We start from the raw sequence: 115,343 nt of genomic DNA on the forward strand, positions 1-115,343 counted from the left end.
ATACATCCTGGCACTCTGTCACTTCTTTGATAAGTTCTGGACGGACCTGCAAATTCTCGGCGGTTGCTAACAAGCTTGGAAGCAAGTGATACTGTCGCTCTATGGGAGCAATTAAATCCACTTGCGCAAGCTGAACTTGATTCTTTGCTTCTGAAACCTGTAAATAAGACCAGGTCAAAAAGCCTACTATTCCAAATAGAGTCAAGCCTGCTAGAAAAAATATATATACTTTCTTCATCTTGCTCCTCCCTTCTATCTTCCCATATCAGCTCGGCCATCACTAGCTGAATCACTCGTCCAACTTGGACTCTCTAGGGTTGTCTTATCTGACTGGTTGGGAGAGGAGGAAAAATGATCAAAGGGAATCCAAAGAAATTGGCCTGCATCTCCCTTTTTCCTAGCTGACTGATCCATGACAATAGCAAAGGTTAAAAAGGCTCCTAAAACAAGCAAGGGCAAATAAGTTGATAACTGCTGGTAGACACTTTTTTCTTCTACTTGGAGAGTCGTTTTCCCAAAAACTTGCTCTTCGATTGCGGCCAGCAACTGTAAGCTTACCTTGTCAAGCTCGCCTTCTTGAAACTTCTCTTGAACAGATGCCAAGATATTCGTTATTTCTTCTTCCGTCAAAAACGTTTGGAGCCGGTCGCTGATTTGTAGGTGAACTTGCTGGTCTTTCCTAGCCATGATCACCAGAACAGCCGATGATTGCTCTGCCTGTCCCTGCCAATCAGCTAGAAGCCTGCTAGCCTTAGAAGCAAGGTCGGCATCCACTTGGTCCGTCACATAGTACCAAACTCGAAGAGGCTGCCCTGCTTGCTCCCAGCCCTGGTTTTGCTGGTCAATGGTCTGCTTGGTCTCTTCGGAAAGATAGGACTGGGGATCCTTCACCATGCTCGCCACTGGCTTTTCCAAATCGGTATCTGCAACCACGGGGGGGCCTAACCAAATCAGCAAGGCAGAAAGCATAGAAAAACAAAACAAGAAGATTTTTTTCATCGTTGGAAACCTCCTTTCTCCTTTTTTATATCATTATACCATTTTTTCTGAGTTGTAAACTGGATTTATATGTCTTTTTTCATACAAAAAAACAGCTGTTAAATGACAACTGACTAAAACTTTCTCGCTTCTTAATTTTCAAGCCCATAATTCAAGGCCCCCGAACCTATTTTCGATCGTGTATTTCTAGGCGAAATGATTCAAGGTCCACTGGACCTGTTTTCGCTCGTGTATTTCTAGGCGAAATGATTCAAGGTCCCCCGGACCTGTTTTCGCTCGTGTATTTCTAGGCGAAATGATTCAAGGTCCCCCGGACCTGTTTTCGCTCGTGTATTTCTAGGCGAAAAGATAAAAAGGTCCCCCGGACCTTTTTATTTAATCAGTTCATAGATAGCTTCTGCGTAAATGGCAGCGGCGCGGTAGAGCTGCTCCACTTCGATAAATTCGTTGGCTTGGTGCATGGTGTTGACATCGCCTGGGAACATAGCTCCGTAGGCAACACCACGTTTGAGCAAGCGGCCGAATGTTCCGCCACCGATCACTTGTTCGTGACCTTTCAAGCCTGTGTGTTTTTCATAAACAGACAAGAGGGTTGCAACCATTGGGTCATCGATTGGGCAATAATGTGGGGTATGACCATGTTCAGACAAGCTGACAGCTTCCACGCCAAGTTTTTCCAAACCAGCCTTGATGGTTTCTGGGTTGGTATTTTTTGGATAACGGAAGTTGAGGGCAATGGTGTTGTCAGATGAAGTTTCTTCAAACTTAAAGACACCTGCGTTCATAGAAAGAGCTCCCATCTGCTCATCGTAGATGGCTACGCCGAGTTTCTTAGCGTCATGGTCTTCCAGAAGGACTTGTCCTGCTAAGTCAAGATAGGCTTTGGCTGCTCCGTCAAAGGCGAATTGGCTGAGGAATTTAGCCAAGTAAGTTGCTCCGTTGACACCTTCTTCTGGGGTTGAACCGTGGGCTGATTTTCCGATGACGGTGACTTGAACTTGACCGTTTTCAAGGTTTTCCGCGTCAGCTTGTAGGCCGTAAGTAGCTGTGAATTCTGCCAACTTGCTGTCCAGGTCTGCTAGGTCGCCAGAGATGATAGCTGTCGCAGACTCAGGCACCATGTTCTCACGCAAACCGCCTGCGAAGGAATGCAGTTTAGCAGCTCCGCTATTTTCCCCCGCAAAATGAAGATAAGCTGTGATATTGCCCTTTTCGCCGTTGATAATCGGGAACTCGGCATCTGGAGAAAATCCGAAATCTGGCAGGGGAAGGCCGACGTGCTCGAAGTAATAATCCATGTCTGCCCAGCCCGACTCTTCGTCGGTACCAACAATGAAGCGGACTTTTTTAGAGGTCGGAAGGCCCAACTCCTTGATGATTTTCAAGCCGTAGTAACAAGCCATGGTTGGCCCCTTGTCGTCAGAGGAACCGCGGGCAAAGAGCTTGCCGTCGATGATTTGCGGCTCGTATGGGTCGGTGTTCCAACCGCTTCCTGCCGGCACAACGTCCAAGTGACCGAAGATACCGAGGACTTCGTCGCCCTCGCCAAACTCAAAGTGACCTGCGTAGTTGTCAACGTTCTTGGTTGGATAACCATCACGCTGAGCGATTTCCAAGAACTTGTCCAAGGCACGCACTGGGCCAGGTCCAAATGGATGCTGGGTATCTGCCTGGCTGTCGTCACGCTCAGAATTGATGCGTAAAAGGTCAAAGAGGTCCGCTAGAAACTCATCTTTGCGTTTGTCAAACTCTGCTCTAAAATTTACTGTCATATGTTCTCCTTTTCAGTATCGTCATTTGGTTTATCTTTTATTACGTCGACGCAAGTAGAAACTTCGTTTCCCTATTTCCAACTTCAAATAATTTCATCATTATTTGAACTCGTTTTGCCGTACTTCAGTTATGCCTGCGGCTGTTGACACAAACTTCGTTTGTTTCATCTCCGACCTTCAAAGTTTCCCCGAACAGTTGTTGACACAAACTCTGTTTGTTTCATTTCCAACCTTCAACAGTCACTACTCTGACTGTTGAAGCTAGTAATAAAAGTAAACCAAAAGACTAGATTAAAGTAAGTCTATTTTATCACAAAATGAAAGAGATTTCAGAATTGAAACAATGAAAAAAAGTTGGTCTCCCAACTTCTTTCTATTTTTTCCAAGCAGAGCGTTCTGCTACAACTGTAAACAAAACATCGGTTGATGAGTTGAGGGCTGTTTCACAAGAGTCCTGAATCACTCCGACCACAAATCCGACTCCAACTACTTGCATGGCTAACTCATTTGGAATGCCAAAAAGACTACATGCTACTGGGATGAGGAGAAGCGAGCCACCTGCTACCCCAGATGCTCCTGCTGCTGATAGTGATGCAACAACGGATAAAAGAAGAGCTGAGCTGAAATCAACACTGATGCCAAGTGTATGAACAGCTGCCATTGTTAAAATATTGATTGTAATGGCAGCCCCAGCCATATTGACAGTCGCACCTAAGGGAATAGAAACGGAGTAGGTATCTGGATCAACTCCCAAACGTTTTGCCAACTGCATATTGACGGGAATATTGGCTGCTGAACTTCTTGTGAAAAAAGCAGTTACACCGCTAACACGGAGACATTCCAATACCAAAGGGTACGGATTTTTTCTCATGACCATAAATGCAATCAAGGGATTGACCACCAGAGCGACAAAAGCCATGCTGCCAACTAATACTAGTAATAAAACTCCGTAATTCTTAAGAGCTGCCAATCCATTATTTGCGACTGTGTCAAAAACCAAGCCTAAAATTCCGAATGGTGCAAGACCAATAATCCAACTGACCACTTTTGAGGTTACTTCCGCTGTTGATTGCAATAAATCCTTGGTGTGTTGACTCGCATTCCGAAAGGCAAGTCCGAATATCGCTGCCCAAGTCAAAACACCAATATAGTTGGCATTCACAAGCGCATTGATTGGATTGTCAACAATGTTCAATAGTAAGTCTTGAAATACTTCTGAAATCCCCTGGGGTGGTGAAATTTCTGTCGCAGTTGCCTCGGTAAGAACCAATTTTAATGGAAATAGGTAGCTAGCGATAACAGCAACACTCGCAGCTGCAAACGTGCCAATCAGATACAGGAAAAGGATAGTTCGAATATTGCTTTTTTGACCATCAGGTGCCTGAGACAGGGCGTGGGCAACCAGTGTCAATACCAAAAGTGGTGCAATAGCTTTCAAAGCTCCAACAAAGAGACTTCCTAAGAGAGAAATCATCGTAAACTGAGGCACACTCAATCCCAAGACTAATCCTAAAACGACCCCAATACTGATTTTCCGAATTAAACTCATCTTTTTCCAAATAGAAATTATATTTTTCAAGCAATTACCTCCAAACAAACATTTTTCCATATTAGCAGAAAAACGAACGTTGGTCAATAGAATAAAAAACGAGTATGGGCTAGAGTTTTTTCAACATACAGTCATTATTCCCTCAAAAAACTATTTCATATATTAAAGCATTTCACTTGTGAATACCGTTCTAAGATATAAAAACTACATGTGGTCAGTCCACATGCAGTTTACAAGGTATTCTTATTCAAACTCCAACTGGGCCTTGTCGGTAAAATAGGTCTGGTAGGCTGCGTAGGAGGCTATTACTGAAGCCAGACTGGTCGCAGACAGTAACATAAACATGACCATAATCTGATAGCGAATGGCATGGACTGGATCAACGCCTGCAAAAATCAGACCTGACATCATCCCAGGCAGGCTGACCAGACCGACTGTCTTGGCTGAATCAATGGTGGGCTGCATACCTGTTTTGATAGCCTCTCGTAAGATATCCTGTGAAGCCAATTTGACAGTTGCTCCCAGACTGAGTTTTTCCAAAACTTGTTGACGGTTGTCTGTGAAAGACTTGTACATAGCCCGATAGGACAGGCCGATGGCCGTCATGGCATTACTTGCCAACATCCCTGAAATGGGAATGACCTGCGAAGGAATAAACTGAATTGCCCCTGATAAAATCAGGATTGTCAGAGTCAGACCAGTCGAAGCAAGCAGGGCTAGAAAGGGATGAAGCAGGGATTTCTTACTATTGGGGTTGCGTTTGTTGGCTTGGACACTGGCATTGTAGAGAATAATCAAAACCATTGCCAAGCTGAGAAAAATATTGGAGGCTTGGAAGATAAACTTGAGAATGTAGCCGACAAAAATCAGCTGAAGGACAGTTCTGACAACTGCCATGAAAATATCCTTGGTCAAGCCAAGTTTTTCCTTTTGGCTGATGCTCATTGCTACCAAGACCAGCCCGAAAACAAGAGCTAGGGATAGGTTATCTACTGAAACATTCATACTTGGACCCGACCTCCTTCTATTCGCAAAATCTTTTGAGCTGCCTCAATCTCTGACTGGTCATGAGTGACTTCAATCAAGGTATTTCCTGCGGCTTGGTAGTCTGCCAAGAGCTTGTTGACAATGGCCTTGGTTTCAGCGTCCAATCCTGCAGAGATTTCGTCCAAGAGTAAGACTTTTGGCTCAAAGAGTAGATTGCGGATGAGGGCAACTCGCTGCTTTTCTCCTCCTGATAATTCTGTGATTTTCTTGCTTAAAAATTCTGGTGCTAGATTGACAGTTTCTAAAGCCTTGAGGGCTTTGGTCTGGTCAAATGCCAGCTGACGAATGGTAAATGGAAACTGGAGATTGTCTTTGACGGTCTGGCCAAAGAGAACTGGCTGTTGAAAACAATAGGAAACTTCCCTCCTGTAAGTCGGCATATCCAGCTCTGCTATGTCCCGCCCCCGAAAGAAAATAGTCCCACTGGTCGCAGATGTCAAGCCTGCCAATAGTTTGAGAATAGAGCTTTTGCCACTGCCCGAAGGTCCAACCAGGGTTAGTCGCTCGCCTGCTGCAATGGTGAAGCTGATGTTAGTTAAAATCGACTTATCTTTGTCCGATAAGCCGACCGATTGAAGTTGGAAAATGTTCATCTTAATGACCGTGCTCTTCTGCTTCTTCAGCAGCGATAGCGATGGCTTGGGTTTCATGAACTGTCCCGTGAGCGTGGTGGGCTGGTCCATAGATAGAGTAGATTTTAAGGTCTTCTTGGCCGATGTTGATGACATTGTGGTAGGCACCGTTTGGAATCAAAATGGCGTCTTCTGGTCCAACTTCCGTATCAAGCGTAATATTGTCAGCTGATTCGCCCATGATAACACGGCCGTGGCCTTGCTCAATGCGGAGGAACTGATCATTTTCATTGTGGACTTCTGCACCGATGTCGCCGCCGACTGGGATAGACATGAGGGTAACTTGCAAGAGTTCCCCAGTCCAGAGGGCTGTGCGGTAGTTAGTATTTTCAAGCGTTGCTGTTTCGATATTGGTTACAAATGGAGCTTTTCCGTAGTCTTTTGTTTTCATAATTATTTACCTCTAAATTATAATCATTCCAAACTTTCTTTAGAATAATTCTAATTATACTACTTTCGAAATACTTGTCAAGCTTTTTTAGAAACATTATAATTTTCAGACAATACTTAGAGACCTGATAAGAAAAAGCCACCTTTCGGTGGCACATGCATCATCTTTCCAACTCAAATAAGCATCAAAATCGTAATCCCAAGTACTGAGCACACTTGTAGACCAGCAAAGCTTCTTTGAAGTTTATTTACTTTCCATCATTTGAACAAACTAACGCTACTATCGAATAGCCTAGTTCTCTGTTCTATTTCATTTATCTATTCTAGGAATCTTAGTAGATATCGATATTAGTAATTCCATGTTTGTCAAATAGTTTTGACTTCATTTCCAAAGTTAATGGTGTAATGACAATCCTCGAATTTCCGTCGATATTTGTTGCCACACCAACAATTCGTCCATCAATGATAATTGGTGAACCAGATTGTCCTTTGATGCCTGTAATATTCGTTTGGAGGAGCCCATCTTGTCTAACTTCTGTTATGGTTCCATATTCGTACTCCCAGCGACCATATAGATTGATACTGTTACTTACGATTAAGAACTTTCTTCCAACCAAATCATAGGTATTACGATAGATCCCAAGACGAGCATTTGCAGTGTTAGCATTTTGTGTTTTTCGACTTGGAGTGGTTATTTTTACCAAAGCAACATCCCGACGAACATCCCATATTCCTCCATAACCTGGCATGGGGATAAATGGATTGGCTGAATTGGTACGTTTTATTTCTGATAATTCATAGTATGGAGAAGCGTCGCCCCATACGGCATTTCCAGACCAAGTGCGTGAGGTTACTTGACCGTTCGAATCATCTGCTACCACATGTGCAGCTGTTAATAAGGTATTTGGAGCAATTAAGATCGAAGAGCCTTTTTTAGTCTGACCAGAGCCAACACTAACCTCCAAATAATGTGATAGGTTGTAAGGATAGCTATTACGCAATGTTGAATCAGAAACATGCGTTGTCTGCGCCTCAACCTCTGTTGTGATAGGAGGAGCTACTGACAGACCCAGACTAAGAAGGACGACACCGAGCATACATTTTGTTTTCATTAGAAAACCTCCTTTTTTGTTTTATTATATCAATATTGATATAAGTGAACAATTATCTACATGTATTTTTGATGTGTTTTTTCTGTATGTTTATTCCTTTTATTTGGCACCTATTCAGTTAGTTTTTCCTACAAAACAAGCCACCTTTCGGTGGCTTGTTTCTCAAGTCAATTCATTAAAATCCCATACATCGTCCACCCAGCCTTCATAGAAATCAGGCTCGTGGCAGACCATGAGGATAGAGCCCTTGTAGGCTTGAAGGGCACGTTTGAGTTCATCCTTGGCATCCACATCCAAGTGGTTAGTCGGCTCGTCGAGAACCAAGACATTGTTTTCACGGTTCATAAGCAAACAGAAGCGAACTTTGGCCTGTTCTCCACCTGAAAGGACTTGGATTTGGCTTTCGATATGCTTGGAAGTCAGACCACAACGAGCCAAGGCAGCCCGTACTTCTGCCTGGTTAAGGGCTGGAAAGGCATCCCAAACAGCTTCCAGCGGGGTCTGACGATTGCCGCCAGCTACTTCTTGCTCGAAATAGCCTAGTTCCAGATACTCCCCACGCTCCACAGAACCACCTAGCGGTGGAATAATCCCCATCAAACTTTTAAGAAGAGTGGATTTCCCGATACCGTTGGCACCGACAATAGCAATCTTCTGGTTGCGTTCAAAGGTCAAATTGAGCGGTTTACGTGTCAATACACGGTCATAACCAATTTCCAAATCAGTCGTTTGGAAGATAAAGCGACTTGGAGTTCGAGCCATTTTGAAATCAAATGATGGCTTTGGTTTCTCTGCTTGGAGCTCAATAATCTCCATTTTATCCAGCTTCTTCTGACGAGACATGGCCATGTTTCGAGTTGCAACTCGGGCCTTGTTACGGTTAACGAAGTCCTGCAAATCTGCGATCTCCTTCTGCTGGCGCTCATAGGCAGCCTCCAACTGAGCCCGCTTCATAGCATGGACTTCTTGGAATTGATAGTAATCACCTGTGTAACGAGTCAAAAGCTGATTTTCCACATGGTAGACAATGTTAATCACATCATTCAAGAAAGGAATATCGTGCGAAATCAAGACAAAGGCATTTTCATAGTTCTGCAAGTAGCGTTTGAGCCAGTCGATATGCTCAGCATCCAAGTAGTTGGTCGGTTCATCCAGAAGCAAGATGTCAGGTTTTTCCAAGAGCAATTTTGCCAAAAGAACCTTAGTCCGTTGACCACCAGACAACTCTGTCACGTCCTTGTCCATGCCATAGTCCATGACACCAAGCGCACGCGCTACTTCGTCAATCTTGGCATCAAGCGTATAGAAATCACGGCTTTCCAGACGGTCTTGCAGTTCGCCAACTTCTTCCATGAGGGCATCCATATCGGCATCCTCTTCTGCCATAGACATATAAATATCATTGATACGAGCTTCTGTCTTGAAGAGTTCATCGAATGCTGTCCGCAAGACATCACGGACTGATAGACCTTTTTCTAGTTTAGCATGCTGGTCTAAATAACCTGCTGTTACATAACGTGACCATTCAACCTTGCCTTCATCTGGCTGCAACTGACCTGTCACGATAGACATGAAGGTCGATTTCCCTTCACCATTGGCACCGACAAGACCGATGTGCTCCCCTTTCAAGAGACGGAAGGAGACATTCTCAAAAATCGCACGGTCACCAAAACCATGACTCAAATTCTTTACTTCTAAAATACTCATAATTTCCTCACAACATCAAAGAACTGGAGTAACAAACCCCAGTTTTTACTTTTATTTTCGCAGTCTTGAGTGGAATTTCTTCGCCTATCAGCTGTGAAATTCCTACTCAACCTTGCGGGGGTTAGACAACGAAATCAAACTCTACGAGTTACTGATTTCTGTCTAACTCCCGATTTCCGCACGGACCACATCGGCAATGGTATCCACGTAGTAATCGACTTCAGCATCCGTTGGTGCTTCTGCCATGACACGCAAGAGGGGCTCAGTGCCACTTGGGCGAACCAAGATACGACCGTTGCCAGCCATTTCTGCTTCCATTTTTTCAATGATAGCTGCAATAGCAGGCACTTCCATTGCCTTGTCTTTCATGCTGTTTTCCACACGGATATTAACCAATTTTTGTGGGTAAATGGTCACTTCTGCTGCCAATTCTGACAACTTCTTACCAGTTTCTTTCATGATTTTGGTCAATTGCACAGCGGTCAACTGGCCGTCACCTGTGGTGTTATAGTCCATTAAAATCACGTGTCCTGATTGCTCACCACCGACATTGTAGCCACCTTTACGCATTTCTTCTACCACATAACGGTCACCAACTGCGGTCACAGCTTTTTCAATACCTTCACGATCCAATGCCTTATGGAAACCGAGGTTGGACATAACTGTAGTCACAATGGTATTTTTGGCCAAGAGCCCCTTATCTGCCAAGTTTTTCCCGACAATGTACATGATACGGTCACCATCAACTAGGTCACCATTTTCATCGACAGCAATCAAGCGATCACTGTCACCGTCAAAGGCAAGGCCAATTTGGCTGCCTGTCTCCTTGACCAGTTCTTGCAATTTTTCAGGATGGGTAGAGCCGACCCCTTCGTTAATATTCAAACCATCTGGCTTTTCCGCCATAACTGTCAATTCGGCACCGAGATCAACAAAGACTTGACGGGCACTGGTTGCTGCTGCACCATTGGCTGTATCAAGTGCAACTTTCATTCCTTCCAACTCCAGGCCTGTTGACACTAGAAATTGTTGGTATTTGCGCAAGCCCTCTGGATAATCCACCACATCACCCAAGCCTTGTGCTGATGGACGTGGAAGAGTATCTTCTTCTGCGTCCAAAAGAGCCTCAATTTCCGCTTCCAATGCATCATCCAACTTGAAGCCATCGCCCGCAAAGAACTTAATACCATTATCTTGAGCAGGGTTGTGGCTGGCTGAAATCATGACACCCGCGCTAGCTTTTTCCGTACGAACCAAATAAGCCACACCTGGGGTTGCCAAAACACCCAACTTATAAACGTGAATCCCTACTGAAAGAAGACCTGCAACCAAGGCAGCTTCCAACATCTGACCTGAAATTCGTGTATCGCGTCCTACGAAAACACGAGGTGTTTCTGTCTCATGTTGGCTCAATACATAACCACCAAACCGCCCCAGTTTAAAGGCTAATTCAGGTGTCAATTCTACGTTTGCTTCTCCACGGACTCCGTCCGTACCAAAATATTTACCCATTTTAATTCGATTCCTCTTTGATTATTTATTTGATTTTTGTAATGGTTGCTTGTACACCAGCTTCACTTTCTGAAAGCACCACCGGCAATACATTTCCTTGTTGGTCAACCGCTTGAATCGTTGCGGTTGCACTAAAATCACTGGACAGATTGGCTGCATCTGTCACAACTGCTTCAACATGATCAATCAAAGCCATGGTATCTTCATCCGTTGTCACCTTAACGGCTGATACACTGACTGAAACCTTGGATGCCATGTAGCCATCTGCAAGCTGATTGCTATAAATCACTCCTTGAACAGCAAAGGTCTTGCTCACTTTTTTACCGATTTTCAAGGTCATCTCAGATGGATTCAAGCTCGCACTCACGCCAGTTGGAAGATTGGAAACCTGCAAGGGAACCGAATGGGTCCCTGGCTCCAAATCAGTCAAATCTGCTGTCACCTGGAAGGTGCGGGTTGATTCATCTGACTCTCGCTGTAAAATCACACGGTTGGAGCCAATCAAGTCCACATTGACCGTCGAAGAAAAACCTGAGATGAAATAGGCTTCACTATCGTACTTGATTTCAATCGGGATATTGGTCAGGGTATGTGTATAGGTTTCTGACTCTGTACTTTGAACAGTTGAAACGGAATTTTTGTAGTTGGTCGTGGTCGCATTAAAAAACAAGACCAGGGCAATGACGGCCGATAGGACCAACTGTCCAATTTTTTTCACCTTATCCTGCATCTATTTTCCCCTCCACAATCGTTGCCACCAGCTGATGCTGGATTCTGTGCTGAGAATAAATTTTGAACGGAGGAAACTCTCCAGTTCTTCCTTAGACAGATCGTGCTGGAAAATGCCATTTTGGGCAATCGAGATACTACCTGTTTCTTCTGACACAATCAAAACAAGGGCATCCGATACTTCTGACAGGCCAATTGCAGCCCTGTGACGAGTCCCAAACTCTTTTGAAATCCCTGCACTTTCTGATAGGGGCAGGTAGGCACAGGCTACGGCTATCTTGTTTTCCCTGACAATGACGGCACCATCATGCAAGGGCGTATTGGGAATAAAGATATTGATCAATAATTCACTGGAAATATCTGCGTGTAGCCCAATTCCAGTCGATGCGTATTCTTGAATGGTCTGTGCTCCTTCGATAGCAATTAGGGCACCAATTTTCCGTGGTGCCATATAGGCAACGGATTTGAGCAGGGATTGAACCAAAACTTCTTCTGAACTGAGACTGGTCCCCATAAATAACTGAGTCGTCCGACCAAGTTTTTCTAAAATCGCTCGCAATTCCGGCGCAAAAATCACAACCGCTGCGATGACCCCATAAGTGATGACCTGGTTCATCAACCAGGAAATCGTTTGAAGACCGAGCAAACTCGCTACAATTTGGGCGAACAAGAAGAGAAAAACTCCTCGAATCAGTACCATAATCTTGGTACCTGCCAGCGACTTACTCAATTGGTAAATCAACAGGACAACCAAACTAATATCAACCAGATGAAGCATGGCAATCCAAGGACTAGCGATCAAACTGGACCAATAGTCGGCATCTAATAATTGACTGATATTCAGCTTTCTATCCTCATACTTTCTAATTCAATTCACATGTATCAGTCCTATTATATCATAAAGTCCCCGACAAATGTCTAATCCTACTTGTTTTCAATGGGATTTCTTACCCATGGCTTGCCCCCAAGTTCCATTCTAGAAAATCCCCAACCTTTGTGATAAAATAGACCCATGAAAATAAATACTTTATTAGGAATAGCAGCAGGAAAATCCAGTCAGTTTGTCCTAAACAAACTAGGACGTGGTACTACCCTGCCTGGGAAAATTGCCCTCAAATTCGATAAACATATTTTAGATAGTTTGGCTAAGGATTATGAAGTCGTTGTTGTGACAGGTACTAACGGTAAGACTTTGACCACCGCCCTGACAGTCGGTATCCTCCAAGAAGCCTTTGGCGAAATTACGACCAATACCAGCGGCGCCAATATGATTACGGGGATTACAGCCACCTTTTTATCCGCCAAGAAAAATAAAAATGGCAAGAAAATTGCCGTCTTGGAGATTGATGAAGCCAGCCTGGCCCGTGTGACCGACTTTATCAAGCCTAGCCTGATTGTCTTCACCAATATCTTCCGCGACCAAATGGACCGTTACGGCGAGATTTATACCACCTACCAGATGATTTTAGATGGGGCTGCCAAGGCACCTCAGGCGACCATTTTGGCTAACGGTGACAGCCCACTTTTCAACTCGACGAGCATTATCAATCCAGTTAAATACTACGGTTTTGCGACGGAAGAGCATGAGCCACGTCTGGCCCACTACAATACCGAAGGCGTTATCTGCCCGCATTGCCACCAGATTATCCAGTACAAGCTCAATACCTACGCTAACTTGGGCAGCTACATCTGTAACAACTGTGGCTTTAGCCGACCTGAGCTGGATTACAAGTTAACAGAGTTGAAGGAAATCACCAATACTTCTTCTACCTTTGCCATTGACGGTCAGGATTACAAAATCAACATCGGAGGACTTTACAATATCTACAATGCCCTAGCAGCTGTCAGCGTGGCAGAATTTTTCGGCGTATCTCCTGAGAAAATCAAGGCTGGTTTTGACAAGTCTAAGGCAGTCTTTGGTCGCCAAGAAACCTTTAAATTGGGCGACAAGGATTGTACCCTGGTCTTGATTAAAAATCCTGTTGGTGCAACCCAGGCCATTGAAATGATGAAACTGGCTCCTTACGATTTTAGCTTGTCCGTCCTTCTCAATGCCAACTACGCTGACGGAATTGATACCAGCTGGATTTGGGACGCCGACTTTGAACAAATCACTCAAATGGACATTCCACAAGTCTTTGCAGGCGGTGTTCGCTCGTCTGAAATTGCCCGTCGCCTCCGTGTGACTGGCTATCCAGAGGACCAGATTACTGAAACACCAAAACTAGAAGACATCATGACCTTGATTGAGCAGTCCAGCAGTCAGCATGCCTATATCCTCGCAACCTATACGGCTATGCTGGAATTCCGTGACTTGCTGGCTCAACGCCAAGCTGTTGGAAAGGAGATGAAATAATGGTCTATACGTCATTAAAAAGTCCTGAAAAAGACTATACTTATGATCTCCACATCGCCCACCTCTACGGTGATTTGATGAATACCTACGGTGACAACGGCAATATCCTCATGCTCAAGTATGTGGCTGAAAAACTCGGTGCCCGTGTCCAGGTGGACATCGTTTCATTGACAGATGAATTTGATAAAAATTTCTACGACATCGCCTTTTTCGGTGGTGGTCAGGACTATGAACAATCTATTCTTGCAAAAGATTTACCAACTAAAAAAGACAGCCTAGCAGACTTTATCGAAAACGACGGTGTCATGCTGGCTATCTGTGGTGGCTTCCAATTGCTCGGTCAATACTACATAGAAGCTGGCGGCCGCAAGATTGATGGACTGGGTATCATGGGCCACTATACCCTCAACCAGACCAATAACCGTTACATCGGTGACATCAAAATTCACAATGATGAATTCAATGAAACCTACTACGGTTTTGAAAACCACCAAGGCCGTACCTTCCTAGCTGACAACCAAAAACCGCTGGGCAAGGTCGTCTATGGCAATGGCAACAATAAGGAAGACGGTGGCGAAGGCCTGCACTACAAAAACACCTTCGGCAGCTACTTCCATGGACCAATCCTGTCCCGCAATGCCAACCTAGCCTACCGCTTGGTCACAACTGCCCTCCGTAAAAAATACGGACAAGACATCCAACTAGCCAGCTACGCTGACATCCTCAGCAAAGAAGTCGCTGAAGAATACGGCGATGTAAAAAGCAAGGCAGAATTTGATACTCAATGAAAATCAGAATCAGACTAGGCGACGCAGATGCAGATAGAACTGAAGTTCATCAAATCAAGTCAACAACGTCTGACTTTGATTTTCGAAGAGTATGAGAAATAAAGCAAAACCGCTTCTGAAATCAGAGGCGGTTTCATTTTTTATATAGTTCCTACCAAAAGCACTCCCTCAACCGTAATCTCGGTCAACTGGCTCAAGTCCAGCTTGGATTGGTCTACTTGGAAAAAGAGAGGCGTCATGTCTGCCAGGACTTGAGCATGGGCGACTGTAATCGGCAGAGTCCGACTGACCATCACCTGCTCCACCTGCCCCAGGTAAGACCTGAAATGATCCACGATATCCTGGTTATCATAGGCTTCCTTGCGGAGTTGGTCTTTGGCTAAATGGCGGAGCTCCTTGAGGTGATTGGGTCCTGGGACCAGCTTGAGAATAGCCCCACCAGCTTTCAGCACTCTGGCAAACTCCTGATAATTGGCTGGGGAAAAGATGTCCAAGATACCGTCGATAGTCTTGTCTTGAATAGGCAACTTGGTCAAGTCACCGACAAACCATTTGACCGACTTGGTGCTGTCTGTCCTTGCTGCCAAGAGAATGGAGTCCTTAGAAATATCAAAAGCAAGAATGTCCAAGTTCGTTTTCTCAGCTAATTTGCGGGAATAAAAGCCCTCCCCACAGCCGATGTCCAAGACCGACTGTAAGCCCAGCTCTGCTATTTTCCCCTCCAAAGCCTCATAGAGATGATTATAATAGCCCGCCTCTAAAAAGGCCTGGCGGTTTTCAAAGCTAGACTTGTGGTAGTTGGCGGACTGCTTGACCTGGGGTGCCAGATTGACGTAGCCCTGCTTGGCGATGTCAAAGGTGTGGCGGTTGGGACAGCGGAGACTGTTGAGGTCAAGACCAAGAGCCTGCCCACAATGTGGACAGGCGAACAATTGGTCGCTATTAAGGAAACGTGGGTGTTTGATCATGTTAGGTATTTTCTTTTCTAAAGCGGTGCAGGGCTAGTCCTGATAGGAGGGTGGCAATGGCTCCTGTAAAGACCAGCAAGTAGCCGACTGGGAGCAGGTAGAAATTTTCATGCAGGATGCCGTTGGCATCGACATACTCGACGGAATTGGCCTTGATGACAAAGCAGGCAAAGCCTAAAACCATGAGAAAGCTTCCGATAATGGTAATGGTCAGGTGCATCTGGGTACGGCGGCCTTCGCGACCGTCCTTGACAAGTTTTTCTGTCATGTTGTTCATGTCAGTTCCTCCTAAGATAAGTTGATCTAGGGAGATTGAAAAGACAGAGGACATGAGAATCAAGAGTTCCAAGTCGGGTAGGTTTTTGTCATTTTCCCAGTTGGAAACAGCCTGCCGTGTCACATTTAGCTTGAGTGCAAACTGCTCCTGGGTCAAGCCTTCCTTCTTCCGTAAGTCCTTGATTTGTTGTCCAAAGTTCATTTCGTTCTCCTTTCAGAACCTGACTTGCAGGCCCTGACTTTATCTTAGCTTGTCGGTCGATCTTTGCCAAGAAAGGCTGGCTTGCAATAGAACTTTTGACCGCAAGACAACTTTGCGATTGAGTTTTTTCATCGCAAGACCTGCTTGCAGGCTTGGTTTGATAGCGTTTCTGACAGACTGTCAACTCCCTGTCAACCTAGCCCATCTGCTCGGATAGGGCTTCCCATTCTTCCATGAGGCTTTCTTGTTGGGCTGTCAGTTGGTCGATTTCTTTTTGGTAATCGGTCAGCTGGCCGATGTCGTTTGTTTCTAGCATGGCTTGGTTGAGCTCGCTCAGGCGGTTTTCGATGCTATCGATTTCTACCTCGATTTGCTCGATGCGGCGGGCCAATTTGCGTTGCTCTTTTTGGTTTTCCTTTTGGGCTTGGTAGTCCATGGCTCCGGCTGATTGGCTGGAGCTTTCTAGCTGATCAGGCTGGGCTTCTGCTTCCAGCTCTGCCTTTTTCTCCAAATAATAATCATAGTCGCCCAAGTAGAGCGTGGAGCCCGTTTCCGAGATTTCTAGCACCTTTGTGGCTATGCGGTTGATGAAATAGCGGTCGTGACTGACAAAGAGCAGGGTGCCGTCAAAGTCGATGAGGGCGTTTTCCAGAACCTCCTTGCTGTCAATGTCCAGGTGGTTGGTCGGCTCGTCGAGGATGAGGAAGTTGTTGTTTTCCATGGACAGCTTAGCGAGGAGCAGGCGGGCTTTTTCCCCACCAGATAGCATGGAGACGGACTTTTTGACATCATCACCTGAGAAGAGGAAGGCTCCCAGGCGGTTGCGGATCTCCACTTCAGGTGTGGTCGGAAAGGCTGACCAGATCTCCTCCAAGACGGTATTGGAAGGCGTCAGGGCCGACTGGGTCTGGTCATAGTAGCCCACTTCCACATTGGCGCCTAGCTTGGCTTCCCCTTTGATAAATGGCAGAGCTCCGATGATGGATTTGAGCAGGGTTGTTTTTCCGATTCCATTCGGACCGACAATGGCAATGGCATCCAGCTTTCGTTGGTCAATGGAAATAGGCTGAGAAAGTATTTCTCCATCGTAGCCCACCGCAGCATCTTCCACTGTCAAGACGATATTGCCTGAAGTCTTGTCCGACCGGAAAGTCATGTTGGCAGACTTCTGACCAGTCGTTGGCTTGTCCAGTCGCTCCATCTTTTCCAATTGCTTGCGTCTAGCCTGAGCACGCTTAGTGGTCGAAGCACGGACAATATTTTTCTGGACAAAGTCTTCTAGTTTGGCAATTTCCTTCTGCTGCTTTTCATAGTTTTGCAATTCCGTTTGTAGCTTCTGTTCTTTGAGCTCGACAAACTGAGAATAATTGCCCACATAGCGATCCAAGGAATGCTTGGTCAAGTCCAGTGTCAGTGTCGCCACCTTGTCCAAGAAATAGCGGTCATGGCTGACGATAATCAAGGCTCCCTTGTAATGCACTAGATAGTTTTCCAGCCAGGCAATCGTGTCAATGTCCAGGTGGTTGGTCGGCTCGTCCAGGACCAAGAGTTCTGGGCTTTCAAGAAGCATTTTTGCCAGAGCAAGTCGAGTATTCTGACCGCCAGAAAGTTCGGAGATTTTCATGTCCCACATGGTCTGGTCAAACTTGAAACCGTTCAAAATAGCACGAATGTCCGCTTCATAGTTAAAACCACCTGCCATACGAAATTCTTCCGACAGACTATCGTAGGTCTTCATGAGCTGGTCGAGTTCACTACCAGACAAACTGCCCATTTGCTCTTCCATGGTCCGCAAACGTTTCTCCGTCGTCCGCAGGTCGTCAAAGACATGTAGCATTTCATCGTAAATGGTATTTTCCGACTCAAAACGGCTGTCCTGTGCCAGATAAGACAAGGACAAATCACGCTTGGTTGAAATGTCACCGCTGGTCGCAGCTTCTTCTCCGACAAGGATTTTGAGCAGAGTAGACTTGCCTGCTCCATTTTTTCCGACAAGGGCAATCCGATCTCGCTCATCCACTTGAATGTTGATATTGTTAAATAAAACCTCGCCCGCAAATGAGCGTTCAATCTTGTTTCCGCTTAGAATAATCATAGAATTATTGTACCATAAATTGTAAGGCTGGAGGAAGGAAATATGCCAAATCAAATCCGCTTGTAGCAAAGAAAAAATCTTATCCACCAAGTAGATAAGATTGTACAAAGCACCATTAAACCAAGCCCTGGAGCAATTCCTTGTTTTGCCAGAAGAGATAGAGACCCCCAAGAATAATGGCAAGGGTCAAAATAAATTTAATCAAGCCTTTTACAAAGTGAACAATCAACATCAGAATCATGGAGACAATCAACCAACCCCAGGCTGATGATGAAAGCAATTCTTGCATGGCACCAATACTAGCACCTGTAAGAGCCTTAAGAGGGGCTGGAATTTTATCCGCCCAAGAACTATCCAGTCCAATCTGTTCCATAATGGTATGGCTGGTGGTTTGCAACCAGGCAAAAATCCCTGCATTGTAGATGAAGAGAAGAGCTTGCTCTGGATACCGTTTAATGGTTGAAATAAGTGAACGCAACATGTCTTTTCCTTCTAATTTAATCCGTAAAGTGTTAATACTGCTTGGATATCCGTTTCCTGAATACCGTGATAGGATCCTGCAGATTCCATGACCGATTCTTGGCTATCATCGTGTGACAAGCCAATGGCGTGCCCCAACTCGTGCTCTGCCGTGTGGACAATCCGATCAAAATCATAGACATATTCTGGATTATAAAGGTAGTAGGCATTTAACTTTACCTTTACAGAATCCAAGTAATTGGTTAAAAGATTGGTCGTCGATTCTGCTTCTCCTGCTGCTCGACTAGTTGAATCGTTCATTTCTGTCGCAATAATATCCGCCTGACTGGCATCATCAACCAAGGTAAATGTAAAGGCACCTGTGGCATTCCAGTTGGCAATGGCTGTTTGATAAGCCTCCACAAAAGTCGGATCAGTCGTGTCGATATAGACCGTAGCTGCATTGGTTTCCCAACGGCTAGAAGCCGATTCATTGACCTGATCTGTCGCCAAATGAGTAATGGTATCTAAACCAGATGACAAATCAATTGCAACCTGACCTGTCACAACTTCCTTGGCTTGAACCACAATACTTTGAAGCACTTGAGGTGCTGCCTGGCCCTCTACATAAAACAAGAGTCCGATAAGGCATAGCCCCACTACAATAGTTAACCAAATAAACGACCAAATCGTGGTCCAAATAAATCGAACGATTCCTTTTATCAAAGGCATAAACAACTCCCCCATCTTGCGTATTAGGAGACAGTTTAGCAATCTTTTCTGAAACTTTTCTTAAATCAGGACAATCTTTCTTCCAATTCAAAATCAATTGGCAACCAGGCCAAGACCTTTTCAATCTGCTGGTTCCAGTAATACCATTCATGCTTGCCTGGCCCATGACTGGCTTCCAGGTCAAAGCCCGCCTCGGTCAAATCTGCGACTGCCAGTTGGTGACCTTCAAAAAGAAAATCTTCCTCACCACACCAGGCATAGAGCTTGGTTTTCTTATCAGACAATTTGGCAATATTTCGCAGGCTGTTTGGATTAGTCGCTCCATTAGACAACTCTCCGAAGACGCCCTGCCAATAAGCAGGACTACCCAGTTCAGCCGATGCAGGATTGTCAAAGTCAAAGTAGAGGGCGCCAGACAAGGAAGCAGCATAGGAAAAAAGATTGGTCGAAAGGGCAATTTTAAAGGCCCCATAACCTCCCATAGACAAGCCTGCGATAAAATTCTTCTCCCGCTTGCTGGACATATTGGGGAAGAATCGTTTGAGAACCTGCGGTAACTCCTCTGCAATGGCATCATAATAATTCATGCCATAGGTCGTATTGGTGTACCATCCCTTGTCCGTATTAACCATGACAACGATGAGATTGGTATAGCGTACCAATCGTTCTATGGTTGAGCGATTGAGCCAGGAATCTTGATTACCTCCCATCCCATGCAAAAGATAGAGAACAGGAATGTCAGTATCCTCTGGATTTTCGACACGGTTACGATCAGGATAGAGGACATTGACCTGGCGGCTCATGTCCAAAACTTCGGAATGGTATTCGATACGCATAATTGCCATCAGCAAACTCCTTTTCTTTTTAAGAAAGGCCAGGAAAACCCGGCCTCTGTACTATATTTATCAAAGAACTACCGCACTTCCATGATAACCGGAAGGATAGCTGGACGACGTTTGGTTTGGTCGAAGAGATATTTGGCCAGGTCATCACGGACCGCCGCCTTCAACTCAGCCCAATCAAAGTTGTCCTTGGTAAAATAATTTTCCACGGTAGTATTGACCAAATCAGCTGATTCACGCAAGATATCCTTGCTTTTCTTCACATAGACAAAGCCTCTGGTATTGACCTTAGCCTTGGAAATAATCTTCTTTTCACGACGGTTGACGGTCAAAGCCACGATGAAAATGCCGTCTTCTGATAAAATCTTCCGGTCGCGCAAGACGATATTACCCACATCACCGATTGCATTTCCATCGATCATGACATCGCCCGCTGGAACAGATCCGCTGTGGACAAAGTCACCTTCTTCAAAAGCCATGACATCCCCACGTTTGACGATGATGATATTCTCTGGGTACATACCAATCTCAAGCGCAGCTTTAGCATGAGCATCTAGCTGACGGTACTCCCCTTGGACAGGGAAGAGGTATTTGGGCTTGAGGATATTGAGCATGAGTTGCAGATCACGCGCATTCCCGTGTCCTGACACACGCAGGTTTTTTGTGATGGACTTGACGATACCACCCGCTTGATAGATCATATTTTCCACACGCGCTACCACAGCTTCCTTGGAGATACTTGGTGTCGTTACGATATAGACCAAATCGCCGTCCTTGATCTCAACATAGCGGTGACGTCCGATTGACATCTTGCGTAAACCATTGAGTGGCTCACCCATCCGCCCTGTCTCCAAAATAATCAGCTCATGGTCTTCATACCTGCCCATGTCCTTAGGTTTAACCAAAAGTTTTTCACTGACCAAGCGGAGCTTCTTGAGTTGAATAGCCGTACGGACGATATTTTCCACATCGTGACCAGTCAAGACTACGCGACGACCTGTCACTTCTGCTGCGTCAAAAATCTGTTGGATACGGATGATGTTGCTGGCTACTGCCGCAACGATGACGCGACCGTCCCAATCAGCAATCGTATTGAGAATCTCTTCGCCAACTTCATGACCGCTAGCAACCTGCACATTAGAATCCGCATTGGCAGAGTCTGACAGAAGCGCCAGCACTCCCTCACGACCAATTTCAGCCAAACGTCCAAAATCCGTCTGATAAAATGGATCAGCAGCCTGGTCAAACTTGAAATCACCAGTATAGACGATATTGCCTTCGTCCGTTTTAATCACGATTCCCAGACTTTCAGGAATGGAGTGAGTGGTCTTAAAGAAGGACACGACAGAATCTCCAAAATCGATTTCTGTGTCAGCGTTAATAATATGGAAATCTTTAAATTTCTTAGTCGCATTGTTGGTTTTAACCACTAATTTGGCCAATTCGATGGTTAAATGAGAACCGAAGACAGGCACTTTCACATTTTCCAGCAAATAAGGAAGTGCACCAATCGCATCCGCATGTCCATGGGACAAGAAGACACCAGCTACTCGGTCCTTGTTTTCCACTAGGTAGTCAAAGTTTGGGACAATGACATCCACACCCAACTGCTCATTTTCAGGGTACTTAGCACCTGCATCTAAGATAAAGATGCTATTTTTTACTTCAGCGATGTAGAGGTTTTTTCCGTTTTCCCTCACACCACCCAAAGCCATAATTTTTATATCACTCATGGTTTCTCCTATGATGTTTATTTTCTTACCAACGGTCCTTGGGAATCCCAAGTCGAATTACAGTCTGGCACAGGGGCCTATCTTCTATATTATACAACTTTTCATAAGAAAATACAAAAAACTCTGCAAAGAGAGTTTTCATTTTCATATTTTAGTAGCCATAACCTGAAACGGTCCATTTCCCAGACCCCTTCCGTGTCAGAATCCAGTGCCAACCCGTATGGGTCGCACCCGGTTCAAAACCTGTTTGTGTGGCATTTTCATCCACCCGAAAACTGGATGTCAAAATAATGACTTGATCTGCACCATACTGCTCCGCCCATGAATCAAACCAGTCCTCATCATCCCCTGCATAGCCTAAACTAATCAACTGGCAATAGTCAAACTGCCGGTCTACATAGTCAATGGTAGTTTCAATAGCCTGATCGATTTCCTTCTGGCTAAAGAGCTCCGAGGTCTCCATAGGCACCCGCTTGATTTCGACCGTCTCAGATTGACAGGCAAGCAATAGGGGTAAGGAGAGCAATAACAAACAACAATAGGTGAACATTCTTGATTTCATAGGCAAACTCCTGAAACCAGTATAACATAGCACATTTATCTTGACAAGAAAAATGAGGTTTCTCAACCTCATTCAAACAAGCGATAGTAATCCTCCAGCTGCATCTGGGCCTTTTGGTCCTTGGTCAAGTCCTTAATGATCTTGCCGTCCTTCATAACAATCAGGCGATTGCCATAGCGAAGGGCATCTTCCATCTGGTGTGTAACCATAAGAGCCGTCAACTCTTGCTGGGCAATCAGGTTATCCGTCAAGTCCATTAAAGACTGGCTGGTCTTGGGATCCAAGGCTGCCGTATGCTCGTCCAAGAGCAAGAGCTCGGGCTGCTTGAGTGTCGCCATTAACAAACTCAAGGCCTGGCGTTGTCCGCCCGACAGCAGACCAGCTGGTGTGGTCAGGTGCTTCTCCAGACCATTGCCAATCAAGGTTAGCGTTGCCTCAAAGTCTTCTAGGTGTTGGGGCAACTGGCGTGGGACCAAGCCTCGTGACTGACCACGGTATTTGGCGATGAGCAGGTTTTCTGCAACTGTCATCCGCGGAGCTGTACCCATTTTTGGATCTTGGAAGACACGGGCCAGATACTTAGCCCGCTTTTCTGCTGGCCACTTGGTCACATCCTCTCCCAGAATGGAAATACTGCCCTTGGTCAGAGAGAGGGTCCCTGCAATGACATTGAAAAGAGTTGATTTGCCAGCCCCATTTCCACCCAGAATGGTGATAAAATCATGCTGGTAAATGGTCAGACTGACATCATCTAGGATTACCCGCTCCTGATCCAGACCATTGTTGACCACGACTGTGGCATTTTTTAATTCTACGATTGCATTCATTTGGTCAGGTTGGCTCCTTTCAGTAGTTTGTTTTTCAACTCAGGGACCATGAGGCAGATAGCCAGGATAATCGCTGAGAAGATACGGAGGTAGCTGGTGTTGATACCCAGGGAAATCACTCCCAAAATCAAGAACTGGTAGAAAATCGCTCCTACGACAATCGCGATAAAACGCTCTGCCATTGTCAAATTATCAAACAAAACCTCTCCGATGATGAGGCTAGCCAAACCAACGACGATGACTCCGATTCCGCGAGAAACGTCAGCGTAGCCTTCCTGCTGGGCGATGAGGGCTCCCGCTAGGGCGATGATGCCGTTCGAAAGGACCAAACCCATGAGCTCCATGCGGCTGGTGTTGATGCCAAAGCTGCGTGCCATATCGGGATTGTCCCCTGTGGCGATGTAGGCCTGGCCCAAGCGAGTATAGAGGAAGAAAAGCATAGCCAGGATGACTAAGATAACCGCTCCCAAGCCCAAGATGAGCTGATTGAGGGTATCCGAGAAGGGCAGGAGGTCCTGAAGGGTCGTCGTATTGAGGAGGCCGAGATTGGCCCGTCCCATGATGAAGAGCATGACGGAGTGACAGGAGGACATGACCAAGATTCCCGCTAGAATGGTCGGGATTTTTCCCTTGGTGTAGAGAAGCCCCGTCACCAAGCCCGCTAGACAGCCCGCCAAGACAGCCGCCCCTGTAGCAAGGACAGGATGCACTCCTTGAGCCAGGAGGGTTACTGCCACCGCTCCTCCTAGAGGAAAGGAACCTTCTGTTGTCATGTCTGGAAAATTGAGGATACGGAAGGTCATAAAGATTCCAAGACTCAGGATTGCCCAGAGCAGAGCCTGAGAGATAGTGGATACAATCATACTAGATTCTCGTTTCTAAGATTACTCGATGACACGGCTGGCAGATTCCAAGATGTCTGCTGGAATGGTCAAGCCAAGTTCATCTGCGACAGTTTTGTTGACAACGACGCTGCCTTCATTGAAGATTTCCACTGGAGTGGTCGCTGGGTCTGCACCGTCGAGGATTTTCGCAGCCATTTTACCTGTTGCCACACCCAAGTCGTACTGGCTAAGGGTTACAGAGGCGATACCACCACCTTCTACCATATCTTCTACACTGGTGTAAACAGGTGTTTTTGTCTTGTTGGCAACGGATACGACGGTTGAGAAGGCTGAGGCGATAGTGTTATCAACTGGCGTGAAGAGAACATCTACCTTGCTAGTTGCGACTTCTACTGTTGAGGCGATTTCGTTTGAAGAAGGCACTGCATATTCAATGACAGTGTAGCCAGCTGCCTCTGCTGCTGTTTTGAATTCAGCAACTTGGGATTTGGAATTGTCCTCGTTTGAAGAGTAGAGAACACCGATTGTTTTGGCATCTGGTGTGATAGCCTTAATCAGCTCAATCTCGTCTGCTACTGGTGTTTGGTCTGATACACCGGTGATATTGCCACCAGGCTTGTTCAAGTCTGTCACCAAGTTAGCTCCAACTGGATCAGTCACCGCTCCCATGATGATGGGCAATTCTGTCGTCGCATTGGCCAATCCTTGTGCGGCTGGTGTCGCGATACCAATCAAGAGCTGATTGCCGTTATCGACCAACTTTTTACTCATGGTTTGCACTTGGGACTGGTCCCCTTCTGCGTTCATAAAATCAATGGTGAGGTTACTTGTGTCATCATAACCTGCTTCTTTCAGACCAGCCACAATCCCCTTATAAATCTCATCCAAGGAATCGTGGGTTACATACTGGAGAACACCGACCTTAACTGTCTGCGTTTGATCTGTACTGCTAGTTGTTTCTTCTTGCTTATTGAAGAAAAAGGCTCCAATGACCAAGACTACTAAGGCTGTAACAACACTTAATAATGTTTTATTTTTCATATTCTTTCCTACTTTCTTTTTCAAAAACTATTCTACCATTTGCAACTAACTATCTACTGCTACGCCATCGTTTCATCTTGATTACCTCGTTTAGATAATAGTCTTTCAGTTTACTTTTAGTACTAGGCAACGAGCTGCAGGCAGCTTGTACAGTCGAGTGACTGTACAAGGTTGGAAATAGCACTTGCGAAGCAGGTCACCCCTGCAGAGTACGGCAAAGCGAGTTCAAATAATGATGAAATTATTTGAAGTTGGAAATATGGAAACGAAGTTTCCTCATTCGTCGACGTAATAAAAGATAAACTGAATGACTAAAGGAAAAAGCCCCCGCATATTGAAAAACAATACGCGAGGGCGTCAATGACACGGTGCCACCTCACTTATGGGAATTGTCTAGAATCCTCCCATATCTCATCTCCTCTAACAAGGAGTTGCACTGTAAGGTGTGCGGACCGAACTATCATTGTTTTAAGTTCATTTGCGTGACTGTTTGGGCTGATTACTTCGTTAGCTCTCCTTGCTATACCGCTAGTATAAGCTGCGTCGACCTGCCTCGTACTCAGCCAAAACAGTCTACCCAAAGTATATTACACCAAACAATCGTTGTGCATCTAAGTCTAAAAACAGACAATACTGCACATCAGCCCATTTCATAAAACTCCGCCACCCATTCTCAGCACCATGGGCTCCCTGAAGACTTCTGCTTTACTACTTCTTCTGATTACAGACGATTATACGGCATCCCACATTCTTTGTCAAGTCTTTTGATGTAATTTTCTGAAAACTTTTTATGTCAGCAGGGACTACCAGTCTCATCAAAAACCTCAAAATATGATATACTAGACTGAGTTATAGCGATTAGAAAGAGGAAAACCATGTCTTTTGACGGATTTTTTTTACATCACATGACGGCTGAATTACAGGCCAATTTAGAAGGTGGGCGGATTCAGAAAATCAACCAGCCCTTTGAACAGGAAATTGTCCTCAACATCCGCAGCAACCGTCAGAGCCATAAGTTGCTCCTGTCCGCCCATTCGGTTTTCGGGCGGGTTCAGCTGACTCAGTCAGACTTTACCAATCCAAAGGTGCCCAATACCTTTACCATGATTCTGCGGAAATACTTACAGGGAGCCATTATCGAGGAGATTCGTCAGTTGGACAATGACCGCATCTTAGAATTTTCGGTGTCCAACAAGGACGAGATTGGCGACCATATCCAAGCCACCTTGATTGTGGAAATCATGGGCAAGCACAGCAATATCATCTTGGTAGATAAGTCTGAACAGAAAATTATCGAGGCTATCAAGCACGTCGGTTTCTCGCAAAATTCCTACCGAACCATCTTGCCAGGCTCCACCTACATTCGTCCACCGGAGACACATTCTATCAATCCTTATACGGTGTCTGATGAAAAATTGTTTGAAATCTTATCGACTCAGGAACTGAGTCCAAAAAATCTCCAACAGGCCTTTCAAGGTTTAGGACGGGATACAGCTACTGAATTGTCCAATCATTTGCAGTCAGACCGCCTGAAAAACTTCCGTGCCTTTTTTGAACAGGCAACCCAGCCTAGCCTGACAGACAAGTCCTATACTGCTCTGCCATTTGCCAATAGCCCTGAAAACCAGCCACACTTTGAGAGCCTGAGCAGTCTGCTGGACTTCTACTATCAGGACAAGGCGGAGCGGGATCGAGTGGCCCAGCAGGCCAATGAGCTGATCAAGCGGGTGGCCAGTGAGCTGGAGAAGAATCGCAAGAAGCTGGTCAAGCAGGAGCAGGAATTGGCGGATACGGAAACGGCGGAGTTGGTGCGGCAAAAGGGCGAGCTCTTGACCACCTATCTGCATCAGGTGCCCAATGACCAGCCGAGTGTACGATTAGACAACTACTATACGGGCGAAGAGCTGGAGATTGAGTTGGACGTGGCTTTGACTCCTAGCCAGAATGCCCAGCGTTACTTCAAGAAATACCAGAAACTCAAGGAAGCGGTCAAGCACCTGACCAACTTGATTGAGGAGACCAAGGCGACTATTGTCTATCTGGGGTCTGTTGACACCATGCTGGGACAGGCTAGTCTGGCAGAAATCGACGAAATCCGTGAGGAGCTGATTGAAACAGGCTACCTCAAACGTCGCCACCGTGAGAAAATCCATAAGCGTCAGAAACCTGAACGATACTTGGCAACGGACGGGAAGACCATTATTCTGGTTGGGAGAAATAACCTGCAAAACGATGAACTGGCCTTCAAAATGGCCAAGAAAGGCGAACTCTGGTTCCATGCTAAAGACATTCCTGGTAGCCACGTGGTCATCACAGATAACTTGGACCCAAGCGACGAGGTCAAGACAGACGCGGCGGAACTGGCTGCCTACTTCTCCAAGGCCAGACATTCTAATCTGGTCCAAGTCGATATGATTGAAGCCAAGAAACTCCATAAACCAACAGGTGCCAAGCCAGGTTTTGTGACCTACCGCGGTCAGAAGACCCTCCGTGTCACCCCAACAGAAGACAAAATAAAATCCATGAAAATCTAGTTCATGGATTTTTGTGTATAACCTACTCCGCCTTATCAATATCTTCTCTGACTTCCTTTGCATTGAACTTGGCGAAAAGATACTGGCGGTCTTGAACAGGAAAACGTTGGTCTAGTTGATCTACTGGTCCCACTTCCACCATTCCTTCTGAGATAACATAGTCCATGACATGCCCACCGAAGGTCAAATCATCCGAGATAAAATGCAAATGATAGCCCGCCACGCTGACCCCGTGAAAAATCTCTGGTGTCCAAATACCAACAATGGTACCTGAAATATTCTCAGCCGTATATTCAGGCTGGCGACTAGCTACTTCCGCAAAACGAACATCCGAAGCCGATTTTGGAATCATGCGGACATGCATCCGAGCGAAAGTCCCCTTGATTTTGATAGAGCGAAAAAGATTTTCCCCATCATAATAGGATTCAATTCGCTGGTGCAATTCCTCATGAGTCATTTCAAAGCGTTGTTTGAAAATGACTTCTGCTTCGTGAAAAATAACCGCTGCATAGGGGACCTTCATATCAGCAGGAACTTCAACCACTTCTGGTTTTTCCCCTGCTCCCTTGGCCTGATAGGCCTTTCCATCCAAGACAATCAGCTCGCCATCAATGGAATCCAGGGTTCCCAATCCCAAATCACCATGTTCCAACAATTCACCAACCGTTAAAGAACCGCCATACAGCCCCGCCATCAAGGCACCGAGTGTATTGTATTGAAATAATCGATTTACTTGCATAACCTACTCTTCATTCAAAAATTCTTGCATGGCTAAATCGTCTGGCACCAATTGGATATAACGACTAGCTTGCCCTTTTGCCTCATCCAAACGACCAAGTTGACGTAAAACCGCTACGTAATCAGCCAAAAATTCAGGATTCTCAGCCAATTCTCCAGCCAATTCATCGTAAAGCTCAATAGCTTCATCATCTCTTTCTAGAGCTTGATAGGCTTTGGCCGCATTCCATCGAGCTAGAACGTTATCTACCTCTTCATCAAATAAAGCCACAACCTCTTCAAATCGCTCCTGTTCAAGATACAGATTGGACAAGCGCAGAGCTAGTTCGTTACTATCATCTGCCACCTCTTTTGCCCGTAGAAGATAATCTTCTGCCCCCGCCTCATCATGCAATTCATAGGCATACTGAGAAGCCTGGAGCAAGAGATTGGCATCAAAGTCATTTTTAGCCAAGCCTTTTTGTGTCATAACCAAGGCTTCATCAATCTTATGCTCGGCATGAAGCGACTGAGCATAGGCATATTCATAGCCCTCAAAATCAGGATTGATAGTATCCAACTGTTTGAAGTAGAGATTGGCTTTTTGGTATTCTTCTCGTTCAAATAGCAGAGCTGCCAATTCAAAGACCGTCTGATCATCATATTCCAACTCAACAGCTTTTTCCAAAAATTCAATGGCCGCTTCAAATTTCCCTAAACTTGCATAGGCAATACCAATTCGCTGATAGGTAGAAACTCCCGTTAATTCGTAAATTTCACGATTATCCAGTTGGGCATAATAGGAAATAGCCTCATTAAAAAGCTCCAGTTCCATATCTAGTTCTGCCAGACCAAAGAGGATAATGGGTTCATCTGATAAGTGACTTGCTTCCAACAATTTTTCACGCGCCACATCCGACAAGCCTTCTGCCTGATACAGGTCCGCCTTGACCAACAAGGCTTCCACATAGACAGGACTGTCTTCCGAAATTTCCTCCAAATAAGCAAATGCTTCTTCGACCAAGCCGTCTTCAAAAGCAATCTGAGCCAGATTGAGGACTACCTCAGGATAGGTTTCCTTTAGTTGGTCATAAATTTGTGCAGCCTGAGGGAAAAAACCAATACTTTCCAGATAGGCAGCCAAGGACAAAAGCGTTTCGCTATCATCCTGCACCAAGGCGCGCTTAAAATACTTATCTGCCTTGGCTAAATCCTGCTGGTCCAAACAAGCCAACATTTTTTCACTATTGTTCATGAACTTCTTCTATTTCTCCTTCTTCTTCATAGAGACCACTATAAGCTTTATACCATTCAAAAATGGCCTTGACGACTACCTTGATCGAAGCGTAGATTGGAATTCCCAACAAAACACCCAAAACACCATACATCTGACCAGCCGTCAACAAGACAAACAAAATGGTAATCGGATGGATGCTCAAGGATGAACCGATAATCAGTGGCGTTACAAAACGTCCTTCGATGGTTTGTTCCACCATAAAGACAATCAAAACCTTGATCAACATAAACGGTCCAGCAATAATCCCTAAAATAACAGCTGGAATCATGGCCAAAAATGAACCAAGATAAGGAATTAAATTCAAAAAGCCAGCCACAATTCCAAGGGTAATCGGATAATTCAAACCGATGATGGAAAACATGACAGAGAACATGAAGGCAACAATCATCGCCACTGTCACCTGCCCTCTCACATAGTTTGCCAACTGGCTATTGACATCCGTCAAGACTTGTCCGATTGGCGACCGCCACTTGGTCGGTAAAAATTTGATGATATTGCCTTTCACCTGATTTCCATCCCGTAAGAGATAAAAGAGGATAAAGGGCATGATTAAGATAGAAACGATAATTTGCGAGGCAGTCGAAATCAGATTGCTGGCCCAATTGACAGCACTGGTTGACATATTCCGAGCAAAGGTCATGATTTGATCATTTAGTTTGTTCAACTGTTCCAAGGCTGTTGGACGGAATTGAGCAAACTGTTCATTCTCCAGTAGCTTGGTCGCAATCCCTTCGATTTCAGCAATGTAGCCAGGGAGATTGCGCATAAAGGACATGATCTGGGCCTGTGCGCTAGGAATGGCAACAGCCAGTCCCCACACCAGCAAGAGCGCAATCAGTACAAACAGGATACTGATTCCCACCGTACGCGAAAATTTATACTTTTCAAACAGGTCAACCAAGGGATTGAGCAAATAATACAACAGCCCAGTCAATAGCATAGGCAGGAGAATAATGGAGAGAAAATCTGCCAAAGGACTGAAGATAAAACTAACCTTGGTGAAAACAAAAAGGGAAGAGAGAATTAAAAGGGTCACTAGAAAAAAGCTGACCGCTTGATTATTGATAATCCATTTGTAAAGCCAGGTTTGACTAAATCGTGATTGCTTGTCTTCCATATTTACCTCACTTTCTTTGTTTCTATTGTACCATTTTCTCCAATTTTTTTGAAAATGGAAATACGACTTTCTAAGCATTCCTTAAGGAAAAATGTGCTATAATAAAGCCAGTTTAGAAAAAGGAGACCAACATGACAGTTTATTTTGGAACCTATACGAAACGAGACTCAAAGGGTATTTATGCAGCAGATTTCGATGAGGCGAGTGGTCAGCTCAGCAATCCTCGCCTAGTTGCCAACGAACCAAACCCTACTTATCTGGCCTTTGCTAAAGATGGAAGCCTTTATTCCGTTGGTGCAGAGCAAGGGTTAGGTGGGATTGCCGCTTTCACTGCAGATCTGACACCTCTCAATCACGTGGTTGAAGAAGGGGCACCGCTTTGCTATGTAGCTGTCGACGAAGAACGACAACTAGTTTATGGGGCCAACTACCATAAGGGGCAAGTTTTAGTCTATAAACGTTTGGAAGACGGCAGTCTGGAATTAACGGATTCAGCTGTCCATACAGGATCTGGACCACATGAAAATCAAGCTTCTCCTCACGTTCATTTTGCCGACCTAACCCCTGACAAATTCTTAGTAACCTGTGATTTAGGAACCGATCAAGTCATCACCTATGCTGTCTCTGACCAAGGAAAATTAGAAAAGAAAACAACCTATCAGACACAAGCTGGTGCTGGTCCCCGCCATATTGTCTTTCATCCCTACACCAAATTAGCCTATTTGATTTGTGAGCTAAATTCTACAATTGAAGTACTAATTTATGACGGACTTGGTTATTTTGAGCGGATGCAAACCATCTCAACACTCCCTTCAGACTACCAGGGTTTCAATGGCACAGCTGCTATCCGGATTACAAAAGATGGTCAGTATGTTTATGCCTCTAACCGCGGTCATGATTCCATTGCTGTGTACCGAACTTTGGGAGATGCCAGCTTGGAATTAGTCGAAATTGTGCCAACACATGGAAAAACTCCACGGGATTTCGCTCTGAGCCCAGATGAAAAATTTCTCCTAGTCGCCCACCAGGATTCCGATAATATCGTCATCTTTTCACGCGAAGAAGCAACCGGAAAACTCTGGGCCATCTCAAATGACGTCCAAGTCCCAGAAGCTGTTTGCGTGACATTTCCTCAAGACTAAATGCTTGTGAAATCGCTCTATTTATGGTTGAATAATGATATAGGAGGTGAAGAACATGAATCCAACAGATTTGTTAAATCAAGTAAAAGATTTGATTGCAAACAAAGACTTTGACGGCGCAAAACAATTTATCGAAGAAAACAAAGATCAATTCGGTGAATACCTTGAGCAAGCAAAAGGTCTCTTATCTGGTACAGAAGGCGTAAGCGGTCTTTTGGACAAGGTAAAAGGTTTGTTTTAATATAGGAAAACTAGGCTGAATTTCAGTCTAGTTTTCTATTTGCCCCAAAAGAGTTGGTAGCTCTTTCAATGAAGAAACTACCCAGTCGTTCTTCCATTTACCATTTTCTCTTGTGTACTTTCCAAAACCTGTCAGTATTCGTATAGTGTACATTCCCAAGGATTTTGCGGGTAGAATGTCATTATCATATCGGTCACCGACATAGACAGCCTTATCCGCTGAAATGCTTGACTCCTCTAAAGCAAGCTTGAATATTCTCAAATCTGGTTTGCACACACCAACCTCTTCTGAAAGAATTATCAGTTGAAAATAGGAACTAATTCCCCACTCTTTAAGCAGTTCTCTAACACTACCAGACTGATTGGCAACAATCCCCAATCGATAGTTTTGAGATAATTTCTCTAAAACATCTATTGTTTCAGGATACAAGCTCACCCCCTCATTTTTCCATAGAGGACGCGGCTCGGTCGGTGCAAAATATTGCCAGGTCGCACGAATTGGGTCCAGCGACTTATGAGCATACTCCACCATTTTCTTTTTATAAGAATCTGCTGAAACCTCTATATCAAGTGACTGTAACTTCTTCACACACTCGTCTATATAATAGCTATAGGCAGATTCTTCATCTAAAAGCGTCGAACCCAAATCAAAAAATACCCACTCTATCATCCCACTCTCCATCTCTTTTCAAAATTAGAATATTTAAATTGATTTGTCTTTTTAGAATATCATTTTACCTATATCAAGGCAAAGAAAACTCTCCAGGAAAACCTAGGGAGTTTTACTAATTTCTCGCTATTCTAGCTCGAGGATAAATTCGTACACTGTACTACGAAAAATAAGTCTGGAGCTTTCCAGACTTGTTCTTACTATCACCCTCGCTATGCTAGCTCGGGGATAAAACAGTCTCCCAGACATTGAAAAACAAGTCCAGAAATCACTGGACTTGTTCTTACTATGACCCTCGCTATGCTAGCTCGGGGATAAATTAGTACACCGGACATAGAAAAACAAGTCCGAAAATCTTCGAACTTGTTCTTACTATAGCCCTCGCTATACTAGCTCGGGGATAAAACAGTCTCCCAGACTGTTTTATTTTTTCAAGTTGTAGAATGAGTTCAAGCCTTTGTAGACTGCAACTTCACCCAATTGATCTTCGATACGAAGCAATTGGTTGTATTTAGCGATACGGTCTGTACGTGACAATGAACCTGTCTTGATTTGGCCAGCGTTAGTTGCAACTGCGATGTCAGCGATTGTTGAATCTTCAGTTTCACCTGAACGGTGTGATACAACTGCAGTGTAGCCAGCTTCTTTAGCCATTTCGATAGCTTCAAATGTTTCAGTAAGAGTACCGATTTGGTTAACTTTGATAAGGATTGAGTTAGCAGCACCTTCTTTGATACCACGTGCAAGGTAGTCAGTGTTTGTTACGAAGAAGTCGTCACCAACCAATTGAACGCGTTTGCCAAGACGCTCAGTAAGTGCTTTCCAACCATCCCAGTCGTTTTCATCCATACCGTCTTCGATAGTGATGATTGGGTATTTGTTAACCAATTCTTCAAGGTAGTCAATTTGCTCTGCAGATGTACGAACAGCAGCGCCTTCGCCTTCGAATTTAGTGTAGTCGTAAACTTTACGCTCTTTGTCGTAGAACTCAGATGACGCACAGTCGAAACCGATCATGATGCCGTTTTCGCCAGCTTCGTAACCAGCAGCTTCGATAGCTTCGATGATTGTTTCAACACCGTCTTCAGTTCCTTCGAACTTAGGAGCGAAACCACCTTCGTCACCAACAGCTGTTACCAAACCACGAGCTTTCAAGATTTTCTTCAAAGCGTGGAATACTTCAGCACCCCAACGAAGACCTTCTTTGAATGAAGGAGCGCCAACTGGCAAGATCATGAATTCTTGGAAAGCGATTGGAGCGTCTGAGTGAGAACCACCGTTGATGATGTTCATCATTGGAGTTGGCAATACTTTAGTGTTGAATCCGCCAAGGTAAGTGTAAAGTGGCACTTCAAGGTAGTCAGCAGCTGCACGCGCAACAGCGATAGAAACACCGAGGATTGCGTTTGCACCCAATTTACCTTTGTTAGGAGTACCGTCAAGAGCGATCATAGCGCGGTCGATAGCTTGTTGATCACGAACGTCATAACCGATGATAGCGTCAGCAATCACGTTATTTACGTTGTCAACAGCTTTTTGTGTACCAAGACCAAGGTAACGAGACTTGTCACCGTCGCGAAGTTCAACTGCTTCGTGCTCACCAGTAGAAGCTCCTGAAGGAACCATACCACGTCCGAAAGCACCTGATTCAGTATAAACTTCAACTTCAAGTGTAGGGTTACCGCGTGAGTCAAGGACTTCGCGAGCGTAAACATCAGTAATAATTGACATTATATTACTCTCCTTTGAGTTTAAAATTGTTACATAGCTATCATACCCTAAAAATACAGATTTTTCAAGAAAAAACAGGTTATTTTACAGAAACCAAGGATGTAAACGCTTGCCTTTTCAGCAGTCCCTTTTTATGCTATACTAAGGACATGACTGATATTCAAAAAACAATTTTACAAAAAGCAAGTGGCGAAACGCGCCTTGATCCAGACCAACAACGCATCTACATGGGCACCTTTAGAGAACGAGTCGTCCTCATCTTGACCTTTGACCAAGTGCAGGCACAAACTTTTCAAGATAAGCTACCAATCCTGTGCAGAGACCTAAGTGCCCGCTTCCAACCTCTTACCTTGAAGCTGTCTCCAAGCCTGTCAGACAGATTGCAAATTGCCATTATTAAGACAGCGCAATCTCTGGGACTAACCACTTCTATCATCGATGAAAAAGTGGGGCATTCTCCTTATGCCCTAGTCTTTCATACAGATCATGCAGTCGATCAAGAAGATATTAGCCTAGAAGCCGTCTTCCCAAATCTTGTCAAACAAGAAGAGAAAAAGGAAGAGCAAAAAACCTCTTTCTGGAAAAAATTATTTGGTTAGTCTTTATTATCAATAAAGTAGGACACATACTAAAACGAGAATAATACCGGTTAGACCAAGAATTCCTAGCAATCTGCCTCTTTCATTTTTTTCATTGAAAAAGAACATTACTCCATTTGCCTTTATTAGATTCATTTCTGTCCCTCTTTCATTTTTGAGCAGTTTCATAAGGGATACTAGCTTAAGAATACAAATAAAAATGAATACAATAATGGCCACATGTTTCACAAATTCCATTTTTGTTGACCTCCTAACTGAAGAATTCTTGCCACCTGTTCCGCTGTGCGGATCAGGTTTTTTTCTGCATTTTCGAGTGTGTTTTCCAAACTATCCACTTCAGAGATTATAGGAAATGCAGCGCAGATTTTTTCAAAAGGAAAATCGGGAAGGTCATCCTTTAAGCTACCACAAATGGCGATGATCGGAATCCCTATTGGTGTTCGTCTTGCCACCCCGACTGGCGTTTTTCCAGCCAAACTCTGGGCATCCATCCGTCCTTCGCCAACAATAACAAGATCAGCCTGAGCAACACGTTGATCAAAATCTAACTGATCCAAGACAAAATCAATACCTGTCTGGATATGGGCACCAGCAAACTGCACCAAACCTGCAGCCATCCCTCCTCCTGCTCCCGCTCCAGGCAGATCTAAAATAGCAGGATTGACCATTTTGTAAAAGGACTGCATGGCCTGATCGACCTGTTGAAACTGTGAAGCAGAAAGTCCTTTCTGCCCTGCAAATGTATAGGTTGCACCTGCAGGACCACAGAGGGGATTGGTCACATCTGTAATGAGATCAATTCGAAGGCTTGAAGGGTCAATCTGCAAATTAGCTAGTGAGATACGAGCGATCTTGCTGAGACTGGCGCCAATTGCAGGCAATTCCTGATCGTCAGCATCAAAAAATTGGACACCTAACCCTGCTGCCATGCCAATCCCGCCATCATGACTGGCCGATCCTCCAATGCCAATATAGATCTGTCGAGCTCCTGCTTGGACTAGATGGACCAAAAGTTCTCCAATACCTTTTGTCGATATTTCAAGAGGATTGCGTTTGGACAGTGGGATAGAAGCTAAACCCACAATAGCAGCCATTTCAAAGACAGCCATTCCCTCTCCCATAGCATAGGAAACCTCTACCTTATCCCCAAAGGGGCCTGTCACGACCGTTTGCTTCACTTTCAAAGAAAGAGCATGGGCGAGACTTGCAACAGTTCCTTCTCCCCCATCACCTAAAGGTAGCAAATCAAAAACTGCTTTTGGATAAACCTTTGAAAATCCCTTACAAATCGCTTCAGCAACTTCTAGGGAAGAAAGGGATTCTTTAAATGAGTCTGGTGCAATCAAGATACGCATGTTCAAACCTCCTTTTTAGATATAGTATAACAGTCCATTTTCCTCCTTTCAAGTTACTCCTGACTCCAGGCCTCTTTCTATGCTATACTATTGATAGGAGGTGCCTATGTATCACACAATTTTATTTGACCTAGATGGAACCTTGACCGATTCTGGACTGGGTATCATCAACTCAGTCACATATGCGCTTGAAAGTATGAACATTGATGAGCCAGACCCAGAGAATTTAAAACGATTCATTGGTCCACCCCTCTATGAGTCGTTTTCCCGCTTCTATCAACTCAATCCAGCAGATACTCAAGCTGCTGTCAATGCTTTTCGAGTCTACTTTAAAGAAAAGGGGATCTTTGAAAACCAACTCTACGATGGTATTCTTCCTCTCTTAGAAAACCTTAAGCAAGCAGGGAAGAGGTTAGCGATTGCTACCTCAAAACCAGAAATCTTTGCTAAGCAAATCCTTCAACATTTTGGAATCGCACATTATTTTGATGTGATAGCAGGTGCCAGTCTGGATAGTAGCCGCATTCATAAGGCAGCTATCATCACCTATGCTTTAGACCAATTGGGGCACGGTAGCCAATCAACCATCATGGTCGGTGATCGTGAACATGACATCTTCGGTGCCAAGGCTAACCATCTCGCTTCCATCGGTGTCCTCTACGGATATGGTAACCGTAAAGAATTTGAAGAGGCTGGAGCAGATTTCATTGTCCAAACAGTAGAAGATTTACAGAATCTCTTGCTAGAATCCTAACAAAAAAAGCCAGCAGATTGCTGACTTCCGTATTATTTACCATCCAAAATCTCTATCAGTTTGTAGAGATTTTTTTCATTGATTTGGTAAGGTGTCTGTTCCTGTACAATCGGTTTGGCACAAAAAGCAACGCCAATTCCTGCTCGCTGAATCATTGGAAGGTCATTGGCACCATCTCCCATAGCAATCGTCTGAGACAGTTCCAAACCATTTTCAACTGCCCAAGCTTCTAAACAGGCTTTCTTGGTTTCTTTTGTGACAATTTCCCCCAAAACCTGTCCTGTCAAAAGACCATCTACAACTTCCAAACGATTGGCACGAACGTAGTCTAACTCCAACTGGGCAGCCAAGCGATCAACTGTCTCATGAAAACCACCCGAAACAACGGCAACCTTATAGCCACGATTTTTTAATTCTGCAACCAAGTCCGCAGCTCCTGGTGTAAAATGAATCTTTTCCATGATACGGTCAAACACAGTAACGGGCAAGCCCTTCAAAAGGGCTACTCGTTCACGCAAGGCTTCTTCAAAGTCCAATTCCCCGCGCATTGCACGTTCTGTAATAGCAGCGACTTCTTCACCTACGCCAGCTTCTTCACCTAAAAGATCGATACCTTCTTCTAAAATCAAGGTCGAATCAACATCCATGACCAACAAGCCTTTTGTCATTTTTTCATCCTTTCTTATATAAAAATAAAAAGCCATTTGGCTTTTTATTTAGTAACGAATCGTTTCTCTTGTTTTTTCATATGAACGAACAAAACGTTCTGTTACACCAGGTTCAACTGTCTCCAAGGCAAAGGAAATCTCTTCAAAAGAAGCTTGGTAATCAAACTCTTTTTCGAAAATTGCAAGAGAACGAGTGAAGGATTTTTGAATCCCTTCGTCAAATGAACGGTAACGGTTTGCATACTGCAAGAGTTGCTCTGTCAAGGTCGCATTTTGTACGATTTGGTAAGCAATTTCTTCCAATTCATTCATATCATAAGTTGCACTTTCCAACAAACGATTGACAACTTCAGTATTGATTCGCTTGTAATCCAATTCTCCAATCAGGGCTTCCACATGGTCACTTGCACGGAAGAAAATGGTTAAGAAAGAATCCGGAATACCTGGAAGGTTTCGTTTTTCCATGTAGCGTTTTAGTGTATGCAATTTATTGATATAAAGATTTGCTTTCTTACGAGCATTTTGCTCTGAAGTTTCTTGAAGTTTCAAGTATTCAGCTAAAGCCAACTGCTCTTCTTCGATTTCCTTCAAGGACAGCTCTGCATTTTCCAAACGCTCTTGTAAAATCGAGTAAGCCACTTGAGGGTTTTCCAAGTCTTCGATTCCTTCTGAAATGAGAACATCTAGCGATTCCAAACGTTTCAACAATTGTTGAATACGTGTGCACTTGCTTTCTGCCAACATATAAGATTTGTTCAAGCGATCTGCTTCATCAGCAAGGGCTTGGCTATTCTGAGTGATATGCTCCAAGAATTTCGGCAAGGTCTTGCTGATTTTAACAGTCTCACGATGCGCTTCAATCTCACTTGTAAAGAGGTTATAGAGATGGTCGATGCGTTTTTGGATTATCACATTTTCAGCCTCTGCTGTATCCAAATCAAATGCCACAATCAAGGCTGTATTTTCACGAAGGGAAACACGGATTTCTTGGAACTGGCTTTCGATGGCAGATTCTGTAAAGAGGTAGTTTTGGTCAACCAACTTGCGGTAACCTGACTCCAAGTCCTCCAACTGATCAGGAAGTGTAGTATTGACTGTCTCAACCAAGGCTGGAATACGATCCATGATTTGATTGAGAGCAATCATATGGTCTTCAGTCTTGTTGAGAATTTCAGAAGCTTCAATCGGGTCGCCCGATGAGTTCAACATAACAAACTCTGAAAATTCAACTTCAATATTTTTCAGTTGTTTTTCCAGCTCAGGTAAGGTATCTCCAAAGCGTTCTGGGTTGGTACGAACGGCCTCTTGCAAGTTATCAAAGAGGTCAAGGGCATGCTTCACACGACCTGAGTTCTTTTCTTCTTGCTCCTTCAATTCTGTCAAACCTTGGCGAATTGCTTCGATGTCTTCTTCAATCAAGTCAATTTGGCTTTCAATCGAATCGATAGCATTCTTGGCACTGATGAATCGGAAGGAATTGTTAAATCCCTCTGCTTCAAAAATATGGTTTTCAATATCTGCAAATGAGTTGAGGGATAAATCCACCCACTTTTGATTCCATTCACGGAATGTCACCTGACTTTGACCAATCAAGTGTAAGTTTTTAACAGCCTCCACCTCGTGGTTGACTGGAAGGTTAAACAACTCTTCTTTTCTATCTTCTAATGCTGTAAGCAAGTTATCATTTCGTTTTCGAATGATCAAGCAAGCCACATAGGCCAGAATCAAGATCACAACAATCGAAACGATTAAGATGATTGTTCCTGTAGGCATGTAAATCTCCTTAGATATATAATTTACTAGAAAATCACTTCATTATAGCACACTTTTCTAGCAATTGCACTAGTTTTCCGAATTTTATACATCAATTGTTGAATAAACAGCATTTTCTTCGATAAACTCTCGGCGTGGTTCGACTTTGTCCCCCATCAACATATCGAAAATCTTATCTGCTTCTGCTGCATCATCAACGGAGACTCGTGCCATCAGGCGATTTTCTGGATTCATAGTTGTTTCCCACAATTGGTGGTCATCCATCTCTCCCAATCCTTTATAGCGTTGGATGGTTGGCTTGGAACGACCTGTACTATGTCTCTCTAAGGCTTCCTGTAGTTCCTGCTCCTGATTTGCACCTGGTTGAATATACTCTTTGATCTCACTCCCTACTTTGATACCATAAATCGGTGGCTGAGCGATATAGACATAACCCGCTTCTACAATTGGACGCATATATCGATAAAATAGGGTTAACAAGAGGGTACGAATGTGGGCTCCATCGACATCGGCATCTGTCATGATGACCAATTTTTGATAGCGAGCCTTGGATACATCAAATTCCGCTCCAAAGCCAGTTCCCATAGCTGTAAAGAGGCTTCGAATCTCTTCGTTAGCCAAAATCTTATCCATGCTGGCTTTTTCTACGTTCAAAATCTTACCACGAATTGGCAAGATAGCTTGGAATTCACGGTCACGGCCTGATTTGGCTGAACCACCAGCAGAGTCTCCCTCCACGATAAAGAGTTCCGTTTTGGTCGCATCATTCGATGAGCAGTCCGCCAACTTACCTGGCAGGTTGGAAATTTCAAGACCTGACTTCTTACGTGTCACTTCACGCGCTCGCTTAGCAGCAATCCGTGCCTTGCTGGCAAGAATTCCTTTTTCAACGATCCGGCGCGCAATCTGTGGATTCTCCAACAGGAACTCCGTAAATGCATCCGAAAACAGACGGTTGGTGATTTTGACAACCTCACTATTTCCTAGCTTGGTCTTGGTTTGCCCCTCAAATTGAGGACCAGGGTGCTTGACTGAGATAACTGCTGTCAAACCTTCACGCACATCCTCACCCGTCAGATTATCCTCATTTTCCTTGAGAATCTTGTTCTTTTTGGCATAATCATTGATGACACGGGTCAAAGCGGTGCGGAAACCTTGCTCGTGAGTTCCCCCTTCGTGGGTATGGATATTGTTGGCAAAGCTGACCACATTTTCATGATAACTGGTCGTATACTGCATCGCCACTTCCACCGTAATATCATCCATCTCACCATCCGTATAAATTGGCGTTTCAAAGATGACATCCTTATTTTCATTAAGGTACTCAACATAGGAAGCAATCCCACCTTCATAGTGGTAATCCTTTGTTTGTTCCAATCCCTCACGCTTGTCTGTCAAGGAGAGATTTAGACCACGATTTAAGAACGCAAGCTCCTGAATCCGCTTGTTTAATTTAGCAAAATCAAACTCCGTCGTCTCAGTAAAAATTTCTGGATTTGGTGTAAAGTGAACCGTTGTACCAGTTCGATCCGTCTCACCAACCACCGCTAAATCTGCAACTACTTCACCGCGTTTGTATTCTTGAAAATAGACCTGTCCATTTTTATAGACATGAACATCCAATTGCGTTGAGAGAGCATTTACGACGGATGAACCAACGCCATGCAGACCACCAGAGACCTTGTAGCCGCCACCGCCAAATTTTCCTCCTGCATGGAGTACTGTAAAGACCGTTTCAACAGCGGGTCGACCTGTTTTTTCTTGAATATCGACAGGAATTCCACGACCATTGTCTACAACTGTGATGGAATTATCTGGTTCAATAAAGACCTCAATCTTGCTGGCAAACCCCGCCAATGCTTCATCGATGGAATTGTCCACAATCTCCCAAACCAAGTGATGCAAACCTTCTTTTGAGGTCGATCCGATATACATCCCTGGTCGCAGACGAACAGCTTCTAATCCTTCCAAAACCTGAATCTGACTGGCATCATATTCCTGGGCTTTTTCTTGTAAATCTTTGATTTCTTCTGACATATTTCTTCCTTTTTTCTAAAAAAACTAGACTAACTAGTACCCTTTATTATACCATATTTTCCCCTTTTTTCCTACAAAAAAGGGAGTAAGAATCACCTAACTCCCTGTATTTTTTATTGGTTTTCCCGATGAACCATTGCCTTTGCTAGGGCACTACCATCTCCACCCAAAAGATCCACCAACCTATAAGCAAAGTCAAGACTTGTTCCAGCTCCACGACTGGTGACAATCCTGCCATCCACTACTACTGTCTCCGTTGAATGAATACCAGCCTGAATTTCCTGTTCTTTTCCAGGATAAGCAGTATAACGTTTGCCATCCAAAAGACCAGCTCTCTCCAATACAATCGGAGCTGCACAGATGGCTGCAACCAAGTGCTCATCTTGATTTGCTTTTTGAAGTGCAGCGATTAAGCCCTCATGGTCACGCAGATTGGTTGACCCCGGCATTCCACCAGGTAGTACGATCAAATCATAACCTGACAAGTCGCCTGAAAAAACTCGATCTGCCAAGACACGAATATCATGAGATCCTCTCACTTCTAGTGCCTCTAAGCCAATCATTTGGCAATCGAAGCCTGCACGACGAAAGACATCAACTGGCGCGAGTGCTTCAATTTCTTCAAAACCATCTGCTAACAGAACTGCAATACGCTTCATATAACTACCTCTCTATTCTTTTTATGGTAATTTTTTTATAGGTACGGGACTTATTGCGGCGTTTTTCATCCTGCAACTTGTGTTGATAACTCATGGACAAAATTAAGCCAACCCCAATCAAATTGGAAACGATAGAAGATCCACCTTGTGAAATAAAGGGAAGCGGAATCCCTGTCAAAGGCAAGATTCCAGTTGCCGCCCCAATATTTTCAAACACATGGAAGAGCAACATCATAATGAATCCCGTTGAAATATAGGTATAAAAACGATTATTGGACTGGAGCGTAATACGCAACATACGGTAAATCAAGAGCAAGTAGAGTCCAATGAGGACGCTGGCTCCAACAAAGCCAAAATCCTCTGCAATGACCGTAAAAATCATATCACTTTCCCTTACAGGAATTAGAAGATTGGTCTGATTAAAACCAATCCCTGTCAATCCCCCGCTACCAATGGCAATCAAACTCTGTGCCTGTTGATAAGTGGTTGATTGGGCATTTTTGAAGGGGTCCAACCAGGCTGAAATACGGTTGATTTTATAGGTGTCCATTCCTAAATTGTGTAAAAAGGTTGTTCCACCAGGCGAGACAAAGACCAAGAGAAAGGCCGCAACCAAGATCAAACTAGTCAAGAAGACTGGGAGAATAATCTTCCAGGAAACTCCTGACATCAGGACAATACCACAAAAAATAGCTACGAAAACCAATGATGTTCCTAGGTCACTTTGGAAATACAAAAGAACCATGACAGGCAAGGTTACAAGGAGCAACTGACCAATCAAGTAAAAATCCTCTCGAATGGACCTTTCCTGATGTTTCTTTTGAAAACTGACAACTATGCGAGACATCATGATGATGTAGGATATTTTCATAAATTCAGACGGCTGAAAGAGCGTCACACCATTGATACTCACCCAGTTCTTAGCACCCGTCGATGCCAATAAACTCGGACTATAGAAAAAAATCGGTAAGACCATCAAGGCGAGTCCTAATAGGTAGAGCCAGGGTGTGACCTTCCATAGGAACTTGGTAGAAAAAAACATTACCAGAAAGGCGATGCCCACCCCCACAACAATCCACATCAGCTGCTGCCCAACCATCTGAAAAACATAGTCAGGATAATCTTGACTGACCGCAATATAGACGGACATAAGGCCGATTAACAATAAAAAAAAGACTGGCAAAATCAAAGCATAGTCAATGCGACTATCGATTGATCCTCTATACTTGGACATAATCCCTCCCTATCCATTACTCATACATTCTTGCTCTATTATATCAAAATTTAAGAAGGAGAGAAACCACGGACCAAACATTGACGGAAAAAATTGACAGCCCTGTGTTTAATGAGCTATTGTTTTTTCAAGGTATTTTGCATTCTTAGTTTGTGAAGTCTGGATATAAAAATACCTTAGACTAACAAGATCCAAGGTATTTCTATCATCAATAGTTGGTTACTATTTTATTGCAGAAGTAACATAGACAAAATCATCGTTCCTAACCTGAAGTGTCAAAGTGGCACTCTCACTATCAACCAATTCATTTGCTAATTGTTCAGAAATCCTTAGAATAAAGCTACTTTCAATTCCATCTGGATCAGCCCCCAAAATATAGATTGTGTAGCTTGTTCTATCTGCGTTCCATCCCCAGAACTCCTTATCAACCAAGTTTGCCTTCACCTGATATAGTTTATTTTTTTCCAAGTTTCCAGTATCATATTGACTTGTAAATTGATTCACATCCATCTCAACTGGTGTTGAGACACTTGAACTTGAAGACGAACTAGTGGTTGTCGATGTAACGGTTGAAGATTGGCTTGTAGTTGTCGATGTAGCGGTTAAAGAATTCGAAGAATACGAGCTGCTAACTATTGTGGAGGACTGACTTGAAGTTAACCGGTATTTTTCTTCAATCTTACCTTCTAAGTAATCCTGCTCAGTGTAAAATGATAGGGTAAATTCACCAACATTTCCTGTCACTTCAACCGTAGCATTCTTTGGGATAGAGATAGCAACGGTTTCTCCGAGACTAGAAAACCATTCATAATCATGATATCCAGGGTGGAGGACACTCAGTCCAATATCACTACTGTCACCATTTGTTTCCAACTCAGTTAGTACAACGTAATAAGTACCTGATTTTATTTTTTGACCTTCCGCATAATTTCCAATTTGAGAAATTGTAACGGATTCTGCTCCACTTGTTGCAAAATGAGGACGTCTACTTAATGACTCCATTTGGAACCAGACAACTAGAATAACTAAACCAAGCAGAATAAATTTTCTTTTACTAAGTTTTCCATTAGGTTTTGGCTTCATCATGAAAGCTATAAAGGTCTGTAGCCCTTGATTTAACATCTTCCCAATGAATCGTAAAACAATGACTAATTTTTCCATAACAATCTTAAGCTTTTCCATACAATTCTCCATTTTCATGATTTACATGTTATTTTCATCTTTATTTTACCATATTTAGAAAATAGATTCATAATAATTTAAGTGATGAACGTATCCCCCTTCATCATGACCAAACAAGTCTACATCTTCATTCCATCTCTTTCATTTCAATCAAAAAACCACCTCTGCATTTCAGAAGTGGTTTTGAATCATCTTGTGTTGGATGAAAATACGATAGCTTATTTGAGACCGTATTTTTTGTTGAAACGATCCACACGTCCATCTGCTTGAGTGAACTTTTGACGTCCAGTGTAGAATGGGTGTGAGTCTGATGAAATTTCCACACGGATCAATGGGTAAGTTTCACCTTCGAATTCGATAGTTTCTTTTGAGCTCTTAGTAGAACCGCTAAGGAACTTGTAACCAGTAGTTGTGTCCATAAAGACAACAGTGCGATATTCTGGATGGATATCTTTTTTCATTATAAAAATTCCTTTCTGCCATGGACTCTTTTTTGAGCCATAGATTATAACTCATTTAGTTTACCAAATCTAGCCAACCCTGTCAAGGATTTTCTTTGATTTTTATTGCACAGACGGGCCTGAATTGGCATCTGTCCAGACCCGCGCTCCAAAGCCTCCCTCGGAAGCTCCAGAATCCGTATCCGTCATGGCCTGCTCTGCTTTTTCCAAGGGAAGAGGCCAAAACTCTAATCCCTCTTCTTGTACTGCATCTTTCATCTTTCAATCCTATCTCGCAAGCCTGGTGTCACCACCATTTGATCGTCCTGGGTCATGATAATAGCCTCCAGCCCCTCTTGCTGACAAACCTGATCGTAGATCTCCCAAATGGACGCACCGAAAAGGCGGGTTGTCCAAATCTCTCCGTCTACCGACTGCTTGGACACAATGGTCAAGCTAGCAATAGCAGCTTGCAAGGGATAGCCTGTCTGGCTATCAAAGATATGGTGGTAGGTCTTGCCTTCAAACTCAAATGTCCTTTCATAAATACCAGAGGTGACCACCGATTCTTCCCCTATTTTGAGGACGAGGGCATTGTTGCCACGTGGGAGCTTGGGATGCTGAATCCCAATCCGCCACAAGCCGTCTGCCTGATGAGGCGGTTGACCGAAGGTCAGAACATTTCCACCTAAGTTAATCAGTCCAGCCTGGGCACCCATTCCCTTCAGAAAGGCGACAATCTTATCCGCAATGTAGCCCTTTGCCAAGGCACCCAAGTCAATCGCCATGCCTTCTTTTTTGAGAAAGACCTGTTGGTATTCTGGTTCTAGCTCGATATCAGCTGGGTTGATGATTGCCAGTCGCTCATCGATACTAGCCCGATCTGGCAACTTGGCGTCCTTAAACCCAATCCGCCAGAGCTGCGTCAAAGGTCCAATCGTGATATTGAGAAAGCTATTGTCTGCCAGACTATGCTTCTTCCCCAGTTCAATCAGCTCATAGAGGTCTGGGGCAACTGGTACCGCCTGTACACCAGCATTTAAATTGACTTCCATTAACTCGGAGGTCAAATCGTTGGCTGAAAAGCGGTCCTTGTAGAGATAGAGAAGTTGCTCGACCTGGTCCAAGATAGGCTCTGGATTCTCATGCCAAATGGTCGTATCAATCACGGTCCCCATGAGGCGAATTTGTCTGCTACTTGCTTGCATCTTTGACTACCTGCTGAATTTCTTTGTAAATGGCTTCGTTTTCTTCTAGAGAATAAGAATTCGCCCCACTAGCTAGCGGATGACCACCTCCGCCATGTCTTTTGGCAATCTCGTTAATTATAGCAGATTTGCTCCGCAGGCGAACACGGTATGATCCGTCAACTTGCTCAACAAAAATCCCCCATGACTGCACCGCTCCAATCCGACCTGGTGCCGATACAATCGCTGCTGTTTCCGCATCTGTCACATCATAAGTCTTGAGAGTTTCTTGGGTCAAGACAACTCGGGCTGCTCCATTTTCATCGACTTCTAAGTTATCATAGACATAGCCCATGAGCTTAGCAACTTTGTAGTCCATCGCATCCATTTGACGAGACAGACCTGAAAAATCAAAGTCAAACCGGCGTAAATAGGCAGCCATCTCAAATGTACGAGCAGACGTCGATGGATAGAGGAAGCGTCCAGTATCTCCGACAATGCCTGCATAGAGCAAACGGGCTACTTCTGCATCTACGTCCAATCCCAACTCTCTTGCAAAAAGGGCAATCATCTCACTGGTCGAACTACTGCTCGTGTCCACCCAGAGCAAATCTCCGTAAGCATCATCATTTGGATGGTGATCAATCTTGATGAGAAAGTCCCCATTAGCATACCGAGCATCATCAATCCGTTCGGTATTGGCTGTATCGGTCACAATGACCAGACTCGCTGGATAGTCGCTATCGGCTACGGTATCCATCTGCCCCAACCAAGCTAAAGTTGGCTCCTCAAAACCAGTTGCCAAAATGGTCTTTTCAGGGAAATTCAGCTGCAAGAGTTTTTTCAAACCTAGCTGACTACCTATGGCATCCGGATCCGGACGCTGGTGACGATGAAGGACAATGGTATCAAATTCTTCGATTTTTTGAACTATTTTTTTTAACATTTTTAACTCCTAGCCAGTATTTTATCACAATTGAAGCTCAATTGGTATTCCTTTACCTTTCACAATTCTTAGAAATATGCTATACTAATCCTATCATCTATTTTTGGAGGAAACTATGGCACTAGCAAAAATAGTTTACGCTAGTATGACGGGCAATACGGAAGAAATTGCCGATATTGTTGCGAATAAGTTAGAAGAACTGGGACTGGATGTGCAGGTTCACGAATGCACCACCATCGAAACAGAGGAAATTCTTGATGCAGACCTAATTGTGGTTGCTACCTACACTTACTCTTACGGTGGGGACGGTGAACTTCCAGATGAAATCGTTGATTTCTATGCAGATCTTGCAGACCTTGATTTAACTGGAAAAATCTACGGCGTCTGCGGTTCTGGCGATACCTTCTACGATGACTTTTGTAGTGCAGTGGATGACTTTGACACCATGTTGGCTTCCCGCGGTGCATCCAAGGGCGCAGAGAGTGTAAAAGTTGACTTGGCTGCCGAAGATGAAGATATTGAAAACCTTGAAGCCTTTGCGACTGATTTAGTAGCAAAATTAGCATAAAACAGCAAGCCTAGCTTGTTGTTTTTTCTTAAAAAATGGAAACGGAGTCCCCTATGAACCTAGATCACATCCGCCAAGAAATCAATCAACTTGACAGCCAGCTGGTCCGCCTTTTGGAACAACGCATGCATTTGGTTGATCAAGTTACAGCCTTCAAACGCCAATCAGGTATGGCCGTTTTAGATAGTAATCGCGAAGAAGAGGTTCTCAACCGAGTGACCAATCTAGTTGAAAATCCAACCTATCAGGCCAGCATCCGAGCAACATTTGCAGACATCATGAGCCATTCCCGTGCCTATCAGACCGAGCAATTGCAAGCCCATGAAAAATAAGATCCTCAACCTAATAGTCTATGTTAGTATTTCCCTTCTCTTAGGACTCCTGGCTGGAGCAATGGCAAGCTTTTTCGGTCATATCCTTCTTTGGATCGGAACTCTGCGAAATAATCATCTATCTGTTCTCCTACCAAGTCTGGTTTTGGCTGGACTGCTTATTGTCCATGTTTATCAAAGATGGGGAAGAAATGCCAAGGCTGGCATGTCCTTAGTCTTTGAAGTAGCGCAGGGACACGATAAAAAAATTCCGCTGGTACTACTTCCTCTCATCATGATGACTACTTGGCTTGGCCATCTTTTCGGCGCATCCGTTGGCCGTGAAGGGGTTGCCGTTCAAATGGGGGCTGCTATTGCACAAGCCATGGAAAAATGGACTGGCTCTGCTATTCATCGTCCCATCCTCATCAAGATGGGGATGGCTGCTGGCTTTGCTGGTCTCTTTCAGACGCCCTTAGCTGCCAGCATTTTTGCAGTTGAGGTGCTAGCTGTCGGGAAGTTTGCTTGGAAAGGTCTTCCTGCAATTCTATTAGCTGCTTTTACAGCTGCTTGGACTTCAAACAAGCTCGGTCTTGAAAAGTTTCAACATAGTCTCTATTTTCCAGAAGAACTCCCCTTTCATCAATTTCTTCTGCTTGGTCTAGCATTTGGCCTCATCGGAAATCTCTTTGCTCTTAGTCTGGACATATCCAAAAAACAGGCTAATAAGTGGCTACCCAACCCCTATCTCCGCATGCTAATCATGGGAGTCGTGATTTCTGCTCTGCTATTCTTCCATCAAGGGCGCTACACTGGACTTGGAACAAATCTGATTGAAGCGAGTTTATCTGGTGAAACGGTCTATTCATATGATTGGATCATCAAGCTCCTGTTCACAGTTCTCTGTCTGACTGCTGGTTTCCAGGGAGGAGAGGTAACGCCTCTATTTTCTATCGGAGCAAGCAGTGGCGCCTTCCTAGCAAGCCTTCTTGGATTTCCAATCTCTCTGGCAGCCGGACTGGGCTATACCGCAGTATTTGCAGCTGCTACTAATACTCTCATTGCCCCTATCTTGATTGCTTATGAAGTATTTGGACCTTATCATGTCATTGAAAGCGGAATTGTCATAGGCATAGCCTACATTCTCAACAGAAAAAGTAGCATCTACAGCCAACAAATTCCTTAGGCGAATTTGGGGCAAATTTTGGACAAGAAACAAAAAAAGCCTGTTATCTCAGGCTTTTTAAGGTGGTTTCTATCTCCCCTGCAGGAATCGAACCTGCAACTAATTCTTAGGAGGAATTTGTTATATCCATTTAACTAAGGGAAGGTAACTTCTATTTTACCTTAGTTAATGAAAGTTTTCAAGAGAGGTTTTATCCTATTCTTTTGTAGTTTTTCTGTATTTTTCCATTTTTTCCTTGAATAATTCACCGTTACTAGGAGCGGTATAGGTCACCGCATTGGCTCCTGCTTCAATCACTTGGCGGATAGTTTCTTCTGTTGGCCCACCTGTGGCAATAATTGGAAAATTCGGAAATTCCTTGCGCAGCTTGGCAACGACACGCGCCGTGTCTAAGCCACATGAAACGTTGAGAATATCAACTCCTGCTTGGATTCGAGAAGCAATATCCGAACATTCCGACACAACGGTATAAATGATCGGAATATCCACTGCCTTGTTGACTTCCTCAATGGTCTGAACATTGGTTGGGCCATTGACAACAACTGCATAGGCTCCTTCTGACTCCGAAAACAGACTCATGTTTGCCGAGCGCGTGCCTTTGGTTAGTCCACCACCGACTCCAGCCAGAACAGGCACAGAAGCAACCCGCATGATACTTTTTAAAATTGCTGGGTTTGGGGTAAAGGGATAAACGGCCAAAATAGCATCGGCATTGTTATTGGCAATGATAGCGACATCCGTCGTAAACAAAATTGAGCGAATTCTACGGCCATAGATGCGAATGCCACTACACTGGCGCATGATTTCTGGCATTTGAACAATGTCCTGTCTCAAGTCGGAAAAAATAGACGGTACGTTTTTAAACACCTTCATGAAATTCACCTCTCACATTTATTATCTCTAGTTTACTACTTTTTTTGTCGATATCAATATATTTTCTGCATTTTCTACTTCATTTGACTCAAAAACTGGATCAAAAGTCGATTCGAATAGATGAAAAAGAAAAAGAGACAGCAGAACTGTCTCTTTTTCATGGTCCGACTTGGATAGAAAAACTATCTTAACGACGGATTTCTTTGATACGCGCAGCTTTACCTTGCAATGCACGTAGGTAGTACAATTTAGCACGACGTACTTTACCGTAACGTACGACTTCAATCTTGTCAACACGTGGAGTGTGGATTGGGAATGTACGCTCAACACCTACACCGCCAGAAATTTTGCGGACAGTGTACATTTCTGAGATACCTTGACCTTTACGAGAGATAACAACACCTTCGAAGATCTGGATACGCTCACGAGTTCCTTCCACAACCTTAGCGTGAACACGAACAGTGTCACCAGGACGGAAAGAAGGGATGTCAGTACGAAGTTGACCTTCAGTCAAACTTTGAATTAATGGATTCATTTTTTTCTACTCCTATCTTGTTAATCTTGAGAGCTCTGTCCCAGCGGATTAACCGTTTTATCGTGTGTCCATTACACACAAACTATATTATACAGGATATTTCTTTGCTTGTAAAGAAATTTCTCTGTCATAAGATAACTTTTTCTGACTGTAGATTTAGGATGTTTTAAGTTTTGCATCGTATAATCATTTCAAGCTGGAAATAGCCCACCTTCTTTTTCATATAATCTCTTAGAAAACCGACCCAACTGGGTCGGTTTTCGTGTTTATAAGTCTTCGGCAAATTTATTAATTTTTCGCAAGCGATGGTTGACACCACTTTTGGTCAGCGGCTTAGATAGACTATCAGCCAACTGCTGGATAGAAAAATCAGGATGGTGGATTCTCAGCTGCGCAACCTCTTGTAGGTCCGCAGGCAGTTGGTCCAAGCCAACCGTATCCATTATCTTGATGATGTTATTGATGGTTTTCATCGAAGCAGTCACAGTTCGAGCAATGTTTGCCGCTTCTGCATTGGTCGCACGGTTCAAATCATTTCGAGTTTCACGAAGGATTTTGACATTTTCAAATTCTGTCTTGGCTTCTTCTGCCCCAATCACCAGCAAGAAATCCATGATATCTTCCGCCCGTTGCAAATAGGTAATGGTCCCCTTGCTTCGCTCAATGACCTTGGCATCCAAGAGAAATTTCTGCAATAACTTAGCCAAATCATGGGCATGGTCCGAATATACAGAAGCTATTTCCAGCTGATAGCGACCTTTTTCTGGGTCTTTGACCGATCCACTGGCTAAAAATGCCCCCCTTAGATAGGCTTGACTCCATGCATCTTTTTCCAAGATTGTCGGAGCAATCCCTGTTTCAATCCCAAAAAAGCTGTCCGCCAGATAGAGATCGTTGAGAATCTCATTGACAGAATGATCCAAATAAACCGTGTACACCCGATTCTTCTTAAGGTTTGTCTTTTGGTGGTGACGAATGTCCGCTTTTATGGCATAGAAGGCAAAGAGCATTTCATAAATATGCCGGGCTACTTTGGCATTCTCCGTTGAGATGGACAAGGACAGCCCCTTACCAGTCAAGCCGAGACTTCCAGACAATTTGATGATGGCAGCTAATTCACTCTTTTCAAAGTCCGATTTCCCTAGAATTTCTTCTTTTACATGTACCGTGAAACTCATGGCCGCACCTGTACAATCTTGAGTAATTCTGCAACCACAAGATCGCCATCATGAAAAGCTCCGCCATTTTCCAAACGAAGGAAATTAGAAGAGATGACACGCGGTGCTTGCTCCTGCAAGCCTGCAAAATCGTGCTTGACCTGGACCAGGTACTCATCAAACTGATGGGTATTCATATACTCCTGTGGAACTGGCTCAATATTGACCAGGACCGTGTCGATAAATTTTTCAGCCAAGTGGGCATTGAGAACCGCCACATGGTCTGCGTCTGAGAAAAATTCCGTCTCTCCTCTTTGGGTCATGATGTTGCATACATAGGTCACCTCCGCCTTGGTCTCTTTCAATGCCTTGCCGATGTCTGAAATCATCAGATTAGGCAAGATAGAGGTAAAGAGAGAGCCTGGCCCCAACACGACCATGTCACTATCCATGATAGCCTCAACTACCTGACGGCTGGCTGTTGGCTCATCATCGTTATAGGAATTTGTCACATAGACATGTCCAATCATGCCCTCATGAGCTGCGATTTTGCTTTCTCCCACAACCTCTGTCCCATCTGTAAATACAGCATGGAGGGTGAGCGCATTTTCACTCGAAGGATAAATGCGGCCCGTGGTATGGAAAAAGCGGGTCAAGAGCCGCATGGCATTGTAGGTTGAACCCTGCATCTCCGAAATTCCTGCAATAATCAGGTTGCCCAAGGGATGTCCTGCCAAGGCGCCATCCGTTTCCGCAAAGCGGTACTGAAAAATCTGCTCATACAACTTGGGCATGTCCGACATGGCTAAAAGAACGTTTCGTAAATCTCCTGGGGGTGTGACCTGCAAGGCCTGACGAATCTCACCAGAGGAGCCACCATCATCTGCCACTGTCACAATGGCCGTAATCTCCACATCCTTGTCCCGCAAACTCTTTAGAATCACCGGAATTCCTGTTCCGCCACCAATCACAGTTATTTTAGGTTTTCTCATGAGCGGTTAACCGTTTCCTTCCGTCTATCCTTATCACGATGACTGCGGTTGACCAGCCAGTTCTTCTCTAAATCATCAGCCAAGCGTTTGGCAAAAGCTACGCTTCTATGTTGACCGCCCGTGCATCCAATTGCAATAGTCAAAACAGATTTCCCTTCTTTCTGGTAACCAGGCAGAATTGGCTCAATCAATCCTAGAAGATGGCCGTAGAATTCCTTTGATTCCTGATGGTCCATGACATAGTCAAAGACAGGAGCATCCAGACCAGTCAGATTACGCAACTCCAACTTGTAGTAGGGATTTGGCAAGAAGCGCACATCAAAGACCAGATCTGCATCCAAGGGCAAACCATACTTGAAACCAAAGGACATGACCTCCACACGGAAGGAGGGCTGATTATCATGGCTAGCAAACTGCTCTGAAATAGCCATCCGAAGATTACGCGGTGTCAATTCTGTCGTATCGATGACATTCTGGCTCATGTTTTTCAATGGCGCCAAGAGTTCACGTTCTAGCTGAATCCCGTCCAAGACCCGACCATCTGCCGCAAGCGGATGGGACCGACGGGTTTCCTTGTACCGAGCTACCAATTCACTGTCCGTCGCATCCAAAAATAAGACCTTAAAATCCAGATCTTCTGCCGACTCAATCTCATCCAAAACTTCTCGAATTTCTGCAAAGAAAGAACGACTCCGCATATCTACCACCAAGGCAATCTTATTGTTGTCTTGGCTGTGGCGAATCAATTCTAAAAATTTTGGCAGAAGGGTCGGTGGCATATTGTCAATGGTAAAATAGCCCAAGTCCTCAAAAGACTGAATGGCAACGGTCTTACCTGCTCCCGACATCCCTGTCACAATCACTAAATGGAGTTTGTCTGACATGACATCCCCTCCTTCTCTCCTAATCAATTACTGCAATCACTTCAATTTCAACCTTGACATCACGAGGCAAACGCGCCACTTCCACCGCTGAGCGAGCTGGAAAATCTGCTGAAAAGGCTGTTTTATAGACTTCGTTGAAAGCCACAAAGTCATTCATATCCTTGAGGAAGCAGGTCGTTTTGACCACATGGTCAAAGTCTGTCCCTGCCGCTTCTAAAATCGCTGCGATATTTTTCAAAACCTGCTCAGTCTGTTCTTGAATGGTTTCCCCAACCACTTCACCCGTCTCAGGTGACAAAGGAACCTGACCAGAGGCAAAGAGGAAATTTCCTACAACTTTACCTTGTACGTATGGGCCGATGGCTGCTGGTGCTTTATCTGTATGAATCGTTTTCATCTGTCAATCTCCTTTGTTTTTCTACATCTATTATAGCACAGTTTTAGACAAACTCATCCTGCTCGCTCTCAAGAAAAACTATTTCCAGACTCTTTTCCCAAGCAAAAAGCTGACGTTTTTTTGGTAGCCCGTTAGAACATGTTTTTTTATTTACCATTGCATCTTGGCAAAAAAACTACTATACTATTCTATATAAAAATAGAGTAAAGGAGAATGTCTATGGCATTGAATTTAGGAAAAATCGCTCAGGGTCTTGCTGGAAACTTTAGCCAACAAAGCAACGAATCCCTATATGCAGAATACTCTCAGTATCTACTTGATGAGGAAGTCATTCAAAACGGCTACGTCTTGATTCGGGACGCAGTTATCTTTACCAATATTCGTATTATATTCGTGGACAAACAAGGAGCCACAGGGAAGAAAACTGCCATAAAATCCATCTTCCTCTCAACCCTGGTCCATGTTGAGATGGAAACAGCTGGTTTCGGCCTAGATGATAGTGAAATCACTATTACCTACTTGCGCAATATCTACCTCAAATCAAAACAGGAAGAGTTGGTTAGTCTAAAATTGGAATTCCCGAAACAAACCGACATCGTTCCACTTTACAAATACCTCCTCGAATTGGCTTATCAAAACCGCCTATCCATCAATAACTCCTAAAAAAACTGGCTACTCAGCCAGTTTTCTTGTTTTTACATAAAATCTCCAAGTCAGAAAAATCGCTCGCAAGAGCAGGTCAATCAAAATAGACAGCCAGACGCCGGCAATTCCTAAACCGAACATCTGACCTAAGACGATAACACCTACGACGCGCAGCCCCCACATCCCTATCATTGTGGAATAGAGTGGCGACTTGGTATCCCCCAAGCCCTGCAGAGCGCCAGCCATGATCAAAGAAACCGCCAGCCCCGACTGGTTGAAAGCATCGATCCGCAGGGCTATGACGACTTGACGGACGGCTTCTAGGTCTTTGGTAAATAGCAGAGCGAAGCTGGGAGCTCCGAAAAATAAGATGGTACCGAGCAGGGACATGATGGCTACTCCATAGGTAGAGCTGTGAAATGCGACCCGTCTAACTGTGAGGATGTCCCCCTTTCCCAAGGCTTGACCAATCAAAACCGCTGCCGCTGTCGCAAGACCATAGGCTGGCATATAGGTAAAACTCTCGATATTACCTGCAATCATGTGAGAAGCATAGACAGTCGTTCCCAGCCCCACAATCAAACTGAAATAGACCACCTGTCCCAATCGCATAACCAAGCGTTCCAAGGCTGCAGGCATGGTCAAATCCACCATTTCCTTAGGACTTCCGAAATGGAACAATTGTTTGAGATCAACTGCCAAGTCAGTCTGCTGTACCTTACGATACAGCAAGACAGTACCAAGCAAGCGAGCTAAGACGGTTCCCAAGGCCGTCCCTACAATCCCCAAACCTGACCAAGAGCCAATACCAAAAATCAAGAAATAGTCCAAGACCACATTAAAACCATTGGTCAGTAAACTCATTTTCATAGGGGAAACCGTATCCCCAGATGCCCGCAGGATTGTTCCCAAAATGGTCATCAGGGCCTGAAAAATCGTCAGGCCACCAACCCAGTAGAAAAATGCCTGGGCACCAGCCAAACTCTCCGCATCTGCTCCCATTAAGACCAGCATCTGCCGCCCGAAAACAAGAGATAGTAAACCCAATAGCAGACCTACACCTACTGAAAGCACTAAGGCTTGACGGACATGAAAGGTAACAGATTCCCTATCTCCTGCGCCAATAGACCGAGCAATCAAAGCTGTTGCCCCAACTCCCAAAGCCATATAGACCGCCAAATAGACATTCAAAATCGTATTGGCTAGACCCACTGCCGTTACTGCTACCAGCCCCAGCTGTGCAATCAAGAGGGTATCCACAAAACCAACTAAGGTCTGAAAGATACTTTCCACCGTCGCAGGCAAGGCCAATCGAATAATCTCTTTTCTCAAACTGTTCTCTTTCATAACTACTCCGCCTTTTTATTTAGAATAATTATAAATAAAATCCAGTGAAAAAGCAAGAAAACAGACCACATTTGTAGTCTGTTTGTATATCTATTGATTTGCTTACGGATGCAAGCGATGCAACATACGTGGGAACGGAATGGCTTCACGGATATGTTTTGTACCAGCGACGAAGGTTACCATACGCTCGATACCGATACCGAAGCCACCGTGTGGCACAGAGCCGTATTTACGAAGATCCAGGTAAAATTCATATTCTGACTTGTCCATGCCAAGCTCGTCCATCTTGGCTACCAAGGCATCGTAATTGTCCTCACGCATAGAACCACCGATGATTTCACCGTAGCCTTCTGGCGCCAAAAGGTCCGCACAGAGCACACGCTCTGGATTGCCAGGAACTGGTTTCATGTAGAAGGCCTTGAAGCTTGCTGGATAGTTAACAACGAAAGTCGGTACACCAAAGTAGTTTGAAATCCACGTTTCATGAGGTGAACCAAAGTCATCACCATGCTCGATGTGTTCGTAGTCTGTATCTTCATCAGCTTCATGTTCTTGCAGAAGGGTAATAGCATCATCATAAGCCACACGTTTAAATGGTTCTGCAATGTAGCGTTTGAGAGCATCCACATCACGCTCAAGAGTTTCCAAGGCTTGTGGAGCACGGTCGATAACACCTTGGATCAAAGCTTTGACATAAGCTTCTTGCAAGTCAAGTGACTCTTCATGACTGAGGAATGAATACTCGGCATCCATCATCCAGAACTCCGTCAAGTGACGGCGAGTTTTTGATTTTTCCGCACGGAAAACAGGACCGAAGTCGAAAACACGACCAAGGGCCATAGCACCAGCTTCAAGATAAAGCTGACCTGATTGACTGAGATAAGCTGGTTGACCAAAGTAGTCTGTTTCGAACAATTCTGTCGAATCTTCTGCCGCATTTCCAGACAAGATTGGGCTATCAAACTTGATAAAGCCATTCTTTTCAAAGAATTCATAAGTCGCATAGATGATGGCGTTACGGATTTGCTGGATAGCGACCTGCTTACGCGAACGCAACCAGAGGTGACGGTTGTCCATAAGGAAGTCCGTACCGTGTTCCTTTGGTGTAATTGGATAATCTTGTGACTCACCAATCACTTCAAGGTCTGTCACATCCAACTCATAGCCAAATTTAGAACGCTCATCTTCCTTGACAATCCCTGTCACATAGACAGACGTTTCTTGGCTGAGACGTTTTGCTACATCGAACTTCTCCGCACCAGCTTCTTCACCAAATTTTTCAATAAAGTTTGGCTTGAAAGCAACAGCTTGGAAGAAGGCTGTTCCGTCACGCAATTGCAGGAAGGCTAACTTGCCCTTGCCTGATTTGTTGGCAACCCAGGCACCAATGGTCACTTCTTGACCGACATAATCTTTTACTTGGTTAATGGTAATCAATTTTCTAGACATTATTTTTCCTCTTTTTATTTTTTCATAAATGTGTGTAATCGAGCCACTGCTTCTTTGAGCGTGTCCATATCTGTCGCATAGCTGAGGCGGATATTCTCAGGAGCTCCAAAACCAGCACCTGTCACCATTGCGACTCCCACTTCTTCCAAAATGGCTGTGGTAAATTCAGTCACATCTGTGTAGCCCTTCATTTCCATAGCCTTTTTGACATTTGGGAAGAGATAGAAGGCACCTTCTGGCTTAATCACTTCAAAACCTGGTACTTCTGCCAGCAAGGGATAAATGGTATTGAGCCGCTCTTCAAAGGCCTGACGCATGGTTTCTACCGTATCTTGTGGACCTGTAAAGGCCTCAATGGCTGCATACTGAGCAGCAGTTGTTAAGTTCGATGTCGTCTGTCCGACAATCTTGCTCATAGCCGCAATGATTTCAGGATTACCAACGGCAAATCCAACCCGCCAACCTGTCATGGCATAGGCCTTGGCCACCCCATTGACAACAATGGTCTGCTGACGAATGCTTTCTGAAATGCTTGAAATCGGTGTGAAGGTATTTCCATTATAGACCAAACGACCGTAAATATCGTCTGCCAAGATGAGAATATCGTGCTCCACAGCCCAGTTTCCAATAGCTTCCAGCTCCTCACGACTGTAAATCATACCCGTTGGATTGGACGGACTATTGAGCAAGAGAACCTTGGTCTTGTCTGTTCGAGCCGCTTCCAGCTGGTCAACCGTTACCTTGAAATTGTGCTCTTCTGTCGCAGTGACAAAAACAGGCACGCCTTCGTTCATCTTGATTTGATCTGCATAAGAAACCCAGTAAGGTGTCGGAATAATCACCTCATCACCAGGATTGATAACCGCCGTAAAGAAGGCATAAAGGACAAACTTAGCACCCGTGGCAAGTACAACCTGATTGCGTTCGATAGAGTAGCCGTAGAAGTTCTCAAAGTAGGTATTGACCGCGTCCTTCAACTCTGGAAGACCAGAAGCTACCGTATAAAAACTCGCCTTACCATTTTCGATGGACTTGATGGCCGCTTCTTGGATATTTTTCGGTGTGACAAAGTCTGGCTCACCCAGGGTTAATTCCAGAATATCACGTCCCTCTGCCTTCAAGGCTTTTGCACGCGCACCTGCTGCCAGGGTGACACTTTCTTCCATTTCTAAGACACGTTTTGATAGCTTGCTCATAAGCCCTCCTTCTTAATAAAATCACCGGATTCAAACGAGATGAGATAGTAGGTCTGCTCAGACTTTACTTCCCAAACGAGCTGTTCTTGGTAAACACCTAAAACAGCACGATCAATTTGTGTAGCACCATTTTCCTTTGCACGGCTCTCTGCCTCATCCTGCCCAATTCCAGCAGATAGATCTGACAGATAAATCGTATCATCCTGATCCGACACTAGGGCGACTAAATCATTCCCCACCTCATCCTTGCCATAAAAACTATAAAAGCTTTCTTGTCCATTATAGAGTTCAATATCCTCCACAGCCTGAATCGGTGTGTTGGTCAATACAACTCGCTCGAGTTCTCGTTCCGTGTCTTTTCTAGGCTGAATAGATAAATCGAGTAGGAAAAAAAAGGAAAAAACGAGTACAAAAAGGCAAATAAACAAGCCGACCAGCCACTGGCCCAAGGTCGATTGCAAAAAACGTGCTACAGATTCTAGTGATTTTTTCATATCGTTCTTATTATACACCATATTCCTTCAGAATGCTATCCTTTAGGGAAAAGAGGTCCGCATGTTTTCCCTGTTTATCCAGAGAAAATCTTGCATAAAGCATGCATTATTGATAAAATAGGGCTATGAACAGGATTGAACAAGCATTACAAGAAAATCAAGAAGCCCTACATAGTTTGGTTGTTTTTCGCAGAGCAGCCAATGCTATCGTTAAACAGGAAGTCGAAACAATTAAGAAACACAATTTGACTGTTTGTCAATTTGGCGTTTTAGAAGCCTTGTATAATAAAGGCGACCTTCGAATCCAAGATCTGATTGATAAACTCCTCAGCACTTCTGGAAATATGACCGTCGTCATCCGAAACATGATTCGCGATGGCTATGTTGTAAAGGTTCCAGATACCAAGGACAGACGCTCCTTCCTAGTCGGTTTAACCCCACTCGGTCGCGAACGCATAGAAGCGATTTTGCCTGAACATTATGAAAATATCGGTAAAATCTTCTCAGTCATTAGCCCTGAGGAACAAGTCATCTTGGCTGATATCTTAAAAAATTTTAAAAATTTGAAATAATCTACATTTAAATCATGACAAAACACAAAATTCATAATATAATAATATTATGAATTTAAAAGGAGCCTAGATATGGCACATATCTTATTTCTAGTTGGGTCACTACGTGACGGATCTTTCAACCATCAAATGGCAAAGGAAGCAGAAACTCTTTTGGCTGACAAAGCTCAAGTCTCCTATATTGACTTAGCTTCCATTCCCCTCTTTAATCAGGACATTGAAATTCCGACACTCCCTGCAATTGCCCAACTTCGAGATCAAGTTGCAACTGCAGATGCCATTTGGATTTTTTCACCAGTCTACAATTACGCCATTCCAGGTATCGTGAAAAATGCTCTAGATTGGCTCAGTCGATCACTAGACTTGACAAATCCCAAAGGCCCTTCAATCCTTCAAGATAAGCTGACAACTGTTTCTGCAGTTGGAAATAGCGGTCACGACTTTCTCTTTAAGGATCTCCAGCATCTTCTTCCATTCATTAGAACACAAATTGTCGGAGAATTTACAGCTAGCACTGTCAACCCTGAAGCATGGGCGACAGGCCAACTGATTTTATCCGACACTGTTCGAGCAAGTTTGGAGTCGCAAGCACAAGCCTTGTTGGATGCTATTCAATAAGTTTCCCCCTATAATACCCCTACTCTGGATTCACCCAACTTCCAGAGTAAGAAAAAAGAGGCATGACCTCTTTTTTTAATCCCTACGAAAAATATCTCGCGTATAAACCTTGTCCTGTACATCTGCTAAAGACTGATCAAAACGGTTGGCAACGATTGCCTGGCTTAATTTTTTAAACTGCTTGAGATTATTAACAACCTTGGAACCAAAGAAGGTAGTGCCATTTTCCAAAGTCGGTTCATAAATAATGACCGTCGCCCCCTTGGCCTTCAAACGCTTCATGACACCTTGGATCGAACTTTGACGGAAATTATCAGAGTTGCTCTTCATGGTCAAGCGGTAAATCCCAATAGTAATATCTTTTTCCACTTGAAGCGAATAAACATCCCGCTCAGAGTAGGAATAGTAATCCGCCATCTTCAAGACCTGATCTGCAATAAAATCCTTTCGGGTACGATTGGACTCGACAATAGCTGTCATCATATTTTGCGGAACCTGGTCATAGTTCGCCAACAACTGTTTAGTGTCTTTGGGTAAGCAATAGCCCCCGTAACCAAAGGAAGGATTATTGTAATGATTGCCAATCCGTGGATCTAAACCAACTCCATTGATAATAGCCTCCGTATTCAGACCTTTTAGTTCAGCGTAGGTATCAAGCTCGTTGAAGTAAGAAACCCGTAGGGCTAAGTAGGTATTGGCAAATAATTTTACCGCTTCTGCTTCTGTCGCCCCCATAAAAAGGATATCAATCTCCTCTTTCTCGGCCCCTTGTTCCAACAAGGAAGCAAATAGTTGGGCTTTTTGACGCACCTCCTCTGAATCAGTCACTTCATAGGATACAATAATACGAGATGGATAAAGATTGTCATATAGCGCCTTTGATTCACGCAAAAATTCTGGACTAAAAATAATCCGATCCGTTTGGAATTTTTCCCTCATGCTTTGGGTAAATCCAACCGGAATAGTCGATTTGATTACAATCAAAGCATGGTTATTGTAAGATAGAACTGTTTCGATAACTGATTCTACGTGACTTGTATCAAAATAATTCTTCTCACTATCATAGTTGGTAGGAGCAGCAATCACAACAATTTCAGCATCTTGATAAGCAGATGCTACATCTAAGGTCGCCTGCAAACGTAAGTCCTTTTCGGCTAAGTACTTTTCAATGTAATCATCTTGAATCGGAGACTGCTTGGCATTGATCAATTCTACCTTTTCAGAAATCACATCCACAGCAGTCACATCATGATGCTGCGCCAAAAGAACAGCCACAGAAAGGCCCACATAGCCAGTACCTGCCACAGCTACCTTGACTACTTTGCCTAATTTCTCTTTTTTTTCAGAAGGACCCTTGAAAAAATCGGATGGAGAAAGTCCTAAACAATTACAAATAATCTCAAACTGAACAAGACTTGGTGAAAAATCCCCCTTCTCCATCTTACTAATGCTAGAGCGACTGATTTCAGTCACCTCAGCTAGTTGAACCTGAGTCCAACCAAGCTCCTGACGACGCAGTTTCATCTTTTTTCCAAAATCTATCGTTGAAAACATATATTAACACCTCAGAATCATTATATAACTTGTTCAAATTTCTTTCAAGAAAAAAACATCTATTCCTCAAAAAAGAAATAGATGTTCATATTTTAGACATTTTTGCCTTTTTGTGAACTTGACGAGTCAGATTTAATAAAAATATCACTTTTTCTTTGGACGAATATAATTCAATGGATAAAATACTGCATCGCAGAAAGGAATTGATTTGATAAGATAAATTCCTAAAATACTACCAAACCAGCCTGCTGCCAGTCCTAATAAAATATGGAGAATCACATTATCAAAACCAAGTTTTAATAAGATAATTCTAGTAACCGAAACAATTGGAGCATGCAATAAATATACAACAAGACTATCTTTTCCAATTTTACGGAAATATTCTCCAAATTTAGAAACCTTAAAAAGAATAGGATAAACAGCAAAAGCCAAAAAGACTGAAACAGGAAAAATCAATCCCCAAGCTCCTGGTCTATCGTATGAAATATAGAATTCTGGTTCTGAAAGTTGCCAAAACATCATAAATACTATTATTGTTACCAATAAACTGCCGGTAATCACTTTCCAATTCTTTTCCAAAATTTGAGCACAACCTGATTGTTTTAACCAATACCCCAAAATAAAGAAAAATGTCCATAATAACAATTTTTGTACAATGTAAATAGGAGACGGAATGGCAAGGGAAAGCAAATATGCAACTAAAGTTAAGTATAGCAAATAATATGCCTTCTTAATCCGCAAAGAGACTATTCCCAATACAAGATAGATCCACCATAAAACGTAGAGATACCAAGATACACCAAGAGGTGTTTCATAAATTCTCAACAAATCTGAAAAACTGGCCGCATTCCTAACCGTATCCCCACCCAATGATTGTAATGAAAATTGAATCACAGAATAGAAAAGGTAGGGAATCCCAAGTGCAATTGTTCTCTGTACAACAAATTTCCAAAGTCCACTTGGAGATTCAAGTGGTCTAAAGAAAAAGCCAGATAAAGCAAAAAATACTGGAATATGGAAAAGATAAAAAACTTGAGTAATGAATAGGAGAACTGTTTCACTAGCTTCGAATCGATTTGACTCAAATAATCCTAGTACTACATGCCCCAATACTACCATTAGAACCGTCAAACCCTTCCCAAAATCAATCCAATTTATACGTTGATTAGACTTACTCACTTGCAAATCTCCTTTTGTTATATTATTTCTTATATACTCTTTACAAAGCAAATGGGGCTCCTTGAAAGCCCCATCTACTCCACTATCTGAATTACACACATCGCAAATATTACTGATTAATTTTCGTTTCGGCGACGTTTACCAATATAAAATATTGCTGACAACAATCCGATTCCAATCAATGAACCAACTGAGAATTTCTCTCCTGTAGTTGGCAAGGTTGATGCAGAGTTGGTCACAATCGTTCTGGGTGTCGTTGAGACTGGTTGCTTAGCAGATGGGACAACTACTACTGCTGAACCCTCGTTTACACGAGTCCCACGTTTTACAAGTCGGTTTACTTTCTCATTAACTAGAATTTCAGTCAATTGATAAGAGTAGGTACCATCTACATTTCGAACAGGAACGGCAAGAACCTGAACTTGACCATTTTTTCCTTCTTGAACCAAGCGTTCTTGTCCAGCGGGAAGACTTGGATCATCTTCATAGATTGTTTCAAATTGAATTTCTTTGATTTCAATCTTCGCTTCAGGCAAGAAATGCTTCAATGGAAGTTCATTACCAGTTGAAGAAACTGGATTTTGCTCATTATAAGTTACCAAAATACGAGCTAGATTATCTTGGGCAATTGCATTAACTCTCTCTAATTCTACCAATTTTTCAACGGCTAGGCGCAAAACTTGGTCCAATTGTTCTTTATTTGCCAAGGCTGCATCGTACTGCTCTTGTGCTGTCACAAGATTTGCTTTTGCGTTCAAAAGTGCTGTAAGTCTCTTTTCTGCTTCAATCACTGCAACTTCTTTCGCACTCACTTCTTGCTCAATCAAGCTAAGCGTTTGCTTCAAGCTTGCCAATATACTTTGAAGAGATGCCAACAAAGCTTTTTCAGTTGCAAGATTGTCCTTAGCAAGTCGATCTGATTCCGTTGCAGTCACTAGGCTTTCTTGAGCAAGAAGAAGGCTATTTTCTACAGTAGTCAATTTGGCCTGAGCTGATTGCAAGGTCACCTTAGCTTGCGCTTCTTCTGCTTTTGCTGTATTCAATGCAGTCTCTGCAGATGAAACCTTTGCCAATGCAGTTGCAACGTCTGAACTTTTCGTACTGAGTTCTTGCAATTGTTGATTAATGGTCGCCAATTCTGTTTGAGCAACAGTAAGTGTTTGAACAGCCTTGTTATACTTAGCCAAGGCTTCTTGATCTACCTCATTCTTCAAAACTGTTGCATCAAACTTGCTTGAATCAACGATTTTGTTCATATCAAATGGATCTGTTGATTCACCATTAGTTTGGAATGTATGCAAGAAAAGTGTGAAGTGAGAGAAATAGGTGGTTTCGTTGTATTTATTAGTATAAGCTGTTGGTTTTGAAATACTTGCACTCACACTTGTTCCAACATATTTTGAATTGGTACGGTAGTAACCACCTGCAGTTGACAAAGACAACTCCCAATTTCGTGTTTGTTTGGAATTTTGATAAACATTATTAAACATCAATGTCTTGAAGCCTTCATAGATATAGGATTTCAGAGCTCCCATTGTAATCATTGGAGGGCGATTGACATCGTATTGAACTGCACGCACTTCCGAATACATATCTTCCATCACTACAATATCTGATTGATTCTGATCCGTTGTACGATTTGGATGAGCTGAGAGACCATACTTATCTGCGGCATCATTAATCACAGAATATTGGTGACCTGCATCACCAGTATCAGTCTTGCTACGTTTTTTTGCAACTTCATTCGCAAAGTCCAACATACCTTGAGTGGTATCAATCGGAGCGTTTCCAAATGCAGTACGAATTTGGTTTACAATATCTAAAGCAAAGAAATTGATTTCTTTTTGTTGACTTTCTGTCAGATTCCAGATATTCACTTCACGACCATCTGTTGAAGTATATTGGTTCATTGCTGATAGTGTCTTTCCAAGACTCTTCAACAGGGCATCGTTAGACTGATGAGCAGGATTAGTCAAGTCAATCTCGTTGGTTCCTTCAGCTTTGGCTGGGTCTCCCATATAGATTTCACGTTGCTTCAAGGCTGCAACATACTCTGCACTCAAGGTAAATATCGCATCTGTTACAAATACTTCAGCGTTAGTTGCAGATTGCAATGCATTTACTTCCGCCTGTGCACTTGAAATCTTTGTTTCAACTACACCTTTGTCAGTATTTAGTTTTGCAATTGCCATACTTGTTTCTTGATCAGCAGCCTGTGCAGATTCTAATGCCGCTTGAGCTGATTGAAGGGTTTCATTTGCAGTAGCGACAGCTTCCGTCTTACTTTTGGCTACAGTTTCAGCTACTGAAACTGTAGTAGTTGCAGAGTTCACAGCCTCTTGTGCCATAGCAACACCAGCTTCTGCACTCGTTTTTTCAGCTGCAGCTACACTTGCTTGTTTTTCAGCATTTGCCACCACAGAAGCTTGAGCATCTACTGCTTTGCTAGCAAGAGCAATATTTTCATTTGCTGCTGATACAGAAGCCTTAGAAGACTGAACCTCTTCTTGTGCATCCAATACTGCCTGTTCTGCTGCTTGAACCGCCTCTGGTGTAGCTGAAACTGCAGTTGATGCCGCTTCTACTACATTGGCTTTTGCTGTAGATGTTGCAGTTTCGGCTGATGCAACTGCATCTTGAGCCTGAGCAACAACTTCTGTCTGCTTATCAAAGTTTGTCTTTGCTTCGTTTGCTGTAGATGTTGCAATTCGAACATCTTCCGCAGTCACTGTTGGAGTTACCTGAATAGTAGCATTACTCGTTTCAGTATCAGCTGGCGTAGCCACTTCTTCTGCCAAGACTGGCGTTGCAAGTGAGGCTAAGAGCGTACTAGCAACAACCGATGAAATCTTTAATTTTCTTTTCATATACCTTTTCCCCTATTTGATGATTCATCTAGTCCATTATACATAAAAATAAATAGTTTTTCAATATTTTTTCAAGTTTTTTCCATTATTTCAATGTAAATTGACAAAATAATCTCCCCAAATGCTTCTTTTATACTCTAAATAAAATCAGCGAATCCTCTAAACTTCAAAAGAGGATTTACTTGGATATCTTTGTTCAAATGCAACTAGTATTTTTTCAGAAATCTGATAAAAATCCGCGTCATTAACATCATCATTGATACAAATAATCTTATGCTGACCGGTTGTAACAGACTGAACAATTTCTTCCACTTCAACAAATGAAAAATACTTTCCAATCTTCACTTTCTGAGGCACAAAGCGGTTAGACTCAATATTCCAGTTACTCATTAAATAATGGTTCACATCATTGAGGCTTCGGAAACGATTATAACAGACCCTATCTAGCAATTCTTCTTCCTTTTCCCAGACCTCTTTAAAAGTTGACTTTAGATGTGGTAATGTAACATGAATGTTTTTGTATCCAAAGATTCCCTTATAAAATAAAGCAAAGAAGTTATTCATATTGTACTTCCCGTAGGCTGGTGTGAAAAATTTGAAGAAATTTTGCTTAAAGGTTTTTTTCGGCTCAAAATATTTATTAATCACAATGACATTGTTTAATTCGATATGCTGAAATTCTTCTCTTGGAACGAAAGGGGCGTAGATAGCCAAATCTTTCACTTTGCTTTCCACGAAGAAATCTTCTGGTGAAAGTGGAGAGTTGAAAAACATATCATCATTGAAGAGGATAAACTGTTCTCCCAAGTCTTCAATTCGATGCAAATTCAATTCAATCACATTAGAATTATAGGTCGGAAGATAACTTTCCGGAATAAACTCTTTATGGGTCACCACCCGAAGCTTTGGGTGGTGGATATTTAGCCATTCTGGAACATGTCCATAAGTAATAAAGAAAACCTTATTGATCCAGGGGGCATTCTCCTCTAAGGCTCGAAACCAATGGTGAAAAAAGGGAATTGCCCGAAAGCGTTGTTCCGTATTGGATTCTCCATAAATAAAGCTTCCATCGTATTTGGACTTCTCTTTTTGCCAAATCGGATCATTAAAATCCACATAAGTTACGACTACATCTATCTTACTCGAACTCATCTTCAACTCCCTATTTTATAGATCGACCAATGGCATCTTTCAAATACTGCCCACTCTTCAGATTTTCGCTCACTTTTTGAACATTTGTGAGAAATTGTTTGTATTCTTCCTCGGTCAAAGATACCAAACTATTCTCCAATTCTCTCAAGGAAGAAACCGTCAAACCAAGACCATTATCTACAACAAATTTTGCTTCGGCAGATTCGCTCCAGACAATAACTGGAATGCCTGAAGCAAGGTACAAGGACAGTTTATGGGGATTGTTGTAACGAAGATAGTTTCCAGTAGGTCCTGAACAGGTATCTAAACTATCCCCGTCCCATACCAGACCAAATCCATTCGTCAAATGGTTCGGTACATCATCTGGAGCGAATGAACCTAGATAATCAACATTTTCATCTTGATTCTTCTTTTCATAGTTAATGCCCATTAATTTTACGTGTACAGTCGCAAGCTCTCCCATTTGATACACATAGGGACTTTTCTCTTTGGATAAATTCCCTGCAATATAGACATTCTTAGAAAAACCAACTTCCTTATTACTTGAATCTTCAATCAGGTAGTCAAAGATTTCTAAGACTTCTAATTGTTCTGGCTTGACACCATATTGGATGAACCATTCTTTCATCACTTCATTGTGCACAATAATCTTATGGGCAAATTGGATCATTTGATTCATTTCTTCTTGATAAAAGTCCAATGAAAAGATGTTCCGGATTAATTCCACATCATGGATAATGGAAATGATTTTTACATTTTTCTTCTCTTTTAATTTTTTTAGAACTGAAAAACGACCATATTGCTTTCTGCGGAATGGATGTTGCAACACTAGAACCGAGTCAGTTTCAACTTTGGCATACAAGTTTGACCAAATGATCAGACTATGCAATTGTCTCAAAACTTTCGAAACGACATTAGAGCGTTCGCTTAACCATCTAACGGGCAAACTCCCAAAACCCTCTCGGGATAATATTTCTGAACAATCATTTGTTGCTTTACTTCCTGCATGTTGTAAACTGCCATAATTTTCTACAACTTGATATTTTTTCACTCTATTCTCCTAATAATATTTTCTCAACTTCTTTGACTTGAGAATGAATATCAAACCCTTTTTCCTTGAACGCTTGCCTTGCCTTTTCTTCGGTCGTTCGAGAAATCTGAAGTCCCTTTTCAATTGCAAGACTCCAATTTTCAAGACTTTCTCCTAACCCAAGATATTGAACATTCCCTAAAATATCCAACTCTCTCGTAATCGTATCACTGACTAAGATAGGCAACCCATTTGCCTGAGCTTCAACAGCTGAAAGAGGCAACCCTTCAAACAACGAAGGCAAAATAAACAAATCAAATGCGCTCAACCATGACTTCATATCAAACTGCGTCCCAGGTAACAACACCTTATCCTCGAGGCCATATTGTACGATTTTTTCTTTTATTTCTGAAAGGGTACTGTTAGTTCCAACCTCTGCCCCAATAATCACCAGGCGTAGCTGATCATTTTTCTGCACAGCCTGATGAAAGACATCGATTAAAAATGGCTGATTTTTCTGTATATCATAGCGACCAACCGTTCCAATTATCTGCTTATCATGCCAGCCTAATTCCTTTCTCAACCTGTCCCGATCTGCTTCTGAAAAGGTAAATCGGTCCATGTCAATCGCATTTTGAATAATAATGCTTTCTCCAAGAATTCTTGGCTCAAACATATAGTCTGCAGCCAAGTCAGAACAAGCAAAATAATGGGTAGCTGTCTTTTTTAATTTTAAGCGATTCCACTCGTGAAAAAACCTGGTTACAAGATTTCCTTTCCAAGTCGAACTATGGCTATGGATAATTCGTGTCTGGATTCCATATCTCTTCGCGAATTCAAGCAGATCGATATTGGGAATGCCCATCGCATTATACCAAAGCGCATCATACTCTTTCCCCTGTTCAGAAAAGAAGGATTCTACAACTTTCTTATACTCTGAATAATTCTGTCTTTTTCTTGGAATATAAATTATTTTCGATCCCCGTTCTAAAATTTCATCCTGAAAAATAATCTTTTCCTTTGTACGAACAATAAAATCCAATTGAAATTTTTCTGGATCTAAATTCCGGTAATAGGTCATGATAAATGTCTCTGTTCCAGCTAAAGCTGGTGACATTCCTGTTACTAATATTTTATACTTCTTCATTATCATCTACCTGTTCTTCATTTTGGATGAGTTGGATAATAAATTCTTTCATCATTTCGTCGTTTTCAATAGCAAACTTCCTTGCAAACAAATAGCCCGCAGACTTTGCTGCTTGCAATTGAGCAAAATCTGTTTGATTTGATTGCCAAGTATATGGCTTACCATCCCACCAGTTATTAAAATGCAAGCTTCCCTGGAACTCATCTTTTTGATCATTGTTCACTTCAGCAAAATAAATCTGATCTAAAAGACCATTTTTTTCTAATACCATCGGGATGAATAATTCATCACATAAAAAAGAATGTTTGAAGACTCTTTTGAGCCAATCTTCTTCTTGTAGAATCACTGAGACAGTCTGGCTTGGAAGTGATACCCATTGACTAGCCTTTACAAGTGTCAGATTAAATTTGTTTATCCGATCAACTCTCAGCAGTTTCTGAATCCATACTTCTAAAGCTCGATAAATTCGAAACAAAGCTTTACCAACCAATCCTGGTATTGTTCGAGGGGTAAAGCTTTCAAAAAAGTGATAATATTTTATCCTATTCACATCTTCTGGTGTTCGATCGTGAGCCATGATAGTCAAGAAATTCTTATCAGCATGCTGATCGAAAAATAAATGAATGTCTTCTTGACTTGACAAAGGCAAATCAACTCCGGAAAGAAGATGATAAAAAGCATAGTGATCGGTTTGCGCAGCTATCTTAAACAAATTCATCTCCGCAATAATCTGAGAAACACCTCCCCAATACACCCCAACTCGTGGAACAAAATAGATAGAGGATAATCGGACATATTTTCTTAGTTGCTCTTCATCCTTTGAATCAAATACCGTTTTTTGATCAATATGGATGAAAATATCATTTCTTTCATGATCCAGTAATTGAATCAAAAAACCAAGTTGCTTGAAATTGGAATGCGCTAAAATTAAATAAGCATGCTTAGTTGTCATCTTACCCTCGCTTTACTTTCAAAGCAAGATTCAAACATCTTGCAAAGAAATTGTAATTGATTGAAAAACATGCTACCAGTATCTTTCTTGACAGTGAAATATTTGACCGTAAAAGTTCTCTAGCATTTTCTTTTAGATTCTGTTCTAATCTGCGGATTTCGTCCCTCAATTCTCCTTTTAAGGCTGAAAAATTAGGCGCCATTGCCAATTCCGTCAATAAAGCAAAGTCCGCACGTTTGCGATTAAATCTAGCCCATTGAATATAGTTTTGCTGCTTGCTCTTCTCGCTTTCAACAACCACCATGTCCCAGCCTTTTAAAACATCAAACTGTTTTTTTGAAAACTGTGCAGTCAGGCCTTCTATATTCACAAAGTAATGAATCACAATTTTATCTGAGACAACAATTCTCTTAGCGTTTAAAATATAGCGAAATGTTGTTGGAACATCTTCTGCATAAAATCCTTTGGGATAACGTACGGATTCAACTACCTTGCGTCGGTACAATTTATTCCAAACATAGTATTCAATTGTTTGACTATCAATTTTAAAATACCTCTTAGCATACTCTTCTTGCGATAACACCTCAACATGCTTTGCCTCAGATGAGACAGAGGCTACCTTATTAGTTCGATAAATACCACCAACTACGATGTCTGCTTCCTTTTGAATGGCCTCTGAATGCAAGTATGCCAAAGCATCTTTTTCCAACCAATCATCACTATCTAAAAAGGCAACAAAGTCGCCTGTAATGTATTGTAACCCTGTGTTTCTTGCCTCGCTTAAGCCTGCATTTTCTTGATGAATCAGTTGAAATCTCTCATCTCGATTTACAAATTTTTGTGCAATCGCTGCCGACTGATCTGGGGAACCATCATTTACTAAAATGGCTTCCCAATTTGTATAGGTCTGACTCAAAACAGAGTCCAGACACCTTTCTACGTACTTCTCTACATTATAAATGGGGATTATAATTGAAATTTTGTCCATTCTATCCACTTAACCTCTATTTTTAATCATTGGAACGTATCTTATAATCTTTATTTAAGGCTAATCCGAATAGCATCCAAAAGATATTGTAATAAAGATTAATAGCTAAATCGTCAATGATTCCTTTAAAACCAATAACAACTACTAATATAAAGAGAAAATATTCTTTTCGTTTGTAGAGACTCCTGAGCACTCTTGTGACTAAGAACAAAAAGATACCGAACAACAGAAGACCATGTCTCTGTAACAAATGCAAGTATAGATTATCCACGTACAAGTAAGTTGAAACGTTTCGGTTCCCACTTACATCTAGACCATTTCCATTCCATTCCTGGATAGGTTCTCCTGTTAAGCCAACACCGAATAATTGAAGGGAGCGATTAGCCAAATAAATTCTCCCTCCCGAAATATCATTCAGATATTTTTCAAAGTCCGTTCCAGAGTAGGTAGTTGCTAATTGATAACTTAGACCAAAAAGAATCAAATAGGTATACTGAAAAGGACGTAATAAAACTGGTTTTATCTCATTTCTTCCATTGAGGTAGTTGTATATCCAAGTAACAATTAACAAAATCACTGTCGATCCAAAAATAAGACGCGATTGAGTCTCACTGTAAATCCAGAAATTTAGTCCAAAGCATAGAAGAAATTCCACAATCGATAATTTCCCGTTGCGAAGAAAAATATAAATTGAAATGATGTTAGCTACAACTGTTGATCCAAATAAGGAATATCGAAAACCTAGATAATGGCGAACTCGTAAAGCCGAATATTCTGAATAGTTTAAAATAAAACCAAATTTAGCAGCTGCGACTGTCAGAAATAAAACAATTACACTAATCACTAATGAGATTTTAGCAGCCTTATCAAATGGAAAGTTTCTCAAAAAATAAATGACCAAAATGCCAACAGAAAACGATGAGTTGAATTGAGTTGAAAGGACAGCTAGAACATAAACGACTATGGTCACTAGTAAAATAATGACATCGCGTCTCTTATAACGAGCGACAATTAATTCACGAGTCATTAGTAAAAGAATTGTGATATAAATGTAGCTCATAAACAGAACGCTAGGGACAAATCGAATTAAAAAGGTGGTACTCAAGAGAGAAATTGACAAATAGATTGTCAAGGCCAGATACGCTAAAATATCCGGAATCATAAGAGTATTAATCTTAATTTTCATAATCATTTACTCCCTAAAAGCTTTGTCCATATCTTTTCCCAAGAAACTTCGCTTTCAAAAAGGAAATTCCTTTCTCTACTAGATTCACTTTTTCAAGGTACATGAACGGAACTTCCTTTACTGTCAATTCTTGTTCTTTCAACCAGACATTGAATAAGATTTCACTGACACGACCTGGGTAGCGCGCATGAAAGGCTGAATAGTCGTCTACACCAACTACTTCAATCAATCGTTCTAAAATTGGGAACAACCATTCAAAGTAGCAATCCGCCGCTTCTTTTTTCATGACAAACATATTGAACATATAGCCACTTGTTTGACCCACAACCTGATCAAACGCCGTCAAGTAACTCGGAGAAAGATCTGCGATAATTTGACGTGCTGCAGGCAAATGGGTTTTATCAAGGGTATTTCTATAGTGACTATCTAAGGTTTCAATATAGTATTTTCTTTTTGATGGAACCAATACATCCGCTTGATCTAGAAGATGCTCTAGTTCTGCTTGCGTTAGAACAACTTGATCAATATCAATACCTTCATGAAAAGATTGTTTATTCATGGTAAAAAAGCGACGATAATGAACCAAGCCCAGGTAGTCACAATCTAAATTTTTCCATGCCCAGTAAATCCCCGTTAATTCACTATAATAAGGATTGAGGTGAGAAATATTCTCACCTGTATTATCTCCTATATAGCCAATATCAGCCTTCCCTTCTCTTCCTACATGAATCGGAAGATATAGGTTGGAATCACTCGGCATTTTTGCTTGTTTATGAGTAGCTACAATCAGCTTAATGTTTTTCACACATTCTCCTCTTATTTCACTTCATTTCTCACACACTGCAAAGCTGCTCCGATAACCTGGTGCATATCATAGTAGCGATAATGACCCAGACGGCCTCCGAAAATGACATTCTCTTGTTGTTCTGCAAGGCGCTTGTAGGCAGTATAGAGTTTGTTGTTGCGGTCATTGTTAACTGGATAGTAAGGCTCATCCCCACGTTTCCAAGTCTTCGAATACTCTCGAGTAATAATGGTTTTTTCTTGTGTCCCAAACTCAAAATGTTTGTGCTCAATGATTCGAGTATATGGTGTTTCGCTATCAGTGTAGTTAACAACCGCATTACCTTGGTAGTTTTCCATATCCAAGACTTCCGTTTCAAAACGAAGGCTACGGTATTCCAATTCACCCAGTTCATAATCAAAGAACTCATCAATCATACCTGTGAAGATAACCTTTGGAAAGTTTGACAAATATTCTTCTTTATTGGCAAAGAAGTCAACGTTTGTCTCCACATCGATATTTTCATGAGCCAACATCTTTTCAACAATCTGCGTGTAACCACCGATTGGAATACCTTGATAGGTATCGTTGAAATAGTTATTGTCATAGGTCAGACGCACTGGCAAACGACGGATGATAAAGGCAGGCAACTCCGTACATGGTTTTTCCCATTGTTTCTCGGTGTATGACTTGATCAATTTTTCATAGATGTCTGTACCTACAAGGGAAATCGCTTGCTCTTCCAGGTTCTCAGGAGATTTACCACCCAAAACAGCACGCTGCTCTGCGATTTTTGCCTCAGCTTCCGCAGGAGTGACCACACCCCAGAGCTTGTTAAAGGTATTCATGTTGAATGGAAGGTTGTAAATTTCACCCTTGTAGTTGGCAACTGGTGTGTTGGTGTAGCGGTTGAATTCTGCAAACTGGTTAACATAATCCCAGATTTCCTTTTCAGAAGTATGGAAGATATGCGCACCATACTCATGGACCTGGATGCCTTCTACTTCTTTGGTGTATATATTACCGGCGATATGGTCACGTTTTTCAATCACTTTTACCTTTTTACCTTTTTTGGCTGCTTCATGGGCAAAAACTGCACCAAACAAACCGGCACCGACTACTAGATAATCAAATTGTTTCATAGTTTATCTCCTAAAATTAATTTTTTGCAAAAGGGAATCAACTGTCTCTCTGACAAATTCTTCTTTTAAGCCATATAAGACCAATCCATATAGACCAAAGAAGGCACTTCCCGTCAAGGCTAATTGTAGAAAGGTATTCAAGACAAGGTTTGCCTGAATCAGTACAAGCAATAGACTTGCTGCCAGCAAGGCTAGGCCTATTTTTCCAAAGTGAATGGATTTTAAAATCGGCCACATAAACTCTTTAATGAACAAAAACTGAATGGCCGTCACACTAAATTCAGCAATACTACCAGCTATGGCTGCTCCTTGCGCTCCAAGATTTGGAATCAAAAATAAATTAATGACCACATCAATCAAGGCACCACAAACCGTTGAATAAACCACTAACTTTTCTCGATTGGTCGGTACCAAAATCTGCATTCCCATTAGGTTTGAAAGACCAATGAAAAGAACAGTTGGCATGATAAATTGCATAGGAAGGACTGCTGGTAGGAAGTCCTGTCCAGAAAGAAAGACGATTGCATCTCGACTGACAAAAATAAAGTAAATCACCAAAGGAATGGATAAGAGAAAGACAAAATTAAGCGCCTTCTTGGTCAGGCGTTCAAATTCACCATGATTGCCTTGTTCATAGTGATACGATAAGCGCGGCAATAATACTGCACCCAAAGAAGTCACAACACTTACCAAAATCTGCTTAATTTTGACAGCAGCTGAGTAGTAGCCGACCGCTTCATTTCCTTTTACAAAGCCAAGCATGGTCGTATCAACATTGACATAGATTGTTGTAGATACGGTTAAGAGGAAAAAGGTTAAGGTTGGTTTTAGGTGTTGAAGCAGGTTCAAGTCCTTTTTGGGCTTTAAGCTGACCAATCGGTTCAAGCCGAGGAAATTTAGAAGGTTTGAACCGACCGCTGCAAATACGCTAATCGCTCCATATATAACATAATCTTCTGGTGAATGCACCAAGAGAAATAACAATAATACAGAGATGAACTTAAATAGAATAGAGCGAATGGTCATATAACTATAGCGCTCCAAAGACTTGTATAGCCAGTCAACTCCTAGCACATTAAAGAGTAAGGTCGATGACAATATCAAGTATAATTCTTTTTCAGCAAGCAATTTTGGTACAGATAAAACTGTTACAAATAAGAAAATAAATGATACGGCCATGACAATCATATTCAAGGCCATGATTTCTTGAACAGTTTTTTCTAACTTTTCTTTATCGTCACGAACTTTGGCACATGCCCGAATACCGTAAGTGGGAATCCCCATCATTCCAACCATTGAAAAGTAGGAAATAATGGATGTCGCAAAGTTCACCGTTCCAACCCCACTTGCTCCTAAAACACGTGACACATAGGGAAAGGTAATCAAGGGGAAGATAAAATTCGATATAGTCAAAATAAAATTCATAATGAAATTTAGCTTGACTGACCCTACTTTTTTCATTCTTTTACTTAGCCCCTTCTCTGAATAGGATGACCTTGATGGTCAATAAGATAATTTTAACATCCGACCAGATTGTCCAATTATCGATATAAGCCAAGTCTAGCTTCACCACCTCATCAAAATTGGTGATATCGCTTCTTCCGCTAACCTGCCACAGTCCTGTAATCCCAGGTTTAAAGCTGAGGCGGCGTTTTTGACTAGGTGTATAGGCTTCAAACTCATCAACCGTTGGCGGTCTGGTTCCGACCAAGCTCATGTCTCCCTTTAGTACATTGTAAAATTGTGGGAGTTCATCTAAACTGGTTTTTCGAATAAAATGGCCAATTTTTGTAATGCGGGGATCGTTGTCCATCTTAAACATCCCCCCCTGCATTTGATTTAGCTCTAACAATTCTGATTTGCGCTCTTCAGCATCCTGACTCATGGAGCGGAACTTATAAAACTTAAAGACACGACCATTTCGACCAACGCGGTCCTGAGCAAAGATAACAGGTCCGCCATCCTTTTTGATGATCGGAGCTAATATAAGATATGCAATTCCAAATAAGACTAGACCAACAAGGGAACCGATGATATCCACAATGCGCTTCAAAATCACATGACTAATCGAATAAAAATTGGAAGAAAAGCTAATGATGTGGAAATTCCCGAAGTGGCGAATTTTTTTGCTGCCAAATGTATCGAGGTCATATAGGTTAACATGCACATTGACTTCGATTCCCATGACTTCAAATTCTGAAATCCAATAAGCCAAATCCAAGTCTGTCTGACTGCTTGGAACATTGATGAAAACCTTGTCGATGGCCTCTGTTTTGGCAAAATGAATTGCATCTTCCACTTGAACCCAATGCAAGTCGCCAACTTGTTTTGGCTCCTTGTCCATTAAGACGATACCTGCAATATTTTCAGGCTTCAATCCGAGTGTTTGTAAGTTGGTCAAGACCTGATTCAAACGTTCTGAAACAGTAAGCACCAATAAGCGATTGGCTGCCGTAGACTGATGCAGACCTTTCAATACGAGGTTAATCAGATAGATCCCCATCGTATTCAAGACAAGGAAATAGATGACTTCCCAACGTGAAATGATAAAATTCTCTTCTAGCATAAATGCTATGAAGGATAAAGAGAGTGAGAAGATAACATTGTAGATGACAACTTTTTCCAGTTCCCGAATAGCGTCCCTGTTCCAAAAATTTTCTTCCATTCTAGAACTGTAATAGGCAAAAAAGTGTATCAATCCTAGAATAATCAAATCAGAACGCGTCATATCTGTGTAGGGAAGTTCTACAATTACCATCCCAACTAAAATCACAACAGCTAATTGAACAAAGAGAAGGTTTGACTGCCTCCTACTACTATTTTCCATCCAAAATCTCCCTATGGAACGCTATTTTTTCCCGTAATTTCCGTAGCTACCGTAGTTTCCGTATGAACCATATTTCTCCAAAGAGGTATCAAATTTATTCAAGATAATACCAAGGAATGGTGTTCCTGTTTGTTCTAACTGTTCTTTGACTTTCAAAACTGCCTTGCGTTTGACTGTGCCTGCTTCTGCTACGATCGCTGTCGCATCGCATTTTTGAGCAATGATTGCCGCATCAATGACCAAGCCAAGTGGTGGAGCATCGATAATCACGTAATCATAGTACCGTTTCAGGGTAGCAATCAAACTATCAAAGTTCTTGCTTTGTAAAAGAGCCGTTGGGTTGGGCGAAATATTCCCAGATTCAATGACTGTTAGATTTGGAACATCCGTTTCACACAAGCCTTGTGACAAATCTGTCCGTCCTGAAAGGTAATCCGTCAAGCCAGTAATTTTTGTTTTGGGCTTAAAGAAACCAGACATAACGGAGTTTCGAATGTCTGCATCTACCAAAATAGTTTTGTAACCTGCACGCGCGAAAGCAATAGCAATACTAGCTGCAGTGGTACTTTTTCCTTCATTTGGTTGAACAGAGGTAATCCCCACTACCTTGATTCCATCACCACTCAACTGGATGTTGGTCCGAATGGCGTTGAAATATTCTTCCGTTTTCTTAACCAATTGTTTTTTATTTCTTGCTAATTCAAGATGTGACATGTTTTACTCCTACTTCAATTTGTTAATATTTGGTACAACACCCAAGAGTGGGAGACCCATTTTTTCTTCAACGTCTTCTGGACGCTTGATTCGGTCATCAAGTATTTCCATAACCAAAATGAGACTCGCTGCTAAGAAGGCACCCACCATGAAACCAAGTGCCAGATTTCGGGTTGTATTTGGTGAAGATGGTGATTTTGCGGGCGTCGCCTCTTCCAAGGTTGTCACATCACTCACTTTCGTTACTTCGATAATTTTTTCCGCTGCAACGGTACGGAGACTGTTGGCAATGCGAGCTGCTTCATTTGGATCACTATCACGAACAGTAATCGACACAATACGGGTATCGACTGGAATTTGAACAGAAACTTTCCCTTTAAGGTCATCTGTCAACCCCAAGTCCGCTTCAACTTGAGACAAAACATCTTGAGACATGATGATTTCTTTGTAGTCCTTAACCAAATAGGTACCGGCTTGCAATTCCTGGTTGGTCAAGCCCTGCGCACCTTCAACCGATTGATTGACCACATAGATGCGGGTTGTTGCATCAAACTGTGGTGTCATCAAGAATGCTGAAATGACAAAAGCAATAACAGTTGTCACCAAAGAGGCAACGATGATAAAAAATTTCTTTCTCCACAAAGTTTTTAATAGGTAGAGAACATCAATCTCTAATAGATTTTCTTCCTGATTTTTCATAATTTCTCCTTATTTTTACAACTTATTTTTCAATAAATCCAAGGGATTGTTCATAAACAAATCCTTGGCATAGTCTTGGCCATAACGCTGGCTGATCAATTCATAGGCTTCCTGCATATAAGGTGGCCGTGAAGATAGGTTGTGCATATCTGAGGCAACAAAATGGATCAAATTCTGATCTAAAAATTGCTTGGCACGTTTTTTAAAGGCCTTATGACGGTCTCCAAACAATTTGGCTTTCAAGACACTGGAACTATTAATTTGCATATAGGCTCCTTGGTCAATGAGGGATTGAATTTTTTCAAATTCTCCCTCCAAAGCCTCGTATCGTTCGATGTGAGCAAGAACGGGTGTCTTACCCATTGCCAATAATTCTCGAACTGCTTCTTGAATGACCTTTAAAGGTGTGTTGGTTGAAAATTCAACTAAAACTGCATCTGAGCTGGCATAGCCTGGTATTTCTTTTTTTTCGAGTTTATTTAAGTATTCCCGACTATAATAAATCTCCGCTCCATAGTAGATAAATAGGTCATCTGCTACTTGTTTGGCTAACTCTTGCACCTGTCGGAAGTTTTGCCAGATGGTTTCTTCTGGCGTTTCAAACATTCCTTTTCGACGGTGCGAAGTCGCAACGATTCCTCTGACACCCTGGCGATAGGCTTCTTGTAATAAAGCCAAACTTTCCTCTGGCGTCTTTGGACCATCATCCACCCCAAAGATGATGTGAGAATGTATATCTAGCATGTTAATTCCCCGAAATGATTGATTGAATCTTATTAGTTACTTGTGTCAAGCTTTCTTGATTGATTTCAAGCATGTAGAGTTGTGAAGTTGGCATAGCATAAGATGGCAAGTCCATGCGACCAGTACCTGTCAAATCTTGCGACTCAACAGAATAAGAAGAACCTGATTCCATCTGTGTATTGACCAGTTGCATCATGGTTTCCAATGGCATATCTGTCTGAACAGAGGATTCAATACCTGAGATAATCTCTTGGTAGTTGGTCAAATTCTCAGGTTTACTTAATTTTTCGATCAAGGCTGCAATCACTTTTTGTTGATTGCGTCCGCGATCTGCATCCCCATCTGACAGAGCATAGCGTTCACGCACAAACGCCAAAGCTTGTTTCGCATCTAAATGAATGTTTCCAACTGAGAAATGTGTATTGTCATGGATACTTGTAAATTCAGTTTCATTATAAACATCTATTCCTCCTACTACATCAATCAAATTCAAGAAGGACGTGAAATTGAGTCGGACATAATAGTGGATATCTATTCCATACAGGTTTTCCAAGGTATGTTCCGAAGCTGTCACACCATAGATACCCGCATGGGTTAATTTATCATATTGGTTTTGACCACCGTCAGCAATAGCTACATAGGCATCCCGAGGCGTAGTTGTTAACAAAACCTTATGGGTCTTCATGTTAACCGTCATGATGATATTGACATCTGAACGTGACACAGATGAAATCGGTCCATAGGTATCGATACCGCTAATGTAAATATTGAGCACATCTCCTGAAACTTCTTCGTTGCTCGCATCGACTTCTTTTGTAATGGTATAGGTAAAGATTTTCTTCACTTTGGAAGCAAAGTCTGGCACTTCAGTTTCAATAATATCTGAGAAAACACCATTCAATACCATGGCTTCTGCTCCACCATTCATCATGGTATTGTAGGCATCTAAATAGGAAGACGATTGGGTCAATGGGAGGTCAAAATTCTCCATCGATTTGACATTAGCTACCAATTCATCAATGTTGCTGGCATCATTGGCAGTCGGTGCTAGGACGCTGGTCAGTTGGCTGACATCGGTAATGGAACTATCAGCAGGAACAATGACACTCATCTCATACTCTGTAAAACTAGACGAAGAGTTTAGATTAGATGACAGATTGACAACGCTTCGCAATCCATAGAGTCCCAACGAGCTAGCAAGTAAGGCAAGCACCAACAGGATACATGTGAAGACACGAGCAGCTTTTTTGAAGACTAAAAAAACGCCTAATAAAAAGACTCCAACCATCAATCCTGTCACCACATGGTTGATAGCCCGAAAATCAAGCACTTGGTAGCGGTACATTGTGATAAGAAACAAGCCCGCTAACAAGCCATACACGATGAGTAAGGCACAGTTAACGAGGCCAAGTTTAGAGGAGTTCTTCCGATTTCGCTTGTTATTCATATAGACCTTCCTTTTACTATAACACTCCAATTATATCACATTGGAAATGGCATATCTACAAATATTGTGTAAATGAAAACGTTAAATTGAAATTTTTGCATTTATTTACTGATAATTTTCGTAAACAATATATTGAATTTGTCAGATTGATCAGCTTGATAGCTAAAACCGTCAACTTCCAATCGTAAGACCTCCTTCAAATCCTGGATCTGTTTTTCTGCTAAGAGAGAAACCATTCGCCCTCTTGCTTTTTTGGAAATGGTTGAATGGACTCGTTTTTTTCCATTTAGGATTTCTGCAAACTGGATACGAACCATCTTTTTCTGAAGGGCTGGACTGAATACTTGTTCAAATTCCGATGATAAGAGGGAAATCACCAAATCTTCTCCTTCTAGTTGACGGTCATATGCTTGACGCCAAAATTGTTTTAAGGAACGGGAGCCTATTTTCACACTCCCCTGAAAGTCTAATCGATGGGGAGAAATGAGGTCAAAAGGTGAGATTAAGCCATAGAGACCTGTCGCAATCAAGACATGCTTGTCTAGATAGTGCTCTTCTGCAGTCGATAGGTCACGACGCTTCATATAGCGGTACATGAGGCCATCGTACAGTTGAAAAGCTGGATAGGACTTGGCCTGACCATGAAGGATTCGTTGCCACCGATCTGCTTCTAGCTGCGCCCTATCTTCATTGAGTTTGTAAAAATGTGCCAATTCTGCCAGGGACAACTGGGCAAGTTGGGTCGTAACTTGCTGGCTATCTTCTGACAAAGGTTGAAAGGGAAAATTATCAAGATTTGTATTTAATTCTTTTGCATTAGGTAATAAAATTTTCATGCAACTATTATATCATAGAGACCTTTTTCTTGCATTTTCAATCCTTATAAGTTAAAATCTAGTTATCATAACTAGATTAAAAGGTGATTAAAATGATTAACTTACCTACTTGGGAGCAACTGCCCACGCTAGACCTTTACTTAGACCAAGTCTTGCTCTACGTCAATCAGCAGACCAGCTCTGCTATTTCCCTAAAAGAAAAACCGCTGACTGCTGCCATGATCAACAACTATGTCAAACATGGCTATCTTCCCAAACCTATAAAGAAGAAATACGGACAGCGACAGCTGGCACGGCTCTTGGTTGTGACCATCTGCAAGCCTGTCTTCCCAATTGCCAGCATCCATGAGGTGATTGAGCTGCTAGGGCAGGAGCTGGACTCACAGGCTCTCTATGATAGTTTTGTGGCCAGTCTGGCAGGGAAAGACACGGACGCTCACCCCTTGATTGCCAAGGCCTGTCAGACCATTTTAGCCTATCAGGAAACCCTGGCCCTCGCAGAACAATACCAAGGAGGTTCCCATGAACCAAAGCTTTAAACTCTCTCTTCCACTCTCTTTTGGCGAGGAAGTTGGCAATGCGGTCACCCACGCAGTTGCTGCCCTAGCCATGCTGGTCTTGCTACCGATTTCTGCCATTCACTCTTACCAGACGGGCAGCATCTTGGCTGCGACAGGGACTTCGATTTTTGTCATCAGTCTTTTTCTCATGTTCCTGTCCTCCGCCATTTACCACTCTATGTCCTACGGTTCGACCCACAAGTATGTCTTGCGTATTATCGATCATTCCATGATTTACATCGCTATTGCCGGCTCCTACACGCCTGTCGTCTTAGCTCTCATGAACAACTGGCTGGGCTATACCATTTTAATCATCCAGTGGGGGACGACCATTTTCGGCATTCTCTACAAGATTTTCGCCAAAAAAGTCAATGAAAAATTCAGTCTGGCCCTCTATCTGATCATGGGATGGCTGGTGGTTTTGATTCTGCCACCGATTGTCCAACAGACTGGCCCCAGCTTCTGGATCTTGATGTTGGCTGGTGGACTGTCTTACACCATTGGGGCTGGTTTCTACGCTAAAAAACGCCCCTACTTCCACATGATTTGGCACCTCTTTATCATCTTGGCTAGCATTTTGCAGTACCTAGCCATTGTCTACTTCATGTAGAGCTTGCGGTTTGACCGCATTTTCGCTACAATATAGAAAAACTGTACGGGGACAGATGATGAGTGTTTACCAAAAAATTGTTGCAGATATTATTGAAGGAATTGAGACCCACCGGTACAAACGAGGGCAGAAACTGCCCTCTATTCGCCAGTTAAGCAAAGAGTACGGTTGTAGTAAGGACACGGTCCAGAAGGCTATGTTGGAACTTAAGTACCAGCATCGGATTTATGCCGTGGAAAAATCTGGCTACTACATCCTAGAAGATCAGGATTTTCAAGATCGGACTGTGGAGCTGAATCCGGAAGACTTTCAACAATTGCCTTATGAAGACTTCCGCTCTTGTCTGACCGAGAGTTTACTTGGTCGGGAAAACTATCTCTTCAATCACTACCACCAACAGGAGGGACTGGAAGAGTTGCGGATTTCCTTGCAAGGCTTGCTGGCTGATTATGCTGTCTATACAAAAAAAGACCAGCTTGTCATCACAGCTGGTAGCCAACAGGCCCTTTATATCCTCAGCCAGATGAATTTTGGTGAGGGGCGGACGGATATTCTTCTCGAATCTCCTACCTACCATAGGATGCAAGACTTGGTGGAGCGCCAGGGTCTACCTTTCCAAACAATTGAACGAACCTTTGAAGGCATTGACTTGCAGGAACTGGAAGCTATTTTTCAAACAGGTAAAATCAAATTTTTCTACACCATTCCTCGTCTTCATAACCCCTTGGGGGCAAGCTATGACCTAGCCAGTCTGAAAAAGATTGTTGAATTGGCTGAGCGTTATCAGGTCTATTTGGTGGAAGATGATTACTTAGCTGACTTTGATGCGCAAAAGCACTTGCCCCTCCATTACTTGGACACAGCTGGGCGGGTTATCTATATCAAATCTTTCACGCCTACTCTCTTTCCTGCTCTGCGATTGGGGGGCATCGCCCTCCCTCAAGAACTACTATCCCCCTTCTTGCAGTACAAGAGTTTGATTGATTACGACACCAACCTCATCATGCAAAAAGCCTTGTCCCTCTATATCGATAACGGGATGTTTGCCCGCAACACTCGGCATCTTGTCGCGATGGGACAAGGAGAGGAGAACCAGATGAGAAAGTTGCTCGCTACCAGTCACCTGGACCTTGCTGTTCGCTTTACTCCTCATGTCATGATTCTTGAAATCCCTCATCAGCATCCTATCCCAGTCCCGCTTGTAGAGGGAGTCCGATGCTATAAGGGAAAGCAGTTCAACTACCTTACACTGCAACTTCCTCACAACGATTCGCAAGCTATCCAATCTTTCCTAACCAAGCTAAGCAAAAAAGAAAGTTGATGCAACTTTCTTTTTTTGTTGGTCTGATGAATAGAGGCAAGTACTTACCAGTCCAAATGGTTTTCTCACCTTATGTGTCTTCTTCTCTTTTGACAGGATAGTCCGATTCCAACAAGGCCACATGCTAGACCCAGAGCAAAGATTGACTGATCTTTGCTTGCAGTTTCTGGTAGTCTTGCTTGGCTAGCGGTCTCGCCTGAACCAACAGGTTTTCTGCTACTTTGTTTGTCAGCTTCTTGTTCAAAGACTGGTTTTTGTTCATCTCGCAACTGAGGAACACTCACTGCAGTCACTTGCATGTCTGGACTGACTTGCTCATCTTTCTGGCGAACTGGCACTTGACTACCCACAGCCACAATTTCTGGTAAAGGATCCTGCTGGCTAGTTTCCACTAGTCTGCTCGCAACTAACTCCCCTTGGACATAGACGTCTTCATAATGCTGATTCAAGAAACCTTCTAGACCTATTTGAATCACTTTCTTCTCTCCCAATGGAAGGTTTGGATCTTCCTCCATCAAACTAGGATAAGACAGCTTGTTCTCTATTTCTCTCTTTCTATACTCAATAGTAAGACTTGGGAGTGTCAGACCTTCTGGCAATTGATTCCTTGCTCCTTTCTCCAGAAGAAGAATAAGCTTCTCAAGCTCTTTTTCAATCTGATCCAGGTTGACTTCAGGATCTTCCAATTGAGTGCGCAGACTCGCCACCTTCTCTTGGAAAGTTGGCTCATCCCACGGCTTCCAACTAGTTCTGTCCGTTGCCAATAGTGCCTGTAATTGGTCGACTAGCTGACCTTTTCTTGCCAACAGCTGCACACGGCCTGTTCCAACTCGTATGCGCTTGGCTTGGGCAGCTGTTTGGACAGTATCAACCAGGCGACTGGAAACCAGTACATCATCCTCATATCTGTCTTCAAAAATCTTCTGAATGCTTCCAGCTCTGCCTTGGCTTTCAATCACTTCTTCACCCAGTGCCAATTGGTCATCAGAAATTTTCTCAACTGGAATGGCGATTTCTTCCAGAACTTCCCGTCTTTCCAAACGAACTTGTGGTTCTGCCTTTTTCAGACTGAGATTGCCAATCGCTTCTGTCAGCTCTGCTATTTTCTCCGAAACCAACTGACGGCTTGCCTGATCTTCTAACAAGGCCTTGGCTGATCTGACTTTTTGTTCTAAGTCTTCGATACTGCTTGGAGAATAGGCTGCCGCTAGAAGAAGGTGGGCATCGGCTTCTAGGATTTTTTCCTTGAGGGCTTGTGAATAGTTGGTGCTAGCGGGTGTCAATTCAGCAGCAGAGCCAAAGCCTCCGTGTCCATCCGTAACAAGCATCTTCAGATACCGCACTGTCCTTGGACTAAAGCGAATCTGCTTTTCTTGGCCTGTGTCTGGCAGGTTACCTTGGCTCAGGAGTTGGTAATCATCTGATTCTTGCAATTTGCCGTACAGTTGATAGGCTGTGATGTGCCCATTGTTCCCTGTTTGCCGTGGCAGATAGTTCAAATGGTCCAGATCCTGCGCTTCTTTCATGTCTATCAAGATAGTAGCAGGCAAGTTCTTTTTGGCTGGCTGCCACTGGGTATGCCAGATTGTTGTGCTATCACCGTCAAATGCCATCGAAATTGGTCCATCAGCATTTTCATTGTCACTACTTACAAGCCAATTTTGCCGAGCAGGGCGAAGACTAGATAACCCTTTGTCTTGCCATACAAGTAACTGATCAATCAGGCCTGTCATGGCATGCTCTTTACTGCCAATATAGGCCGTCGGCAAGGTCAAACTCACTTGCTTGCCACCGGTTGCTTGACGAGAAAGGGTATCTACTAGTTCCCCATTGACATACAGCTGGCTCATACCAATTGAACCTTTAAAGGTTAGATGAACCCATTGGTCCCTCGGCAAGGTATAGTTAAAGGAATGGTCATAGCCTTCAAGGGACAGACCGACTTTTCCAGTTTCTTTTTGAACCAGTTTTATGGCATCTCGACCTGACTCCATCAAAATCTGTTCGCCCTGGGCTGAAGCATCCAATTTTACCCAGACAGAGAGGCTGTTCTGAGGACCAACTTTCTCAAGCGGTGTCTTGAAATAAGAAGAACCGCCAGCTAAACGCAAGGCACGACCTGCTTGACCATCCGCAAATGAGATGGCATGTTCTTGGCTCCCATCAAAATTATTACCTGAAAAATCTTCTAAATTATCCAAATCAAACTTGTAATGCAGCAAAGTCTCCCCAAGACTGTTGACCTGGTGATGGGGATTGTAATTGGCAGGCTTGCCAATGGCTTCCACCGCAGCCAAGTATTGTCGATAGCTACCTCCATCTCGGTTGCCCCACATCTTGGCCGTCAAGGCTGGTAGCACTGCCTCAAAACGTTTGTAGATATCTTGTTCTAAGATACCGTTGGCGCGGCGGTCAATCATATCATTCCAAATGGCAAAGGCAGCACCTTTCATCTGCTCAGAACCAGCAGGGATGATGGTATTGCCCATCTTATTGACTTCCCATTGATTATAGAGTCGCTCAGCATTGAGGTAGTCGGCATAGTAACCAGCTGCAGGCACGATATACAGGTCCCCATCCAAGGTATTGATCAAGGAGTAGCCCAGCTGGTACATATCCGCTGGCCTTGCCCAACCTGTTGACCAAATATTCATCTCCGTACCTTCTACACGGACTGGTGTTGTTCCTGGTTTTGCAGTCAAGCTCCCCCAGAAGCGCGGTGTTTTCCCTCGGTCAATAGCAAAGCGTAAGAGTTGATCTGTGAAGGCACGAAAGGCTTCGTTGTTACCTTCAAATTCATCCACGCCGATGTGAATAGTATCGGTTTCCCCAAAAACAGGATCCTCACCTGTCAGGTACTCATCCCAAACACTCTTAATAAAGGCTAGACTTTCTGGATTGGAAACCTCCAGGTGATCCACCCATCGATTAACTGTTCGATCCGTCATGGTCAAATCTGGACGAACCTTGGTAAAGGCTAGAGCATGGGCTGGCGCATCAAATTCTGGCACAATTCGAATACCCCGATTCTTAGCAAAGGCTATCAGCTCCTTAAATTCTGCCTTGGAGTAAAAGACATCCTTTGCTGTCAGGTCTGCCTTGTTGAGACCGCCATTGCCTCCTTCTTTAATGTCTGATTCCAATCGAAAAGCTGAATAAGCACCGTAAGGATTGCCTTCGCGTTGGTATTCTTCAACCCAGATGTAATTATCATTGAGGTGGAGCTGGAAGTCATTGAACTTATACCAAGAGAGAGCTTTGATCATGTCCTTCAAAACGGAGAGCTGGATCGGTTTTCTCCCTACATCCAACATAAACCCACGGGTTTCATATTTAGGATAATCTCTGGCAATCCCTTTGGCAATCTGGTCTGGATTTTGGTTTAACAATTGCAAAAGGGTCTGGGTGGACCAAAATGCACCTGTAACTTGATTGGCCTCCACCTTAATATGGTCTCCGATAGTTAGGAGATAGCCTTCTTTCTTCAAGCCAGGATCACGATCATTGAGTTCAAAGTAGAAATCTCCAGCCTGTGGCGCCTCACCGTAAACAAGGGCAATGCTTCTTCCTGTGATAGCTTCATAGTCTTCCTTAAAACTTTGGACAGCATAGGCTAAGGCCTCCCGGTCATCCTCACTAACAACAATCCTGCTAGTTGCTAGCGCTTGAAAATAGCCAGTATGCCCCTTCCATTCAGCTAAACCTGGTGCGACTGTCAGCTTGGCATTATCAGACTCTTCTACTCGGTAGAGTCCCTCCACCAGGACAACTCTAGCTGGTGTTTCATAAACCTGATCCCCTCGTCGAAGACGGTAATTGTAGCTAACCGTCGTATCCACAAGTGGCCGGTAAATAGTTAAATCTCTATCCAGGATTTGCTCCAAATCTGCCCCGATAAATTCAATTTCGACACCTTGAGGAACCTGTGGTAGACTCCAACGGGTCAAGTCCCTAGTCAGGATTGGAATTTCCAATCGTGCAGCAATATCCCTCAGACTTTCTTCCTGTCGTACGACAACTGCTTCCTTAAAGACTTCTATCTCATAAACAGAAACAGTGTCCCAGGTAACCTGCCGACCATCTTTGGTTTCCCCGCTCGCATCAAACTGGTCAATCACTAGCTTGAGATAGCGACCAGTTTGGCTAGTTGACAGTGAAAAAATCTCCTTGAAGTCACTTGGTTTTTGAGTACGTATCAGGACATCTCTCCATTGTTGCCCATCATCTGATACTTGGAAGCGATAGTTGGAAGCATTTTTACGTTCCCAATCTACCGTGATTGTGGAAAAGGTCTCTCTTTGTCCTAAATCAATCTGGATAAATTTTGGACTATGGCCACGGTCACTCGCCCATCGTGTTGTCCCATTGCCATCTGTTACCTTGTCAGCTGATAAATTGGCTACTTCCTGACCATTTGCTTGGACTGATTTACCTTTGGCTAAATTGTTCAAGACTGCCTGCCCCAGTAACTCGATTTCATAGAGTGAAACGGACGGCCAGTTGAGTTGACCTCCGTCATACTGGTCAATCAAGAGCTTAAAGTAGCGGGCTTCAACTGCTTCTTCTAGCTGAAAACGAGTATCGAGTGCCACATGTTCTGTGCCAGCTTTACGGTAAACCGTTCGATAGGTCTGATTATCATCCGAAGCCTGCAGTTGGAATCCTGTGACATTATCCCTTTCCCAGTAAATGGCTACTTCTTCCACCCTCTTGGGACTTCCTAGGTCCAGTTTAAGTCGACGGTCATCTGTGCCCATCTCTGTTCCCCAACGCGACTGGTCCAGATTGGCTGCTGAACGATTGATAATCCCATCGACAGCTCGACTAGCTGGAAATTCATTCTCCTGGTTATCCGCAACTACCTGGGCACCTTGGGCATGATTAACCCAATGACGCTCACCAGCGCTTGCTTGAGAAAAGTTGGGCTCGGTTGGATCTGCTAGCTTCTCTTCTTGGTCTGGAGAAGAAGATCCTGACTCATCCTGTAAAACCACCGAATCTACTGCTACAGCTTCCTCTTGCTCTCCTTGGACAGGATGAGCTAGCTCCTGGTCTGTTTCAAGTGCCAGAGCAGGCGTTAAGGCTTCGCCAGTACTTTCTAGTTGCTCTGCATGCACCAACTGCCCACCTTGGAGACTGGCTAATAGGCTACTACAAATCAATACCGAACCGACTCCTAGACAAGTTTTCCGAATAGAAAATGTCTCTACTAACCTTTTCGAAAAATGTTTCACCATATGTTTCCTTTCTGCTTTTTGTTTATATATTAACATATTTAAAATTGTCATTCAAGAAAAAGGACAAAATATGGCATAGAAAAAAGCAGGTCCTCTGCCTGCTTACCTTTTTTTAGATTTCATAGCCCATCAAGAGACCACCTTCTTCTGCATAGAAAGAGCATAGTCCTGAAGTTGCCACTTCTTCAACGATGGCATTTGGATAGTTTTCTTTAACCAAATCAGAAAATTGTTGGAAGAACTTGTCATTATTGCGGTGAGCCATGATGATGCGTCCACCCTTATAGCCTGCCTTTTTCATCTCATCCCAAGCTGCGGTGACCGATTTTTTATGGCCACGCGCCTTTTGGAGCAATTCCAACTTGCCTTCGCTGCTGGCTTCACCGACCATACGGATGTTCAGTAAACCAACTACAGTTCCCACTAGCTTGCTCAGGCGACCGTTTTTGACTAGATTATCAACCTTAGCAAGGACAAAGAGCAATTTGCTATTTTCTTGGTAGGTGGTGATGGCTGAAACAACCTCTTCAAACTCCAATCCTGAGGCAATCAAACGATTAATCTCCGTAACCAGCAAGTCCATCTCCCCTCCGGCTGAAAAGCTATCAATCAAATGAATCTTGGCATCTGGATGCTCTTCCAAATACATATCGCGTGCTACTCTGGCACTATTAAAACTGCCAGACAAGGTCCCTGTCAAGGTCACCACGATAATCTGATCTGCCCCTTCAAAGGCTGCTTGGTAGGCTTGAGGACTCGGACAAGCTGAACTAGCTGCCTCAGACGAAGCGTACATAACCTCCATCATCTTGTCGATATCCAAGTCAGCCTGGTCAACGAAGGTCTCTGCCCCAATTTGGATGGTCAAGGGAACACTAATAAATTCTGCGTTTGGCGCCAACTGATCGAGTTGACGGTAATCACAACCAGAGTCTGCAACAATTTTCCATTTTTTCATGATTTTTCCTTACATTCTTACTTTCTTCAACGATTTTTATTTGACAAGCAAAGTATCTTTCCTTACAATTATATCATGAATGGAGACCATCTGAAAGCATTTACTTTCAGATGTCACAAGGAGGATCCCTATGTCAGAGCGCAAGATTTCGCCCCAGTCATTAAAAAACTTGACCAAGGCCAACCAGGAGATGAACCAACTGACCCGAGAGTCGATTGAGACTGCCCTGCTCTTTTTGATGGAAAAAAAGGACTTAAAGCAGATTTCCATCTCTGAATTGGTAAAAAAAGCTGGCGTGTCACGCAATGCTTTCTACCGTAATTACAAGTCCAAGGAGGAAATCCTTGAAGTATACTATGAACGGACTTCCAGCAACCTTAAAAAGAAATGGCATGATTTGCAGGACAAGGTCCAAAAGGACGGCGTCAAGCAAAGCTTTGCAGATTTTGTCCAAGAACAAAAACGCAAGGCAGAGCAAAGCAAAACCCTGTCCAACGTCAGTCAATGGATTAAAGAAAAAACAAAACGGGATTAAATGTCCCGTTTTTTGCTGTCTTCTATTTTTCGCCTAATTTTTTTGTCTTTTTGAGAGCGGCAGCGACTGCCTTGATAATGGCGTAACGGAAGCCTTCTTTTTCAAGAGCTACCACGCCTGCGATAGTCGATCCTCCTGGCGAGGTCACTTCCTGTCTCAGCTGGGCTGGGTGCTTGTCGCTGCTTAATACCATCTGAGCAGTTCCTGCTAGGGTCTGAGCCGCCAGAATCTTGGCATCTTGAGCCGTCAGCCCGTTTTGCACACCGGCATCAGTCAGGGCCTCAATCATCTGATAGACGAAGGCTGGTCCGCAGCCTGCAATAGCCGTCGCTGCATCGATCAGGCTCTCTGGCACTTGCTGAACCTTGCCTGATGCTTCTAGGATTTGTTCCAATAGCGGAGCGAGCTCTGTATTGACCAAGCTATAGGTTGTCATGCCCTGGCCGATAGCGACAGGTGTATTGGGCATAATCCGGATGAGTTTATCTGCCGACACAAATTCTGCCAGGCTATCAATGGTCACTCCCGCTGCCATGGAAATCCAAATAGCTGACGGATTCTGGCTAATCTGGTCCTGCAAGCCTGACAAGACTGTCTGAATCAGGTGAGGTTTGACTCCAAGGAAAATGACCTCGGCCTGCTCTGCTATTTCCCCATTAGAAAAAAGTTGACCACCCACCTTCTCTTGAAGAACCTGGGCTTTTGCTGGGTTGTGGTTGCTGAGAAGGAGCTGGGTATCTGGCTGCTGGCTGACCGCTTGGGCCAGGGCCGCTCCCATGTTGCCCAGTCCGATAAATCCAATCTTCATCTTGTCCTCCTAACGAATGTGGCCGTCGCCTGTGATGATGTACTTGTAGGTGGTCATCTCACGCAGGCCCATAGGACCACGGGCGTGCATCTTCTGAGTGGAAATACCCAACTCGCAGCCCAAACCGAACTCGCCACCGTCTGTGAAGCGGGTCGAGGCATTGACATAGACCGCCGCTGAGTCCACATGGAGTGTGAAAAGTTCAGCCGTCTGGCTGTTCTCCGTCACAATGGCCTCGCTGTGCCCTGTCGAGTGTTGAGCGATGTGGCTGACAGCTTCTTCTACACTTGAAACGACTTTGACAGCCAAGATATAGTCCAAAAATTCTGTATCAAAATCTTGGTCGCCTGCTGGTGTGGCTTGGTTAAGAAAAGCCTGGGCCTGACTGTCGGCACGTAATTCCACCTGACCTGCCAGAGCTTCTTCTAAGCGTGGCAAGAACTGACTGGCAATGGCTTCATGGACCAACAAAACTTCCGCCGCATTGCAGACTGAGGGACGGCTGGTTTTGGCGTTGACCACAATTTGAAGGGCCTTATCCAAATCCGCAGCCTTGTCCACATAGACATGGCAGATGCCTGTGCCTGTTTCGATAACTGGCACAGTCGCATTTTCTACAACAGCTTGAATCAAGCCCGCACCACCACGAGGCACCAATAAGTCAATCTTACCTTTTGCCGTCATCAGCTCTGTCGCAGAGGCTCGGCTGGTATCTTGGACCAACTCGATGACCTTTGGCGAAAGACCAGCCTCTTCCAAACCAGCCTTGAGGGCTGTGACAATGGCCTGAGCCGAATGAAAGGCTTCCTTGCCTCCACGCAAGATGACTGCATTTCCACTCTTGATTGCCAAAGCAGCGGCGTCTGAAGTCACATTTGGACGGCTTTCGTAAATCATTCCCACCAAGCCAAAGGGAATGGATTTCTTGCGAATGTTCAAGCCGTCTGCCCGAGTGGATTCTTCCAAGACTAGTCCAACAGGATCTGGTAAGTCAATCAAGGCCCGAATGCCATCTGCCATGGCTTCAATCCGCTCCGCTGTCAAAAGCAATCTATCCTGCATGACTTGGCTAATCTTGCCTTGGGCATTTTCCATATCAATGGCATTGCCTGCTAAAATTGCCTCAGTCTGAGAAACCAACTGGTCTGCCATAGCTGATAGAGCCTGGTTTTTCTGTTCGGTTGTTGCAAGGTTGATAGAAGCCTTGTGGGCCAATAAACTATCTAATAATACTTGTGTTGTTGTCATAAATTTCTCCTATTTAGTCTTTCAGTTTGCTCGTTCGTCAACATAATCAAGATAAACTGAATAACTATAAGCTCACCCAATCATTGCGGTGAATGAGCACGCCCCCTGCTCTGCCATTTGCCAACTGGTCCTGCAAGTCTTTGGAGGACAGTTTGACCCGCCCTTTACCAATCAAACGGTGGTCTGCCTGGCTGTAAACTTCCACAACCTGCCCCACTTCAAAGTCGCCTTCAAGGGCTTTGACACCAGCTGCTAGCAAACTACGGCCTTGGTGCAACATAGCCTCAACTGCACCAGCATCCACTTCAACCGCTGCGTCTGTACGAGCATAGAAGGCCATCCACTGCTTGCGTTGGTTCATTGCATGGTCATCTGCTAAAAAGAGGGTGCCACGGTTGGCTTGGGTAACTGCTTGTAAAATAGCTGTGTCCTCTTTTGAAGAACAGATAAAGACTGGCACGCCTGACTTGGTCGCAATCTGTGCCGCCTGCAATTTGGTGGTCATGCCACCTGTTCCATTAGACGAGCCTGCTCCTGCTGCCATGGCAAACAAATCTTCCGTAATCTCCTTGATTTGAGGCAAGTGCTGGGCAGTCGGATCGCTGTTGGGATTGGCCGTGTAAAGTCCATCCACATCCGTCAAAAGCACCAAGAGGTCTGCTTTCAAGAGAGAAGCCACCTGGGCGGACAGGGTATCGTTGTCTCCCACCTTAATTTCCTCAATAGCAATGGTATCATTTTCATTGATAATAGGAATGGCCCGTTGCTTGAGCAAGACCTGCAAGGCCTGAGAAGCATTCTGATAACGTCTGGCATCCGCAAAATCATCCTGGGTCAGCAAAATCTGAGCCGATACGATGCCGTCTTTCATTAGATTTTGCGTGTATTCCTCAATCAGCAAACCCTGTCCAACAGCCGCAGAAGCTTGCTTTTCCGCAATCTTAGTCGGTCGCTTGTCAAATCCCAATCTCCGAAAACCAGCAGCAATCGAGCCTGACGTCACCAGCACAATCTGGTAGCCCTTCTGATGCAACTGAGCTAGCTGATTGGTAATCCGAGCAATCTTAATTCGATCCAGACTCCCATTTTCTTGGGTCAGAGAACTCGTCCCCACTTTAAATACAATCGTTTCTTCTGTCATAGTGATCTCTTTCAAAACTAATATTTGGAAAATTATACCATATTTTCACCCTAAAGAAAATGAATGGCAACTGATGGCACTTCTTCTTGCGATAGGCTCAGCCATTCCTTCCCAAACTGATGGAAAAAACTGGGCAAGCCCAGTTCTTCTTAACATCTATCCATTAGCACGAGTCCTTACTCTAACCAGTCCTAAAAACCTTACCATTCATTTCACTACTCATCAAAGAACTGATGGATAACAGAGGGAATCTGATCCAGCGAAGCCTCGGTTACCAGATAATCTTGAGCCAAGAATCGCGCCACCTGTTTGCCATACCGTTTAGTTTGCAGGCGGTTATCTAAAACAAAGACCTGGGACAGTTGACTCGGACGACGATTGGTCCGTCCAATAGCCTGCCTGAGCTTCATCATCATCATTGGTAAGCTAAAATCATAAAAGGGATGCTTGCCTTCCTGACGCAAACGCTGATTGATTTTCATGACAAAACGGTCGCGAGGATTTTCAAAGGGAAGCCGACTGATGACCAAGACAAGCTGGTCTAGGTTAGCAAAGTCAACTCCTTCCCAGAAGAGGCCGCTCCCTAAAAGCAGAGCAGACTCCCCTTTTTCAAATCGCCGCTTGAGATGATCTGCCTGCCCATGTTTGTATTGGGCAAGGTGGGGAATCTCTTCTAACTCCAAAAGATCAGAAACAGCCAACAAGAGGGCTCGAGAGGTAAAGAGCACTAAAATTGGTTGCTGACCTGCCAATAATTTCTCCAATTGCTGTACCAAGAAACGGGCATGCTCCTCCAGACCCAAACCAATCACATCCGGCAAATCCTTGATGAAGACCAGTTCTTGATTGTCTTGAAAAGCAGATTCCAAATAGTCGCTAGTCGCATGTTGAAAGCCCAGCAAATCCGCCAAACTCACCTGCTTGCTAATCTCTAAAGTCGCACTGATACAGAAAATCTTTGGACTCGGAATCAAACGTGCCAACTGCAACAATTCCTCTCGACTCGCCCGCAAATGAGCAATACGTTTCTCGTTCTGGAAATGATCTTCCAACCAAAAATAGGAATAAAATGCCAGCATTCTTTCCAAATCTAGCAGATCTACATCTGCCAGTTCCAAACAATTTTGATGCAATTGTTCTAACTTCTCTCTGGTAATTTCCCGCTGTCCAGTTGAGCGAAAATCCGTCAAGAGACTATTCAGTTCAAATAAAGTACTTTCATACAAACGCCGTCTCAATAGGGAATCGGCTCGGTCCTTCTTACTCTGCAAGGATTGAATCAAACTGGTCAAATCAATGGTTTGACTTGCCAACTCTTCTGCTGCTAGCAAGATTTTTTGCGCTTCATCGATGACTAGGATATCTGCCTGCATCAAGGGATCCTGGTCCTTCAAATGACTCAAATAGTAGGCATGGTTGGTTAACAAGAGACGACTGGCAGCCGCTTCTTCTTGAACTGCTTGCCAGAAATCCCAGCCCTGAAACAGGCTCTCTTTGTCCAACTTCCCATCATGTTTGATTTCATCAAAGTAAGCCTGATAGCGGTATTTCTGCTTTAACTCATCCAGATCCCCTGTTTCTGTCTCACACAGCCACACCAAAATTTGCATCTTAAAGCGATTGAGTAGACGATTTTCATCTTCTCGCTGAAGGGTCTTCCAATAGGAATCCAATTTCAAAAAATGACCTGGTGCTTTGAGCGAAGCAATAGACAGATGAAACACCTCTCGCAAGAGGCGGCCTTCTTTGGCCAAGATCTGTTCTTGTAAGATTTTTGTTGGAACAGTCACTAAAATCTTTTGCTTGCCCTGACTGAGCAAGGGCAATAAGTAACCCAGAGTTTTACCAATACCTGCCTTTGCCTGGATAAAATGCACCCCTTGATTATCAGTCAAATGCTGCTCAATTTTTTCTGCAAAGCGAACTTGAGCCTGTCTTGGTTCCATATCCAGAAGACCAATATTAGTCGTAAAGTCCTGAGAAAAACATTTTTCAGCTTGATGCTGCTTTCTTTTTTTCAATACCAAGCCGTGTACCAACTCTAAGTTAGCTGCCAGCCCATCTTCCACCTGCTCAAAGAGGTCATCAAGGACCAAACGGGATTCGTAGAGCAGATGATCCGCCAAAGGCAGTAACTGAACCAAGACCGGACGAGGCAAACTGAGAATCTTCTCTTGGATTCGTATGAGAAGCTGCGCCGTTGCCTGGGCATCCGAAATGGCTGTATGGGCCTGGTCCAAGGGCAATTTCAAAGCTTCAGCCAGATAGGTCAAGTTGTATTTTTCAAATTGCGGGAAAAAAAGTTGGCTCAACTCGACCGTGTCCACTCGTGGAATATAGAGGTCATACCCTTCAAAGAACAAGGCTTCGGTCAGCAAGTTGGCATCAAATTGCACATTGTGGGCTACAAATACAGCATCTTCCAACATAGAATAAATCTGCCCAGCTACCTGACCAAATTCTGGCGCCAGAGCCAGCTGCTCATCGCTAATACCTGTTAAATCCTTGATATGATCATCCAAGGGTTCATGTGGGTTGATGTCACTAGCAAACTGGTCAACGATGAGACCATTCTCAACAATGACAATTCCAATTTGAATGATTTTTGCCAGGGAACTACTCGAGGTTGCTTCCAAGTCCACAATGGCATATTTTCTTGTCCGAATCCTGTTTTTCATATTCCCCATTATAGCAAAATTTTGAAAAGCTTACAAAAGCACACTAAACAAATAGAGAAATCTAGAAGATAAGGACCTCACTTGTGCCAATTCATACATTTTTTGATACACTTACAGAGACAGGAGGTTTTATGAAACTACATACCATTACCAATTTTATTGCTAGAGAAAACACCTATATTTTAGAAGGAGAGCGAGATTTACTTGTGATCGATCCTGGGAGTGACTGGTCACATATCCATCAACAACTGCTCCAGCTAACAAAACCTGTGGCAGCTGTACTCTTAACCCATACCCATTACGACCACATCATGAGCCTGGAAGCCTTACGAGCAGCATGTAAGCAACCACCAGTATACGTTGCAGAGAGCGAAGCTGCTTGGCTCTATCAACCAATCGATAACCTCTCCGGTCTCGATCGTCATGCCGATTTGGAAGATGTCATCTGCCAACCTGCAGAAGAGACCTTTCAGTATGACCAACCTTACCAGATTGGGGAGTTTACTTTTTCCGTAGTACCAACACCTGGCCACTCGATTGGCGGTGTGTCCTTTGTCTTTCCTGAAGCTGCTTGGGTCTTCTCAGGTGACGCCCTCTTTCGCGAAACCATTGGTAGAACAGATTTACCGACAGGTGATTTTGACCAATTGATCCAAGGGGTGCGCCAACAGATTTTCACCTTGCCCAACCATTACCAGGTCTATCCGGGCCACGGCTTTCCAACAACCGTTGCCCACGAGAAAAATTTCAACCCATTTTTTAGATAAAAAAGAAAAAAGCCCTTAGGCTTTTTTCTTTTTATTAAATCTTCAAGAAACGGCGCATTGAAATCACCGAACCAAGTGAACCGATGACAATACCAACCAAGAAAAGGCTGCCAATCATACCCGGTATGAAGATGGATTTATCAATCAAGGATAGGTTTTGAGATGCCAAAGTTGAATTCACTTGAGCATAGACCATTTCATAGACAAAATAAACCAAAGCTGCTGGTGCAATGGCACCTAACAAGCCAACCCATGCACCTTCTAAAAGGAACGGACCACGGATGTAACTGTTTTTAGCCCCCACCAAACGCATGATTTGGATTTCACGGCTACGTGAAATGATGGTGATACGAATGGTGTTGGAAATCAAGAAGATGGCTGTGAAAAGCAGGAGAGCAGTCGCTGCAAAGCCCCACGTCCGGACCATATCTGCCAGTTTGAAAATGCGCTCTGTTTCAACTTCTCCATCACGGACTTCTGTCACTCCATCAATTTGTGCCACTTTTTCTGCAACTGTTTTCACGTATTGAGGATCAGTGGTATCGATAATGTAGGCATCATAGAGAGGATTGGCATCCCCCGCAAAGAGATTCCACGTATCTCCCAATTTCTCAGTCAATTGTTGCAGTTGCTCATCCTTACTAGAAAAAGTTACGCTTTCCACATTGTCCAAGTCCATAATCTGGTTGTAGATGGATTTGTAGTTTGGATTGGCTACTGTCTCCCCCTGATCATTGACAATGGTCTCATCGTTGTCTGTCGAGTTGGCACGCAAATAAACATTAATTCGAACGTTGTGTTCCAAGTCAGATGCCAATTTTGCTGTATTCAAAATCACTGAAGCAAAAATTCCGACCAGGGTCAGGGTAATGGTCACAGAAGAAATGGCAGCGATGGTCATCCAACCATTTCGCTTCAAGCTCTTTAGCGACTCAATAAAGTGTCTAAAAAATCGTCTAATCATCGTATCCATATTCTCCTTCCGCTTCATCACGCACCACACGACCGTCTTCGATCGCAATTACGCGGTGGCGAAGTGTGTTTACGATTTGGCTATTATGGGTCGCCATTAAAATCGTTGTCCCTTGCAGGTTGATACGCTCCAAGAGGTTCATAATTTCCCACGAATTCTCAGGGTCCAAGTTCCCTGTTGGCTCATCCGCAATCAAGACTTTTGGATTGTTGACGATTGCACGCGCAATAGCAATTCGCTGCTGCTCACCACCTGAAAGTTCATTTGGGAAAGAACGGATTTTATGCTTGAGACCAACAAGGTCCAAGACTTCCATGACACGCTTTTTGATATTGCGTGGCTTCTCACCGATAACTTCCATCGCATAAGCAATATTTTCAAAAACCGTTTTCTTTGGCAAGAGCTTGTAGTCCTGGAAGACAACACCGACTGAACGGCGTAGCAAAGGAACATCTTTCTTTTTGATCTTTGATAGGTCAAACTTTCCAACCTTTAACTGCCCTTTATCGATTTTTTCCTCACGATAAAGCAATTTAATAAAGGTCGATTTACCGGCACCTGAAGGTCCTACGATATAGGCAAATTCACCCGGTTCTACATTTATGGACACACCGCGAAGGGCTGTTGTCCCGTTTCCATATTTCTTGGAAACATCTTTCATTTCAATAATTGGCATAGGTCTAACTTGTCCTCTGACAATCCTTTCTATAGTTTTAGCTGATTCGCCATTTTAGGTAAGCATCGATAAATCCTTCGATGTCTCCATCCATCACCTTGTCTACCTGAGCAACTTCATGTCCAGTCCTGTGGTCTTTGACCATGGTGTAAGGTGTGAAGACATAGGAACGAATCTGACTTCCCCAAGTAATCTCTTTCTTATCTCCTTTAAGAGAATCGACTTCCGCAGCCTTCTTCTCCTGTTCAAGCTGGTAAAGCTTGGCTTGGAGCAATTTCATGGCACGGTCACGGTTACCGTATTGGGTACGGTCAACCGTTGACTGGGTCACAATACCAGTTGGAAGGTGGGTCAAACGCACACCGGTTGAAACCTTGTTGACGTTCTGTCCACCCGCTCCTCCACTGCGGAAGGTATCCATCTTGACTTCATCATCACGAATTTCAATTTCAATAGTATCATCCAACTCTGGCATGACTTCCACCGAAGTAAAGGATGTGTGGCGTCGCTTGGCAGAGTCGAATGGTGAAATACGTACCAAGCGGTGCACACCCATTTCCGATTTTAGAAGTCCATAGGCATTTGGACCTGTGAAGCTAAGCGTCACAGACTTAATCCCAGCTTCATCCCCTGCTTGGTAATCAAGCGTTTCAACAGTGAAACCTTTGGCATTTCCAAAGCGTGTGTACATACGTAGGAGCATCTCGCCCCAATCCTGTGCCTCTGTTCCACCAGATCCTGGATGAATTTCCAAGATCGCATTGTTATGATCATAAGGCTCCGATAAGAGGAGGGTCATCTCGTAGCTTGCCATCAACTTATCAAGCTCAGCCAACTTGTCAACCAATTCTTCTCGAACGCTTTCATCTTCTGACAAAAAATCCAATAAGATTTCTGTTTCATCAAACAGATCAATCATTTGGTGGAAATTACCATAGGTTGCTTTTAATTCATTCAAGTCCTGTGATGTTTTTTGGGCTGCCAGGTTGTCATTCCAAAAATCTGGTTCGGTCATCTTATTTTCTAAGATGGCAATCTCTTCTTCAAGACCCTCTAAGTCAAAGAGACCCCCTAAATGATGTTAATTTACTGCCAAGTTGTTCGATTTTCTGGCGAATTTCTGCTGTATCCATAGCTACCTCGTTTCTAATTCTTAACATTCTATCATACTTGAAGGTTTTTGGCGACCTTTAAGAAGGCCTCCTTTTCCGTCAAAACATCTGGATTGTCTGACGAAATCCCTTCAATAAAGTCAATCATCTCCTGATTGGGACGTTTGACCAACTGTCCAAGAGCCCAGATGGCTGTTGCCATGTGGACTGGATTCTGTTTTTTATCAATAATTTCTAATAGTTTGGGAATGGCAGAGCGGTCATTACTATTTGCCAATGCAATGATGGCATTGCGTTGTAAAATATTCTTTCCACGCCAAGATCCTGCTATCAAGCCAAACTTTTCTTTAAACTGCCCATTTGATAAATCTAAAAAGGGCAGCAATTCTGGATGTGCTAGGTCAGGATCAATGTCCACTAGTGGTGGACTGGAAATACCCTTGTTGTAAGGACAACAAATCTGACAGATGTCACAACCATAAATGACGGTTTTAATTTTCTTGCGAAATTCCACATCCATCATGCCCTTATCCTGAGTCTGAAACGAAAGACAGCGCTGGGCATTCATCGTCGTATCTCCCAAGAGGCAAGAGGTCGGACAAGCATCCACACAGCGATTGCAGTCTCCGCAACCATAGTCGACAGGCTGATCAGGCTGGATATCCAAATTGGTAATCAACTCACCAAGAAACATGTAGGAGCCAAACTCTTTTGAAATTACTAGTCCACTTTTCCCGATAAAGCCAATTCCAGCACGCTGAGCAACTGCCGTGTCAACCAAGGCACCTGTATCTACCATGGCCTTGTACTCTAGCCCTTGAGTCAATTGCTCGATACCTCTCGCCAATCGTTCCATCTTGTCCTGCAGGATATAATGGTAATCCACCCCCCATGAACTCGGAGAAATTTTTCCCCGCTTAAAAGCTGTTTTCTGAGGCTGCTGAGGCAAGTGTCGCGGATAAGCTACGGCAATTGAAATGATAGTCCTTGCTGACTTTAAGCTCAAGCGAGGCCTAATCCGCTCTTCAATATTTTTATGTTCAAATCCAGACGACCGACCTTCTTCAATTGAAGCCCGCAAGGATTTCTCCAAGTAAGCAAAGTCATCTGCTGTTGTGAAGCCAATCTTGGAAATCCCAATTTCCTTTGACAAGGCTATTATTTCTTCTTTGAGATTCATCTCTTTCATTCTAGCAAAAATCCTATTTCTTGCCAATATTCCTTTAGTAAAATTGTACCAAAAAACACTAAAAAACCAAGCAAAAAGACAAGATGTAGTCGAGAATAGGCTTTTTCTCTCCACACACTAGTAGCAACATAGGCTACATTTATCCCTATGGCAGCTCCAAAACCTTGGAATAAGAGAAAATCAAGCCCCACCAGTTGGCCTTTGCAAAGATAGGTCACACAAGCCAAGAAGCTAGCTACAAGTCCTGTCCGGACTAAATTGTGCAACCAACTAGCGGTCCGAAAAACTAGTTCCAGAAGAATGCCCATAGGAAGATAGAGTAGGAAACCCGTCAGCAATTGCGGCAGAGAATGTGACCAAACTTGTATGATGTCCAGGCTCAGTATTCGACCAGTTTCTACTTGAAAGAGGTCAAACAAACCTGCATTCCAAGCCAAAACAAGAAGATAGGTCAGTAAGAATCCCCATGAAAAAGAGCGACTGCCCATAGTTTCCTCCATTTTAGAACATTTTTCTATTATAGCAGATTTTTTTACGTTTTTGGTTACAATCAGGTAACGAATCACCTCTGCTATTACAATTAAATGACAAAACATACCCTGAAAACAGAGTATGTTACGGCATGTAATAAGCCTCCAACAACTGCTGGTGAAGACGTTCTAGATTTTTTTCCTTTGTCGATTTGACAATCAAAAACCAATCAACTACGATCCATAGCCCCAAAGTTACCCACCACAAAAACAATTTTGCCAAGGCCAAGCCAAATTGTCCCAGATAAAAACGATCAACTGCCAAGTGACCAAAAAAGAAGGAAAAGACCCAAGCCAAAACGGGATCCTTGAGTTTCACGCTGAATACATATTCTTGTTGTCTAGGGGTTAGTTCTTCTAATCGTGCTTGTAAAAATACAAGCGACTCAGCTGGCAGATAGCGACTATTACGGGCTAAAAATAATTCTGTAAGTGCAGACATAGCAAACCTCCATTTCTAGTCTAGCCTATGCAGGCTATTTTGTAAAGAATAAAGCTATTTTAAGGGAGTAAATCTCAAAAATAATATGTATTCTTATACCAATATGTGCTATACTAATGAAAAAGGAGGTCTGCAATGTCTATTACCATTAAACGGGATACAGGAGCAGTCGGGGCGGCCGGAAAACTTCACTTTTTAGTCAACGGTCAAACGGCTGGAAGTATCGGAAACAAGGAAACGATTACCCTTAAGCTCACAGGTAAAACAGCCCAATTTGCTATCCGAGAAGATAAGAAATCAACAATCGAAGTGCAGAATGGCGATCATATCACTATACAACCAAATAAACTTTACTTCAGCATCTACATTATCAGCCTGCTAGCTATTATTGCCCTAGCCTTTCTAACCTTTGCCCCCATTGTTGAAACGGTAATTGCAGGAATAGCGCTGACAGTCTTCCTAGTCAGTAACTTCCTTCTCCCCCGCTACCACTTATCTAAAGATACAAAAAACTCAGACTAAACCTGAGTTTTTTATGTATTCTTAGATCGCTTTTTCATCCAAGCCCATTTTACGTTGTACAAATTTGACAATTTCAACAACGACAACCATGAGACCTGAACCAATAATGGCTACCAACCATTGAGTTGGTGTCAAGATTGAAACCTTGAAGAAGGTATTGAATCCTGGAATTACCAAGGTTGCCATCAAGAGCAAGAAGGCAGCTACGATAGACCAGTTAAAGAGTTTATTCTTAAATGGACCAACGGTAAAGATAGATTGGTAAACAGACTTAACGTTGAAGGCATGCACCAACTGGATCAAACCAAGCGTCAAGTAAGACATAGTAAGAGCATCTGCGTGGATTTCAGCATAGGTACTATGCTCTGGATAGAGAAGAGCATAGCCGTAAACACCCAAGACAAGAGCTGTTTGAAGAATACCTTGGTAGACGATAGAGCTCAAGACACCACCTGAGAAGAAGCTTGAGTTACGACCACGAGGTTTGTGCTGCATGACACCTGGCTCAGCAGGTTCAACACCAAGGGCGATAGCTGGAAGTGTATCTGTTACCAAGTTAATCCAAAGAAGATGAACTGGCTCCAATACGTCCCAACCAAAGAGGGTTGCAAGGAAGATACACAATACCTCAGCTGTGTTAGCTGACAAGAGATACTGAATCGTTTTTTGGATGTTTGAGAAGACTTTACGCCCTTCTTCAACCGCCACGATGATAGTTGCAAAGTTGTCATCTGCAAGGACCATATCAGAGGCACCTTTCGAAACCTCTGTACCTGTGATACCCATACCGATACCGATGTCGGCTGTCTTAAGCGATGGTGCATCGTTTACACCGTCACCTGTCATGGCAACAACCTTACCGTCATTCTGCCAAGCCTTAACGATACGAACCTTGTGTTCCGGAGATACACGCGCATATACAGAATATTGTTTGAAGACTTTTTGGAATTCTTCATCTGTCAATTCATTAAGTTCTGCACCAGTGAATACATGGTCTTCTGTGTCATTTTCATCGATAATGCCAAGACGTTTCGCGATTGCTTCTGCTGTATCTTGGTGGTCACCTGTAATCATGATCGGACGAATACCTGCCTCTTTAGCAACACGAACTGCTTCTGCTGCTTCCGGACGCTCAGGGTCAATCATACCAACCAAACCTGAGAAGACAAGATCATTTTCAACGATGTCAGATTCCAATTCAGGAATAGCATCCACATACTTGTAAGCCATCATCAATACGCGAAGAGCTTGCTTGGCCAAGGACTTGTTGGTTGTCAAGATTGCTTCTTTATCTGCATCTGTGATTGGGCGAACAGTACCATTTTCTTCGATTTGTGTCACACGTTTGAGCAGCTGATCTGGTGCACCTTTTACAGCGACCAAGAATTGGCCATTTGCTTGCTGGTGAATGGTTGACATCAATTTACGTGTTGAGTCAAAAGGCAATTCTGCCACACGTGGTTCAGAAACCAAGACTTCACGAACATCAAAGTTTTGATCCAAACCAAATTGAACAAGCGCTGTTTCAGTTGGGTCACCAATCAATTTACCTGTTGGGTCAACTTTTGTATCGTTGGCAAAGTTCATGATACGAAGGGTTGAGTTTGAAGCATCAAACTTTTCTTTAGCATCAACTAATTGCCCGTTTGTATAAACTTTCTCCACCGTCATTTGGTTCATGGTCAAGGTACCAGTCTTATCGGATGCGATAATTTCAGTTGAACCAAGTGTTTCAACCGCTGGTAACTTACGAATGATTGAGTTACGCTTAGCCAATACTTGAGTACCAAGTGAAAGAACAACTGTTACGATTGCTGGCAAGCCTTCTGGAATAGCTGCAACCGCGAGGGCAACAGAGGTCATAAGAGCTGGCAAGATTCCTTCGCCACGTACAAAGACTGAAACAGCCATTGTAATCACAGCGATGACCAATACTGCATAGGTCAAAACTTTAGACAACTGGTGCAAGTTCTGTTTCAATGGAGTATCTGTCTCATCTGCGTTAGCAAGCATGCCCGCGATGTGACCTACTTCGGTAAACATACCAGTATTGGTCACCACACCGAGACCACGTCCGTAAGTAACGTTTGAGTTTTGGTAAGCCATGTTGACACGGTCACCGATTGGTGCATCCGCTTCAAGAACCTTGGAAAGATCCTTATCAACTGGAACTGACTCACCAGTAAGAGCAGCTTCCTCAATCTTCAGTGAGTTAGCTTCTAACAAACGCATATCCGCAGGTACAACATCTCCAGCTTCAAGCAAAACGATATCGCCAGGAACCAAATCTTTTGAATCCACTTCTACAACGTGGCCATCACGGAGAGCACGCGCAACAGGACTAGACATGTTCTTAAGAGCTTCGATTGCCGCTTCTGCCTGACCTTCTTGGTAAACACCGAAGGCCGCATTCAAGATAACAACCGCTAAGATGATAATAGCATCCGTCAAACCGTGTGAACCCTCTGTAATCACTGTTAGGATTGCAGCCGCAATCAAAATAATAATCATTAAGTCCTTAAATTGATCTAAGAATTTTGCCAAGAGCGTTCTTTTTTCGCCCTCGTCCAACTCATTGCGACCATACTCAGCCAACCGCTTGCTGGCTTCCTGGCTTGTCAAACCTTCTGCAGAAGATTCGAGACTAGACAATACTTGTTCTTCGTTTTGAGTGTAAAACAAATCACGTTTTTGTTCTTTTGACAATTTCCTTCTCCTTTTGGTCTCTTTCAATAAAAAAGAGACCTGTTTTTATTAAAACAAGTCTCGCTATTTAATATATTGCCGGAAACAAGTCGGATTGACGACAATATCACGGATGACCTCTTCTCTCACCTTTTTCACAATTCCTGACTTTTCATCATTGATAAACAGGTTGCTCTATAAAGATGATGGAAAAAGCGAAATCCGCTAGCTACTCCCTCGATTTGTCACCTATCATAACAAAATTAGAGCAAAATTTCAAGAATTTTTCCTTTTTGGAAACGTTTTAATCTCCCCAAGAAATCTCCATCTGATAGCGGGCAAAGACTTGATCCCTCTCTAACGGTCGCAATTCATAGGACAAAGCCAATTTTCCAGCCTCTGGCTCAAATTGATAGCGGTCTGTTTTTGTGACAAAGTGCTGAATTCCCATCGGCGTCGGAATGGTTACGATAGCTTCTTGCTGAACCAAAAAACGCATGATTGATTTTGGATTTGAAAATCGCGTCATGGTCAGCTCATCCCTTGTCATTTTCAAAACAACCTTTTCTTCTTCTTCATTTTGATAATGAAGATAAAGAGAGCCATTTTTTTCTGTCAATTCGACTGGAAAAACTTGATGTACCACCTCTGTCTGGTCATCCAATTGAATCTGATTCAGTAACCGGATCTGCATCTTATACCTCTTTCTTTGCGTGTTGAATAAAAGATGAACGTAGCAAGGTAATACCCGTATAGATTGCAATAAAGACCACTAATATTTTCAAATTATTAATATCCAGGCTCGAAAGGAAAAAGGCCGCTGTCAGAACCCCCAAGACCCCTCCGACAATAATCCCCGGAACACCGGGCCAAGAAACCCGACCCGATTGAATGAATTGCTTGGTCCCAGCAGACAACATCATGGCAGCATTCAACATCATAACCGGAAGAGCAACTGCTGGACTAATTCCCATCAGGGAGAAGAAAATCAATTCTGGAGCATAATTTCCCAAGCCCATGCTGAGCAACATACCAATTAAGAAATCAAATCCAATTCCAACCAGCAACTTCCAACCTGTTAATCCACGAACATCTGTCCCCAAATCTGCACCAGGATTCGTTACCATTCGGTAAACCATGATTCCCGCCGCAACAATGAGTAAGACCCCCAAGACCCGCTGAACCTTCTTGGTATCCCAGTTTTGGGTCACACGCGCACCAACAGAAGCTCCCAAAAAGGAAGAGATGGCAAGAGGGACAAGGGTGGTCATCTCCACCTCTACAATGGTGATGAACAACAGAGCTTCCAACAAGATTGGGATGATATGGGCCGTTGTCATTGTGGCTGGGATACGTCGATCTTCCTCCACCAGTTTGGTTGCCTTAAAGAGACTGGTTGTCGTCGCAAAGGTGCCAATCCCCAAGGTATCAAGCAAGTCCGTCAAAAAACCGATTCCAAAGCCTGTCCAAAATCGGTCCGTCATCGAAATCTTATGCTGGCGCATATATGAAACAATCAAGTACAAAATCCAAACAATCATCGCTATCAAAATCATTTGGATGAGGGTTAAAATCATATTTTCAGTCATTCCTCTATTATAATCTAAACTAAGAAAAAGGTAAATACCCGCCCCAAAAAAGGTTTATAGAAGAAGAATGAAGCAGATTTTGATATAATGGAAGGTATGATTGAAAAAGTTTTTCGAGATCCAGTACATAACTACATTCATGTTGATCACGAATTGATCTACAATCTGATCAACACACGCGAATTTCAACGATTACGTCGTATCAAGCAACTTGGAACAACCTCCTATACCTTCCATGGAGGAGAACATAGTCGCTTTTCTCATTGCTTGGGTGTCTATGAAATTGCTAGGAGAATAACGCAAAAATTCGAGGATAACTATGCCCATATTTGGGATGCAGGAGAGTCCCTCTTAACCATGACAGCTGCCCTCTTACATGATTTAGGGCACGGGGCTTATTCTCATACATTTGAACGATTATTTGACACCGACCATGAGGAAATGACCTGTCAAATCATCCTTTCACCTGATACGGAAATCAACGCACTCCTATTGCAGATTTCGCCAGATTTTCCAGAAAAAGTAGCAAGCGTCATCCGACATACCTACCCTAACAAACAGGTAGTCCAGCTGATTTCCAGTCAGATTGATGTCGATCGTATGGACTATCTCTTACGTGACTCCTACTTTACAGGCACCAACTATGGGGAGTTTGATTTGACTCGCATTCTCCGCGTCATCTGCCCAACTCCGCAAGGAATCGCCTTCAAAGAATCAGGTATGCACGCTGTGGAAGACTATGTCCTTAGTCGCTACCAGATGTACATGCAAGTCTATTTCCACCCGGCCAGTCGCTCGATGGAAGTGCTGCTGCAAAACCTTTTAAAACGAGCAAAAATTCTCTACCCCGTTGAAAAACAGTTTTTCCAATTAACATCTCCGCGATTGATCCCCTTTTTCGAACATCAGTTTGATTTAGAGGACTACTTGGCCTTGGATGATGGGGTTATGAACACCTATTTCCAATCCTGGATCAACGGACCTGACCGAACACTTTCAGACCTAGCTCAACGCTATATTAATCGTAAAGTCTTTAAGTCCATTACCTTTAAGGCAGAGCAAGAAGAGGAACTCGATACTCTCCGACACCTGGTCGCAGATGTGGGATTTGATCCCGAATACTACTCGGCTATCCACCATAATTTTGACCTGCCTTACGATATTTATCGGCCAAATGACCAGAAAAAACGGACCCAGATTGAAATCAAGCGAAAAGATGGCAGCCTTGTCGAGCTTTCGCAATTGTCTCCAATCGTCGCCTCACTGTCTGGCACAGTGCACGGTGACAGCCGCTTTTATTTCCCTAAGGAAATGTTGGATGAAGCAGGGATTTTTTCCCACTACAACCAAGACTTCCTCAGTCATATTCACAACGACCAATTTATCAAAGGAAACGATCATGAGCATTAAACTCGTTGCTGTCGATATCGATGGCACTTTACTCAACAGCCAACACCAAATCACACCTGACGTCAAGCAAGCCATCCAAGAAGCAAAGGAAGCCGGCGTCAAGATTGTCATTGCAACAGGACGCCCTATTTCTGGCGTACACCATATTTTAGAAGAATTGCAGCTCAACCAAGCTGGCGACTTCGTCATTACCTTTAACGGTAGCTTAGTACAAGATGCCCATACTGGTGAGGACTTCGTTAAAAACACCCTGTCCTACCAAGACTACCTAGACCTGGTTCACCTCTCCAACACCCTCTCCCTTCCAATGCATGCCAGCACCAAGGAAGGCCTGTTCACAGCCAACCGTAATATCGGGAAGTACACGGTCTATGAGTCAACCTTGGTCAATGCACCGATTTTCTATCGGACTCCTGAAGAAATGACGGACAAGGAAATTATTAAGGTCATGATGGTGGATGAACCTGAGCGTCTCGACAAAGCTCTTGAAACCATTCCAGCAGCCTTCTTTGATCGCTTTACGATTGCCAAATCCGCGCCATTTTATCTAGAATTCACACCAAAACAAGCCAATAAAGGACTGGCTATTATCGCTCTGGCTCAAAAATTAGGCTTAACCATGGACCAAACAATGGCCATTGGTGACCAGGAAAATGACCGACCAATGTTAGAAGTTGTTGGCCATCCAGTTGTCATGGAAAACGGAAGCGATTCTGTCAAAGCAATCGCCAAAACTATCACCAAATCAAACGATGAACATGGTGTTGCACACGCCATTAGAGAGTGGGTTTTAAACTAATGTACACCTATAAAATTGGCATTTCTGCCCAAGAACACGATGAATTTGCAAAACAATCGCCCCAAGTCAACCTCTTGCAAAGCAGCAATTGGGCTGCGATTAAAGACAGTTGGGGCAATGAGCGCTTGGGATTCTACCAAGAAGGCAGTTTAGTGGCCGCTGCTTCTGTCCTCATCCGCCCACTACCTGCTGGCTTTAGCATGCTCTATATTCCACGTGGTCCGATTATGGACTACTCAAACCAAGACTTGGTTCAATTTGTCCTTGCTTCTCTAAAAAAATTCGGCAAAACCAAGCGAGCCCTCTTCATTAAATTTGACCCAGCCCTCCTACTCAAACAGTACAAAATTGGGCAAGAAGTTGAAGAAAACCCTACAACCCTTGCACAACTGGCCATTCTCCAAAAGGCAGGCGCTGAATGGACAGGACGGACTCAGGATATGGCAGAGAACATTCAACCCCGCTTCCAAGCCAATATCCATAGGGAATATTTTTCTGACGAAACTCTGTCAAAAAGCACACGCCAAACCATTCGCACATCCTTGAATAAAGGACTTATAGTTCAAGTTGGGAGCTTCGAATGGTTGGATGAGTTTGCTTCACTCATGAAAAAAACTGAGAAACGCAAATCAATCTCTCTGAGAGATAAAGCTTATTATGAAAAAATACTGACAACCTATCCAGAACATTCCTATATAACCATTACGCAACTGGATTTAGACAAACGCCACAACACCCTCCTTGCTCAAAAGGAAAAATTAGCACAGGAAGCACTCAAATTTACAGAAAAAACAAAGCCAGGTAAACGAGCCCAACATCGGGAAGATACAGAGAAGACACTAGAAGAACTTGCTTTCCTAGAAAAGAAATTAGCTGAGGGTCATCATATTGTCTCTCTTGCTGCAACACTTTCAGTTGATTTTGGTCCAACTTCTGACAATCTCTATGCTGGAATGGATGAAGAATTCCGCCGTTACCAACCTGCTATTCTGACTTGGTATGAAACAGCAAGACAGGCTTTTAATCGCGGTGCCTCATGGCAAAATATGGGAGGTATTGAAAACCAACTAGATGGTGGGCTCTTTAGTTATAAATCAAAATTCAACCCTCTCATCGAAGAATATCTGGGGGAATTTACCGTCCCAGTAAATCGCTTCCTCTACAAATTAACAACCACCGCCTATACAATCCGAAAAAAATTAAGGAGTAAACACTAATGACATTTAGGACTATTAGCAAAGAGGAATTTCTGGAACATTGTCAGCTGGCAACCAGTAAATCATTTTTGCAGTCACCTGAAATGGCTACTCTATTAGAGAAAAGAGGCTTTACAGTCTCCTTTCTTGGCCTTTGGAATCCTCAACAAGAGTTAGTTATCTCCGCCCTCATCTATACAAAAAAAATGTTTGGGGGCATTTACATGGAGCTAAATGCTGGTCCTGTATCAACCGACGATAACTATTTACCTGATTTTTATAAGCATTTAAAAGAGTATGCAACCACAAACGGTGTCTTAGAGCTAGTTGTAAAACCAGCTCAAGATTATCAGCAATTTGATAGCGATGGACAGCCAACTAGTCCAGAAAATCAGGAAGAAATTACTTATTTAACCAATCTAGGCTATCAACATGACGGTCTTAAAACAGGCTATCCCGGTGGAGAACCTGACTGGCATTATGTAAAAGATTTGACGGGTATCCAGTCTGAGAACTTGATTGCTTCCTTCAGTAAAAAGGGCCGCCCAATCATGAAAAAAGTTCACAGCTTTAACATGAAAATACGCCCCCTAAAACGTGATGAACTACATATTTTCAAGGAAATTACTAGCTCCACATCTGAACGTCGTGAGTATACCGATAAAGGACTTGCTTATTACCAGGACTTTTATGATAGTTTTGGTTCGTCTGCTGAATTTATGGTTGCTACCCTTAACTTTCAGGAATACTTACAACTTCTGATCCAGGAACAAGCAACAATCCAGGCTGAAATGGAGGAAATCTTCGCTGTACACGGTCCTCAGCCTGATAGCGTCAAACCAAAAACTAAGCTGAAAAATCTCAATAAACAACTAGATGCTCTTCAACAACGGATTGAAGAAACCAATGGTTTCCTTCAAAAGTATGGTCCTAAGGATGTTGTTCTTGCTGGAAGTCTATTCATCTATACACCACAAGAAGCGGTATATCTCTTCAGTGGCTCCTATACAGAATTCAATAAATTCTATGCCCCTTTTCTCCTACAAGAACATGTAATGCTTGAAGCTATCAAACGCCAGATTACCTTCTATAATTTCTTGGGTATTACGGGAGAATTTGACGGTAGCGATGGCGTGCTACGATTTAAACAGAATTTCAATGGATATGTTGTTCGAAAAATGGGAACTTTCCGTTATTATCCACAGCCACTAAAATACAAGACGATTCAAATCCTAAAAAAATTATTGAGACGTTCATAAAGGGAAACTTATGACTTTTACATTATTAACCGAACATGAATTTGAAACCTTTGTCCATTCTCAGCCAAAGACAAGTTTCGAGCAGTCACTTGAAATGGCAAAATTACGACAAAGTCGCGGATACAAGGTCCAGTTTCTTGGATTCAAAAATGGGACTGGAGAAGTGACCGTTGCCGCACTTGCCTATTCACAAAAACTCTTTGGCGGAACCAAGATGGAAATTTATTGGGGACCAGTCTACACTGCCACATCCTTTCTGACCAGCTTCCTAAGAGAGTTAAAGCATTATGCAAAACAACAGAATGTTTTGGAGTTGGCGATTATTCCGAATGAAGTTTACCAACTATTTGATAACAACGGTGAGGCTACTAGCCAAAAAAACGATGAGCTCATGTCACTCTATCAAACATGCGGATATACTCATCAGGGTTTCCAGACAGGATATGATGGTAGCCAATTATTTTGGCAATATGCCAAAGACCTTTCTCATTTAACTCCTGAAAACTTACGAAAATCTTACACAAAAAAAGGAATCCCCTTAGCCAATAAAACAGCCAGCTTTGGTATAAAGCTAAAAAAATTGGAAAGAAGCGAACTACACCTTTTTAAGGACATTACCTCTGCTACCTCTCAGCGTCGTAACTATGCTGATAAGGGTTTGGATTATTACAAACTCTTCTTTGATGCATTTGGAGATCGTGCCGAATTTATGTTGGCAACAATCAATTTTTTTGATTATTACTCCAATTTGGACAAAGAGCAGCAAAAATTAGCACAGAAAATTGAACGATTAAAAGCAGATTTAGATGTTAATCCCGCCTCTGTCAAAAAACAAAACCAACTCCGAGAATTTACCGATCAATTCAATACATTTACCACACGTAAAGAGGAAGCACAAGAATTGATCAACCAATATGGGGAACAGGACACCCCTCTTGCAGCCAGTCTCTTTGTCTATACTCCACAAGAAGCTGTCTATCTCTACAGCGGATCTTATACTGAATTTAACCGCTTCTATGCGCCTGTCGCCTTGCAGGAACATGTGATGCAAACAGCAATTTCAAAAGAAATTCCTTTCTATAATCTCCTTGGTATCACTGGTCAATTTGATGGTAGTGATGGTGTTTTACGCTTCAAACAAAACTTTAACGGCTATATCATCCGCAAGATGGGGACCTTCCTTTACCACCCATTCCCCATTAAATACCGTCTGATACAAGTAATGAAAAAGATACTTGGTCGGAGATAAAAAGTAATCAACAATAAAAATTACATCAATAGTCGTACTTTTGCTCCAAATTATTCATTGATGTTTTCATACTTTCAGACAAAAAATAAGCTTGAACAAACCGTTCAAGCTTATTTTTATAAGTTAGTGTCTCCATATCATGAAACAATCTTAAAGATGAAGTTTCTGTCTAAGAGTCTGGGCACGTTCTCCAATCAATAAATCAAGCTGGCGAGTTTTCAATCCCAAAACAATGAAAATCAATCCCCCAACACTACCTGAAATCATAATATGTACAAAACTAGAAAAATAGCCTGTTACTGGAAGAATTCCACTAAGGAAAAATTCCACTACCCACACGCACACGCCCATCAAGAGACTAATCCATATAATACTACTGTTGTTTTCTTTCAGAGATTCAATATCAAACGGAACCGCCTGATGAATACATCTATAAAACAAGACCAGGGTGACTGCTAGACCGATTGCTGTTGAAATAAAGGAACCATATTCTTGGAATAAGTAGATACTAGGAATTTGTAGAAGTAATTTGACACCAAATCCAATTCCAAAATAGATTAATCCTTTTTTCTTCTGGAAAACTGCTTGAATGGCAATACCAAATACTGCGTAGAGTCCTTGCAGGAAAATCAACAACAGATTGGCAACAAAGAGATGGATAGCTACATCTTCTGATTGACCATAAAAAATGGTATAGAGAGGCTCTGCCAAGAGAACCGAGCCAAGAATTACTGGAGTCACAAAGATAAACATCATCTGTAAATTGCTGGAGATTAGACGAGCAGTTTCTTTAAAATCCTTCTGAATGTAACTCTCTGTAATCAATAAAAATGCAACACCACTAATCGAATTAGCAATTCCAATAATCAACATCGTAATCTTGCTTGGATTTGCCACTAGATAAGAGTAAAGAGTCAGCAACCTTTCTCCCGTAAGATCGGTAAACTGCTTCATGGTATTGATAAAAGTCAGTTGGTCAACAAATTGATACAACTGGATAATCATCCCAAGGATGATAATCGGAACAGCTTCCTTCAAGGTTTCAATAATCAAGACTTTGATATTGACTTCTACAGAAGTTGGCTTTTTTTGTAAGATTTTCTGCAAATGCCCCGATTTTTGAAGCTCAATCACTAAAACAATAACACTCGCAATCATACCAACGAATGCTGCAAAGGTTGATTGAGTGACAGCATCTAGATAGTTTCCTGACCCCATCTTCATAATGGCATAAGTTGTAGAAAGAATCCATACAACACGCACAATTTGTTCTACAATCATACTGATTGCAAATGGACGCATATCATGATAGCCTTGAAAAAATCCTCGAATGATACTCATGGCTGGAAAGATAAATAAGGGAGGAACCAAGCTATACATAATAGGGATAAGATCCGTAGGTTCACCCGAAGCAGCCGCTAAAAATGGAGATGAAACAAACATGAGGACCGCCGAAAGAGCGCCCATCACCAGCATAAATTTTAAAAATTCTCTTACTAGATAGTAAGAAATATCCTGTCTCCCCTTTGCATTATACTGAGTAATCTGCTTTGCTACCGCTGTTGGGATACCAATTGTTGAAAAAGATAGGAAATTTGCATAGACTTGATACCCCATACTGAACAGGGCGTTAGCTTCTGATTTGTATTCTCCCATCCAAATGAGCCAAGGGATAATATAGATAATTCCTAATAACCGACTGATGATATTTCCTGCCGTAATCCAAATGGCACCATGTACCATCTTCTCTTGACGTTGATTATTTATTTCTGACATTATTCAATTTCCTCACATTTATAACTCCTACATTATAAACTTTTTCAACTAACTTGTAAATTAGCAACATAATAATCCAGATAAGTGAGCTTTACTAATAACTGTTCGTATTTTATATATCAATTGCGAAATCCATATCTATCT

106 protein-coding genes, 1 tRNA gene and 1 pseudogene (1 of these 108 running past the window's edge) are annotated in these 115,343 nt (G+C 43.1%); 24 read left to right on the plus strand and 84 right to left on the minus strand.

Features of this window, described 5'->3' with window-relative positions:
• From JNG37_RS00990 to cdaA, 12 genes are all read right to left on the minus strand, one after another.
• Positions 1-238: the beginning of a LemA family protein gene (locus JNG37_RS00990; RefSeq protein WP_158454494.1), read on the minus strand. Its footprint begins 290 nt before the window's first position; the window shows 238 of its 528 coding nt (coding positions 1-238); it begins with the start codon at positions 236-238; the stop codon falls past the left edge of the window.
• Between the two features lie 14 nt (positions 239-252).
• Positions 253-999: a TPM domain-containing protein gene (locus JNG37_RS00995; protein ID WP_158454492.1), complete on the minus strand. Its 747-nt coding sequence runs from the start codon at positions 997-999 to the stop codon at positions 253-255.
• A gap of 371 nt (positions 1,000-1,370) precedes the next feature.
• A complete protein-coding gene (gene pepV / locus JNG37_RS01000) occupies positions 1,371-2,771 on the minus strand; it encodes a dipeptidase PepV (RefSeq protein WP_158454490.1) in 1,401 nt (466 codons plus the stop codon).
• A 373-nt stretch (positions 2,772-3,144) separates the two neighbouring features.
• Complete coding sequence (gene sstT / locus JNG37_RS01005) at positions 3,145-4,350, minus strand: serine/threonine transporter SstT (protein ID WP_158454488.1); 1,206 nt, start codon at positions 4,348-4,350, stop codon at positions 3,145-3,147.
• Positions 4,351-4,563: 213 nt separating this feature from the next.
• A complete protein-coding gene (locus tag JNG37_RS01010) occupies positions 4,564-5,325 on the minus strand; it encodes an ABC transporter permease (RefSeq protein ID WP_158454485.1) in 762 nt (253 codons plus the stop codon).
• Positions 5,322-5,960 (minus strand): ABC transporter ATP-binding protein, encoded by a 639-nt coding sequence (locus tag JNG37_RS01015; protein WP_158454483.1) that lies wholly within the window; start codon positions 5,958-5,960, stop codon positions 5,322-5,324. Before JNG37_RS01015 ends, JNG37_RS01010 begins: the two co-directional genes overlap by 4 nt.
• Before the next feature lies 1 nt (position 5,961).
• A complete protein-coding gene (locus JNG37_RS01020; protein WP_187321585.1) occupies positions 5,962-6,390 on the minus strand; it encodes a cupin domain-containing protein in 429 nt (142 codons plus the stop codon).
• Positions 6,391-6,721: 331 nt separating this feature from the next.
• Complete coding sequence (locus JNG37_RS01025; protein ID WP_158454479.1) at positions 6,722-7,501, minus strand: trypsin-like serine peptidase; 780 nt, start codon at positions 7,499-7,501, stop codon at positions 6,722-6,724.
• A 162-nt stretch (positions 7,502-7,663) separates the two neighbouring features.
• Positions 7,664-9,208 (minus strand): ABC-F family ATP-binding cassette domain-containing protein, encoded by a 1,545-nt coding sequence (locus JNG37_RS01030; RefSeq protein ID WP_158454477.1) that lies wholly within the window; start codon positions 9,206-9,208, stop codon positions 7,664-7,666.
• Positions 9,209-9,370: 162 nt separating this feature from the next.
• Positions 9,371-10,720 (minus strand): phosphoglucosamine mutase, encoded by a 1,350-nt coding sequence (gene glmM, locus JNG37_RS01035; protein WP_158454475.1) that lies wholly within the window; start codon positions 10,718-10,720, stop codon positions 9,371-9,373.
• Positions 10,721-10,745: 25 nt separating this feature from the next.
• On the minus strand, positions 10,746-11,450 hold the full coding sequence (locus JNG37_RS01040) for a CdaR family protein (protein WP_158454473.1): 705 nt from the start codon (positions 11,448-11,450) through the stop codon (positions 10,746-10,748).
• Positions 11,451-12,293, minus strand: coding sequence for a diadenylate cyclase CdaA (gene cdaA, locus JNG37_RS01045; RefSeq protein WP_275585219.1), 843 nt, complete (start codon positions 12,291-12,293; stop codon positions 11,451-11,453).
• Between the two features lie 168 nt (positions 12,294-12,461).
• On the opposite strand from cdaA, the gene murT reads away from it, so the two are divergent.
• The gene (gene murT / locus JNG37_RS01050; protein WP_158454469.1) at positions 12,462-13,805 is read left to right on the plus strand and encodes a lipid II isoglutaminyl synthase subunit MurT; all 1,344 of its coding nucleotides are present in this window, start codon (positions 12,462-12,464) and stop codon (positions 13,803-13,805) included.
• On the plus strand, positions 13,805-14,593 hold the full coding sequence (gene gatD / locus JNG37_RS01055) for a lipid II isoglutaminyl synthase subunit GatD (RefSeq protein ID WP_012027408.1): 789 nt from the start codon (positions 13,805-13,807) through the stop codon (positions 14,591-14,593). Before murT ends, gatD begins: the two co-directional genes overlap by 1 nt.
• Positions 14,594-14,733: 140 nt before the next feature.
• On the opposite strand, the gene JNG37_RS01060 is transcribed toward gatD, so the two are convergent.
• From JNG37_RS01060 to trpX, 11 genes are all read right to left on the minus strand, one after another.
• Positions 14,734-15,561, minus strand: a complete 828-nt coding sequence (locus JNG37_RS01060; protein WP_158454467.1) for a putative RNA methyltransferase — start codon at positions 15,559-15,561, stop codon at positions 14,734-14,736.
• Position 15,562: 1 nt separating this feature from the next.
• Positions 15,563-16,039 carry a DUF3955 domain-containing protein gene (locus JNG37_RS01065; protein WP_158454465.1) on the minus strand — a complete coding sequence of 159 codons (477 nt, stop codon included), beginning with the start codon at positions 16,037-16,039 and terminating at the stop codon, positions 15,563-15,565.
• A 196-nt stretch (positions 16,040-16,235) separates the two neighbouring features.
• The gene (locus tag JNG37_RS01070) at positions 16,236-18,134 is read right to left on the minus strand and encodes an ABC-F family ATP-binding cassette domain-containing protein (RefSeq protein ID WP_158454463.1); all 1,899 of its coding nucleotides are present in this window, start codon (positions 18,132-18,134) and stop codon (positions 16,236-16,238) included.
• Between the two features lie 115 nt (positions 18,135-18,249).
• Complete coding sequence (locus tag JNG37_RS01075; RefSeq protein ID WP_158454461.1) at positions 18,250-18,615, minus strand: hypothetical protein; 366 nt, start codon at positions 18,613-18,615, stop codon at positions 18,250-18,252.
• A gap of 11 nt (positions 18,616-18,626) precedes the next feature.
• On the minus strand, positions 18,627-19,325 hold the full coding sequence (locus JNG37_RS01080; RefSeq protein ID WP_158454459.1) for a M57 family metalloprotease: 699 nt from the start codon (positions 19,323-19,325) through the stop codon (positions 18,627-18,629).
• Between the two features lie 65 nt (positions 19,326-19,390).
• Positions 19,391-20,170, minus strand: coding sequence for an alpha/beta hydrolase (locus JNG37_RS01085; RefSeq protein ID WP_158454457.1), 780 nt, complete (start codon positions 20,168-20,170; stop codon positions 19,391-19,393).
• A 68-nt stretch (positions 20,171-20,238) separates the two neighbouring features.
• Positions 20,239-21,900, minus strand: a complete 1,662-nt coding sequence (locus JNG37_RS01090) for a ribonuclease J (RefSeq protein WP_158454455.1) — start codon at positions 21,898-21,900, stop codon at positions 20,239-20,241.
• A 151-nt stretch (positions 21,901-22,051) separates the two neighbouring features.
• The gene (locus JNG37_RS01095) at positions 22,052-22,462 is read right to left on the minus strand and encodes a hypothetical protein (RefSeq protein ID WP_238336214.1); all 411 of its coding nucleotides are present in this window, start codon (positions 22,460-22,462) and stop codon (positions 22,052-22,054) included.
• Positions 22,463-22,530: 68 nt separating this feature from the next.
• A complete protein-coding gene (locus JNG37_RS01100) occupies positions 22,531-23,289 on the minus strand; it encodes an ABC transporter ATP-binding protein (protein WP_158454453.1) in 759 nt (252 codons plus the stop codon).
• Positions 23,286-24,152 (minus strand): ABC transporter permease, encoded by an 867-nt coding sequence (locus JNG37_RS01105; RefSeq protein WP_158454451.1) that lies wholly within the window; start codon positions 24,150-24,152, stop codon positions 23,286-23,288. The genes JNG37_RS01100 and JNG37_RS01105 overlap by 4 nt, the downstream gene beginning before the upstream one ends.
• A 21-nt stretch (positions 24,153-24,173) precedes the next feature.
• The gene (trpX, locus tag JNG37_RS01110) at positions 24,174-25,175 is read right to left on the minus strand and encodes a tryptophan ABC transporter substrate-binding protein (RefSeq protein ID WP_158454449.1); all 1,002 of its coding nucleotides are present in this window, start codon (positions 25,173-25,175) and stop codon (positions 24,174-24,176) included.
• Positions 25,176-26,050: 875 nt separating this feature from the next.
• On the opposite strand from trpX, the gene JNG37_RS01115 reads away from it, so the two are divergent.
• Positions 26,051-27,709: an Rqc2 family fibronectin-binding protein gene (locus tag JNG37_RS01115; RefSeq protein WP_158454447.1), complete on the plus strand. Its 1,659-nt coding sequence runs from the start codon at positions 26,051-26,053 to the stop codon at positions 27,707-27,709.
• Positions 27,710-27,731: 22 nt separating this feature from the next.
• Here the strand turns inward: JNG37_RS01115 and budA are convergent, their stop codons facing one another.
• From budA to JNG37_RS01130, 3 genes are read right to left on the minus strand one after another with little or no spacing between them, the layout of a single operon-like run.
• On the minus strand, positions 27,732-28,448 hold the full coding sequence (gene budA, locus JNG37_RS01120; protein ID WP_014638341.1) for an acetolactate decarboxylase: 717 nt from the start codon (positions 28,446-28,448) through the stop codon (positions 27,732-27,734).
• A gap of 3 nt (positions 28,449-28,451) precedes the next feature.
• Complete coding sequence (locus JNG37_RS01125; RefSeq protein WP_158454445.1) at positions 28,452-29,681, minus strand: tetratricopeptide repeat protein; 1,230 nt, start codon at positions 29,679-29,681, stop codon at positions 28,452-28,454.
• Positions 29,671-30,840 (minus strand): AI-2E family transporter, encoded by a 1,170-nt coding sequence (locus JNG37_RS01130; protein WP_158454443.1) that lies wholly within the window; start codon positions 30,838-30,840, stop codon positions 29,671-29,673. Before JNG37_RS01130 ends, JNG37_RS01125 begins: the two co-directional genes overlap by 11 nt.
• Before the next feature lie 131 nt (positions 30,841-30,971).
• On the opposite strand from JNG37_RS01130, the gene JNG37_RS01135 reads away from it, so the two are divergent.
• Positions 30,972-31,982: a lactonase family protein gene (locus JNG37_RS01135; protein WP_158454441.1), complete on the plus strand. Its 1,011-nt coding sequence runs from the start codon at positions 30,972-30,974 to the stop codon at positions 31,980-31,982.
• 55 nt (positions 31,983-32,037) lie between these two features.
• Entirely contained in the window at positions 32,038-32,223 is a 186-nt protein-coding gene (locus JNG37_RS01140; protein ID WP_158454439.1) for a hypothetical protein, read from the plus strand.
• A 27-nt stretch (positions 32,224-32,250) separates the two neighbouring features.
• Here JNG37_RS01140 and JNG37_RS01145 read toward each other — a convergent pair whose 3' ends face one another.
• Positions 32,251-32,892, minus strand: a complete 642-nt coding sequence (locus JNG37_RS01145; protein WP_158454437.1) for an HAD family hydrolase — start codon at positions 32,890-32,892, stop codon at positions 32,251-32,253.
• A gap of 423 nt (positions 32,893-33,315) precedes the next feature.
• A complete protein-coding gene (gene eno, locus JNG37_RS01150) occupies positions 33,316-34,623 on the minus strand; it encodes a surface-displayed alpha-enolase (protein WP_099871461.1) in 1,308 nt (435 codons plus the stop codon).
• A 149-nt stretch (positions 34,624-34,772) separates the two neighbouring features.
• Here eno and JNG37_RS01155 point away from each other — a divergent pair, with 149 nt between their 5' ends.
• Entirely contained in the window at positions 34,773-35,222 is a 450-nt protein-coding gene (locus JNG37_RS01155) for a YueI family protein (protein WP_158454435.1), read from the plus strand.
• Between the two features lie 224 nt (positions 35,223-35,446).
• Here the strand turns inward: JNG37_RS01155 and JNG37_RS01160 are convergent, their stop codons facing one another.
• Positions 35,447-36,577, minus strand: coding sequence for a glycerate kinase family protein (locus tag JNG37_RS01160; RefSeq protein ID WP_158454431.1), 1,131 nt, complete (start codon positions 36,575-36,577; stop codon positions 35,447-35,449).
• Between the two features lie 106 nt (positions 36,578-36,683).
• Between JNG37_RS01160 and JNG37_RS01165 the strand changes: the two genes are divergently transcribed.
• Positions 36,684-37,331 (plus strand): HAD family hydrolase, encoded by a 648-nt coding sequence (locus JNG37_RS01165; RefSeq protein WP_158454429.1) that lies wholly within the window; start codon positions 36,684-36,686, stop codon positions 37,329-37,331.
• Between the two features lie 32 nt (positions 37,332-37,363).
• On the opposite strand, the gene serB is transcribed toward JNG37_RS01165, so the two are convergent.
• The 10 genes from serB to JNG37_RS01215 all read right to left on the minus strand — a co-directional run bounded on the left by serB (position 37,364) and on the right by JNG37_RS01215 (position 47,457).
• The gene (gene serB, locus JNG37_RS01170) at positions 37,364-37,999 is read right to left on the minus strand and encodes a phosphoserine phosphatase SerB (RefSeq protein ID WP_158454427.1); all 636 of its coding nucleotides are present in this window, start codon (positions 37,997-37,999) and stop codon (positions 37,364-37,366) included.
• Positions 38,000-38,047: 48 nt separating this feature from the next.
• Positions 38,048-39,772, minus strand: a complete 1,725-nt coding sequence (gene ezrA / locus JNG37_RS01175) for a septation ring formation regulator EzrA (protein ID WP_158454425.1) — start codon at positions 39,770-39,772, stop codon at positions 38,048-38,050.
• Positions 39,773-39,856: 84 nt separating this feature from the next.
• Positions 39,857-41,809 carry a DNA topoisomerase (ATP-hydrolyzing) subunit B gene (gene gyrB, locus JNG37_RS01180; protein WP_158454423.1) on the minus strand — a complete coding sequence of 651 codons (1,953 nt, stop codon included), beginning with the start codon at positions 41,807-41,809 and terminating at the stop codon, positions 39,857-39,859.
• Positions 41,810-41,922: 113 nt separating this feature from the next.
• Positions 41,923-42,468: a DJ-1 family glyoxalase III gene (locus JNG37_RS01185; protein ID WP_158454421.1), complete on the minus strand. Its 546-nt coding sequence runs from the start codon at positions 42,466-42,468 to the stop codon at positions 41,923-41,925.
• Between the two features lie 4 nt (positions 42,469-42,472).
• Positions 42,473-43,702 carry an FtsW/RodA/SpoVE family cell cycle protein gene (locus JNG37_RS01190; RefSeq protein ID WP_158454419.1) on the minus strand — a complete coding sequence of 410 codons (1,230 nt, stop codon included), beginning with the start codon at positions 43,700-43,702 and terminating at the stop codon, positions 42,473-42,475.
• A 222-nt stretch (positions 43,703-43,924) separates the two neighbouring features.
• Positions 43,925-44,884 (minus strand): hypothetical protein, encoded by a 960-nt coding sequence (locus JNG37_RS01195; RefSeq protein ID WP_158454417.1) that lies wholly within the window; start codon positions 44,882-44,884, stop codon positions 43,925-43,927.
• Between the two features lie 218 nt (positions 44,885-45,102).
• Positions 45,103-45,345, minus strand: coding sequence for a type B 50S ribosomal protein L31 (locus JNG37_RS01200; protein WP_158454415.1), 243 nt, complete (start codon positions 45,343-45,345; stop codon positions 45,103-45,105).
• Positions 45,346-45,447: 102 nt separating this feature from the next.
• Positions 45,448-45,603, minus strand: coding sequence for a hypothetical protein (locus tag JNG37_RS01205; protein ID WP_187321584.1), 156 nt, complete (start codon positions 45,601-45,603; stop codon positions 45,448-45,450).
• Positions 45,600-46,532 (minus strand): FAD:protein FMN transferase, encoded by a 933-nt coding sequence (locus JNG37_RS01210; protein WP_158454413.1) that lies wholly within the window; start codon positions 46,530-46,532, stop codon positions 45,600-45,602. The genes JNG37_RS01205 and JNG37_RS01210 overlap by 4 nt, the downstream gene beginning before the upstream one ends.
• Positions 46,519-47,457 (minus strand): DHH family phosphoesterase, encoded by a 939-nt coding sequence (locus tag JNG37_RS01215; RefSeq protein ID WP_158454412.1) that lies wholly within the window; start codon positions 47,455-47,457, stop codon positions 46,519-46,521. Before JNG37_RS01215 ends, JNG37_RS01210 begins: the two co-directional genes overlap by 14 nt.
• A 115-nt stretch (positions 47,458-47,572) precedes the next feature.
• On the opposite strand from JNG37_RS01215, the gene JNG37_RS01220 reads away from it, so the two are divergent.
• From JNG37_RS01220 to JNG37_RS01230, 3 genes are read left to right on the plus strand one after another with little or no spacing between them, the layout of a single operon-like run.
• Positions 47,573-48,025, plus strand: coding sequence for a flavodoxin (locus JNG37_RS01220; RefSeq protein ID WP_158454411.1), 453 nt, complete (start codon positions 47,573-47,575; stop codon positions 48,023-48,025).
• Between the two features lie 53 nt (positions 48,026-48,078).
• The gene (locus tag JNG37_RS01225; protein ID WP_158454408.1) at positions 48,079-48,357 is read left to right on the plus strand and encodes a chorismate mutase; all 279 of its coding nucleotides are present in this window, start codon (positions 48,079-48,081) and stop codon (positions 48,355-48,357) included.
• Positions 48,347-49,522: a chloride channel protein gene (locus JNG37_RS01230; protein WP_158454406.1), complete on the plus strand. Its 1,176-nt coding sequence runs from the start codon at positions 48,347-48,349 to the stop codon at positions 49,520-49,522. Before JNG37_RS01225 ends, JNG37_RS01230 begins: the two co-directional genes overlap by 11 nt.
• A 72-nt stretch (positions 49,523-49,594) precedes the next feature.
• On the opposite strand, the gene JNG37_RS01235 is transcribed toward JNG37_RS01230, so the two are convergent.
• The 7 genes from JNG37_RS01235 to JNG37_RS01265 form a co-directional block, all read right to left on the minus strand.
• Positions 49,595-49,666, minus strand: a tRNA-Arg gene (locus tag JNG37_RS01235).
• A 51-nt stretch (positions 49,667-49,717) separates the two neighbouring features.
• Positions 49,718-50,395, minus strand: a complete 678-nt coding sequence (locus JNG37_RS01240) for a beta/alpha barrel domain-containing protein (protein WP_158454404.1) — start codon at positions 50,393-50,395, stop codon at positions 49,718-49,720.
• Positions 50,396-50,582: 187 nt separating this feature from the next.
• Positions 50,583-50,930 (minus strand): 50S ribosomal protein L19, encoded by a 348-nt coding sequence (gene rplS / locus JNG37_RS01245; protein WP_024380029.1) that lies wholly within the window; start codon positions 50,928-50,930, stop codon positions 50,583-50,585.
• Between the two features lie 266 nt (positions 50,931-51,196).
• Entirely contained in the window at positions 51,197-52,108 is a 912-nt protein-coding gene (whiA, locus tag JNG37_RS01250) for a DNA-binding protein WhiA (RefSeq protein ID WP_158454402.1), read from the minus strand.
• Complete coding sequence (locus tag JNG37_RS01255) at positions 52,105-53,079, minus strand: YvcK family protein (RefSeq protein WP_158454400.1); 975 nt, start codon at positions 53,077-53,079, stop codon at positions 52,105-52,107. The genes whiA and JNG37_RS01255 overlap by 4 nt, the downstream gene beginning before the upstream one ends.
• Complete coding sequence (gene rapZ, locus JNG37_RS01260) at positions 53,076-53,963, minus strand: RNase adapter RapZ (protein ID WP_158454398.1); 888 nt, start codon at positions 53,961-53,963, stop codon at positions 53,076-53,078. The genes JNG37_RS01255 and rapZ overlap by 4 nt, the downstream gene beginning before the upstream one ends.
• Before the next feature lie 19 nt (positions 53,964-53,982).
• Positions 53,983-54,360, minus strand: a complete 378-nt coding sequence (locus tag JNG37_RS01265; protein WP_015646991.1) for a RidA family protein — start codon at positions 54,358-54,360, stop codon at positions 53,983-53,985.
• A 219-nt stretch (positions 54,361-54,579) separates the two neighbouring features.
• On the opposite strand from JNG37_RS01265, the gene JNG37_RS01270 reads away from it, so the two are divergent.
• Entirely contained in the window at positions 54,580-55,023 is a 444-nt protein-coding gene (locus JNG37_RS01270; RefSeq protein WP_398582968.1) for a PH domain-containing protein, read from the plus strand.
• A gap of 9 nt (positions 55,024-55,032) precedes the next feature.
• Here JNG37_RS01270 and JNG37_RS01275 read toward each other — a convergent pair whose 3' ends face one another.
• The 4 genes from JNG37_RS01275 to JNG37_RS01290 form a co-directional block, all read right to left on the minus strand.
• Positions 55,033-56,352 (minus strand): MATE family efflux transporter, encoded by a 1,320-nt coding sequence (locus JNG37_RS01275; protein ID WP_158454396.1) that lies wholly within the window; start codon positions 56,350-56,352, stop codon positions 55,033-55,035.
• A 102-nt stretch (positions 56,353-56,454) separates the two neighbouring features.
• Positions 56,455-57,801: an asparagine--tRNA ligase gene (asnS, locus tag JNG37_RS01280; RefSeq protein WP_014638198.1), complete on the minus strand. Its 1,347-nt coding sequence runs from the start codon at positions 57,799-57,801 to the stop codon at positions 56,455-56,457.
• A gap of 14 nt (positions 57,802-57,815) precedes the next feature.
• Positions 57,816-58,997 (minus strand): pyridoxal phosphate-dependent aminotransferase, encoded by a 1,182-nt coding sequence (locus JNG37_RS01285; protein ID WP_158454394.1) that lies wholly within the window; start codon positions 58,995-58,997, stop codon positions 57,816-57,818.
• Entirely contained in the window at positions 58,994-59,491 is a 498-nt protein-coding gene (locus tag JNG37_RS01290) for a DUF5590 domain-containing protein (RefSeq protein WP_158454392.1), read from the minus strand. Before JNG37_RS01290 ends, JNG37_RS01285 begins: the two co-directional genes overlap by 4 nt.
• A gap of 125 nt (positions 59,492-59,616) precedes the next feature.
• On the opposite strand from JNG37_RS01290, the gene JNG37_RS01295 reads away from it, so the two are divergent.
• A complete protein-coding gene (locus tag JNG37_RS01295) occupies positions 59,617-60,063 on the plus strand; it encodes a MarR family winged helix-turn-helix transcriptional regulator (protein ID WP_158454390.1) in 447 nt (148 codons plus the stop codon).
• A 72-nt stretch (positions 60,064-60,135) separates the two neighbouring features.
• Positions 60,136-60,681 carry an NADPH-dependent FMN reductase gene (locus JNG37_RS01300; protein WP_158454388.1) on the plus strand — a complete coding sequence of 182 codons (546 nt, stop codon included), beginning with the start codon at positions 60,136-60,138 and terminating at the stop codon, positions 60,679-60,681.
• A 75-nt stretch (positions 60,682-60,756) separates the two neighbouring features.
• Here JNG37_RS01300 and JNG37_RS01305 read toward each other — a convergent pair whose 3' ends face one another.
• The 18 genes from JNG37_RS01305 to yaaA form a co-directional block, all read right to left on the minus strand.
• Complete coding sequence (locus JNG37_RS01305; protein WP_238336215.1) at positions 60,757-62,205, minus strand: nucleotide sugar dehydrogenase; 1,449 nt, start codon at positions 62,203-62,205, stop codon at positions 60,757-60,759.
• Between the two features lie 174 nt (positions 62,206-62,379).
• Positions 62,380-63,414 carry an acyltransferase family protein gene (locus JNG37_RS01310; RefSeq protein WP_158455303.1) on the minus strand — a complete coding sequence of 345 codons (1,035 nt, stop codon included), beginning with the start codon at positions 63,412-63,414 and terminating at the stop codon, positions 62,380-62,382.
• A gap of 116 nt (positions 63,415-63,530) precedes the next feature.
• Complete coding sequence (locus JNG37_RS01315) at positions 63,531-66,281, minus strand: SEC10/PgrA surface exclusion domain-containing protein (RefSeq protein ID WP_158454384.1); 2,751 nt, start codon at positions 66,279-66,281, stop codon at positions 63,531-63,533.
• 159 nt (positions 66,282-66,440) lie between these two features.
• Entirely contained in the window at positions 66,441-67,433 is a 993-nt protein-coding gene (locus JNG37_RS01320) for a capsular biosynthesis protein (protein ID WP_158454382.1), read from the minus strand.
• Between the two features lie 10 nt (positions 67,434-67,443).
• Positions 67,444-68,484 (minus strand): glycosyl transferase, encoded by a 1,041-nt coding sequence (locus JNG37_RS01325; protein ID WP_158454380.1) that lies wholly within the window; start codon positions 68,482-68,484, stop codon positions 67,444-67,446.
• A 1-nt stretch (position 68,485) separates the two neighbouring features.
• Positions 68,486-69,610 carry a glycosyltransferase gene (locus JNG37_RS01330; protein ID WP_158454378.1) on the minus strand — a complete coding sequence of 375 codons (1,125 nt, stop codon included), beginning with the start codon at positions 69,608-69,610 and terminating at the stop codon, positions 68,486-68,488.
• Positions 69,597-70,562, minus strand: coding sequence for a beta-1,6-N-acetylglucosaminyltransferase (locus JNG37_RS01335; RefSeq protein WP_158454376.1), 966 nt, complete (start codon positions 70,560-70,562; stop codon positions 69,597-69,599). The genes JNG37_RS01330 and JNG37_RS01335 overlap by 14 nt, the downstream gene beginning before the upstream one ends.
• A 1-nt stretch (position 70,563) precedes the next feature.
• Positions 70,564-71,550 carry a glycosyltransferase family 2 protein gene (locus tag JNG37_RS01340; RefSeq protein ID WP_158454374.1) on the minus strand — a complete coding sequence of 329 codons (987 nt, stop codon included), beginning with the start codon at positions 71,548-71,550 and terminating at the stop codon, positions 70,564-70,566.
• A gap of 22 nt (positions 71,551-71,572) precedes the next feature.
• Positions 71,573-72,736, minus strand: coding sequence for a hypothetical protein (locus JNG37_RS01345; RefSeq protein WP_158454372.1), 1,164 nt, complete (start codon positions 72,734-72,736; stop codon positions 71,573-71,575).
• Positions 72,737-72,749: 13 nt separating this feature from the next.
• Positions 72,750-73,541, minus strand: a complete 792-nt coding sequence (locus JNG37_RS01350; RefSeq protein WP_158454370.1) for a DUF4422 domain-containing protein — start codon at positions 73,539-73,541, stop codon at positions 72,750-72,752.
• 11 nt (positions 73,542-73,552) lie between these two features.
• Positions 73,553-74,662 carry a UDP-galactopyranose mutase gene (glf, locus tag JNG37_RS01355; protein WP_158454368.1) on the minus strand — a complete coding sequence of 370 codons (1,110 nt, stop codon included), beginning with the start codon at positions 74,660-74,662 and terminating at the stop codon, positions 73,553-73,555.
• Positions 74,663-74,665: 3 nt separating this feature from the next.
• On the minus strand, positions 74,666-76,087 hold the full coding sequence (locus JNG37_RS01360; RefSeq protein WP_238336216.1) for a flippase: 1,422 nt from the start codon (positions 76,085-76,087) through the stop codon (positions 74,666-74,668).
• Positions 76,088-76,127: 40 nt separating this feature from the next.
• Positions 76,128-77,489: a sugar transferase gene (locus tag JNG37_RS01365; protein ID WP_158454364.1), complete on the minus strand. Its 1,362-nt coding sequence runs from the start codon at positions 77,487-77,489 to the stop codon at positions 76,128-76,130.
• Positions 77,490-77,510: 21 nt separating this feature from the next.
• Entirely contained in the window at positions 77,511-78,203 is a 693-nt protein-coding gene (locus JNG37_RS01370) for a tyrosine-protein kinase (protein WP_158454362.1), read from the minus strand.
• Positions 78,204-78,212: 9 nt separating this feature from the next.
• Positions 78,213-78,902 (minus strand): Wzz/FepE/Etk N-terminal domain-containing protein, encoded by a 690-nt coding sequence (locus JNG37_RS01375; RefSeq protein WP_158454360.1) that lies wholly within the window; start codon positions 78,900-78,902, stop codon positions 78,213-78,215.
• Positions 78,903-78,917: 15 nt separating this feature from the next.
• On the minus strand, positions 78,918-79,646 hold the full coding sequence (locus JNG37_RS01380; protein WP_158454358.1) for a CpsB/CapC family capsule biosynthesis tyrosine phosphatase: 729 nt from the start codon (positions 79,644-79,646) through the stop codon (positions 78,918-78,920).
• Position 79,647: 1 nt separating this feature from the next.
• Positions 79,648-81,093 carry an LCP family glycopolymer transferase CpsA gene (cpsA, locus tag JNG37_RS01385; protein WP_158454356.1) on the minus strand — a complete coding sequence of 482 codons (1,446 nt, stop codon included), beginning with the start codon at positions 81,091-81,093 and terminating at the stop codon, positions 79,648-79,650.
• 101 nt (positions 81,094-81,194) lie between these two features.
• Positions 81,195-81,929 carry a peroxide stress protein YaaA gene (yaaA, locus tag JNG37_RS01390; protein WP_158454354.1) on the minus strand — a complete coding sequence of 245 codons (735 nt, stop codon included), beginning with the start codon at positions 81,927-81,929 and terminating at the stop codon, positions 81,195-81,197.
• 92 nt (positions 81,930-82,021) lie between these two features.
• Between yaaA and JNG37_RS01395 the strand changes: the two genes are divergently transcribed.
• The 3 genes from JNG37_RS01395 to JNG37_RS01405 are packed head-to-tail and all read left to right on the plus strand — an operon-like array spanning position 82,022 to position 84,420.
• The gene (locus JNG37_RS01395; protein ID WP_158454352.1) at positions 82,022-82,468 is read left to right on the plus strand and encodes a DUF1836 domain-containing protein; all 447 of its coding nucleotides are present in this window, start codon (positions 82,022-82,024) and stop codon (positions 82,466-82,468) included.
• The gene (gene trhA / locus JNG37_RS01400; RefSeq protein ID WP_158454350.1) at positions 82,452-83,099 is read left to right on the plus strand and encodes a PAQR family membrane homeostasis protein TrhA; all 648 of its coding nucleotides are present in this window, start codon (positions 82,452-82,454) and stop codon (positions 83,097-83,099) included. Before JNG37_RS01395 ends, trhA begins: the two co-directional genes overlap by 17 nt.
• A 58-nt stretch (positions 83,100-83,157) precedes the next feature.
• Positions 83,158-84,420: an aminotransferase-like domain-containing protein gene (locus tag JNG37_RS01405; protein ID WP_158455301.1), complete on the plus strand. Its 1,263-nt coding sequence runs from the start codon at positions 83,158-83,160 to the stop codon at positions 84,418-84,420.
• A gap of 65 nt (positions 84,421-84,485) precedes the next feature.
• Here the strand turns inward: JNG37_RS01405 and JNG37_RS01410 are convergent, their stop codons facing one another.
• The gene (locus JNG37_RS01410) at positions 84,486-89,582 is read right to left on the minus strand and encodes a discoidin domain-containing protein (RefSeq protein WP_202848229.1); all 5,097 of its coding nucleotides are present in this window, start codon (positions 89,580-89,582) and stop codon (positions 84,486-84,488) included.
• Between the two features lie 187 nt (positions 89,583-89,769).
• Positions 89,770-90,615 (minus strand): DegV family protein, encoded by an 846-nt coding sequence (locus JNG37_RS01415; RefSeq protein ID WP_158454346.1) that lies wholly within the window; start codon positions 90,613-90,615, stop codon positions 89,770-89,772.
• 130 nt (positions 90,616-90,745) lie between these two features.
• Here JNG37_RS01415 and JNG37_RS09795 point away from each other — a divergent pair.
• A pseudogene (locus tag JNG37_RS09795) lies at positions 90,746-91,003 on the plus strand (TetR/AcrR family transcriptional regulator); the annotation flags it as partial.
• Positions 91,004-91,172: 169 nt separating this feature from the next.
• Here the strand turns inward: JNG37_RS09795 and proC are convergent.
• From proC to JNG37_RS01440, 4 genes are all read right to left on the minus strand, one after another.
• A complete protein-coding gene (gene proC / locus JNG37_RS01425; RefSeq protein WP_158454342.1) occupies positions 91,173-91,958 on the minus strand; it encodes a pyrroline-5-carboxylate reductase in 786 nt (261 codons plus the stop codon).
• 9 nt (positions 91,959-91,967) lie between these two features.
• Entirely contained in the window at positions 91,968-93,206 is a 1,239-nt protein-coding gene (locus JNG37_RS01430; RefSeq protein ID WP_158454340.1) for a glutamate-5-semialdehyde dehydrogenase, read from the minus strand.
• Positions 93,207-93,270: 64 nt separating this feature from the next.
• Positions 93,271-94,347: a glutamate 5-kinase gene (gene proB, locus JNG37_RS01435; protein WP_158454338.1), complete on the minus strand. Its 1,077-nt coding sequence runs from the start codon at positions 94,345-94,347 to the stop codon at positions 93,271-93,273.
• A 215-nt stretch (positions 94,348-94,562) separates the two neighbouring features.
• Positions 94,563-97,034 carry a bifunctional DnaQ family exonuclease/ATP-dependent helicase gene (locus JNG37_RS01440; protein ID WP_158454336.1) on the minus strand — a complete coding sequence of 824 codons (2,472 nt, stop codon included), beginning with the start codon at positions 97,032-97,034 and terminating at the stop codon, positions 94,563-94,565.
• Positions 97,035-97,156: 122 nt separating this feature from the next.
• On the opposite strand from JNG37_RS01440, the gene JNG37_RS01445 reads away from it, so the two are divergent.
• Positions 97,157-97,792, plus strand: coding sequence for an MBL fold metallo-hydrolase (locus JNG37_RS01445; RefSeq protein ID WP_158454334.1), 636 nt, complete (start codon positions 97,157-97,159; stop codon positions 97,790-97,792).
• Between the two features lie 34 nt (positions 97,793-97,826).
• On the opposite strand, the gene ftsX is transcribed toward JNG37_RS01445, so the two are convergent.
• From ftsX to JNG37_RS01475, 6 genes are all read right to left on the minus strand, one after another.
• The gene (gene ftsX / locus JNG37_RS01450; RefSeq protein ID WP_187321581.1) at positions 97,827-98,756 is read right to left on the minus strand and encodes a permease-like cell division protein FtsX; all 930 of its coding nucleotides are present in this window, start codon (positions 98,754-98,756) and stop codon (positions 97,827-97,829) included.
• Positions 98,749-99,441: a cell division ATP-binding protein FtsE gene (gene ftsE, locus JNG37_RS01455; protein ID WP_158454330.1), complete on the minus strand. Its 693-nt coding sequence runs from the start codon at positions 99,439-99,441 to the stop codon at positions 98,749-98,751. Before ftsE ends, ftsX begins: the two co-directional genes overlap by 8 nt.
• 37 nt (positions 99,442-99,478) lie before the next feature.
• Positions 99,479-100,574, minus strand: a protein-coding gene (gene prfB, locus JNG37_RS01460) for a peptide chain release factor 2 (protein ID WP_158454328.1) whose coding sequence is annotated in 2 segments (ribosomal slippage) — positions 99,479-100,501 and positions 100,503-100,574 — 1,095 coding nt in all. Because the reading frame shifts where the segments join, the coding sequence is not laid out codon by codon here.
• 31 nt (positions 100,575-100,605) lie between these two features.
• Positions 100,606-101,733, minus strand: a complete 1,128-nt coding sequence (gene queG, locus JNG37_RS01465; protein WP_158455299.1) for a tRNA epoxyqueuosine(34) reductase QueG — start codon at positions 101,731-101,733, stop codon at positions 100,606-100,608.
• Positions 101,734-101,738: 5 nt separating this feature from the next.
• Positions 101,739-102,230, minus strand: a complete 492-nt coding sequence (locus JNG37_RS01470; RefSeq protein WP_158454326.1) for a hypothetical protein — start codon at positions 102,228-102,230, stop codon at positions 101,739-101,741.
• Between the two features lie 127 nt (positions 102,231-102,357).
• Complete coding sequence (locus tag JNG37_RS01475) at positions 102,358-102,714, minus strand: TM2 domain-containing protein (protein WP_158454324.1); 357 nt, start codon at positions 102,712-102,714, stop codon at positions 102,358-102,360.
• A gap of 135 nt (positions 102,715-102,849) precedes the next feature.
• Between JNG37_RS01475 and JNG37_RS01480 the strand changes: the two genes are divergently transcribed.
• On the plus strand, positions 102,850-103,236 hold the full coding sequence (locus JNG37_RS01480) for a hypothetical protein (RefSeq protein WP_158454322.1): 387 nt from the start codon (positions 102,850-102,852) through the stop codon (positions 103,234-103,236).
• Between the two features lie 21 nt (positions 103,237-103,257).
• Here the strand turns inward: JNG37_RS01480 and JNG37_RS01485 are convergent, their stop codons facing one another.
• From JNG37_RS01485 to JNG37_RS01495, 3 genes are all read right to left on the minus strand, one after another.
• Positions 103,258-105,942: a cation-translocating P-type ATPase gene (locus JNG37_RS01485; RefSeq protein WP_158454320.1), complete on the minus strand. Its 2,685-nt coding sequence runs from the start codon at positions 105,940-105,942 to the stop codon at positions 103,258-103,260.
• A 283-nt stretch (positions 105,943-106,225) separates the two neighbouring features.
• Positions 106,226-106,615: a DUF1934 domain-containing protein gene (locus JNG37_RS01490; RefSeq protein WP_158454318.1), complete on the minus strand. Its 390-nt coding sequence runs from the start codon at positions 106,613-106,615 to the stop codon at positions 106,226-106,228.
• Between the two features lies 1 nt (position 106,616).
• The gene (locus JNG37_RS01495; RefSeq protein WP_158454316.1) at positions 106,617-107,510 is read right to left on the minus strand and encodes a sulfite exporter TauE/SafE family protein; all 894 of its coding nucleotides are present in this window, start codon (positions 107,508-107,510) and stop codon (positions 106,617-106,619) included.
• Between the two features lie 96 nt (positions 107,511-107,606).
• On the opposite strand from JNG37_RS01495, the gene JNG37_RS01500 reads away from it, so the two are divergent.
• The 5 genes from JNG37_RS01500 to JNG37_RS01520 are packed head-to-tail and all read left to right on the plus strand — an operon-like array spanning position 107,607 to position 113,423.
• Positions 107,607-108,920, plus strand: coding sequence for an HD domain-containing protein (locus tag JNG37_RS01500; protein ID WP_158454314.1), 1,314 nt, complete (start codon positions 107,607-107,609; stop codon positions 108,918-108,920).
• Positions 108,910-109,719, plus strand: coding sequence for a sugar-phosphatase (yidA, locus tag JNG37_RS01505; RefSeq protein WP_158454312.1), 810 nt, complete (start codon positions 108,910-108,912; stop codon positions 109,717-109,719). Before JNG37_RS01500 ends, yidA begins: the two co-directional genes overlap by 11 nt.
• Positions 109,719-110,936: an aminoacyltransferase gene (locus JNG37_RS01510; RefSeq protein ID WP_158454310.1), complete on the plus strand. Its 1,218-nt coding sequence runs from the start codon at positions 109,719-109,721 to the stop codon at positions 110,934-110,936. Before yidA ends, JNG37_RS01510 begins: the two co-directional genes overlap by 1 nt.
• Positions 110,936-112,174 (plus strand): aminoacyltransferase, encoded by a 1,239-nt coding sequence (locus tag JNG37_RS01515; RefSeq protein WP_158454308.1) that lies wholly within the window; start codon positions 110,936-110,938, stop codon positions 112,172-112,174. Before JNG37_RS01510 ends, JNG37_RS01515 begins: the two co-directional genes overlap by 1 nt.
• 10 nt (positions 112,175-112,184) lie before the next feature.
• A complete protein-coding gene (locus tag JNG37_RS01520) occupies positions 112,185-113,423 on the plus strand; it encodes an aminoacyltransferase (protein WP_202848230.1) in 1,239 nt (412 codons plus the stop codon).
• Positions 113,424-113,573: 150 nt separating this feature from the next.
• On the opposite strand, the gene JNG37_RS01525 is transcribed toward JNG37_RS01520, so the two are convergent.
• Positions 113,574-115,199 (minus strand): putative polysaccharide biosynthesis protein, encoded by a 1,626-nt coding sequence (locus JNG37_RS01525; RefSeq protein WP_158454304.1) that lies wholly within the window; start codon positions 115,197-115,199, stop codon positions 113,574-113,576.
• Positions 115,200-115,343: the final 144 nt, after the last annotated feature.

The sequence above is a fragment of the Streptococcus suis genome, from assembly GCF_016775005.1.
GTDB classification, from domain to species: Bacteria; Bacillota; Bacilli; order Lactobacillales; family Streptococcaceae; genus Streptococcus; species Streptococcus suivaginalis.

What these genes read in the sequence shown, in the direction of transcription:
- JNG37_RS00995 (WP_158454492.1), bottom strand. Translation starts at nt 999, where the DNA reads ATGAAAAAAATCTTCTTGTTTTGTTTTTCTATGCTTTCTGCCTTGCTG.
- pepV (WP_158454490.1), bottom strand. Translation starts at nt 2,771, where the DNA reads ATGACAGTAAATTTTAGAGCAGAGTTTGACAAACGCAAAGATGAGTTT.
- JNG37_RS01010 (WP_158454485.1), bottom strand. Translation starts at nt 5,325, where the DNA reads ATGAATGTTTCAGTAGATAACCTATCCCTAGCTCTTGTTTTCGGGCTG.
- JNG37_RS01015 (WP_158454483.1), bottom strand. Translation starts at nt 5,960, where the DNA reads ATGAACATTTTCCAACTTCAATCGGTCGGCTTATCGGACAAAGATAAG.
- JNG37_RS01020 (WP_187321585.1), bottom strand. Translation starts at nt 6,390, where the DNA reads ATGAAAACAAAAGACTACGGAAAAGCTCCATTTGTAACCAATATCGAA.
- JNG37_RS01025 (WP_158454479.1), bottom strand. Translation starts at nt 7,501, where the DNA reads ATGAAAACAAAATGTATGCTCGGTGTCGTCCTTCTTAGTCTGGGTCTG.
- JNG37_RS01030 (WP_158454477.1), bottom strand. Translation starts at nt 9,208, where the DNA reads ATGAGTATTTTAGAAGTAAAGAATTTGAGTCATGGTTTTGGTGACCGT.
- glmM (WP_158454475.1), bottom strand. Translation starts at nt 10,720, where the DNA reads ATGGGTAAATATTTTGGTACGGACGGAGTCCGTGGAGAAGCAAACGTA.
- JNG37_RS01040 (WP_158454473.1), bottom strand. Translation starts at nt 11,450, where the DNA reads ATGCAGGATAAGGTGAAAAAAATTGGACAGTTGGTCCTATCGGCCGTC.
- murT (WP_158454469.1), top strand. Translation starts at nt 12,462, where the DNA reads ATGAAAATAAATACTTTATTAGGAATAGCAGCAGGAAAATCCAGTCAG.
- gatD (WP_012027408.1), top strand. Translation starts at nt 13,805, where the DNA reads ATGGTCTATACGTCATTAAAAAGTCCTGAAAAAGACTATACTTATGAT.
- JNG37_RS01060 (WP_158454467.1), bottom strand. Translation starts at nt 15,561, where the DNA reads ATGATCAAACACCCACGTTTCCTTAATAGCGACCAATTGTTCGCCTGT.
- JNG37_RS01065 (WP_158454465.1), bottom strand. Translation starts at nt 16,039, where the DNA reads ATGAACTTTGGACAACAAATCAAGGACTTACGGAAGAAGGAAGGCTTG.
- JNG37_RS01070 (WP_158454463.1), bottom strand. Translation starts at nt 18,134, where the DNA reads ATGATTATTCTAAGCGGAAACAAGATTGAACGCTCATTTGCGGGCGAG.
- JNG37_RS01075 (WP_158454461.1), bottom strand. Translation starts at nt 18,615, where the DNA reads ATGTTGCGTTCACTTATTTCAACCATTAAACGGTATCCAGAGCAAGCT.
- JNG37_RS01080 (WP_158454459.1), bottom strand. Translation starts at nt 19,325, where the DNA reads ATGCCTTTGATAAAAGGAATCGTTCGATTTATTTGGACCACGATTTGG.
- JNG37_RS01085 (WP_158454457.1), bottom strand. Translation starts at nt 20,170, where the DNA reads ATGGCAATTATGCGTATCGAATACCATTCCGAAGTTTTGGACATGAGC.
- JNG37_RS01090 (WP_158454455.1), bottom strand. Translation starts at nt 21,900, where the DNA reads ATGAGTGATATAAAAATTATGGCTTTGGGTGGTGTGAGGGAAAACGGA.
- JNG37_RS01095 (WP_238336214.1), bottom strand. Translation starts at nt 22,462, where the DNA reads ATGAAATCAAGAATGTTCACCTATTGTTGTTTGTTATTGCTCTCCTTA.
- JNG37_RS01100 (WP_158454453.1), bottom strand. Translation starts at nt 23,289, where the DNA reads ATGAATGCAATCGTAGAATTAAAAAATGCCACAGTCGTGGTCAACAAT.
- JNG37_RS01105 (WP_158454451.1), bottom strand. Translation starts at nt 24,152, where the DNA reads ATGATTGTATCCACTATCTCTCAGGCTCTGCTCTGGGCAATCCTGAGT.
- trpX (WP_158454449.1), bottom strand. Translation starts at nt 25,175, where the DNA reads ATGAAAAATAAAACATTATTAAGTGTTGTTACAGCCTTAGTAGTCTTG.
- JNG37_RS01115 (WP_158454447.1), top strand. Translation starts at nt 26,051, where the DNA reads ATGTCTTTTGACGGATTTTTTTTACATCACATGACGGCTGAATTACAG.
- budA (WP_014638341.1), bottom strand. Translation starts at nt 28,448, where the DNA reads ATGCAAGTAAATCGATTATTTCAATACAATACACTCGGTGCCTTGATG.
- JNG37_RS01125 (WP_158454445.1), bottom strand. Translation starts at nt 29,681, where the DNA reads ATGAACAATAGTGAAAAAATGTTGGCTTGTTTGGACCAGCAGGATTTA.
- JNG37_RS01130 (WP_158454443.1), bottom strand. Translation starts at nt 30,840, where the DNA reads ATGGAAGACAAGCAATCACGATTTAGTCAAACCTGGCTTTACAAATGG.
- JNG37_RS01135 (WP_158454441.1), top strand. Translation starts at nt 30,972, where the DNA reads ATGACAGTTTATTTTGGAACCTATACGAAACGAGACTCAAAGGGTATT.
- JNG37_RS01140 (WP_158454439.1), top strand. Translation starts at nt 32,038, where the DNA reads ATGAATCCAACAGATTTGTTAAATCAAGTAAAAGATTTGATTGCAAAC.
- JNG37_RS01145 (WP_158454437.1), bottom strand. Translation starts at nt 32,892, where the DNA reads ATGATAGAGTGGGTATTTTTTGATTTGGGTTCGACGCTTTTAGATGAA.
- eno (WP_099871461.1), bottom strand. Translation starts at nt 34,623, where the DNA reads ATGTCAATTATTACTGATGTTTACGCTCGCGAAGTCCTTGACTCACGC.
- JNG37_RS01155 (WP_158454435.1), top strand. Translation starts at nt 34,773, where the DNA reads ATGACTGATATTCAAAAAACAATTTTACAAAAAGCAAGTGGCGAAACG.
- JNG37_RS01160 (WP_158454431.1), bottom strand. Translation starts at nt 36,577, where the DNA reads ATGCGTATCTTGATTGCACCAGACTCATTTAAAGAATCCCTTTCTTCC.
- JNG37_RS01165 (WP_158454429.1), top strand. Translation starts at nt 36,684, where the DNA reads ATGTATCACACAATTTTATTTGACCTAGATGGAACCTTGACCGATTCT.
- serB (WP_158454427.1), bottom strand. Translation starts at nt 37,999, where the DNA reads ATGACAAAAGGCTTGTTGGTCATGGATGTTGATTCGACCTTGATTTTA.
- ezrA (WP_158454425.1), bottom strand. Translation starts at nt 39,772, where the DNA reads ATGCCTACAGGAACAATCATCTTAATCGTTTCGATTGTTGTGATCTTG.
- gyrB (WP_158454423.1), bottom strand. Translation starts at nt 41,809, where the DNA reads ATGTCAGAAGAAATCAAAGATTTACAAGAAAAAGCCCAGGAATATGAT.
- JNG37_RS01185 (WP_158454421.1), bottom strand. Translation starts at nt 42,468, where the DNA reads ATGAAGCGTATTGCAGTTCTGTTAGCAGATGGTTTTGAAGAAATTGAA.
- JNG37_RS01190 (WP_158454419.1), bottom strand. Translation starts at nt 43,702, where the DNA reads ATGTCCAAGTATAGAGGATCAATCGATAGTCGCATTGACTATGCTTTG.
- JNG37_RS01195 (WP_158454417.1), bottom strand. Translation starts at nt 44,884, where the DNA reads ATGGAAAAGCTTAAGATTGTTATGGAAAAATTAGTCATTGTTTTACGA.
- JNG37_RS01200 (WP_158454415.1), bottom strand. Translation starts at nt 45,345, where the DNA reads ATGAAAAAAGATATCCATCCAGAATATCGCACTGTTGTCTTTATGGAC.
- JNG37_RS01205 (WP_187321584.1), bottom strand. Translation starts at nt 45,603, where the DNA reads ATGAAAGATGCAGTACAAGAAGAGGGATTAGAGTTTTGGCCTCTTCCC.
- JNG37_RS01210 (WP_158454413.1), bottom strand. Translation starts at nt 46,532, where the DNA reads ATGCAAGCAAGTAGCAGACAAATTCGCCTCATGGGGACCGTGATTGAT.
- JNG37_RS01215 (WP_158454412.1), bottom strand. Translation starts at nt 47,457, where the DNA reads ATGTTAAAAAAAATAGTTCAAAAAATCGAAGAATTTGATACCATTGTC.
- JNG37_RS01220 (WP_158454411.1), top strand. Translation starts at nt 47,573, where the DNA reads ATGGCACTAGCAAAAATAGTTTACGCTAGTATGACGGGCAATACGGAA.
- JNG37_RS01225 (WP_158454408.1), top strand. Translation starts at nt 48,079, where the DNA reads ATGAACCTAGATCACATCCGCCAAGAAATCAATCAACTTGACAGCCAG.
- JNG37_RS01230 (WP_158454406.1), top strand. Translation starts at nt 48,347, where the DNA reads ATGAAAAATAAGATCCTCAACCTAATAGTCTATGTTAGTATTTCCCTT.
- JNG37_RS01240 (WP_158454404.1), bottom strand. Translation starts at nt 50,395, where the DNA reads ATGAAGGTGTTTAAAAACGTACCGTCTATTTTTTCCGACTTGAGACAG.
- rplS (WP_024380029.1), bottom strand. Translation starts at nt 50,930, where the DNA reads ATGAATCCATTAATTCAAAGTTTGACTGAAGGTCAACTTCGTACTGAC.
- whiA (WP_158454402.1), bottom strand. Translation starts at nt 52,108, where the DNA reads ATGAGTTTCACGGTACATGTAAAAGAAGAAATTCTAGGGAAATCGGAC.
- JNG37_RS01255 (WP_158454400.1), bottom strand. Translation starts at nt 53,079, where the DNA reads ATGAGAAAACCTAAAATAACTGTGATTGGTGGCGGAACAGGAATTCCG.
- rapZ (WP_158454398.1), bottom strand. Translation starts at nt 53,963, where the DNA reads ATGTCAGACAAACTCCATTTAGTGATTGTGACAGGGATGTCGGGAGCA.
- JNG37_RS01265 (WP_015646991.1), bottom strand. Translation starts at nt 54,360, where the DNA reads ATGAAAACGATTCATACAGATAAAGCACCAGCAGCCATCGGCCCATAC.
- JNG37_RS01270 (WP_398582968.1), top strand. Translation starts at nt 54,580, where the DNA reads ATGGCATTGAATTTAGGAAAAATCGCTCAGGGTCTTGCTGGAAACTTT.
- JNG37_RS01275 (WP_158454396.1), bottom strand. Translation starts at nt 56,352, where the DNA reads ATGAAAGAGAACAGTTTGAGAAAAGAGATTATTCGATTGGCCTTGCCT.
- asnS (WP_014638198.1), bottom strand. Translation starts at nt 57,801, where the DNA reads ATGTCTAGAAAATTGATTACCATTAACCAAGTAAAAGATTATGTCGGT.
- JNG37_RS01285 (WP_158454394.1), bottom strand. Translation starts at nt 58,997, where the DNA reads ATGAGCAAGCTATCAAAACGTGTCTTAGAAATGGAAGAAAGTGTCACC.
- JNG37_RS01290 (WP_158454392.1), bottom strand. Translation starts at nt 59,491, where the DNA reads ATGAAAAAATCACTAGAATCTGTAGCACGTTTTTTGCAATCGACCTTG.
- JNG37_RS01295 (WP_158454390.1), top strand. Translation starts at nt 59,617, where the DNA reads ATGAACAGGATTGAACAAGCATTACAAGAAAATCAAGAAGCCCTACAT.
- JNG37_RS01300 (WP_158454388.1), top strand. Translation starts at nt 60,136, where the DNA reads ATGGCACATATCTTATTTCTAGTTGGGTCACTACGTGACGGATCTTTC.
- JNG37_RS01305 (WP_238336215.1), bottom strand. Translation starts at nt 62,205, where the DNA reads ATGAAACTGCGTCGTCAGGAGCTTGGTTGGACTCAGGTTCAACTAGCT.
- JNG37_RS01315 (WP_158454384.1), bottom strand. Translation starts at nt 66,281, where the DNA reads ATGAAAAGAAAATTAAAGATTTCATCGGTTGTTGCTAGTACGCTCTTA.
- JNG37_RS01320 (WP_158454382.1), bottom strand. Translation starts at nt 67,433, where the DNA reads ATGAGTTCGAGTAAGATAGATGTAGTCGTAACTTATGTGGATTTTAAT.
- JNG37_RS01330 (WP_158454378.1), bottom strand. Translation starts at nt 69,610, where the DNA reads ATGAAGAAGTATAAAATATTAGTAACAGGAATGTCACCAGCTTTAGCT.
- JNG37_RS01335 (WP_158454376.1), bottom strand. Translation starts at nt 70,562, where the DNA reads ATGACAACTAAGCATGCTTATTTAATTTTAGCGCATTCCAATTTCAAG.
- JNG37_RS01340 (WP_158454374.1), bottom strand. Translation starts at nt 71,550, where the DNA reads ATGGACAAAATTTCAATTATAATCCCCATTTATAATGTAGAGAAGTAC.
- JNG37_RS01345 (WP_158454372.1), bottom strand. Translation starts at nt 72,736, where the DNA reads ATGAAAATTAAGATTAATACTCTTATGATTCCGGATATTTTAGCGTAT.
- glf (WP_158454368.1), bottom strand. Translation starts at nt 74,662, where the DNA reads ATGAAACAATTTGATTATCTAGTAGTCGGTGCCGGTTTGTTTGGTGCA.
- JNG37_RS01360 (WP_238336216.1), bottom strand. Translation starts at nt 76,087, where the DNA reads ATGAATTTTATTTTGACTATATCGAATTTTATCTTCCCCTTGATTACC.
- JNG37_RS01365 (WP_158454364.1), bottom strand. Translation starts at nt 77,489, where the DNA reads ATGGAAAATAGTAGTAGGAGGCAGTCAAACCTTCTCTTTGTTCAATTA.
- JNG37_RS01370 (WP_158454362.1), bottom strand. Translation starts at nt 78,203, where the DNA reads ATGTCACATCTTGAATTAGCAAGAAATAAAAAACAATTGGTTAAGAAA.
- JNG37_RS01375 (WP_158454360.1), bottom strand. Translation starts at nt 78,902, where the DNA reads ATGAAAAATCAGGAAGAAAATCTATTAGAGATTGATGTTCTCTACCTA.
- JNG37_RS01380 (WP_158454358.1), bottom strand. Translation starts at nt 79,646, where the DNA reads ATGCTAGATATACATTCTCACATCATCTTTGGGGTGGATGATGGTCCA.
- cpsA (WP_158454356.1), bottom strand. Translation starts at nt 81,093, where the DNA reads ATGAATAACAAGCGAAATCGGAAGAACTCCTCTAAACTTGGCCTCGTT.
- yaaA (WP_158454354.1), bottom strand. Translation starts at nt 81,929, where the DNA reads ATGAAAATTTTATTACCTAATGCAAAAGAATTAAATACAAATCTTGAT.
- JNG37_RS01395 (WP_158454352.1), top strand. Translation starts at nt 82,022, where the DNA reads ATGATTAACTTACCTACTTGGGAGCAACTGCCCACGCTAGACCTTTAC.
- trhA (WP_158454350.1), top strand. Translation starts at nt 82,452, where the DNA reads ATGAACCAAAGCTTTAAACTCTCTCTTCCACTCTCTTTTGGCGAGGAA.
- JNG37_RS01405 (WP_158455301.1), top strand. Translation starts at nt 83,158, where the DNA reads ATGAGTGTTTACCAAAAAATTGTTGCAGATATTATTGAAGGAATTGAG.
- JNG37_RS01415 (WP_158454346.1), bottom strand. Translation starts at nt 90,615, where the DNA reads ATGAAAAAATGGAAAATTGTTGCAGACTCTGGTTGTGATTACCGTCAA.
- proC (WP_158454342.1), bottom strand. Translation starts at nt 91,958, where the DNA reads ATGAAGATTGGATTTATCGGACTGGGCAACATGGGAGCGGCCCTGGCC.
- JNG37_RS01430 (WP_158454340.1), bottom strand. Translation starts at nt 93,206, where the DNA reads ATGACAACAACACAAGTATTATTAGATAGTTTATTGGCCCACAAGGCT.
- proB (WP_158454338.1), bottom strand. Translation starts at nt 94,347, where the DNA reads ATGACAGAAGAAACGATTGTATTTAAAGTGGGGACGAGTTCTCTGACC.
- JNG37_RS01440 (WP_158454336.1), bottom strand. Translation starts at nt 97,034, where the DNA reads ATGGGGAATATGAAAAACAGGATTCGGACAAGAAAATATGCCATTGTG.
- JNG37_RS01445 (WP_158454334.1), top strand. Translation starts at nt 97,157, where the DNA reads ATGAAACTACATACCATTACCAATTTTATTGCTAGAGAAAACACCTAT.
- ftsX (WP_187321581.1), bottom strand. Translation starts at nt 98,756, where the DNA reads ATGATTAGACGATTTTTTAGACACTTTATTGAGTCGCTAAAGAGCTTG.
- ftsE (WP_158454330.1), bottom strand. Translation starts at nt 99,441, where the DNA reads ATGCCAATTATTGAAATGAAAGATGTTTCCAAGAAATATGGAAACGGG.
- queG (WP_158455299.1), bottom strand. Translation starts at nt 101,733, where the DNA reads ATGAATCTCAAAGAAGAAATAATAGCCTTGTCAAAGGAAATTGGGATT.
- JNG37_RS01470 (WP_158454326.1), bottom strand. Translation starts at nt 102,230, where the DNA reads ATGGGCAGTCGCTCTTTTTCATGGGGATTCTTACTGACCTATCTTCTT.
- JNG37_RS01475 (WP_158454324.1), bottom strand. Translation starts at nt 102,714, where the DNA reads ATGTCTGCACTTACAGAATTATTTTTAGCCCGTAATAGTCGCTATCTG.
- JNG37_RS01480 (WP_158454322.1), top strand. Translation starts at nt 102,850, where the DNA reads ATGTCTATTACCATTAAACGGGATACAGGAGCAGTCGGGGCGGCCGGA.
- JNG37_RS01490 (WP_158454318.1), bottom strand. Translation starts at nt 106,615, where the DNA reads ATGCAGATCCGGTTACTGAATCAGATTCAATTGGATGACCAGACAGAG.
- JNG37_RS01495 (WP_158454316.1), bottom strand. Translation starts at nt 107,510, where the DNA reads ATGACTGAAAATATGATTTTAACCCTCATCCAAATGATTTTGATAGCG.
- JNG37_RS01500 (WP_158454314.1), top strand. Translation starts at nt 107,607, where the DNA reads ATGATTGAAAAAGTTTTTCGAGATCCAGTACATAACTACATTCATGTT.
- yidA (WP_158454312.1), top strand. Translation starts at nt 108,910, where the DNA reads ATGAGCATTAAACTCGTTGCTGTCGATATCGATGGCACTTTACTCAAC.
- JNG37_RS01510 (WP_158454310.1), top strand. Translation starts at nt 109,719, where the DNA reads ATGTACACCTATAAAATTGGCATTTCTGCCCAAGAACACGATGAATTT.
- JNG37_RS01515 (WP_158454308.1), top strand. Translation starts at nt 110,936, where the DNA reads ATGACATTTAGGACTATTAGCAAAGAGGAATTTCTGGAACATTGTCAG.
- JNG37_RS01520 (WP_202848230.1), top strand. Translation starts at nt 112,185, where the DNA reads ATGACTTTTACATTATTAACCGAACATGAATTTGAAACCTTTGTCCAT.
- JNG37_RS01525 (WP_158454304.1), bottom strand. Translation starts at nt 115,199, where the DNA reads ATGTCAGAAATAAATAATCAACGTCAAGAGAAGATGGTACATGGTGCC.